A 99,591-nucleotide genomic window follows, 5' to 3' on the forward strand; every position below is an offset into this window, starting at 1 on the left:
ATATTAAAAAAGATAGTTGGAAAGTTCTGATTTTTTGTTTTGAAAGCATTAAAAAGAAGCAGTGCTCTACCTCCATAGAGCACTGCTTCACTTTATTCATTGTCATTAGACGATGTTTCTGTATCTTTACTACTATTATCATTATGCTTGTTGTTACTTGATTCATGTTTGTTTGTATCTTCAGAGTCAGCTTCTTTCGTTCTCTCTGAGCTTGTTTTTTTCGAATCGGATGTAGATTCTTTCGTTTTCTCTGAATTTGTTTTTTTAGAATCAGAATCAGAGTCAGAGTCTGATTTTGTATATGCAGGTAGTCCAAGGTGACTACGAAGTTCGTTTGTAACATTAGCTAATTCTTTTTTATCTGGATTGTAGTAGTAAGTTCGGCCACCACCAGCTGACTTACTACATGTATCATCACCTTTTGCCATGTAACAATCTTCACCTTGAAGTTGTAATTTCTCAATTTCCGAATCCGATCCATATTTATAGAATGAAAGCATGTCATCGAATGTTAAGTTTGTAACGAATTGTCCGTTAATATCATCAATGATGTTTCCAACTTTTGTTACAGACCCAGCGCTTGTTAGTTTCTTTAAAATTGCTTCAATAACAAGTTGCTGACGTTGTCCACGCATTGCATCACTATCAATGTGCCTTGTTCTAGCAAGAGCAAGAGCTTCTTCACTATTTAACTTTTGAACACCTTTTTTCAGGTGAATTGCATCGGCGTTATCATTACTATCTTGTTCAGTAAACTCAACTGGTACGTCAACTTCAATGCCGCCTAAATCATCAACGATTTTCATGAATGATTTAAAGTTGAATTTTACAAAGTAATCGACGGGAACATTCATTAATTTTTCAACTGCATCAATACTAGCTTGTGGTCCACCATCTTTTCCGTTTTTGGTAGCACCGAATGCATGAGCGTGTGTAATTTTATCTTTTTTCTTTTCTACTGGAATATAAGTATACGTGTCACGTGGAATACTTAATAGCTTTACAGTTTTGCTATCTTTATTAAACGTTGCAAGTAATAGTGCATCCGTTCTTATAGCTTCACCATATTCTTTTCCGCGGACATCGCTTTCATCAACGCCCATTATTAAGACAGAGACGTTATTTGTAATAGGTTTTACAGCTTTAGCACGTAAATCAGACTTATCACCGCGTGCTAAATCGTGAGCGGCGTTTCGAACAGCAGAAGATGCTTTATTTACTAAAAACCATGTATAACCGCCACCTACTATTAAAAAGAATAGAATAACGCTTATAATAATTTTTGTTTTTTTCTTACTATTTTTCGGTTTACTTCGTGTATTTTCTTGTAAAGATGGGTTTTGCTCCATTTCTTGTACTCCTTCATTTGGATTGAAATACGACACTCATATCCACTTATTATAATGAAATTTAGCGAAAAAAAACATTACAAATCATTTACATTTCGTAAAAATTCAATTTATTTATAAAAAGTCAGATTTTCTATATTTTATTTTAAAGATGTAGAACAAGTATAATGTGTTTTAGTAGAAATGAAAATATGTATTGTGAGAAAGTGATAGAGAAGTAAGATTTGTTGAAATATAGCCAAGAAGAAGCGATTAGCTTTACATTCATTTTTTATATAATAAAGAAGTATTCTACGGATGAAGGAGAGAGCGTAATGAATCATACATCATTCCAAGCAATTGTTGTGAAAGAAAAAGAAAATAATCAATTTGAAAGAAAGCTTGTTGAGAGAGAAATTAATAGTTTACCTGAAGGAGACGTATTAATACGTGTTTATTATTCTTCATTAAATTATAAAGATGCCCTTTCAGCTACTGGTAATAAAGGTGTAACGAGAACATATCCTCATACACCTGGCATAGATGCAGCGGGAGAGGTTGTTAGTAGTGGAAATGACTCCTTTAAGGAAGGGGATCAAGTCATTGTAACTGGATATGATTTAGGCATGAATACTTCTGGTGGTTTCGGAGAATATATTCGCGTGCCATCATCTTGGGTCGTTCCTTTACCAAAAGAAATGTCTTTGAAGGAAAGTATGATGTACGGGACAGCCGGTTTTACAGCTGCCTTATCGGTATATAAGCTCATTAGAGCGGGAATTACACCTAGTACGGGAGATGTTTTAGTAACGGGTGCTACGGGCGGAGTAGGCAGTGTAGCAGTTAGTATTTTAGGAAAGCTAGGATATAGCGTAGTAGGGGCAACAGGGAAAATGGAAGAGAAAGAGATGCTGCTACGTTTAGGTGTAAAAAAGATGATTCGCCGCGCGGAGTTGAGTGATGAATCAGGAAGACCGATGCTTAAAGGAATATACGCTGGGGTTGTCGATACTGTAGGCGGAAACATGTTAGAAAGTTCTTTAAAGGTAGTTAAGTATGGAGGCTGTGTAACAACGTGTGGTAACGTAGCAGGGCATGAATTAAATACAACTGTATACCCATTCATATTACGAGGGATTAGCCTTTTAGGAATAGATTCAGTTCAATGTCCAGTAGATGTGAGAAGAGAAGTGTGGGCATTGCTAGCAGGTGAGTGGAAAAATTCAGAGCTATTATCTTATACAGAAGAATGTACATTAAAAGAATTAGATGAGAAGTTTACACTTATACTGCAAGGAAAATTAAAAGGAAGAACGGTTGTAAATATGAAATGAAAAAAGAGACGCTAATTTGAGCGTCTCTTTTCCTATTATAATGATTGCTTTAAATTTACTTTTCCTTGTTCACCTAAAACGCCATCAGCAATATTTACAGCGTGATCACCGATACGCTCTAAGTTACTTACCATATCAACGAAAATGATGCTTGCATCACCTGAACAGCTACGTTCGTTCAGACGTAACACATGACGTTTACGAAGAACACGTTCCATTTGGTCAATTTTACGTTCTTTTGCAATAACCGTTTGAGCTAGTTCAGTGTCGAAGTTTGTTAAAGCATTAATTGCATCTTGTAATGTTGAAATTGTTAATTCAAGCATTTCATTTAGTTCAGCTAGTGCTTCATCCGATAGTGAAACACGGTTTGAAATTTGGAAATCTACAAGTTCTACAAGGTTTTCTACATGATCACCGACACGTTCAATATCTCCGACAACACCTGCTAAAACTGAATGTTTTTCAGAATCTGAAGGTGAAAGTGGTTTTTCTGATAGTAAAACTAAATACTCGGTAATTTTTTTATCTAAATTGTTAATAGCGCCTTCTAATTGAGTAGCCATGTTCGCGTGTTTTTTGTCTTGTGTATTTAAAAATTGGTTTGCTTCTTTTAATCCATCTAATGAAAACTCCGCCATACGGATAATCTCTTTTTGAGCTTCTGTTAAAGCAATAGCTGGAGATTGTTCAATAAAGATTGGATTTAAATGTTGTGGTTTGAAGTTAATGGATGCATCTTCACCACGAATAATTTTTGTTACAATCCAGGCTAATACTGCAATGAATGGGAACTGAATGATTGTATTCGTTACGTTAAATGTTCCGTGTGCAAATGCAATTGTCATTTCTGGATTTAAGTTTAATGACGTTTGGAAATATTGAATTAAACTTGTAAATGGTATCAATATAATCGTAAAGATAATGGTACCAATAATATTAAAGATAACGTGAACTAATGCTGCACGTCTTGCTGCAATTGAAGTACCGATTGCTGCTAATACTGCTGTAATTGTCGTACCGATGTTATCACCGAATAATACAGGAAGGGCAGCTTGTAAATCGATTGCACCCTGGCCAAATAATTCTTGTAAAATACCGATTGTTGCGCTTGAGCTTTGTACAATTAAAGTGAAGACTGTACCGACAATAATTCCTAGAATTGGATTATCACTCATGCTAACCATTAAATCTTGGAATGACTCTAAAGAACGAAGAGGTTTCATACCTGCGCTCATTAATTCTAAACCGAAGAATAACATACCAAAACCGAATACAACTTGACCTACAGAATGTACTTTTTTATTTTTAAAGAAGAATAGTAAAATCGCTCCAACTGCCATAACTGGGAGAGCGTATTCTCCGATTTTAATTCCGATAATAAATGCAGTAACTGTCGTTCCGATATTCGCACCCATAATAACACCAATTGCTTGTCTTAATGTCATAAATCCGGCACTTACAAGTCCGACCGTTAAAGCAGTTGTTCCTGAACTTGATTGAATTAATACAGTAACTAACATACCTGCTAGTACACCCATAAGTGGGTTCGTTGTAAAGCGATCTAGAATATCGCGAAGACGATCTCCAGCTGCTTGTTGCAGTCCATCGCCCATGTATTTAATCCCGAATAAGAAAATACCTAATCCACCAATGAACTGGAAGATCATTTCTTGAACATTATATTCCACGCATTCCACTCCTTAAATTTCATGTACGATGTAATTATTAACTGAACCTTGAGTAACTGTAAACGGTTTGCTAGTAAAATTTACACTAAATTTACAAAGAGGTGAAAAGTTTACAAATCTTTAAAGAAACACCTGGATTTAATTGGTTTTCATCTTTTACAAATGGAATTTTTGTAAAGAAATCATATTTATCACACTATTTGCGGATAGTAAAAATAGGAGAGGTAAACTATCCAAATTGGATGCGCTAAGTAAAGTGTCACCTTATTTATAATAATGGTTCTTTGTATATTTTTTGATTTAAGTTAGAAAAATATGTAGGGGAAATGGGGAGGTTTGAAATGAATGTATTAAATGAAAATGAAAAAAGCAGTGTGATTTTTTTAGGAATCCACTGCTTTTTACAAATGTGTATACATGATTTTTTTGGTTCAAGTACTTCGAAAAAGAACCAATTAGCATTACCCAACGGCTTTTTCTTTTGTTTTATCCCCCTGTTTTTGCTTCCGTAAGCTTGTGATGTAAATGAAAAGAAAAGCAATAAGTAACAGAGAGGAATATCGATATACAGTTGCATAGTTTGTAAAGTGTGCAATGAATCCAAAAATAATCGCTCCAGCACCAATTCCAAGATCAAATGCTGAGAAGAATGTTGCTGTTGCTACTCCTCTCCGGTGCGGTGCTACGCGGTCAATCATCCATGCTTGTAGTGCCGGTTGAATTGCTCCGAAACCACTGCCATAGCACGCTGCGGCAATAATTAAACTCGGAATTGTAGTTGTATACGACAGCAAGATAATCCCTGTAAACGTAATAATAACTCCTGGAATGATGACGAATGTATGACCTTTCGTATCATATAATCTTCCAGAAAACGGACGAGTTACAGCGATTGCAAGTGCGTTAAATAAAAAGAAGAGACTGATATCAGCAATCCCGACTTCCGTAGCAAATAATGTGATAAAGCTCCCAATTCCCCCGTACATTAATGTAATACATAATATTAATAATGAAGGAAGTAAAGCTTTACGCTCAATAAATCCATCGAGAAAGGTACCAGATGTTTGCTGTGGTGGTTGCGGCGATTTTTTGATTTGAAGTAGTTTCGTTAATATTAATGAAACTATTGTGCATGAAAGTGCACATAAAAAAAGAATCGTGAAGTTATATGCTTGCATAAGCCAAAGTCCGATAAGCGGGCCGAGCGCCATGGCGATAGTTCCAGAAAGACCGAAGTACCCCATGCCTTCACCGCGGCGAGCTTGCGGAATTAAATCTGAAACGACAGTTCCGTATGTAGTCGTTGTAATACCAAAACCAGCTCCGTGTAAAATTCGAACGGCAAGCAATAGGAAAACGGTTGAAGCGAAAAGATAACTGCCCATAGCGAGTAAACAAATAGCGGTACCGATCATTAAAATGATTTTTTTGTTGAATTTCTGCAGGGCATTTCCAGTTAGCGGCCTAATAAAAAGTGCTGCAACGGTAAACATGCCGACAACGAATCCGATATTTGAACTTGTGCCCCCAATTTCTTTCACATAAACAGGTAAAGTTGGAATTAACATTTGAAATCCTAAAAACATACATAAGTTTGCTAGAATTAGCGCAATAAACTCTTTTGTCCATAACGGTTCTCGTTTTACGAGTACTGCCTCTCCCATATATTCATCCCCTATATAAAAATTTTCTCTTTTCTTTCGAGTATATGTATTGGTCAATGTAACAGTCAAGGAAGGTGTCTTGAAAGCGGATAACAATTTTTAAGATGAAGAACTGACAAATTTGTGTAAAAGCTACACAACTATGAAAAAAAGATGTAAAGTATAGATGTATAGACTAGTAATTGTTATGAATGATAGAAATTTTTTTCTTTAAAGAAAGCGGATTCAAAAAGTAGTGGATGAGAAGGGGATATATACTTTTTCACTACATATATTTGAAAAGGTTTACAAAACAATGAAGAAAGAGGCGTGTACATATGAGACGATTAGGTATTTCTATTTATCCGGAACATTCAACAGTAGAGAAAGATAAGGAGTATTTAACATTAGCAAGTAAATATGGATTTACACGTGTGTTCACATGTTTACTATCTGTGGATGGGGAAAAAGAGAAAATAATAGAAGAGTTTAAAGAAACGATTTCTCATGCGAATGCATTAGGATTTCAAGTATTGGTTGATATTAGTCCGTCTGTTTTTGAGCAACTAGGTATTTCTTATAATGATTTATCGTTTTTCCATGAACTAGGTGCTTACGGTATTCGTTTAGATGTCGGCTTCTCAGGATTAGAAGAATCGATTATGACGTACAATCCGTATGATTTAAAAATTGAGATTAATATGAGCAACGGTACGAAGTATGTAGATAACATTATGAGTCATAGACCAAATCGTGAAAATTTAATTGGCTGTCACAACTTCTATCCGCACCGTTATTCAGGATTATCATACGATCATTTTATTAAATGCTCGAAACAATTTAAAGATTACGGCATGAGAACAGCTGCTTTTATTTCATCATTTGATGCAACATACGGACCTTGGCCGGTAACAGAAGGTTTATGTACGTTAGAAGAGCATCGTGAATTACCAATGACAACACAGGCGAAGCATTTGTTTGCGACAGAATTAATTGATGATGTTATTATTGCGAATGCTTATGCATCAGAAAAAGAACTAGAGGCGCTTGGTGAATTAAATAAAGATAAGCAAACTTTTGATATAGAGATTTATGAAACGACAACAGAGTTAGAAAGAATTATTGTGTTAGAAGAACCACATTTTTATCGCGGGGATGTATCTGAATATATGATTCGTTCTACACAAAGTCGTGTGAAATATAAAAAAGAAGAGTTTAAACCACACAATACACGTGAAATTAAGCGTGGCGATCTTTTAATTGATAATGAGCAATATGGCCAGTATAAAGGTGAATTACAAATTGCATTAAAAGATATGGTGAATACAGGAAAAACAAATGTAGTTGGGCGAATTATAGAAGAAGAGATTTTCTTACTAGATTATTTACAAGCTTGGGATAAATTCGGATTTACATTAAAGAAATAGATAAAATATAAAAGGGGAAAACTACTGATTTCAGCAGGTTTTTCCTTTTTATATATAAAGAGCGAGAGGAAGAGCTATGACAAAGGTGCATCAGCGATTAATTTCTATTTTAGAGGAGTTTTTAGAAGAGAAATCGATGTTAAATCGAGCTTTTTTAGCGAGCCGATTACATGTATCAACGAAGACGATTCAAAAGGATATCAAATTATTAAATGATATATTGAGAGAACACGGAGCGGAAATCGAATCACAAAGAGGGACTGGATACGAACTAGAAATTATACAAACGAAGAAATTTGAAGAGTTTTGTATGAGCCAATTTCAAAAACAGACGGAAAAGATTCCAATTTCTTATGAAGAAAGGATAGCGTATATTTTACAACGTGTTTTAACGACAGAAGGATATGTGAAGCTTTCGCAGTTAGCAGAAGAGATTTATGTGAGTAAATCTACTGTAAACTTAATTATGAAAGATGTTACGGATATTTGTAATCGCTATAAATTACAAATTGAAAAAAGGCCATATTATGGTATTCGTGCTGTTGGTGAAGAATTTAGCATCCGTTCTTGTTTATCACAATATGGTTTACCACGTTATGTCCATACTCCGTTTCATGAGCAATATGAGCAGACAAATACATATGTATCGTTACCTCATATATCACTTATCCGTTCAGTTATATTAAAGTATATTGAGGGAGGAACGATATATTTATCAGATATAGAAATTGATAATTTAGCGATTCATATTGCGATTGCGTTAAAGCGATGCCAAGATAATCATTACATTCAAGTACTGCATGTAGAGAAATCTGAACTGATAATAAAGAAAGAATATATAATTGCGAAACAAATTTTAGGGGGATTAGAGGAAGAGCTGAATCTTCAATTTCCAGAAGAAGAAATTTTATATGTGACGATGCATTTGTTGAGTACAGCTGTTACAGCGAGAGATCGCTATGAAAATGTAGAAGAGCTATTAGGAAAAGATGTATATGCATTCATGCAGCACATTCTTTTCAAAGTTGCGGAAGAACGGAATCTTATTTTTTATTATGATGAAGAATTATTATTTGGATTTGGTGTTCATTTAAAAACGTTATTAAACCGTTTGAAATATAAGTTAAATACGAGAAACCCCCTTTTGGCAGAAGTGAAAAAGAATTATCCGTATGCTTTTGAAATTGCGGTTCTCGTTGGAGATATAATTGGTGAATATACGGGAGAATCGATTCCGGAAAGTGAAATTGGTTATATTGCCATTCACTTTGGCGGAGCGATGAGCCGTTTGCAGGAAAAGAATCAAAAGAAAAGATGTTTATTAGTTTGTGCGACTGGGCAAGGAAGTGCACAACTATTGAAATATAAAATTTTATCACAGTTCCGAGATAAATTAGAGATTGTAGGTATTACAGGCTATTATCAATTGAAAGTAGAAGATCTTTATAAAGATAAAGTAGATTGTATTATTAGTACGATTCATATACCGAGTGGTTTGCCTGTGCCAGTTATAAAAGTGAACTCAATATTTGATGATAAAGAGATTAAATCGATTGGTCAGCAGTTGTTTACACATGTGGATAATAGTGTGAAGCAATATATTAAGGAAGATTTGATCTTTTTAAATCGTAGTGCTTCTACGAAAGAAGAAGTTATCCAGTTTTTATGTGAGAAAGCTGCTGAGAAAAATTATGTACCAGAAAATTTTTATGCTTCTGTTATGGAAAGAGAAAATACATCTCCGACAGTGGTTGGGAATTTAGTTGCGATTCCGCATCCGATGCAATTATTAAGTGAGGAAACATTTTTGATGTTTTGTACACTTGATAAGGCTGTTGAGTGGGGAGATAAAAAAGTACAATTGATTATTTTATTTAGTGTGAAGCGCAATAATAATGAAGATTTGCAAAGGCTTTATGATTTTTTATATGATATTATGTCTAATCAAAATACGATAGAGAAACTAACTCGGACTGAAGTAATTGAAGAGTTTCAAGAGAGTTTACTATCGTTTTGAAAAAGTATATAAAAACTTCCGTTACATAACGGAAGTTTTTTATGTTTAATTGTATGCGTTTTCATAATAAGATTAAAATATAGAAAAACAAAGCTTGGGGGAATTTAAAATGACTGATATGCAAACTCCATTTGCGTTAATTTTACATGGTGGCAATGCTAGAAGCGCAGCGCTTGAGGCAATCGCTTTTGCAAGACAAGGAGATTTTGAGAATGCGAGTGAAAAGATGGAACTTGCTAGTGAGGAAATTTCAGCAGCTCATCGCATTCAAACAGATTTAATTCAAGAGGAAGCAAGAGGGAATCATGCAGAAATAAGTTTACTATTAGTGCATGCACAAGATCATTTAATGAATGCAATTACAGTAAAAGAACTTGCTGAGGAATTTATTACTCTTCATAAACGAGTGGAAGAGAAAGTGACAGTATAATATGTACATTTTATTATGTTGTGCAGCAGGTATGTCAACGAGTATGGTTGTAAGGAAAATGCAAGAAGAGGCAAAGAAACAAGGGAAGGATTATAAAATTAAAGCAGTTGATTCGGAACTTGTGAAATTGGAAATTAAAAATGCTGATGTTGTTTTAATTGGGCCACAGGTGAAGTATTTGTTTCCAGCAGTAGAGTTTCTTGCGAAGTCATACAATATACCAGTTGCAATTATAGAGCAGCGAGATTATGGCATGTGTGATGGTTTGAAAGTACTTAAGCAAGCTGAACAATTAGTTTTAGCGTAATTATATTTTTTTAAATACAAACATTATAATGTTATAACTTTTATTTTTGTCAGATTGAACATAGGGAGGGTTATCGATGAATGGTTTTATGAGTTTTATGGAACAGAAGATTATGCCAACAACGCAAAAGATTGCGGGGCAACGACATTTATTAGCAATTCGAAATGGAGTTATTTCTACATTACCGTTAACGATTGTCGGGTCATTTTTCGTTATCTTTTTAAACTTACCAATTGATGCATATATGGAGTGGATTGCACCGTTTCGCCATATTTTAGATATTCCATTCCGATTTACAGTAGGTTTAATGGCTTTATACGCAGCATTTGGGGTAGGGGCCTCACTCGCGAACTTTTATCAGCTCAATCAGTTAAGTGCAGGATTGTTATCTGTACTCGCCTTTTTACTAGCATCAGTTGAACCTATTCAAATAACAAAAGCTGTACCAGGTGTTATTGATGCAGGAAGATATATTTCAGTAGGGACATTAAGTGCTACGTCTTTATTTGGAGCTATTGTGACAGCATTAATTGCAGTTGAAATTTATCATTTCATGATTAAGCATAATATCTCGATTAAATTACCAGATAGTGTACCACCAGCAGTTGCAAATTCATTTGCAGCATTAATTCCAACTTTAGTAGTTATTCTTTTGTTCTGGGGCATTCGTTACGGTTTAAAATTTGATGTAAATACAACGATCACATATTTAATTGCGCCATTAAAGTCAGTGTTAGTAGGGAATAATTTATTCGGTGGTTTATTAACAGTATTCCTAATCGTATTCTTCTGGTCGTTCGGTATACATGGTCCAGCGATTTTAGGACCAATCATTCGTCCGATGTGGGATTCAGCAATTCTTGAAAATATGGAAGTATTCACGGCTACAGGAAATGCACATCAGTTACCAAACTTATTTACAGAGCAATTTATTCAATGGTTCGTATGGATTGGCGGATCGGGCTCAACGTTAGCTTTAGTTATTATGTTTATGTTCTCTAAATCTAAGTTCTTAAAAGAGTTAGGTAGACTATCATTCGTACCAGGTTTGTTCAATATTAACGAACCAATTATTTTCGGGGCACCAATTGTAATGAACCCGATCTTAATTATTCCGTTCGTTATTACACCGCTAGTTACAACGACGGTATCATATTTCGCAGTTGTTTCAGGTATGATTCCGCTCATGATGGCGAAGCTGCCATTTACGATGTTAGCGCCAATTGCAGCGATTATTAGTACGGACTGGACAATTATGGCTGGTGTACTTGTACTTATTAACTTTGTTATCTCATTCGTTATTTACTATCCATTCTTCAAAATGTATGAGAAACAACAATTAGCAGGAGAGGAGAAAACAGAATGCTCGGAGCAATTATCATCTTAATTACATTCGTGGTCGGACAATGCATTGCTCATTATTCAAAATGGGTACAAAGTAAATCTTTATTAGTGTTACTACTAGTATCGATATTATTTATCGGATGTTCAATGGGAGCTTATGTAGTATTTAGTTTACAATCACCATTCTTTATCATTGTACCAACGATTTTATGTGCGACATGTTTATCTGCAAAATATAGATTTACGAGCATGGCATTAATACAACGTGTGAAGGAGATGCAAAAGCATGGAGCGTAAATTAGGAATTTCACTTTATCCAGAGCATTCAACGAAAGAAAAAGATATGGCATACATTTCAGCAGCGGCCCGCCACGGTTTTTCAAGAATATTCACTTGTTTACTATCTGTTAATCGTCCGAAAGAGGAAATTGTAGCGGAATTTAAAGAAATTATTAATCACGCAAAAGATAACAATATGGAAGTTATTTTGGATGTAGCTCCAGCTGTATTCGATCAACTTGGTATTAGTTATAATGATCTATCATTCTTCGCAGAGATGGGTGCAGACGGTATTCGTTTAGATGTAGGGTTTGACGGATTAACTGAAGCAAAAATGACGAATAATCCGTACGGTTTAAAAATTGAGTTAAACGTAAGTAACGATATTGCGTATTTAGAAAATATTCTTTCGCATCAGGCGAATAAATCAGCTTTAATCGGTTGTCATAATTTTTATCCGCAAAAATTCACTGGTCTTCCGTATGATTATTTCATTCGCTGTAGTGAACGCTTCAAAAAGCATGGTATTCGCAGTGCAGCATTTATTACATCACATGCCGCTTGCATTGGTCCATGGGATATTAATGACGGATTATGTACGTTAGAACAACATCGTAACTTACCAATTGAAGTACAAGCGAAGCATTTATGGGCGACAGGGCTTATTGATGATGTTATTATCGGAAATGCTTATGCGAGCGAAGAAGAGTTAGAGAGACTCGGAAACTTAAATCGTTACATGTTACAGCTAAAAGTACAATTTGTAGACGAAGCGACTGAAGTAGAGAAGAGAGCGACACTGCAAGAATTACACGTAAGACGCGGCGACATAACAGAATATATGGTACGTTCTACAGAAGTACGTAAAAAGTACAAAGACGACGATTTCCCAATGCGAGAAAGTGTACCGCAGGAAAGAGGCCAAGTTGTAATTGGTAACAACTCATTCGGAAAGTATAAAGGTGAACTACAAATCATCTTGAAAGAAATGCCGATAGATGAACGGAAAAATATTGTCGGTACAATTGCTGAAGAAGAACTGTTTTTACTAGATTATGTTGGGGCTTGGACGCAGTTTACTTGTGTGGAATAGGGAAGAAAAGGAGGGGATGCTATGGCATCCTCTTTTTTCTGTTGAAATAGTAGTCTATCGTATATAGAATTCAAAGGGATAGATTTAATTTGGACGGGAGAGAAAGAATGTAAGAATCATAGAAAAGAGTCGATCTCAACATTGAGATCGACTCTTTTTTACATAATAATTAGTTTAAAATTTTCACTGTAACTGTTTTACGTCCCCAGTTACTTGATGTACCTTTATCTGGCATTAAAACGTCAATTTTATTTCCTTTAATAGCTCCACCAGTATCACCAGCGATTGCTACTCCGTAGCCTTCAACCCATACTTTTGAACCTAATGGAATTACACTTGGATCAACTGCAATTAGTTTCATGTTTGGATTTGCTGTTAAGTTGTGACCTAAAGCTGATTTTACTTGGTCGCCTGCTTTATAACCATTTTCAAGTGGATCTGCTGTGTAAGCTGTTGCTACAACTTGGAACTCACGAGAAGAAGATTGTGTGTTTTTCTCAGTTTCTTTTGCAACAGGTTGTTGTGTAGCTGGTTTTTGAGCCTTATTAGCCGCTTCACGATCAGCTGCCTCACGAGCTTCAGCTGCTGCCTCTTGAGCCTTAGCTGCTTTACGAGCTTCAGCTGCTGCCTCTTGAGCCTTAGCTGCTTCACGAGCTTCAGCATCTGCCTGAGCTTTAGCCGCTTCACGAGCTTTAGCTGCTTCTTGAGCTTTAGCCGCTGCTTGAGCTTCAGCATCTGCCTGAGCTTTAGCTGCTTCACGAGCTTTAGCTGCTTCTTGAGCTTTAGCTTCTGCTTGAGCTTCAGCATCTGCCTGAGCTTTAGTTTCTGCTTGAGCCTTAGCTGCTTCACGAGCTTTAGCTGCTTCCTGAGCTTTAACTTCTGCTTGAGCTTCAGCTGCTTCACGAGCTTTAGTTGCTTCCTCTACTTTAGCTTTTGCTTGAGTTTCAGCTACTTCTCCAGCTTTAACTGCTTCACGAACTTTAGCTGTGTCTTGAACTTTAATTGCTTTTTCAACTTTAACTGCTGGTTGAACTTTAACTGGTGCTTTACCTGTTAAGTAAGGAACATGAACATAAGCTGTTTTTCCGTTATATTCAAATTGAATCCAGTCATTTTGCACTTCGTGTGTTGTTTCGATTACATCATCTTGTTTCAACTTACCAAGAATTTCTGAGTCTGTGTTTGCACCAGCACGTACGTTTAATACGTTTGCTGTTACGTAGTAAGTATCTTTTGTGTAGTCAGCGCTTATGAAAGCCTCTTTACCACTATTTAATTTAACTTTTGACCATCCGTTTTCTGTATGTAAAACGTTAACTTTATATCCATCTAATAACTTTCCGACAACTTGTGATTCAGTAGTTGGGTTTTCTCGTACATTTAGTACATCAGTCGTTACGATTGTTTCTGCTTTAGCAGATGTTGTGAAAATCCCAAGACCAAAAACCGCTGCTGTTGCTATACCCATAAATTTTTTCATAATAGCCTCCATTGCATTTGTTTTCGTTGACCTCATTATAGCAACCATTATTTTCTTATTTGCGGAAAACACAAAACTACAAAGCATTCGTAACGAGGCATTAATATTCTGTAATAATTCCATTAATATCCTGATAGCGTTCTCTTTGCGTTTTTTAGGGGATTAGAACATATAATTCATAAAATCAATACTGTTTTAATTACTGATAGATTAATAATGTATCGGAAATGTTACTGAACTGTTTCTGTAACGTTACAAAAAAGGGGTATTTAACTGTTTGAATCGAAATCTAGTTATAAAAATATAATCTTTTTGCGTGTAAAGTCATATATATAGGGGTAAATTTAATAAAATAGAGATATAATTGTTACAAAATAAGTTGTAGTATGGAAAAAATTACGCCTTGAATTTGTTCTTTTACATATTATTTTTGCAATAATAGGATTGCTTGATAGCTGTAACGCGAAATGAAAGTTTAAATGATAAAAAGATATTCGTAACATGAAACATATATAATAGAAGAAACATGATTTAAAGGGACGATATCGTTATGAATTGGTTCACGAATTGCAGTAGAATTATCCCGCTATTTGTGGGTAGTAAAACTCCCACCTCAAAATTTGGCTGGAGCAAAGAAGTTAGGTGGGAGACTAACTGCCCGTAAACGCCCGATTGGTGAAGGTTAATACTCAGAGGGGGATGAACAAAACTCCCACTGAGTATAGTTTTACTTTATATAATAGAAGTTAGAGGTTCTTATTTTTGTCAAAACGTCGATAAAATTACATTTGCCTTTAATAAAATAAAAAACGTAGGAGTGTAAACTCCTACGTTTTTTATTTACTCATATCGTAAACATTCAATTGGATCAAGTTTTGCAGCTTTGTTTGCTGGTAGTAAACCGAATGCAATACCGATTAGCATTGAAATACCTACTGAAAGAAGTCCAAGTTCTTTTGAGATAACAAGTGGCCATCCGGCAAAGATTGAGACGATCCAAGCGAAGAAAATACCGAGCATGAATCCGATGAAACCACCGAGTCCCGTTAAAATACACGATTCGATTAAGAATTGCGTTAATACTTTACCGCGTGTTGCACCAAGTGCTTTACGAATACCAATCTCACGTGTACGTTCTGTTACAGATACAAGCATGATGTTCATTACACCGATACCACCAACAAGTAAGGAGATAGCAGCGATACCACCGAATACCATTTTCATCATACCGATTGATTCATCTAGTTGCTTCGTAAATTCACCCATATCTTGAGCTTCGAATTTATGCTCAAATTTAGGAGCTTTCATTTCGTTTAAAACAGAAGCGGCTTGTTTTTCTACACTTTTACGTTCTGCTGGTGAAGTTAATATTAATCTTACAGAGTCATACTCAGTTACTCCTGAGATTACAGGAGCGTTTTCAAGTGATGTATAACCTTCTGACATAGCCATTCCGAAATCATTTTTTGTTTCATACACACCGACTACTTTATATGGCTTTCCTTTTATGTCAGTGTATAAATTTGATTCCCAGCCGTTAAATAATTTATTGAAAGCTTCTTCATTTAATATAACAGCAGGGATTGCTTGCTTTAATTCACTATCATTTAATTCACGACCGTGAACTAATTTTATTTTCGCATCTGTCATAAAGGCGCCTGTTCCACCTTTTAAATCAAGAGAGACATCCTTTGAACCAGAAGATGCTTTTACTTTCATACTTACATCGGGATAAACATCTTTAACGCCTGGCACAGTTTGAAGACGTTTTAACATATCAGCTGTAATTTTGGCACTATCAGTTCCGTAATCAGGGTTGTTGTAGTAAATCGTTACTTCAGTATCTTTTCCTTGGCCTAATTCTTTTTTAAACTTTGCGTTTGTACCATCACCCATTGAAATGATAGTAATAATAGCGCTAATACCGATAATAATTCCTAGCATTGTTAAGATAGAACGCATTTTATGAGCAAAGATAGAGGAAAGGGCCATGCGTATATTTTCACTCGTGTTCAAAATTAACCTCTCCAATCTTGGACGATATTTCCGTCACGAATTACAATTTGACGTGCTGCAGCTTCCCCGATTTCACGATCGTGGGTAATTATAATGATTGTTGAGCCTTGTTTATTTAATTCGTAAAAGAGGTCCATAATTTGTGTACTTGTTTTCGTATCAAGTGCACCAGTCGGTTCATCGGCTAAAATGAATTTCGGATTATTTACGATTGCACGTGCGACTGCGACACGTTGTTTTTGACCACCTGATAATTCGTTCGGCAAGTGAGTAGCACGATCAGCTAAGCCTACTTTTGCTAAAGCTGCTAATGAGCGTTCACGTCTTTCTTTTTTATCAACTCCAGCGTAAATAAGAGGTAATTCAACATTTTGCATTGCTGTAAGTCTCGGTAATAACATGAAGTTTTGGAATACGAAACCGATCTCTTTATTACGGACGTGCGCAAGTTCTGTTTCAGACATGTTTGAAATGTTTTGCCCAGCTATTTCGTACGTACCTGTCGTTGGTTTATCTAAGCAACCGATAATATTCATTAGTGTTGATTTACCAGAACCAGATGGTCCCATAATAGAAGTGAATTCTCCTTGGTTCAGTGTTACATCAATTCCGTGTAATATTTGAACGGACTCTGCACCATTTTGGAAGGACTTCGTGATGCCTTTTAAGTCAATCATTGGACGACAACCTCCATACCATCTTTTACATCTTTTTCAGGTTTAGAGATAATTTGCTCTCCTTTTTTCACTCCAGAAACTTTTGCTTCGCTATCTGTCTCGAATTCAACAGTAACCGCTTGTTCTTTCGCTTTACCATCTTTCACAACGAAGACAACATTTTTGTCACCTTTTTTCACAATACTGCTTTTCGGAACAATCGTACCAGTTGCTTCGCCAGATTTACTTGTTACGTAAACGTGGAAGCCGTTTTGTAATTCTTCACTATTATCTAATGTGACAGTGAATTGATAGTTAGAAACAGTTTTATTTTCGTCCATACTCTTTAATGGTGTAGAACCGATTTCCGTTACTTTTCCTGTCCAAGTCTTACCAGCGACCGTTTTTGATGAAACAGTTACTTCTTGCCCAACTTTCATACTAGCAAGCTCATATTCAGAAAGTTGACCTTTTACTTTAAATTGACCAGCGTGACGAAGTGTAATGCCACTCATACCTGTTTTTTCATCGGCAGTTTTCACGATATCATCAATTACGCCATCAACAGGGCTCGTTACAGAAAGTGTGTTTACTTTCTCTTTTGCTACTTTAATCATTTCATCAGCTTTTTCTACTTCAAACTTCTTCATTTCAAGTTGTGATTCTAATTGTTGCACTTCGATTTCCGATGCTTTTAATGCTTCCTGAGGAAGGCCTGCATTTTTATCTTTTTGTAATTTTTGTTTTGCTGCATTTAGTTGTTTGTTTAGTAAGTCAACTTCTTTGTTAGCAAGTTTCTTTTGCATTTCTGCTTCCGTTACACCTTGTTTAGCAGTAGGGTCATTATATTTAAATAGAAGCTGACCTTTTTTCACTTCATCACCTTTTTTAACAGCTAATTCATATGTGCCTTTTGTTGGATCGAATGAAATTGTTTCAATTCCATTTGGAATAACTTCGCCGCCAAATTTTTGTGCATTTTCAATTTGTTTTTCCGTAACTTTATAACCGCTATATGCCATTGCTACTTCTGAACTACCGCCAGCTAAAGCAAAATATGATCCAGCTGCAATTCCGATTGCTACTACACTAGTAATTAACACTTTATTTTTCTTCTTCATCTATTTATCACCTTTTCGTTCGTTTTAGTATCTACATTAAGTATAGAGGAGGTGAAGAATCTGACAAATCGTTTTAGCTTACAATAACCTTACAGTTTTGTAAGGTATGAATATGTAAATGTAAGGTAGAGCTTGTCCTAGTGTAAGCAAATGAATTGACTCGTCGTTTCTTTCTAACAATAATATTGTATGAAGGAGAGGAGGAGGCAAGATGGAAGCTTATTTTAGTGCGCATCCATTAAAACCATTTATTCCATACTCAAGGCAACACGTCCTTATATTATTTATTATGTTGGTGGGGATATTTTTTCTGTATCAATACCAAGATATATTACGGCAAAGTGAGTGGAATATAACGGTTCGATATGCGATTGCATTTTTATTTATTGGGAGTGAAATTGGGCTCCATATGTGGGAATGGAAAGCCGGGGTTTTTGAGCTAGGCACTTCATTATCATTTGAGTTATGTACGATAAGTTTATTGTTAGCGTCGATTATGATTGTAACGAAAAGTTATCGAATATATGAGATTGTATTTTTCACAGGAATTATCGGTGCATCACAAGCCATTTTAACGCCAAACGTGCAATATGCTTTTCCGCATTTTCGTTTCATTGAGTTTTTTATCGCACATATATTGCTCATTTGGGCACCGCTCTTTATGACTTGGGTGGAAGGATATCGTCCAACATTACAATCTATTAAGCGTACGATGATATTTTTAAACATCTTAATTCCTATCGTTTCGTTTGTGAATTTTAAAACAGGTGGTAATTATATGTTTTTAGCTCATAAGCCAGAAACTGCTTCATTACTTGATATGTTAGGTCCGCATCCTTACTATATTATTTCATTGGAGATTGCGGCTTTGATTGGATGTTTTATTTTGTATATACCGTTTGCGAAAAGAGAAAAGCATGTGCATACGGAATCGCTGGGATCATAACCTAGCGATTTTTTTATGTTTGAATATTTACAATTCAGAAAATTAAGAATAAGATTGAGGGGTAAATCATAGAGAGAGAAGGGGGAAAAATGGTCAAAAAAGTATTTTTGAATGGGATGGAAATGACGATTCAATTTATTATTTCGATTTTGGGGATTATTTGTTTAGGGGCACTGCCGAAATTATTTTATGGATTTGAGCTGGATGTATCAGCGTACATAAAAAGTCTAAAAGAAGTATTTGCGAAATTAATGGATATTTCCAATATGCAATATGCAAGTGATAAATTTTTGTTTCCACAGTTGTTTGTTCATTATAAAGAAACAATGGTTATTTTCTTGGCTGCATTTTGCATTTCATTATTGGTAGCATTTTGTATCGTTTATATGATTATGAGTAGTTCACCGCGTATACAACATCGAATTAAATCATGTCTCATCTTCCTAGAATCCATTCCAGACATTCTTCTTATTTTAGGATCACAAATTTTAGTTATATGGTTTTTTAAACAAACAGGTTTTTTACCTTTTCAAATTGCGGCAATTGGAGGCGAGTCGATTAGAGGATTGCCGATATTTTGTTTGAGTATCCCGACTACGATTATGTTTGTAAAACTGTTAGTGCTCCGCTTTGAAAATGAGCTAGAAAAAGATTATGTACTATTTGCTAAGGCAAAAGGGTTGAATCGTTTTCATATTTTAAATCGTCATATTTTGCGAAATGTGTTGCTTAGTACACTTTTCTTTGCGAAAACGAATGTTTTTTTTATGTTATCAAATTTATATATTATAGAATGGATTTTTAATACGGGTGGTATTTTTATGTTTTTGAAAGCATATCCGGATATTAGGATTGAGATTTTCATCGTTAGTGTGCTGCTTATTTATATTCCGATTTTTATTCTATTTAAACTGTTTCATTACCTAGTTCCAGCTGCGATGAAGGAGAGATTATAATATGTGGACGTATATAAAACGTGATAAAAGATTTTGGATAAGCATTGGATTTCTTCTCATATTAGTTCTTTTGAGCATCGGAAATACGATATGGAATGATGGACAGATTAAAAAAGTTACACTGCAATATGATGCGGCTGGAAATCCAGAGGTGCCACCGTTTTCACCTTCATTACAATTTTTACTCGGGACAGACAGGAAAGGATATGACCTTTTACATTTAGTCATTGAAGGCGCGAAGTGGACGATTGGTATATCTATTTTAATTGCGGCACTTAGAATGGTAATAGGTGTTTTTTTCGGTGTAGTGCTTGGAACATATATAAAAAGAGGTTTTTCGAAGATTGAGGCTTTTTTTGATAGTTTCACAGTTATTCCGACAGTTATGATTGCGTATTTCTTTCTTAAATCTGTGAATAGCTTTAAAAGCGGAGTCGAAACAACAACCTTTTTTGAAAGAGCTTCATTTCAAGTGATATTACTTGTATTGCTTGCGATGCCAGTTATTGCACTGTATGTTGCGAAGGAAGTTCGTAAATTACAAACGGAAGAATTTATTGATGCCGCGCGCATATTAGGTGGATCAAGAAGACATATTGTTATAAAGCATCTTTTTCCGCATCTCTATATGACGTTTATACTCGTATTTCTTCAGCAGTTTACGCAGACTCTTACTATTTTACTGCACTTAGGGTTACTAGAAGTATTCTTTGGTGGAACTGTTCAGTTTTTAGGACCGGTAGAAGAAATAGACTCTTACACGCATGAATGGTCAGGTTTAATTGGAGTCTATTTTAGATCTTTAACAGTGCATCCATGGATTCCTCTCGTCCCAATTACATTTTTCGGGCTTACTATTTTTTCAGGAAATATGATTGTAAAAAGTATAGAAGAGGCGATGATGAAAGTAAGGTTAGGGGGAGAGATAAAGAAGACAGTTGTAGAAGAAGAACAATCTGCTGCGCAGTCAAAAGAAGAGTTATTTACTTTTAAACATACGATGTGAAGAGCCTAGGAAACTAGGTTCTTTTATTTTGTTATATTACAATATCGTAAGAGAGGTGTAATGAAAATCGATAGGGAAGAAATAGAATTTCGTATACACTTCATGTATAGAGAAACGCGAGAGCAGGTGAAGGTATACGATGGATTTTTTAGAAGTATCAAAACGTAGTATAAAACGAAATATTAAAGATTATTTTCTATACTTTATTTCGTTAGTAGGCAGCATTATTATTTATTTTACATTTGTATCGATTAAACGAAATGAAAGTGTAGTAGCGCTTTTGAAAGAATCGGATAAAGTGGAAACGACATTTACGTTTGCACAAATTTTGTTGATTATCTTTTTAGCGATTTTTATTTTTTATTGTAATAGCTTCTTTTTGCGAAAGAAGAAAAAAGAAATTGCGTTATACAGTTTATTAGGAATTCGTAAAGAGGAAATTGCTAAGCTACTCTTTTATGAAACATTATTAGTTGGTGCTGCGGCAAGTGTATTAGGTATTATTTCTGGTTTATTTATAGCGAATATATGTGCAGGGCTTCTTGTGAAGTTAATGGGAAGTGCGTTTACTTTTACATTTACGATTTCATTTTTATCTATAGTAGAGGTCCTTATAACGATAGGTGCGATTTTCTTTATTGCATCATGGAAAAGTAAAAAGTTAATTTATGAGCATCGTTTAGTTGAATTACTATATGGTGAAAATCAGAAAGAAGAGGCACCTACGTATTCAAGTAAGAAGGCAAAACGAGCGATTGTTTTATTAATTACAGGTTATATAATTGCGTTACTCACACAAGTTTTTGGATTTGGAGCAATCTTTATTACAGGTCTACTTATTTTTGGGTGTATTGTAAAAGGTACGTTTTTACTATTCGAGCAGTATACAGTGAAATCACTCCATAAAATAAAGGGAGATAAAACGAAATATTGGAATGGAACGAACATTTTATCAATTTCTTCCTTGTTCTTCAGAATAAAAGGAAATGTAAAGATGCTTGCGCTATTATCTTTATTAAGTGCAGTGACACTATGTACAATTGGAATTAGTTCTAGTATGTATTATGGGGCGCAGAAAACGGCGACATTAATGAATCCAGTTAGTTATGAGTATGTAACAACTGGAAAGGAGTTAGATAAGAAAGTTAGAAAAGAAATTCAAAAACATGAGTTAGGAATCAAAAATGAAACGTCTGTAGCTATGCTCTCTATGAAAGGAAAGATAGAGGGAGAACAAATACTAACTGGGTACTTAATAGGGAATGGTAATGTACAAGTTATAAAAGTGTCGGATTATAATAAATCAGCTTCTATGTTAGGTAATAAACAAGTTATTCTAGGTTCTGAAAAGGAAGTTGTTTTATTAGATCCGTATAAATCATATAACATAGAAAAGAATTCGCTTGAAGGAAACGACGTATCCTTCGAAGGGATGAAGAATGGTATAACAATCGTTGATCATCGTGAGGAAACAATCGTGAGTGCGAAACTTGCACCAGTTGGACTTGTTGTTCAAGATTCGTTATTTAATAAGCTGCAGCAAGGAAATGCTGTTTCAACAGTTAGCGGATTTATCGTTGAAGGAAACGGTAGTAGAGAGCTAACGAAAGAGTTAGGGACTATCCTATCTAAGGAAGCAAAATTCCAATCCTTTGAAGAGGCGAGCGAATCTGAATTGCAAGATGGTGCAGTGTTATTATTTGCTAGTGTATTTTTAGGGATTGTCTTTATTCTTGCAACGGGTTGTATTTTATACTTTAAACAAATAACAGAAGCGATGGCAGAGCGACCAGCTTACGAAATGTTAAAGAAAATTGGACTAACGAAAAAGGAAGCAATAGAGTCTGTAAGAAAGCAAGTAGGTGCAATTTTCTTAGTACCATTACTCCTTGCGATTTGTCATACATTCTTTGCATTTTTAAGTTTGATGGGCTTTACAGGAATGTTCGAATATAGTCTTCCGTTACTAGGTAGTATAGGAGTGTATGTCATGATTTACTTTAGTTACTATATGTTAACGGTTCGATCGTACACAAATACAGTATTCAGCGATAGAAAATAAAAAGAAGCAAGCATGGATTTCATGCTTGCTTCTTTTCTATTTTGTAGAAACTTCACCTTCAGCTTCTGTTTGCGGAACAAAGTATCCGATTATACCACCAATTATTGCTGGAACGATCCAGCCGATTCCTAAGTTATAAAAAGGAATTGTGTGTACGATATTAGCGATAAAACTTGGTATCATTCCCACATTATCAAGTGCATGAATACAGCTAATAATGAATGCCGCGATCATCGCTCCGATATAGACAGAAGGTTTACGTTTCGTATATTTATCAATAAATGATACGAAAATTAAAATGATTGTAATTGGATATAAAATAATTAATACAGGTAATGTAATTTTAATTAATAAGCTTAAGCCTAAGTTTGAAATGATGAAGCTAAAGATACAAACGTATAGTACCAGTTTCTTGTATGAAACATTCGTTAACACTGTTGCGAAATAGTTTGCGAATGCACTTACAACACCGATTGCAGTCGTTAAACAAGCAAAGATAATTGCGATACTTAATAAAACATTCCCGCTTGTCCCAAAGAATTGATACATAACAGTAGCTAATAGCTGACCACCGTTTTCGAATTGTCCTAAGTTTCCGTTTGAAGCACCGATATAACCGAGTAAGAAATAAACAATTGTTAAGAATAGGGCAGCAATGCTTCCGCAAATAATTGTATATTTCGCAATCGATTTCTTATCTTGTATACCGTTTTGACGAATTGCATTTACGACAATTGTTGATAATACGAGAGCTCCGATTGCATCTAAAGTTAAAAATCCTTCAAGAAATCCTTTGAAAAACGGGATGTCTTTGTAGTCACCGATAGGCTCAGCGAATGATCCTGGTGAAAGAATTGCTTTTGTTGCCATAATTGCAATAATTACAAGTAAAATTGGCGTTAATATTTTTCCGATATGATCTACTAATTTGGATGGATTTAATGATAAGAAGTAGACGACTGTAAAGAAAATAGCACTAAAAACTAACATAGAATACCATTGGTCCGGGAAGAGTGGTGCGATTCCAATTTCGTAAGATACAGTTCCAGTTCGTGGAATAACAAATAGTGGGCCGATTGAAAGATAAATAATGATAGCGAATACTGCTGCGAATTTTGGATGAACACGGCTTGCTAAAGTATTAAAACTACCACCGGCAAGGGCAACAGCGACGATAGCTAGTAAAGATAAACCGACATCTGTAATAATAAATCCTGTAATGGAAACCCACATATTTTCTCCGGAAGAAAGGCCGAGAAGAGGTGGGAAAATCATATTACCAGCACCAAAGAAAACTGCGAATAGTAATAAACTAATCGAAAGTATTTGCGCTGGTTTTAAAGTTGTACGCATATAAAAAAAATCCTCCTAATGAGTGTTTTTGTCGAAAATTCAAATAATTTGTCGAGTAACTGTTATTATTTTAAAGGTCTGATGACTATAAAGCAAGAAGGAATTTTATAAATATTAAAAAATAATGCATTAAATTGAATAAATATACTATTTATATGTTAATTAGGAAATATTTAACTTTGTAACGTAAAAAAACACATATCGCTAGGATATGTGTTTTAAAAATAAATTTGCCTATCACGTTCTTCTTTTAAAATTTCTACAGCCTCTCGGAAACGTTGAGAATGGACAATTTCTCGTTCACGTAAAAAGCGTAAGCTATCATTTATATCGGGATCGTCTGATAAATCAATTAGCCATTGATAAGTCGCTCGTGCTTTTTCTTCAGCTGCAATATCCTCGTATAAATCTGCGATAGGATCTCCTTTCGCTTGAATGTAAGTGGCAGTAAAAGGAACACCACCTGCATTATGGTAAAACAAGGCGCTGTCATGATTCGCATAATGCGCGTCTAATCCGGCAGCTTTCATTTGTTCAGGTGTTGCATCTTTTGTTAATTTATAAATCATTGTAGCAATCATTTCTAAATGTGCGAACTCTTCTGTACCAATATCGGTTAGTAAGCCAACGACTTTATCAGGAATTGTATAACGTTGATTTAAGTAGCGAAGAGCAGCGGCTAATTCACCGTCCGCACCACCGTACTGTTCAACTAATAATTTTGCGAGTTGAGGATTACAGGTGCTTACTTTCACCGGATATTGTAATTTCTTTTCATAAATCCACATAGTTTCTCTCCTTTATCCCGCTATTTGCGAGCAGTAAGACTCCTATCTCAAAATTCGGTTGGAGCCCTGCTGTTCGTAACCTCCCACTGATTAAAGTTTCACTTTATATTTGCCATGGCCACGGTCCTTTGCTCCATTCCCATGGAGCGTTAGAATAACTATTTCCAAATTGCTGAAGTGGCCCGTATTTTTCTTCAATTCTTTGTTTTAATACTCTTCGTTTATAGGAGAAATCATTGAATTGATTTATAGCTGCAATATCGTCGGGATGCGTATCTAAATAGAGGGTAAGTTCAACTAATACAAAGTCTAGCTCTTGTAGTTCTTCAATCCATTTGTAATATTCATCAGGCAATGTTTGTGTCACGTTTTTATTCACCGTCCTTTTTTGTAAGGATTTTCATAATAATCATAAAATGCAGGCCATAAAGTCCCTTTTCTTAAAGCTTCTTTTGGCGAGAATTGGGGTAAGTTAGGTGGCTGAAAGCCCATAAATAGGTGGGGGGGAGTTGAGTAATATTTCTTTCCAATTGGAGGGCAAGGATCGTTTGGGCTATGGTAAGGTATGTAGGATTTCATATATTTATCCACGTTACACTCCTCCTTTATAAATGAAATATTCATCACTACGTATTGTATTCGTACATAATTGTAAATTATGACTCATATAGAAAACTAATAGAGACAGGGGGAGTGCGGATGGGAAGTATTACAACATGTATTGTATTAGAATCTAAAAACTTAAAGGAGACATTATATTTTTATGAAGGAATTCTAGGATTTAAACCGAGCAAGGAGAGGCCACAAATACGTGTAACAGGTGTGTGGTATGATATTGGTTCAACGAGAATTTGTTTTGTTGTAAACAGGGGACTGGGAGAGCATAGAGAGACTGTTATATCATCAGTGAAGGAACTATTGTTAAAAACTACAAATATCGAGCGGTTAAAGAAAAAGTTAGAGTTTTATCAAATATCATTTGTAGAAGAGCGCCATGGTGAAGAAGTAAGAATAATTTTCTATGATCCGAATAGTTATAAGCTCCAAATTGTCTCAAAAGAGAATATGGAAGAAAGTCTTTTTTGATTTTATAATCGTAATAGGCAATGTAAGTAATGAAAAAAATATTGACAAGCCTCTCCAAATATCTTAATGTGATTGTATAAAATTGTGTATATAAAGGGGAGTAACTTATTACAGTAAAGTCGTCATTACAGGGAGAAACCCTCGGCTTTATTGGCAACGATTCGTTGTTAGTGAGACCTTTACCAGCAATGGTAAAGGCCCCTTATTGTCTTTTTAGGACCCTTACCATATTTGGTAGGGTCCTTTTTGTATACAAAGAGAGGAGATAGAAAATGAAAAAACTTATTAGTAGATTAAGAGTTGTATTTCATGTCCGCCGTTTTGTTCCATTTTTATTTGACTTTTTTACTTCAAAAGAGGTTTCCATAAAGAAGAAAATCTTATCTATTGCTTTTTTAGTTGGTTACGTTGCTATGCCGCTCGATTTAATTCCAGACTTCCTGCCGTTTATCGGTATTTTAGATGATATTGGAATTGTGTTATTCATTTTGAACCGAATTGTAAAGATGGCACCAGTTCAATTGCAAGAAAAGCATAATGTGAATATAGGATAGGGGTTAAAAGTATGGAGCAAATTATTTTAGATATAATTGACTATTTAAAGCAGTTTTCTTATTTTGGAGTTGTGTTAGCTTTAACTTTTGAGTTTATTCCAGCAGAGGTAGTTTTGCCGCTTGTTGGGTATTGGGTGTACGAGGGAGATATGAATTTTTGGCTTGCGGTGTTAGCCGGAACACTTGGTGGAACGACAGGACCATTAACGTTATATGCGCTCGGTTATTACGGCGGGCGCCCTGTATTGGTGAAATACGGTAAATATTTCTTCATTAAAGAAGAACAAATTCAAAAAGCAGATGATTTTTTTGAGAAATATGGACCGGTTGTAGCATTTGTTGGACGCTTCGTCCCAGGAGTTCGAACGCTTATTTCCATTCCATGTGGTATGGCGAAAATGAACATATGGAAATTTAGCATATATACATTTGTAGCAATGTTCCCATTAACGACTTTGTATATTTATTTTGGAATGAAATTAGGTCCGCATTGGGAAAAAGCAGCGGGTGTTGTTGGACAATATATGTTACCTATATTAGTGGTCGTTCTTATTGTTGTAGGTAGTATCTTTATCTATAAATTTATGAAAAAACGAAAGAAAACGGAATCTATCTAGTTATTAGCACTGAGTTTTGATTAATTTTTGAAAATGGATGAATAGTACAGGCAAAAGACTCTGAAGGACATACACATATAGGGAATAAAAAAGAGAGAGGGGAAACAACTATGTCTTGTGAGTGCTCAGGAACAGCGTTAACGTGTTGTCCAGATAAAAATTTTGTACAAGATAAAGTGTGTAGTCCATGGTCAGGAACTGTAGTTGCAACTGCAATTACAAATGTGCTGTATAACAATAATATTAATCAAAATATGATTGGAACAGGGTTTGTTCGATATGACGTCGGACCAGCTCCAATCACGCTGACAGTTTTAGATGCAACAGGAGCTACACTTGATACACAAACATTAAATCCTGGAACGAGTATTGCTTTTACGTACCGTCGTTTCCAGACAATTGAAGTAACTTTACCTGCTGGAACAGCTGGAACATATCAAGGAGAGTTTTGTATAACAACACGTTATCCACTTTCATAAGAGAAAAGGAGAGGACTAAGATGTGCAATTCTAACTTATCATGCTGTTCCAGTAAAACACTTGTACAAGATCAGGTGTGTATAGATTGGGCTGCTACTGGTGCGGTAACTGAAACGGTATATACGAATAATATTACGCAAGATTTGTATGCATCTGGTTATGTAAAATATGATGTAGGTGTAAATCCAATTACAGTAAACTTTCTAGTGGGAGCGACAGTAGTTAATACAATTACTGTACAACCACAAAGTAGTGGCTCTTTTACAGTAAGGTATTTTACTACTATTCAAATTGTAACAACAGGGACGGCAACGAGCCAAGGGCAATTATGCCTTACAGTGCGTTATCCGATTTCATAAGGAAAAGCATACCGTGATGGTATGCTTTTTTGTATAGTTTGTAAGTTAGGGTGGTAAAGAATTTTATAAACAAAATGAGAATTGGCAACAATATTTTCCCTCTATATATTGAGTTGGGTTATTTGGAATATTAATGATTGTCACAGATTGTAATGATTGACCTGTATATGACATTGTGTTGCCAGGATAGACAGTAAAATTATTTGTCACCTGCCCAATAATTTGAACGGTAACCCCTCCAGTACTACTAGTGCTATTATACACAGAAATGGTACCTGATATTTTAAGTAAACCATCTCCTTCCCATAAAACTAATGTGGAATTTTCAGAAGGTGGAGGGATTTCTTTTGTTATAAAAAAATTACCAGCAAATTCATTCGTGACTAGTTCACAGCTTGGTGGTTTAGGTGGATTAGGTGGATCGTAGGGAGGGCAGATGATAGATAAAGGGGCATAACAGCCGATATTTTTTTTACAAGCCATTAATGGCTCCTCCCTTCATAGTTTCTTTTTATTACTATTAAATGTTGTAAAACGATAGTTGTGTTAATAAAGGGGCGAAAAATTTCACGAAAGATGTTTAATAGGCTTACAGCTAGTAATAAGTTATGAGAGTCTGTAAGACAAAAGGTGGTTGTATAAGATAATACAAGTAATGTGGGATGTTACACAAAATTGACTGTATATTTACAAAACTTAAATAAATTTCATTCTTAATTTAAACGAAGTTAATATGCGTTCGATACAATAATCATTGTAATTAGTTTATTATATGAGGAGGATTTACGTGGAAAGAACTGCTTTACGAAAAGTAAAAGGACTTATTGGATTATTGATGGTTTTTGTATTAGCATTCGTGTCATTTCCGTGGAGTACGTCGGTTAAAGCGGAAGAGAAAAAGCAAGAAAAGGCACCAAGTGAGAAGAAAATCGTTTTCCCAGTTGTAAGTGATGTACATATTAAAGATAGTGGAACAGATGATACGTTCCGCTGGAAAAGAGCGATTGAGCAATTTAATACGCTTGCACCAAAGCAAGATGCATTTGTCATTGTAGGTGATTTTACTGATTCGGGTTCAGTAAAGCAATATGATCGTTTTATGCAAGTGTATAACGAAAATGCAAATAAAGATGCGGTACGAATGAATTCTCTAGGTAATCATGATTATTGGAACGGTTTATCTGTAGAGGGAGCACAGAAGCGTTTCTTAGAAAAGACAGGAATGGAATCGATTTATTATCATAAAGTGGTAAAAGGGTATCATTTCCTTGTTATGTCTCCAGAGGATGGTACAACACATGGCTATTATTCGGACAAGCAAATTAATTGGTTAAAAGAAGAAATGGCAAAGGCACAAAAAGATGATCCAGAAAAACCGATTTTTGTGTTTTTACATCAACATATTAAAGATACAGTGTACGGTAGTCAAGAATGGGGAACGAAAGATAGTGCAAAAATTAATGCGGTATTAAAAGAATACCCACAAGTAATTACGTTTTCAGGTCATTCACATTATCCGTTAGATGATCCAAGATCGATTCATCAAAAAGACTTTACGTCTGTTGGAACATCTTCTGTAAGCTATATGGAAGTGGAAGGCGGTAAAGTACAAGGGAATATCCCGCCAGGAGCTAGTACATTAAGCCAAGGTTTATTAGTAGAGGTAGATGACAAAGAGGTAACAATTAATCGCCGTGATTTCCATACAAATTCTTGGACAGGCGAGCCATGGAAAATTCAGTTGCCATCAAAGAAAGAAACATTTACGCATGTAGAAGATCGTGATAAAGAAAAGCCATACTTTGCGAAGGATGCAAAGCTTGCTGTATCAAATGTAACGGAAAATGCGGCAACAGTAACATTCCCGCAAGCGTTGGACAACCTTCTTGTTCATTCTTATCGCTTGCAAGCAAAGGATAAACAAACAGGTGAGATTAAAAATAAGTTATTAGCATTCTCAGAGTTTTATCGTGATCCAGTGCCGAAAGAACTTACATTTACACTTGCAGGATTAGATGGCGGGAAATCATATACACTTGAAGTAGTTGCAATTGATTCGTTTGGCAATGAAAGTGCGCAACCGTTAACGGCAGAAATCACAACGAAAAAAGATAATATTGATCCGAATGTGAAAGTACCAAAGGCAGACGTTTTTGATGTGAATTTCTTAGATGGTACATTTAAAGATAACTCACCGTTTGGAACAAAAGGTGAGGTGAAAGGCAATGTATCTATTGAATATGATAAAGCGTTGAAAACAAATGTAATGAAATTAAATGGAAAAGCAAATACATTTGGGTACCTTCCATTTTCAGCAACACAAAAAGAAAAAGTAGCAAATACATTCACATTAGAAACTGTATTTTCAATGAATGAAATTCGTGGACAAGGAATTTTGCAAAATACAGAGAGTGGTGGAATTGGTTTTGAGTCTACAGGTGATGGAAATGTAGAATTGTGGGCTCATATCGGTGGTAGTTATAAACGAGTTGGAACTAAATTAGAAGCCAATAAAACATATCATTTAACAGGAACGTATAATGGAAGTGAAGTAGCAATTTATGTAGATGGTAAAAAAGTAAATAGTCAGCCAGCTCAAGGGAAAGTATATCATCCGAACGTACCATTTGCACTTGGTGCAGATCCAGATAGCAATGGAAATGGTGGCATTCCGTTAAATGGACAAATTGCGTTAGCAAAATTATATAGTAAAGCATTAAGTTCTTCAGAAGTAGTAGCAGCATATAACGAGTTTTCTAATCGTACAAAGTTAGAGCAAGTAAATACGTTATATGAAGAGATTGGAAAAGTGAAAGAAGTATTGGCAGGTACTTATGAATTTGGTGAAAAGCCAGGTCAATATTCTCAAGAAGCTTTTAAAGAATTACAAAAAGGCTATGACAATGCAAAGAAAGTGTTTGAGAATATAGCGAGTACAGGTGAACAAGTTGTTCAAATGTATAATGAATTAAAAACATCAAACCAAACATTTGTACAATCAAAAGTGGCAGAAGAACAGCCAAAAACACCGAAAGAAAAATTACAAGTGAATGTTGAATTTGCAAAAGCTTTAGTAAAGAAAGCGCAAGATGGAAATATAAAAGACGGTTCAGTTAAATCATTAAGTCAAAAAATCACTGTTGCAGAAGCTGTGTTAAAAGATAAAAAGGTAAAAGATGAGTATGTAGAATCAATGAATCGTACGTTAGAGAATGCTATTTCACTTGTTGAAAAAAGTATCAACAAGTAAGGTATAAGAAAAAGAAGCTTATCATGATAGGCTTCTTTTTTGTTATACTAAAAGTAGTATAACAAAAGGGAGCGAATAATTTGGAAGAGAAAAAGCTAAAAAGAATTCTTGAATATGTATGGATCGCCGTCGTGCTCCTTGTAGGATATTATTTATTAAAAGATAAAAGTATATGGGTTCTATTTTTAATGACATTTTTATTAGCGGGATTAGGAACGCTATTTATTAACTTTTTCTTTGATAGTGTAAATGCGTGGAGGAAGAAAAAGAAGGAGACGAAGTAAGGGGAAATACGTATGCAAAAGTTGCAGGTTATGTACTTACTTGCATCGGTATATTTTTCAGTTTACAATCGTTAACTAAAAAACATAATAGACATGAAAATAGCTCGCCGTTTCATAGGCGAGCTATTTTATTACGCATTTTTCTTCTCATCATTTGTTTTTTCATTAGCTAAATGACTATGTTTTCTAGAGTAGAAGAAGTAGACGCATAGACCGATTATAAGCCAGACTGCAAAGCTGATCCATGTCGTTTTGGATAAATTAATCATTAAATATAAACAACAAAGAATAGCGACAATTGGTAGTACAGGTACGAGTGGTGCGCGAAAGCCACGTTTTAAATCAGGATGAGTTTTCCGTAAAATAAGTACAGCAAAGCAAACGAATGTGAAGGCTGTTAACGTACCGATGTTTACTAAATTCGCTAGTAAATGTAAATCTAAAAGCCCTGCTAATAAAGCTGCAAATACCCCGGTAATCCATGTGTTTAGTAAAGGGATTTTTACTTTTTTATTTACGCGTGATAACGCTTTTGGGAGTAAGCCGTCTCGGCTCATTGCATAAGAAACACGAACTTGTCCATACATAACGACTAAAAGAACGGTTGTCATTCCTGTCATCGCACCAACTGCAAGTAGCCCCGCAATAGTATCTTCGCCAACGAAATGCAGTGCAAATGCAACTGGATCAGAAACATCTAATTGCGTATAAGGAACCATACCTGTTAAAACGAAAGATACGATCATGTATAAAACTGTACAAATAAGAAGGGAACCGATAATGCCAATTGGTAAATCACGCTGCGGTTTTTTCGTTTCTTCTGCCGCAGTTGCGATTGCATCAAAACCTAAAAAGGCGAAGAAGACAGTGGCAGCACCAGTAATAATACCGTCGTACCCGAATGGAATGAACGGTGTCCAATTTTCAGGCTTTACATATTTTGCGCCTGCTATGATAAAGGCGATAATAACTGCTAATTTTATAAGGACCATAATATTATTAATGCGTGCGCTTTCGCGTATACCAAAACTTAAAAGCCCAGTAATGAGAAGTAAAATACAAACAGCCGGTAAATCAATGAGACCACCTTTTCCCGTTCCGGGGGCCGAGGAAATAATGGCGGGAAGGTGTATATTGAATCCTTGAAGCAATGATTGTAAATATCCAGACCAGCCAACAGCTACCGCTGCAACTGCGAGTAAATATTCGAGCATTAAACACCAACCAACGATGAAGGCGACAACTTCTCCTACGGTCATGTATGCATAAGTATAAACACTTCCTGAGACTGGTATAGAAGAAGCAAATTCGGCATAACAAAAAGCTACGCAAGCACAAGTAAATGCAGCAATAAGGAATGATAGCATAATACCAGGACCAGAATGTTTTGCTGCTACAATACCTGTTAATACAAAAATCCCTGTCCCAATTACGGCGCCGATTCCTAAAAACGTTAAATCGAGTGCCGTTAATGTTCTATCTAGCTGCCGTGGTGATTCAGTACTAAGCGCTTTTTTTCGTAATAATGACTTCACTTTGAACTCTCCTCCTTTAGTTTTCATCTCCATAACTGCGAATATAGTACGAGCCCATCGGAAAAGAGTATGTAAGTGAATGAAGATACAGTTATGGTATGTAGTTTTTTTGAAATTTCTGGATTAATCTTATTATAATTCAGAATATTTTGTCAAATAAAACTTTAACAAATAAAATGCCGGCTGTAAGGAGAAGCTATGTGCAGAAATAGATGCAGGTTAACAATCAGTAGGGATGAAGAATAACCCACTGACTAAAGTTTTATTTTATATAGTAGGAGAAGATGCTATGTTATTTTATTTTGAACTTGTTGTCATTTTACTTTGTACGAAATTAGCTGGTGATATTAGCGTTAGGCTTGGACAGCCTTCTGTACTTGGTAAATTAATCGTTGGTATTATTATCGGTCCTGCAGTACTCGGTATTATTAATAGTTCTGAACTTATTGATGAGCTTAGCGAAATTGGTGTTTTGTTACTTATGTTTATGGCAGGACTCGAAACTGATTTAGAAGAGTTAAATCGTAATTTAAAATCTGCATTCGCAGTAGCGATGGGAGGAATTATTTTCCCATTCCTTGGTGGGTATTTAGCAGGGCTTGCTTTTGGAATGTTGCAGTCGCATGCGATTTTTTTAGGATTATTACTTTGTGCCACATCGGTTAGTATTTCTGTTCAAACGCTAAGAGATTTAGGGAAAATGAACACGAGAGAAAGTACAACAATTTTAGGCGCAGCAGTATTTGACGATGTGATTGTCGTTATTTTATTAGCGTTTGTCATGAGTTTTTTAGGCACACAAGATGTAAATGTAACACTTGTAATTGCAAAAAAAATCATCTTTTTTATAAGTATCGTTTTCATCGCTTGGAAAGTTGTTCCGTGGATTATGAAAATGCTCGTACCACTTCGCGTAACAGAAGCGTTAATTAGTGCTGCACTTATTATTTGTTTCTCTTTTTCGTATTACAGTGAAATGATGGGAATTGCAGGTATTATTGGAGCATTTGCAGCTGGGATTGCGATTTCTCAAACAGAGTATAAGCATGAAGTGGAACATAAAATTGAACCGATTGCGTATGCGGTATTCGTACCGGTTTTCTTCGTAAGTATCGGAATGGAAATTACATTTCAAGGTATCGGAAGCCAACTTTGGTTCATTATCATTATGACGCTCATTGCGATTTTCACAAAGTTAATTGGATCAGGTTTAGGAGCAAGACTAACAGGATTTAACTTACAATCTTCTATTAGTATCGGTGCAGGGATGGTATCACGCGGAGAAGTAGCGCTCATTATTGCAGCAAATGGATTAACTGCGAATTTATTAGCGAAAGAAAATTTCACAGCTATTGTCATTGTTGTTATATTGACGACGATTATTACGCCGCCGCTTTTGAAGAAGTATTTTGTATAGAGAGGAAGGGCTTATCTGATGTAGATAAGCTCTTTTTTTATTGCAAAATGCAGTGGTCATGTAGCATGAATGGATTGTAATTATGATAAAATCTATGTATGTGATATGACAAGGAGAGGGAAGTGTGAAGATTACAAAGGGGAAAGTTATAGGTGTAATCATACTTATTGCACTATGTATACCATTTACTGCATGGAAAGAGTCAAAAGTGAAAAATTTTCCAGTTTCTATTTTTTCTTCCTATGTAGAAGACGAAAACCCGAAAGACTATAAGTACACTGCTTTTGTACCTGACTTTGCAATTTGGATACATGGATGGGAAAAACAGCGATCTGAAGGTGAAATAACGTCATATAAAAAAGGGGATCGAACTGTAATTGTTCACCATCCACCATCCACCTGGCAATGATGGTTTTTATCTATATGATACAAATGATATTAGAGAATATACGCAACCGTAAGAAGTGGAGGTTAAATAGTGAAAGCTTCAACATTACTATTTAAAATTGAAAATAATATGGATCAATTTTCACCAGCTGAAAAGAAGGTTGCCATGTACATAATGGAGAACGCAGAGATTGTTCCAAATTTAACGACAAAAGAAGTGTCTACAAATGCGGGATCGAGTGAGGCGAGTGTTGTACGTTTTTGTAAAACAATCGGTGTTGGAAGCTTTAAAGCATTTAAGATAGCGCTCGTTCGTGAATTAACAATTGTTGATTATAATATTAACGATTTTTCAGTGATGAATACAGAAGATGGACCGTACGATTTGTTTAATAAAGTTACATATGTGAATAAAGCTGCAATTGAGGCGAGTGTTACTGCGATAGATAAGAAGGAACTTGAGAAAGCTGCAGATAGTATTGTAAATGCTAATAAAATCATATTTTATGGTGTAGGTGGATCAGCTACACCGGCGATGGACGGAGCTTATAAATTTACTAGGCTTGGATTTACTGCGATGATGCTATCTGATTTTCATATGATGTTGCCACTCGTAACGAATTTAAAAGAAGGAGATATATTTGTGGCGATTTCAACTTCTGGGCGGACGAAAGATGTGCTCGAAATGGCGCAATATGCGAAGAAGCGAGGAGCTACAGTTATTGCGATTACGAAGCTAGATCAATCATCTCCTTTATATAAAGCTGCAGACATTCACCTTTGTATGCCGGATGTAGAGCAAGATCATCGCATTGCGAGTATTGCTTCGAGAATGACACAACTGAATATGATTGATGCTTTATATGTGATTACTTTTAATCGTATTGGTAATAAAGTGTTGGATCAATTTATGGAGACGCGAGAAGAAGCGTTGCGGTTACGGAAGTTAAAGTAGAAGAAAAGATGAGGAGACTCATCTTTTTTTATTATCTTTGACACAAATATGTCATTTTGTGAAATTTTATTTCATAAAATAAGAAAGAGTTATTGATTTTTAGTTTCTTAAAGTTATAATAAAAGTGTGAAATATAATTTCAAAGAGGGTGGCAATATGTTAGAAAATTTATCGACAGAACACCGTAATGAGAAAACGACGAATCTAGATGAGATGGGTATAAAAGAAGTGTTACAAAGTATGAATGAAGAAGATCGAACGGTTGCGTTAGCAGTTGAAAAAGAGATAGAACAAATTCAAAAGGTAGTACAGACTGTTATTAAATCTTTTGAAGAAGAGGGCCGATTAATTTATATTGGGGCTGGTACGAGTGGCCGTTTAGGTATTTTAGATGCGGTTGAATGTCCACCGACATTTGGAACGGATGATAAAATGGTGCAAGGATTTATAGCAGGTGGATTGAAAGCGTTTACTAAGGCGGTAGAAGGTGCCGAAGATCGCGAAGAGTTAGCAGAAGAAGATTTGAAAAGTATTGGATTAAACGAGAAAGATACAGTGATTGGTATTGCCGCAAGTGGTAGAACCCCTTACGTAATTGGCGGATTGAAATACGCACATAGTGTGGGAGCTAGTACGGCGAGTATTTCTTGTAATAAAAATGCTGAAATAAGTAAGTATGCAAAACTCAATGTAGAAGTGGAGACAGGCGCAGAAATATTAACAGGCTCAACACGTTTGAAGGCTGGTACAGCGCAAAAATTAGTGCTTAATATGATTTCAACAGCGTCAATGATTGGTGTAGGAAAAGTATATAAAAATTTAATGGTAGATGTTCAATCTACGAATGAAAAGTTAGTAGAACGATCAAAACGAATTATTGTGGAAGCAACTGGCGCTAGTTATGAAGTAGCTACAGAGTATTATGAGAAAGCAAATCGAAATGTGAAAGTTGCAATCGTTATGATATTACTACAGTGTGAATATGGGGAAGCACTAGAAAAATTAAAAGCGGCGAAAGGATTTGTGAAGAAGGCACTTTAAACTATGGGGAGGGGGATTCTGTTATGAAGAAAGAAGAGATAATGGCCAGTAGGATTACGGAGCAACTTGGGGGAGTACAAAATATTCGTGGCATTGCTCATTGTATGACGAGGTTACGATTAACGCTTCATGATGAAAGTAAAGTGAACATGGACCTTTTGAAAAAGGTTGAAGGCGTTATGGGCGTCATTGAAGATGAAACGCTTCAAGTTGTTGTTGGTCCAGGAACGGTAAATAAAGTAGCAGCTGAAATGGAAGTTTTAACAGGATTACGAATTGGTGAGGTTGCAGATCATCATCTTGAAGATATTGGTCAAGAGATTAAATCAGAGATGAAGAAGAAAAATAATACACCAGTGAAGAACTTTTTACGAAAAATAGGTAACATTTTTATTCCGTTAATACCTGGTCTTGTTGCATCAGGAATTATAAACGGAGTTGCTAACTTCGCGAAAAACGCAGGTGCTGATCCGAATGCTACATGGCTACAAATGTTACTACTTATTGGCGGCGGTATCTTTACATTTTTAGGGATTTTAGTCGGTTGGAATACAGCGAAAGAATTTGGCGGGACACCAGTTCTTGGAGCGATTGCTGGTATTTTAATTTTTAATCCGGCGATGGCAAATGTGAAATTATTTGGTGAAGCAATGGTACCTGGCCGGGGCGGATTGTTTGCAGTTATTTTTGCAGCATGGCTTATGGTAGTAGTTGAGAGAAGAGTACGAAAAGCAGTGCCGAATGCAGTAGATATTATTGTAACACCGCTTATTACTGTATTAGCTGTAAGTATAGTAACGATGTTAGCGATCCAGCCAGCAGCGGGATTCTTATCTGATGGTATTACGAGCGGTATTAACGCAATTTTAAATGTTGGCGGAGCATTTGCGGGAGCTGTGCTTGCAGGAACATTTTTACCTCTCGTTATGGTCGGATTACATCATGGTTTAACACCAATTCATATGGAATTCATTAATCAAACACATGTAACACCTTTATTACCAGTACTCGCAATGGCTGGCGCTGGGCAAGTAGGAGCAGCGATTGCGATTTATGTAAAAACAAAAAATAAACGACTTCGTAATGTGATTAAAGGTGGATTGCCAGTTGGATTTTTAGGAATTGGCGAACCGTTATTATATGGGGTTACATTACCACTTGGGAAACCATTTATTACTGCTTGTTTAGGAGCGGCTGTCGGTGGGGCATTCCAGGCAGTAATGAAAACGGCTTCACTCGGAATCGGTGTATCAGGATTATCTTTAATTCCGTTAATTGCTGATAATAAATATTTATTATATTTCTTAGGGTTAGTGATTGCATATACTTTCGGATTTATCTTTACGTACTTCTTCGGCTTTAAAGAAGAAATGGCAGAAAACATATAGAGAAAGGGATTCCTTTCTCTTTTTTTTATATTAGTAGAAGGAGAGATTTATATGTTAGGAATTTCAATTTATCTTTCAAAAGAGCGAGTAGAGAAACAAGAAGAATGGTTAAAAATGGGGAGGGAGAACGGTTTTTCATCTATTTTTACATCTCTTCACATTCCAGAAGATGATCCGAATACGTATAAAGAATTAATACAAATACTTGGGAAACAAGCGCTGAAGTATGGAATGGAATTAATGGTCGATGTCTCTCCGAAATCTTTACATCATTTGGGAATAACGTATGAAAATGTGGAAGAGTTAGTAGAGTGGGGCATTACTGGTTTGCGAATGGATTACGGTATTGCACCAAAAGAAATTGCGCTCGTATCTTATAAAATGAAAGTGGCTTTAAATGCGAGTACGATTACAGAATCATTTTGGAAAGAGTTACTTGCGGAAAATATACGAGTAGATCGTGTAGAAGCGTGGCATAATTTTTACCCGCGTCCAGAAACGGGACTAGCAAAGTCCTTCTTACAAAAACAAAATCAATATTTACAGGAGCGCGGAATAAAAACGATGGCATTTATTCCAGGAGATGGGGAAAAACGTGGCCCGCTATATGAAGGATTACCGACTTTGGAAAAACATCGACATATGCGCCCGCTTGAGGCGTATTTAGAGCTTGTTCAAGAGTGCAATGTTGATAAAGTGTTAATTGGAGATATAAGCGGAAGTCTCGAAAGTGTACAAGAAATCGCGAGCGCGAGTAGAGGGATTATTCCGGTGCGGTATGAGTCATTTATAAATGAAAGTGAAGTATTAAAAGTGGTAGAGCAAGTGCATACAAATAGATTAGATCCAGCACGTGACGTAATTCGTTCTGTAGAATCGCGAGAAGAAAATAAAGTGATTTTACAGCCAATGAATACAATTTCAAGAAAGAGAGGCAGCATTACAATTGATAATGAATTGTACGGTAGATATGCTGGTGAAATGCAAATTGTTATAAATGATTTGCCTGAAAACGAGAAAGTGAATGTTGTTGGAATGGTGATTGAAGAAGATGTGTCTTTATCGTCTTATATAGGTGCTGGAAAAAAGTTTCAACTTTTTCTGTGCGATAGAGTAAAAGCTTGAATTAGCGCTATTTTGTAAAAGACATTATTCGTAAAACGGATAATGTTTTTTGTTTTCTGTAAAAAAAGCATTTGACGAATGAACCGAAATACCGTATTGTTTTGTCTTGTGAATAAATGTTCATCATAACAAAACAAATAAGGAGAGTTCAGAATGAATCAATATATTGGTAATTTAATTATTCGTATCGTGTTAGGAGTTACGTTTTTTGCACACGGTTTAGCAAAGTTTCAATCAGGTATCGATAACGTAGCAGGGTGGTTTACAAGCATCGGCTTACCAGGTGGTCTTGCATACGGCGTAGCAACAGTTGAATTAGTAGGTGGTATATTATTAATCATCGGTTTAGGTGTACGATATGTAGGATTGTTATTCGCTCTTATTTTGGCTGGAGCTATCGTAAAGGTAAATGGAGCAGCAGGATTATTAGGAGATGGAAAGAATCCAGGATATGAATTAGATCTTGCATTATTATCAATGGGTGCGTATTTATTCGTTGTAAAAGCAGAAGGATATGTAGATCGTTTCTTAAAAGAGAAAGTAATGAAAACGAAGTAAATTTCATTTTTTTAGTGTTGACTTGACGACTTGATGTAACTATAATGATTACATCAAGTCGGTTAGTGATAAAATGATTCATATATTTTTTTATCCTAGATGTAACTAAAGTAGTTACATCTAGGATAAAGCTTAAAGAATAAAGGAATATAAAAGAGTAAATGAAAAGTGGAGGAAATAACATGTCAAAATTACATTTAGAGGTTTTTACAGGATCTGGGCAAGCATTTCAAGTTACATCCACAATTGTATACGGAGAAAAAGATGCAATTCTTATCGATGCACAATTTTTATTAAGTGATGCGCATCGTTTAGCAGCTCAAATTATTGAAACAGGAAAGAATTTAACTCATATTTATGTGACTCATTTCCATCCAGATCACTATTTTGGATTAAATGTATTACATGAAGCATTTCCAGAAGCGAAAATTGTAGCGTTGCGAAATACAGTAGAAGATATTCGCAATACGTTTGAAAAGAAAGTGGAACAATGGAAACCGTCTATTGGGCATAATGTTCCTCATCAGCCAATTGTTCCAGAAGTGTTAGAGGGAGATAAGCTTACGTTAGAGGGAAATGACTTAATCATTAAAGGTGGTCTACAAGGTGATACACCTAATAATAGTTACGTATGGATTCCGTCATTAAAAGCAGTAGTTACAGGAGATATCGTGTATAACAATACTTTCGCATGGACGTTAGAAACAGATGCTGAAGCTCGTCATAAATGGTTAGAAACATTAAGTGAAATTGAAAATCTTCATCCGGAAATTGTTGTAGCTGGACATCGTGATTATGATGCACCAAATACAGCAGATGCGATTAAGCATACTCGTAAATATTTAGTAGCATTTGATGAAGTTCTTGCAGGAAATCCTTCAAGTGAAGAAATTCAAACGGCAATAAAGGAACGATTCCCACACGTTAAAGCGTTAGAAATTGGACTTGTTTTAGCGGCAAACGCATTTGGGGTGAAAAAATAATGGTACAAAAAACAAATTTAGAAATTGTTAGAAGCACATATGAAGGACCATCTTCTTCAAATGCAAAACATTTAGCAGAAGCTCTCTCTGAAAAAGTAGAGTGGACAGAGGCAGAAGGTTTCCCGTACGGTGGAACGTATATTGGTGTAGAAGCAGTAATGGAAAATGTATTTAGCCGTTTAGGATCAGAATGGGATAATTATAAAGCGAGTGTAAATACGTATCATGAAGTAAACGGAAAAGATGTAATCATTGCTGAAGGTGTTTACTCAGGAGTTTATAAAGAGACGGGAAAATCCTTTGAAGCAGACTTTGTTCACGTATGGAAACTTGAGAATGGAAAAATCGTGAAGTTTAAGCAATATGTGGATAGTTATATTGTACGAGAAGCGATGAAGGCTTAAAATAAAATAAGGAAACAAATGGAATCGACTATGTGCAGGCGATTCCATTTGTTTATGTAATTATTAGGGGGAATGGGGAGTACATAATATGAAAAAATGGATTATAGGGACAATTACAATGATTGTAATTGCGATAGGAGCTGTATTCGGTGTTACTAAACTTCTTAATTATATAGAAGAAGAGGAGAAGAGTCTTAAAGCACAAAATGTAATGGGGCAACAAGGGAAGAAAGCAAAGGAAGAGAAGCAACAAGCTAGTGAAGATGAAATTATTTCTACAATGCATAGGATGGTACATCAAAAAGTGAAATCCTCTGAAAAATGGGGATTTATTGAAATGACAAATAAGGAAATTCGTAGTGCGAAGAACGCAATAGAAAGCAGTACAAATTTTAAACATAAATCAAAGTTACTTTCTACTTTGGAGCGTTGGGAGAAAGGAGACTTTTCACAAACGGTTGAGGAGCATAACTTTTTGTGGGAAATTCAAGGTGGTGATACCGGAAAGGCAACAGAACGTTTATCGCCAGAAGAAGAAAAACAGTATGTGAAAGAAATGAAAGGTAAATAAAAAGCATCGCCACTCTGGTGGCGATGTTTTTTCATTAAGAATGCTTTCGCACTAAAGTTCTAGTTGGCTGAGAAGCAACGGTTTTAAAATGAGAAAATAAATAACATCCTGTCACGACGATAATTGTCCCGAAAATTTGAATCCATGTTAGTTCTTCTCCGAGGAAAATAAATGCTAAAATAGCTGTGAAAATTGGATTGAAATTTAGAAAAATACCCGATGTAGTAGCTCCTAATTTCTGTACACCAATGTTCCAAAATACCATACAAAGGACCGTTGAAACGAGTCCTGTATATAAAAGTGATGTTATGAAGGAAGAATTAATATTGGAAACAGTGAAGTTGCCTATGTTAAATGGGAGTAATAATAGAACGCCGAAAATACCAGAATATAATGTCGCCATTAGTGGTGTAACTGTTTTTGTCGCCCATTTACTGCAAACAGAATAAATGCCCCAAATAAAAACTGCTGCAATCATCCATAAATCTCCGCTATTAAAATGTAGTGAAAATAAAAGAGCGAAATTTCCTTTTAAAAGAACGAGGATGACCCCGAAAAATGAAAGAATCATAGAAAGAATTTGAAGTGTATTTACTTTTTCTTTTAGAAATAGCACAGAAAATAATGCAATCGAAATAGCGTTCAATGTAGAAATAAGACCTACATTCGTTGCGGATGTTTTTTCTAGTGCTAAAAATTGAAAAATGTTGAAAAGAGCGACGCCTGTAATTCCCATAATTACTAATGGGATTATAGCAGCACGCGGTGGAATAACTTTCTTCTCTTTAAACCATACGAGTGGTAATAAACAAACAATCGCAATCATCCATCTTAAACTTGTCAGTGTCATCGGAGACGCATGATCGACAAGTGATTTCCCAACGACAAAATTTCCTCCCCATAATAAGCTCGTTAATAATAATAAAAAGACGTAAAAATAAGGCATGCTAAAAACCCCTTTATTGAAATAAGAATGAACTGTAAATAATTTTAGCATTTTTCTTTATTATCTAATATATTCTTTTGTATAATGGTTAAAACTCAATAAAATGTTTTGTTAGAAATCTTATTTGCAGAAAAACATTCAGTTTTATATAAGTTATGAGATGTTTCTTCGAATAATCGTCGGTAAGAAAAAAGGGGGGATTTTGATGGAGTCATCTGTTATTAAGGTGCTAGATGATTTGGATATACAAATTTTAGATATATTACAAAAGGAGTCGCAAGTAAGCAATGCGGAACTTGCACGCCGCGTTAATCTATCACCGGCTGCTATGCATGCAAGAATAAAAAGGTTAGATGGGGAAGGTTTCATTGATAAGCAAGTGGCGATCTTAAATCAAGAAAAGCTTGGATTTGATCTATTATGCTTCATTTTTATGAGCACAAATATTCATCAGTCTGAAAAGCTTGAAGTGCTAGAAAGAGAATTAGAATCTATGCCGGAAGTGCTAGAATGTCACTGTTTAACAGGAGAGTATGATTATTTATTAAAAGTGGCGAATCGTGATCGGAAAGAGCTTGAGCAGTTTATTAGAAAGTTAAATAAGCTCGGTATTACACGGATACAAACGAGTTTAGCACTGCGTGAAATTAAATATTCGACGGTATTGCCGATACGAAATGAGGAACCAAGCATCGATTAGATTGCTTGGTTTTTTGTTTTTGTAAAATTCAGAAAAAGTAATCGATGGGGAGAAGAGGTGGTTGTATTAACATATGAAACGGAATTCTTTCAAAAGTGCGGGTTTGATTTTGTGAATAAAGAAGCGTTGCCAGAGAAAGTGTGGATTGATTGCAGACATTGCCCAAAGTTTGATTATTGTGATGAAGTGGCGATGATTAGGTATGTTGGGTGAAATTTTTAGAGAGAGAAAAAAAGCCCACTATTATTTAAGAAATAGTGAGCATCTATATTTTAGTCAGAAATGAGATGTTGTTAAGAATTTGAATTTGTTTTTCTTACTGCAAAATTAAAAATGGGATTTTTAAGCTCATAGTTATAAGTAGAACCATCGACAAGCCCTACAACTTTATCGCTATCATAAAGGTCGAGCATAAATTGTGCCATTTGTTTTGCAGTGTGGAATTTTGGTACAACATTATCGTATTGGAATTCATCAATATCAAATGAGCGTTTCGCGAACTCTGTTTCAGTTGCACCAGGAGCTAAAACTTTTGCTTGTAATTTTGCACCTTGTTCTTTCAGTTCGTGAGATAATCCTTCTGTAAATGCACTTACATAGAATTTCGTAGCGCAATACGTAACAGCATTAGCGACAATGGTATATCCACCGCCCGATGAAACGTTAATAAGCTGTGTTCCATCAATCATTGAATAATCTCGAACGAAAAGAGAAGATAGTATTGTTAGTGCTTCTATATTTACATGCAACATCGTTTCTATTTTGTTTAAATTTTGTTCAGCAATTGAGGCGAAATTACCAAAACCTGCGTTGTTAATCCACGTTTCAATCTGGAAACTTTGTAGACTTTCATAAAGTTTATAAACATTTTCCGTGACGGATAAATCAGTTTTTCGAATGACAACATCCAACTCCGGATGCATTTCATTAATTTTTAATTTTAATCCGTTTAATTCTTCTTGTCTTCGAGCTACAAGTATTAAATTTTTTCCGCGAGATGCAAAGACTAAAGCTGATTCATAGCCAATTCCAGAACTAGCACCAGTAATAACAGTATATTTCATATAAAAGCCTCCTAAATTCAAATTATTTTATTATGGTTAAATTGTATTTGTTAGAGTATACTCTAAGTCAAATGTTTTTTATAAAGTGAAACTTTAATCAGTGGGGGATTCATCCCCCACTGATTATTAGCCTTCACCAATCGGGCGTTTACGGGCAGCCCGACTCCCACCTTGCTTCTTTGCTCCAGTCGAATTTTGAGGTGGGAGTTTTACTGCTCGGCAAATAGCGGGATAAATTTGATAAGAGCGCAAAATATATGAGGGTAAATGGTATGCGGAGGGGGTTTTTAGTATGTACACAATTAGCGAGGTAGCTAAATTATTAGGAGTGAGCACACATACATTACGTTATTATGAAAAGGAGAATATATTAATTGCAAATCGCGATGCAAATGGGAATAGATTGTATGAAGAGTCACATATAAAGTGGTTGCAGTTTGTAATGAAGTTAAAACAAACACAAATGCCGATAGCAAAAATAAGAGAATACGCTAGATTATATACAGAAGGAGAGCATACAACGGAAGCTCGTTTACAACTTTTAGAAGATCATAAAAAATCTATTCGAACTCAAAGAGAAAACTTAGAAATTACAGAGAAGATGCTCGAAAATAAAATTATTGCATACAAAGACTCGTTGGAAAGTAAATAGCGTACAAAATATTTCGTTCTTTGTTGCATGTTGAAAAGGGAGTACAGGTCTTTGTTTTGGAATTTATCTATGAGTATTTTATTATAATGTGCCGATAAATTAAAAAAGAGCAGTTAGCTAAAAGCAACTGCTCAATTCAAAGGGATCTCCAAGGGGGAATGGAGAAAATATTTTGTTACTACCATTATTGACAGATTATTAAGAAATATACATGTGGATTTGAGAAATTTAAAATATTTTTTGGTTAATAGAATCCGGGTGTTGACACTTTATCAATTGGTCATGTAGAATGTTTATGAATGACATTCAGTCATTTTTTCTGTGAAAGGGTGTAGATAAGCAACTTTTATATGTAGTTAGCTTAATAACGGAACAAATATAAGGATAAATGAGGATGATATTGGTTTTTTAAATAGTAGTTAGAGTGAGATTATATTTTTTAAATTAAAAATGACTGACGGTCAGTCAGTAAATAATAGAAGGTGAGAGATATGAAAAATAAAGCTTGGTTATATGTGATACTAACATGTATCTTTGAAATATTTTGGGTGTTCGGTTTTAATACAGCTCATACTTGGTGGCATTGGGTCATTATTGTAGGAGTTATTGCTGTTGATTTTCATTTTCTTTCTAAAGCGTGCGAACATCTTGCAACAGGGACTGTATATGCTGTGTTTGCCGGAGCTGGTACGGTAGGTACTTTCTTAATGGATGTATTCCTTTTCGGCGGCAGTTTCAGTGTAGGAAAACTATTCTTTATCGTGATGGTCGTGGCGGGTGTTATCGGTTTAAAACTGGCTGATAATAAAGAAGAAACCGCGGAAGAAATTGTGAAAGGAGCTGCTTAAAAATGGGTTGGATTTTCGTATTTTTTGCTGCAATTAGTGAAATAGTCGGTGTGATAGGCCTTAAAATGTATAGTAAAGATAAGACGCTAGCAAATGGAGCGATTTATATAGGTGGATTTGCAACTTCCTTCGCATTCTTATACACTTCTTTCTTGTTCTTACAAGTAAGTGTGGCTTATGCGGTTTGGATTGGCATTGGAACAGCAGGCGCAGTTTTATTAAATATGTTTCTGTTTGGTGAATCGAAAAGTAAGGCGCGTTTGATTAGCGTAGCTCTTATCGTATGTGGAGTTACGGGATTAAAGGCCCTTTCATAAGAAAAGGATATTAAAGTTAAATCTCCTAACGATTTGTTGGGGGATTTTTATTATGAAAAGTGCACTATGATTGACAGTACAGCTAGTTATTTTATAAAATGAGTGACAGTCATTCAATACGCGTGTGAAAGGGTTTAGATGATGAATAAAAAAGAAAAAATTGTCTATGCAGCTATTGAAGTGTTTCAGGAAAAGGGCGTTGAAAAAACGAAGATTTCTGATATCGTGAAATTGGCTGGCATTGCACAAGGAACTTTCTATTTATATTTTCCTTCTAAGTTATCTGTTATGCCTGCAATAGCAGAAGTGATGGTTGAGAAGATGATACTTGCAGTGAAAGAAAAAGTACAGAACGATGCAGCTTTTTCAAGTAAAGTTGAGCAAGTAATAGATGCAGTATTTAACTTTATAGCTGAATATCGTGAAATACAGGCATTAATGTATGCGGGCCTTGCATCTACTGAACATATAAAAGAATGGGAAGCTGTGTATGAGCCTCTTTATATGTGGCTAAGCGAATTTTTAAGCGAGGCAAAAGAAGCTGGTGAAATTCGTGATTCGGTTCACGCAGAGCGAACAGCCAAGTTATTTATCGCTCTTGTTGAATCAGCAGCGGAACAAGTTTATTTATACGATCATAAAGATGATGAGCAAGTCGAGCTACAAAAGGCAGAAGTATTAGATTTTTTAACACATGCACTACATATAAAGAAATAGTAAGATGAACCTGTCTGAAAAGGTAGGTTCATTTCTGCGAAAAACTGAATGATAGTCATTCACCGTGTGTTTATGTATGTGTGGAAGGATAAAGTGAAACTTTAATGAGTGGGGGCATCTCCACTCATTATTAGCCCACAAATAGCAGGATAAAGAAAAAGCTTCTTGGGCATTATTTTTGAGAGGAACTTACGGGAAGAGGTGTTAAAAAGTGAAGAAACCGATAAAAGAACAAAAGATGGTATTGATCATTCTTTTGAGTAATATATTTATCGCTTTTTTAGGGATTGGATTAATCATTCCGGTTATGCCATCCTTTATGAATGATATGAATTTAACAGGAAAGACGATGGGCTATCTCGTTGCAGTATTTGCAATGGCTCAGCTTATTACTTCACCTATTACGGGTCGTTGGGTCGATCTTTATGGTAGGAAGAAAATGATAATCATTGGATTATTTATTTTTGGTGTTTCAGAGCTGCTTTTTGGATTAGGAAAAGATGTGTGGATGCTTTATGCAGCGAGGGTGTTAGGCGGAATTAGTGCTGCGTTTATTATGCCGGGTGTTACGGCATATGTTGCTGATATTACCTCTATGGGGGAACGTCCAAAGGCGATGGGATATCTTTCAGCGGCTATTAGCACTGGATTTATTATAGGGCCTGGAATCGGCGGGTTTATTGCAGAATACGGAATACGTGTGCCTTTCTTTGTGGCAGCAGTGATTGCTTTTGTCGCATGCGTGATTTCTATATTTATTTTGAAAGAGCCGTTAACGAAAGAAGAACTTGCAGAGATTTCCGCTAATACGAAAGAATCAAGTTTTATCGGGGATTTAAAGAAATCATTAAATCCAATGTATGCAATCGCATTTATTATTGTATTTGTACTCGCATTTGGATTATCAGCATATGAAACTGTTTTTAGCCTGTTCTCTGATCATAAATTTGGTTTCACACCGAAAGATATTGCTGCCATTATTACAATTAGCTCAATCTTTGGGGTAGTTGTGCAAGTATTTATGTTTGGCAAATTGGTTGATATGTTCGGTGAGAAAGTATTAATTCAAATATGTTTAATTGTAGGTGCAGTATTAGCATTCGTCTCAACTGTAGTCTTTAATTATTGGATTGTACTTCTCGTTACTTGTTTTATTTTCTTAGCATTTGATTTACTTCGTCCAGCTTTAACGACATTTTTATCAAAAGCAGCTGGAAAAGAGCAAGGATTCGTTGCTGGTATGAACTCAACGTATACGAGTTTAGGAAATATCGCAGGACCAGCGATGGGCGGAATATTATTTGATATAAACATTAATTATCCATATGCATTTTCAGGTGTTGTTTTAATCGTTGGTCTCGGCATTACATTTATGTGGAGAGAGAAACAGCTAGCTCAAAGTTTCGCGAAGTAATAAAGCCCCTTACCGTTGTAAGGGGTTTTTGTTTTACAAACTTAATCCAAACCGCTTTAATTCAATAAATATCCCCTCTAATTGCTTTCCTTTATCCGTTAATGTGTATTCTACACGAGGCGGAACTTCTGGATATACTTTTCTCGTTATAATCCCTTGTGCTTCTAATTCTTTTAGGCGAAGTGACAATGTTTTCGGACTAATCCCATCCATTGATTTTTGTAAATCACTAAACCGTAATGTCCCTTCGATAAGAAGGTCACGAATAATTAAAAATGTCCATTTTGTACTAATTACGTCAAGCGTTTTAGCGATAGGACATGGGATTCCAGGTAAGCCTTTCGTTAATACAACCGGATCTATATTGTTCATGGAACTAGCCTCCATAAAAAAAAATTGAATGAATTTGCTTTATAGTATCACAAAACTATCCTTTTGGTAACTATATGAAAAAAATATCACTACTTCCATAAAGGAAGTTAGTGCATATACAATAGCAATACGAAATACAAAGGGTTTGTATGAGGAGGAGGTGATTTCCATGGGTATAAAAAAGTTGTTTGCGTTCCTTAGTTTTTTTGTCATTTGTATTGTGCTTGTAGCATGTAGTGGTGAGCAAAAAACTGAAATTCAGTTATTAAAGGAAATGCCGAAGCCAAAAGCAATGACAATTGATCCTTCATTAAGTAAAAAGGAAGCGACAGAAATCGTCCATGCAGTTCAGCGTTTTTACACATTTTGGGATACAGGTAAAGAGGAACTTATTCCGCAGACTGTTACTGAAAATTTTACCGATAATACATTGCCAAAAGGCCGTCCACAAGGTACTGAAGGCTTAAAATTTGCGGCGCAAAATTTTCGTAAAGTCGTTCCTGATATACATTGTGAGATTGAAGATTTATTAGTTGTTGGAGATAAAGTAACAGCTCGTCTTTCTTTTACAGGAACGCATAATGATAAGAAAATCAATTTTTTTGCAATTGATATTTTGCATGTGAAAGACGGAAAGATAACGGAAGATTGGCATTTAGAAGATAATCTTACGCTGAAGCAGCAACTGGGCTTAATAGCTGAAGAGTAGATCAAATAGGGGAGAGAAAAGCGATGAAAAATATTTTTATTATAAATGGACATGAGAAATACGGTACGAAAGAAGGACGATTAAATAAAACGTTAGTTGATTATATGGTAACGGTATTAAGCGAGAATCATCATGTGAAAACAACAACGATTCAAGATGGATATAGTATTAAAGAAGAACAAGAGAAGTTTTTATGGGCCGATGTTGTGGTTTATCAAACACCAATTTACTGGTTTAGTGTACCGGGATTATTTAAAACATATATGGATGAAGTATATGAATACGGCTTGTTTTTTGAAGGTGCGAATGAATACGGAACAGGTGGTTTACTAAAAGAGAAGCGGTATATGTTTTCTACAACTTGGAATGCACCTGAAAAAGCATTTGGAGATAAGACGAAGTTTTTTGAAGGAGCAAGTTTAGAATCAACGCTTAGTCATTTACACCGTGTGCAGAAGTTTCTCGGTATGAGTCTGTTAAAGAGTTTTGCTTGTTATGATGTGGTGAAGAATCCTAATATAGAGCAATACTTATTAAACTTGAAAAATCATTTGGATGAAGTAATTAAATAATAGTTTGCATCCTTGTGCGCAAGAAGGTTCATCTTTAAAAATATAAAAGAAGGTACTACTAAGAGTGTAGTACCTTCTTTTGCATTCGTGAAAATCGCTTCGTTTTTATTGGCTTAAAGTCTTCATAAGCGGAATCTAATATTTTATCCCGCTATTTGCCGTGCAGTAAAACTCCCACCTCAAAATTCGGCTGGAGCAAAGAGGCTAGGTGGGAGTCGGGCTACCCGTAAACCCCCACTGATCATAGTTTCACTTTATGAAATACGTTGAAAATCTTTACTCATACAGGACTGTTTTAGTTTTTTTGATTTTATCAAATATTTAATATCAGAGGTGTTATCATATGAAAGCTGAATATGATAATAGTTAATATACTCAAATAATGCAAAAACATAAACGAATAGGGCGAATGATAGCCCGCCCAAAGGTAATTGGGGATACCAAATTAAAAAATCGATAATAAACATAATAAGTCCTGTGATAATCAATCCTATATTAAACTTTTTTAGTATTTTTAAATATTGAATAATCCAAATAGGTGTAACAGATGTTTTTTCTTTTTTTAATCTTTTCCACTTTACGTACCAGTAAGCAGTTCCTTGTAGTAAGAGAAACTCTAAAAGAAGAAACGAGACCCAAAAAGAGTATAGGGAATATAGATATAGTGTAGGATAAGCATAATTAAGTAAGTAACTTGTAAAAATAAAAGTAATGACTGAAAATAATTCACCTGTATATAGATAGGAAAGCCTTTTTTCTAGGTTGCTTTTCATGGTTCTTCTCCTTTTATAAAAAACTTTGCATTTTAACGCAGGGATGGCTGTATCCATAACTTCGCAAAATTCGCCCAACCGAATGAATCAATTGTTACGTTTTTTAAAGCAGAAGGATATGTTTTTCTTTTTAAAACGTGATAGTTAAATAAAATAATGTATTCAGTTTGTAAAAACTCTTCAATCTCATACATGAGTTCATAGCGCTTTTCTTTACTTTCTTCTAATAGGAATGTATCTAGTAAGCAATTAATTTGTTTTTCATAGTGCGGATCCATGAATCGACTTATAAAACAACTTTTATTTTTAAATACATTTAAAAATGCAATTTCATGCTCGGTAGCAAAAACTTCTCCCATGAAAATAATATCAGCGTGTTTATCGATAGAACGATCCATATAATCTGAAACGAGAAATGGATGGAGTTCTACTTGTATACCTAAACTATCACAACATTCTTTTAGGAAGTTTGCGTCGTTTGCACTATCTTTAAATGCGAAGAAGTAAATATGTATCGTTTCGCCATTATAGGTGCTCTTTTTCAAATACTCTTTCGCTTTTTCTAAAGAGTAGGACCTATTAGGAGCTTGGCGGCTTCTTTCAGGAAAGAAGCTTGATGCTGTGATTGTTCGATTTCCTTCTAAATCACGGAGGATCGTTTCAACGTCATATATTTCTCTCCAAGCTTTACGAAAGTAAATATCGTGATGTGGACCAGGTTTTGTAAAGTTGAAGCTAGCGTAAATACAACCTATTTCTTCTATTTGTATATTGTGTCTTTCGTTTTCCTTTTCATTTGGTAGTTCATAATCAGCATCAATTTGCACATGATCTGGAATACGCCAAAACTCAATGCGGTCTAGTAACGCACGTTCTTTAAAATAATGGGTAAAAGCTTCAAGCACGATATTATCTTCAGAGTAATGAGTAAGTTTGAAAGGCCCAGTACCTATGTAATGATAATTTTGGATACTCGCATCATGCGGTAAAATTGCGAGTTGCATGGAACTTACATAATGTAAGAAAAATAAATTCGGTTTTGCTAAATGGAATCGTATTTGTAGTGGTGACGGTGTTTCAATTTGAACAATTTCTTCTGTTAACCATTCGAAAGGAGATTGAATTTGCTTTAATCTTTCAAATGAAAATTGCACATCTGTAGAAGTTAAAACCGTTTCATTATGAAAATGTATATCTTTTCGTAAATAGAACGTCCATGTAAGCTGGTCTTCACTTAATTCCCACGTATGAGCAATGTGTGGTTCCATTTTTTCGGTAACATCGTTATAAACGACTAATGTATCAAAAATTTGACTAGTAAGATGGCTCTCTGTTGTGACAGCCGCAAAAGCCGGATCTAGCGGCATTACTTTTCGTGATATGGGGATTTTTAATATATCGTACATATCATTTGAAGGTTCATAGCCAAAATGATGATGGAGTTTATTTTCTATCTTTTTTTGAAGTGCAAGAGGAAGGGGCTCTTTTAAAAGAAGAAAGACATCTTTTAATTTTTCTTGGATTAACAGTTCATCTGTATAGAATTCAATCGCTTCTACTAAACTATGTATAAATAGAATTTCTGTTTTATTTCCGCGACCACGCCCTGGTGTCCACTTAATGAATTGTTCCTCACTCATTTTCTTTAATAAAATCTTCACGTTTTTCGTACTGCAATATAAAACATCCGCTAATTCTTGTAAGCTATTTCGTATATGTTGTTGGTCTTGTGCATGTAATCTCAGTCTAATGTAATAGTCCATAATCTTCATACGTGTACACTTCCTTCTTTATAAAAGGGGAAACTCTTTAGAATATTCTAACCTTTTTCTTCCTTTTTTTCAAAGTAAAATGAATAAGCATAAGGAGGGGGAAACGATGGGGTTTTGGAGTATGCATCGAAATATAAAAATTAGAATTATAACTTCGTTTTTAACACGTACTGTGTCCACGATGATTTTTCCATTTATGGCGATTTATTTTTCAATAAAGTTAGGTAGTGCGATTGCGGGTGCTTTACTATTAATTAATGTAATAGCTTCATTAATAATTGGTTTATACGGCGGGTATATTGGCGATCGACTTGGGCGTAAAAAAGTAATGATTATCGGTCAAAGTATACAAGTTGTTTCTATTGCTTGTATGGGAATTGCGAACTCAGATTATGTAGATTCACCGTGGCTAACATTTGTATTTATGCTAGTGAACAGCTTAGGATCTGGGCTTATGAATCCAGCGACCGAGGCGATGTTAATAGATGTGAGTACACCTGAAAATCGAAAAATCATGTACAGCATTAACTACTGGGCTATTAACTTATCCATTGCAATTGGAGCGATATTTGGTGGGCTACTTTTTGAAAACTATAGATTACAATTGTTTATCGTATTAACGGTTGTTGCGATCATTACTTTATATGTGATGGCTGTATATATGGAAGAAGTGTATGTGGCTCGGAAAACAGAAGAGAAGAAAAATGTATTAAGAGATATGGCGGATAGTTATAAAGTTGTTATGAAAGACCGGGCGTTTTTAATTTTTTGTGCAGCGAGTATATGTACATTATCGTTAGAATTTCAAATTAATAATTATTTAGGAATACGTTTGCAGAAGGAATTTGAAACGGTGCACTTTTTCTTTGGTAATGGTTTTACGTTTGATTTAACGGGGATTCGAATGCTGAGCTGGATTTCAGCAGAGAATACAATTTTAATTGTTTTATGTTCAGCGCTTCTTATTAAAATGCTGAAAAGCTTCAACGATTTAAAAATCTTATATGTAGGGTTATTCATTTATACAATTGGATTTACAATACTCGGAACGAGCAATAGCTTATGGATTTTATTAATTGCTGGGCTTTTTCAAACGGTAGGAGAGATAATGTATGTGCCAGTTCGTCAATCTATTATGGCGGATATGGTGCCGGATGAGGCAAGAGGTTCTTATATGGCGATTAACGGAATGGTCTTTCAATTTGCAAAAATGAATGGGGCATTAGGAGTTATGTTAGGTTCATTAATTGCATCTTGGGGCATGAGTGCTCTGTACTTTATTGTTGGTATGAGCAGTATTTTATTATTTATGAAGGCGATAGAGAAAGAGAAGTATCAGGATGAAAGGAATGTTTCTCAGATTGGGTAAACTATATAAAAAGCGAACCAGTTATACTGAGGATCGCTTTTTATATCATTTTTAAAATGGATCAACTTCAGCTAAATCAGGATTGGCATTTGGATTTGTTAATAAGTTTTTCAGCTCACCTACTTCTGAGAGAGCGACGAGGATATAACCACTAATGAGGACGATGAGTCCGATGACCCGTAATGTTTGCAATTTAATGTCACGGCTATTTTCTTCTGAGTTGTTTTGGGGCGTTGAAGGCGGATTGTTGTTCATAATAGAGCTCCTATCTTTTTTATTTACCCCGCTATTTGCGGGCAGTAAGACTCCCACCTCAAAATTCGGCGAATGCGAGGAAGTTAGGTGGGAGATAATTGCCCGATTGGTGTGGGCTAATAATCAGTGGGGAATGGGTAAAACCCCCACTGATTAAAGTTTCACTTTATATGTGCGAAATCATTATTTAACGTATGGATAGGAATTGTATAGTCATTTTCACTATATGAGAAATGCCTACGAAAAGTGATTAGAAATTTTAGGACGAGAAAAGAGGCTGTTATGTGCAGCCTCTTTTTGGTTAAAATGAAGAAATGCGTTTCTTCGTTTTTGGTACAATAATAAACCTTATCCAAAGTACACCGATTACCATAATAATCAAAGCATGTAGTAATTGTCCTGTGGCAATGAGTATAACACTTGAAAATACAATGAGTTGAATGCTTAGCAATATAAAGATTAAGCGAAGAAATTGATTCATTCGTTTTTCAGTATCAATTGGATATAATGCTACGATAATATTTCCTGAAAAATATTTCCACAGAGAACGAAGTTGCATAGAAATCATATATAGGACGATATAAGCGATAGCGCCTTTTACGTATATGTTTGGTATAAAATATAAGGCGAAAGCACCGATCAACCCCAAGCGAATATATATACCGAAATAATCATTTCCACGTAAAAACGCTAGTGTATGTAAATAGAAGAAAGTTGCTCGTTTTTTATGTAATAAAGGTTCAATCCAATTGGTAAGCCATTTTCTTTTGTTTACTTGTTTTTTTAACTGCGGAACATCGGTGAAGATGCTAGCGAATTGATAAAAGCGTATGTCTATTTTTTCTTCTTGCTCGATTATGTATTCCCACGGTATTCGTTTTGTGGGTTGTTTTTTCGTATATAGAAGTAGGAAAGCAAGAAGTAAGAGTACTCCGCCTAATACGATCACATTTGCTGTATAAAACAGCATGTAAATGATAAGTACGTTACAAGTAATACGAATGATAAGCCATATGCTTTTTTCATAACTATCACGCCATATCCAATGTATGTATATGTTCCAGCCTTTTAAAATCATTAAAACGATAAAGATTGTACATAAGAAAGGTACGGTCAATTGTAATGATTGCAGTGAAAGCGGTACGAGAATAAGGAACGTAAATATTAGCGGGAAAAGCTGAATGATGTAATTATATAGAAGAGATTTTTTGAAATAAGATGTTAATTTCTCTTCTAATGCAAGTAAATAGACAGCATCAGGTTGTTGAATAAATGTACGGATTGGGCATCTCGTTATAATAAATGTAAGTACGACCGTTATGAGTATTAAAGATATTCCTTTAGAAGGAGATGTTTTTAGAAACTGAGCATAATAGTATGCACCAACGCATGAAATAAAGATAAAGCTATATAGTAAACCGTTAATCATACGTGCAAAGTATGTAATGATATTTTGAATATGTTGTTGGAAGCGATTGCTCCATAATGATTCGATTGACATGTTTTTCACCTCTTTATTCTATTATATATGTTTTATAAAAGAAAAAACGAGCAAATTGCGTTACGCAACTTGCTCGTTTTTCTTTTCGTTATTTTTTTTCTGATCACGATTCATTAATGGATAGAAGGCAAAGCCGATTACGAATAAACCAATTCCGAGAAGGAATGTTTTTATATCGGACGCGCCTGTTTTAATAACCCATAACGCATAGCAAATTGCAATGACTGCGACCACACCATCTATAATTCTTGCCCGTAACTCATTTTTATAAGTTTCACCAGTTGCGACCAGTTTTAACTGGAAGATTGGTGAAACGAGATATGGAATGAGGTAGGCTAAAGTTGATACTGTAATAACGAATGTATAAGCTTCCGCAATGGTTCCAGATAGTGTTGAGAATAAGAACACTTGCGACATAATGTTTGTTAATCGTAGTGAATGAATTGGACTTCCTTTTTTATTTGTTTTTGCGAAGAAGGAAGGGAAGAAACCTTCTTTTGCTGCTTGATAAGGTACTTCTGAGCTTAATAAAATCCAGCCTAATATTGAACCGAATAGGGAAGTAAGAGCAAGTAATGCCATAAGTTTCCCGCCGCCGTGACCCATTGCAGCGTTTAATGCGTCTGCTAATGGACGTTCAGAAGCTTGTAATTTATCAACGTGAAGTACACCCATTGTTAAAATTGTAATTCCTAAATAAATTGCAACTGTTATTAATAAACCAGCAACAGTCGCGCGTTTTACCGTTTTGGGAGAAGTAGCTCGGTTGGATAAAAGAACCGCTGATTCAATCCCAATAAATGCCCAAAGCGTTGTAAGAGCCGCTAAATTTACTTGTGAAAGGAGACCGTGTGATACGCCTTCTTTATCGATCATTGGTGTGTACCATTGTCCAAACTTTGAAGCTTCGAATGCAAATAAAGTAACGACGATGAATAAAAGGAATCCAGTTACTTTCGTTGTTGTTGCTAAGAAGTTTAGTTTCCCAGCTCCGCTTACACCGTTTGTTAATATTAAATGAGTTCCCCAAAGTAAGACGGAACAAATAGTAAATGTAATGAGCTTTCCGACTTCTATATCGAACGAGCCGATTGAAAATAATAGTCGCGTATCTTTCATAATCGGGAAGAAGAGTGATAAATATCCCGCGAAAGATGTAATGATCGCAACGTTACTTGCCCAGTTTGCAACCCAATATCCCCACACCATGCTGAAACCAGCCATTTTTTTCTTTTTTGGTGATGAGAATAAAGCATATGCATGACTTTGTGGTCCCGTTGTTAAATCAGGACGACGAATTGCTAAATTACCGAAAACAAGAGCTAGCATTAAAACACCAAACCCTGTTGTGAGCCAAGCTAAAGTGACACCGAGTGGGCTTGCGGTTTGTGCTAACGTACTTGGCACCATGAAAATACCAGCGCCAACCATGTTACCAACAACGAAAGCTGTTAGTACCCAAAAGCCCCATTTTTTTTGTTGCATAGAAAATACCTCCAAAGTTAGTATAACCAAGTCAAGCGAGGAGATATGTATGTCTTCCTGATAAGGAAGAGAAGGTCCAAACAAAACAAAAAAAGCACGTAATTTGCCGCTACATGCTTTCTATCTTATAAGAAACCCACGACATACCTCTCGATAGCTCTCCACAAACGAAACGTTTGTGACAGTTCTGCACTTATTAAATGCAGACCCAGCAAGCGTGCATGGTGGACACGATTTACTTCGGCAATCATTCCTTTCTCATTTCTTCATCAATGCCACTACATCTCCTGAAATGATACTCTTAATGACTGCAACCTCTACCTCACCGAGATACGAATGAGGATTTATGTATTAAATTAACATGTTTAAGAGTAACAAATGTATTTTTATACGTCAATGGATATATTAATAATCAGATTATAGAGAAGAGTTTGTTATTGAGAATGAATAAGGTTTTGAAATAAAAAGAAGCTGATCTAAACATTAGATCAGCTTCCACATATAAGATTAAACGAAGTTTAATACAGTTACTTTTTCACGTGTCATAGACTCAAGGCTCTTACGAATACCTTGTGCGCCCATACCTGAACCTTTTACACCGATGAATGGGAAGTGGTCAGGGCCGCGCTCTGTGCGTCCGTTAATTTGAACAGAACCAGTTTCGATTTTGTTAGCAATTGCAAATGCTTTGTTAATGTCTTTTGTGAAGACACTTGCTTGCAGACCGAACTCTGATTTGTTAGCAATTTCAATTGCTTGTTCATCAGAAGAAACACGGATGATTGGAAGGATTGGGCCGAATGGCTCTTCCCAAGCAACTTTCATTTCTTCTGTTACGTGGTCGATTAATGTTGGATAAATTAAGTTACGCTCACGTTTGTTACCGATAACGATTGTTGCACCTTTTTCTACAGCGTCATCAACTAAACCTTGAACGAAGTCAGCAGATTTATCGTCGATTAATGGAACGATTGTGCTGTCTTGTTCTGGAGATCCAACTGATAATGTAGCTACTTGTTCTTTTAATAAGCTAACAAGCTCGTCCGCTACGTTTTCGTGTACAAGTACACGTTTAATAGCTGTACAACGTTGACCAGAGTAAGAGAATGCACCGCTTACGATATGATTTGCAGCATCTTGTAAGTCAGCATCTTCACGAACGATACCAGGGTCTTTACCACCAAGTTCTAATACAAGTGGAATCATTGCAGCTTTTTTCGCTAAGTGCTTACCTGTGTTTGTACCACCTGTGAACGATACCATATTGATGCCTTCGTGTTCTACTAAGTAGTCACCAATTACAGAACCGCGTCCAGTAGCTACGTTTACAAGACCTTTTGGAAGTCCAGCTTTATGAAGTGCTTCAACCATTTTAACACCGCTAATTGCACCTTGAGTTGCTGGTTTAAAGATAACAGCGTTACCCATCATTAATGCTGGTGCAAGTTTTGCAGCAGATAAGTTTACTGGGTAGTTAAATGGTGCGATTGCTAACACAACACCAAGTGGTGCGCGTTGAATGATCGCAAGTTTAGATTTCGTTCCGCCAGGGAAGCTATCGCCCATCATGCTTTCTCCGTGCATATGAAGAGCTTCTTCAATCGTGTAACGAATGAAGTCAGCTGTACGAACAACTTCTTTTTTCGCATCTTTATATCCTTTACCGACTTCTTTCATAATGATATCGGCAATTTCATCTTGCATATTTACGAGCTCATCAGCCCATTTATATAAATATTTTGCGCGATCTTGTAGAGAAGCTTCAGCCCATGATTTTTGAGCTTCTTTTGCAGATGCAATTGCTTCATCTACTTCTCCGCGAGTAATTGCTTGTACTTGACCAATTACTTCGTGTAAGTATGGAGATGGAATTTCAATTGTTTGACCTGAAGAGCTTTCTCTCCATTCTCCGTTTAAATAAAATTTGTACGTATTGCTAGTTGTCATGATTAGTCCTCCTAAAATAGCAACTTGTAAGAGTGAGTATAAGGTGATTGTAGGGGGTTTGATAACATTTTTCAAATGAAATGTTTGTGAAAACGATTTCTTATTCTTTTTTTATTTTGTATGCCCTTTCTTGCAGAATATTCCCTCATTTCAAACTTATTTATCGTGTTATGAACCATTCTTCATTTTTTGTGATAAAAAATTATTTTAATCTATAACGAAAAAAATAATTGACAGAATACTCAATAAAGTTGTAAGATTATAAATGGAAAATAAATGAAGGGGGTGTGCGTAATGATTGTAATCGTAAATGTAATGGGCTTAGCTGTATTAAACGGCGGAAAACATTCATATTATTACGCAACCCGTGCGGATATATAGGACTTTTTTGTCTTATGAGAAGCGTACGTTGCGTATATCGTAACGTACGCTTTTATGCATTCCTTTGCATATCGTCAAGCGGCGGTATGCTTTTTTTTTGTCTAATTTGCTTGTTTCCATACTTTGTATGGTTACTATAAAAATCAGAATTTGGAAGGTGGAAAAATGTGATGAAATGTTATGGTTTTCGAAATGTAAATGAGATGACTCTAGATAGTGGATAAAGAAGCCTTCATCAAACGAGAACGAGAAGGGAGAGGTTACATTGTTTTCAGTATTACTAAAGTTAAGATGGTTTTTTAGGGAGCATTGGAAAAGGTATAGTATCGCAATTGGGGTACTTTTAATTGTAAACGTGATAGAGGTAATTCCTCCGAAAGTATTAGGAATTACAATTGATAACATTAAAACAGGAGCCTTAACGAACGAGGCGATTATGCAATATATTTTTATTTTACTTGGGGTAACGATTGGTGGGTATGTGCTTACTTTCATTTGGCAGCACCAACTATTTGGCGGTGCGTTCGTACTTGAGAAAACGATGCGTTCAAAATTTATGGGGCATTTACTTAAGATGACACCGACGTTTTATCAAAAAAATCGTACTGGCGATTTAATGGCGAGAGCGACAAATGATTTAAAAGCAATCTCCATGACAGCAGGTTTTGGTATATTAACGCTCGTTGATTCTAGTCTATATATGCTTACAATCGTTTGTATGATGGGCTTTTCAATTAGTTGGCAACTAACATTTGCTGCGCTTATACCGCTTCCGATTATGGCGTATGCGATGAATAGATACGGAAAGAAATTACATGAACGATTTACAGTCGCACAAGATGCGTTCGGAGATATGAACGATAAAGTGCTTGAATCAATTGCGGGTGTGCGCGTTATTCGTGCGTACGTACAGGAGAACGCTGATCAAGAAAGGTTTCATCATTTAGGAGATGACGTATACGAGAAAAATATGAGAGTAGCAAGAATCGATGCATTATTCCAGCCAACTGTGAAAATGCTCGTCGGTCTTAGTTATTTAATTGGTTTAGTGTACGGTGCATATCTCGTATTCCAATCAAAAGTGACACTTGGCGAGCTCGTTTCGTTTAACGTCTATTTAGGGATGATGATTTGGCCGATGTTTGCAATTGGTGAATTGATTAATGTTATGCAAAGAGGAAATGCTTCGCTCGATCGTGTAAATGAAACGTTAGCTTATGAACCAGATGTAAAGAATCCGAAAAATCCAAAGGTTGTACAAGAGCCAGATTACATTCAGTTTGATAACGTTACTTTTTCATATCCTTCATCAATTGAAACAAATTTAAAAAATGTTTCGTTCTCATTAAAACAAGGAGACACACTTGGAGTTGTTGGGAAAACAGGAAGCGGGAAAACGACGCTCGTTCGTCAGCTTCTTCGTCAATATCCACTTGGGGAAGGGGATATTGCGGTTTCTGATGTGAAGCTAGATAAAATTACGAATGATAACGTACTTGGCTGGATTGGGTATGTACCTCAGGAGCACATTTTGTTTTCAAAAACAGCGAAGGAAAATATTTTATTTGGAAATAGAGAAGCGACTGAAGAAGAACTTGAAAAAGCGATTGAAATAGCTGCGTTTAAAAAGGATTTAGAGTTTTTACCAGAAGGTTTAGAAACGCTTGTTGGAGAGAAAGGTGTTTCTTTATCCGGTGGGCAAAAGCAAAGGATTTCTATTGCGAGGGCTGTTATTCAAAATCCAGAAATTTTAATTTTGGACGATTCTTTATCAGCTGTTGATGCTCGCACAGAAGCAGCAATTATTGAAAATATACGAACAGAAAGAAGCGGGAAGACGACGATTATAACGACGCATCGTTTATCAGCGGTGCAGCATGCTGATTGGATTCTCGTTATGGATAACGGTGAAGTTATTGAAGAAGGTTCGCATGAAGCGCTCGTTCGAAATGGGGGCTGGTATGCTGAGCAGTTCGACAGACAACAAGGTGAAAGTGAAAGTGAAAGTGAAAGTGCGGATAGTGGGGTGAAAATATGAGTGTTTCAAAACGGTTATTTCAATATGCGATGAAAGTTAAAGGGCCGATTTTTGCAGCGATGGCGATGCTATTTGTTTTCGTCATTGCAGAACTCGCGGGTCCTTTCGTCGCAAAAACGATGATTGATGAGCATATCGTTGGAATAGAGAGACCTTGGTATGAAACAGAGAAGAGTGAGGATGCTGTTTCATATAATGGAGCCTTTTATAAGCGAAGTGATCGCTTTGAGGAAGGTGAGCAAAAAGGGAAAGAGGTCCGAGTGATTCAAGTTGGTTTTCAGTACTATTTTGTACCGAATAAAATAACGCTTGAAGGAACGCGTTCTGTTAAGGGTGATATGCTTACAGTACAAAGTGGTAAGGCAGTGCAAGTGTATAAAGTGAAAGCCTTAACGAAAGAAGAAGTATTTGCGTTTTATAAACCAGAAATAAACCGACTATTACTACTCGGTGGTGGATATTTCGCTTTATTAGTAGTCGTATCATTATTTGCATACGGAAAGCAATTCTTCTTACAGAAGGCAGCAAACAAAATTATTCAAATTATGAGGGAAGACGTCTTTTCCCATATTCAAACGTTGCCAATTCGTTATTTTGACCATTTACCAGCAGGGAAAATTGTATCGCGTGTAACGAATGATACAGAAGCGATTCGTGATTTATATGTAACAGTGCTTGCGACATTCGTCTCTAGTATCATCTATATTATCGGGATTTTCGCTGCGCTATTTTTACTTGATGTAAAACTGGCGGCGCTATGTTTACTTATCATCCCAATTTTAATTGTTTGGGCGATTATGTATAGAAAGTATGCGTCTGTATACAATCATAAAATGCGTTCGCGTTTATCGGATATTAACGGAACAGTGAATGAATCGATTCAAGGGATGCCAATTATTCAAGCATTTCGTCAAGAGCGTGAAACGAAGAAGGAATTTGAGGAACTCAATGGCGATTATTTTAAATATCAAAATAAAATTTTAAATTTAAATGCAGCAACTTCGCATAATTTAGTGTCTGTATTAAGAAACATCGCTTTTACAGGTGTAATTTGGTATTTCGGTGGTGCTTCATTAAGCGCTTCGGGCATCGTTTCACTTGGGATACTTTATGCTTTCGTCGATTATTTAACGAGGTTATTCTCGCCAATTACGAACATGGTGAACCAACTTGCTAACTTAGAGCAATCGCGTGTTGCATCAGAGCGTGTCTTTGAATTGCTAGAGGAAAAGGGAGAGGCAGTAGAAGAAGAACGTATGCCTCGCTTAACCGGAAATGTGAAATTCGATAATGTTTCGTTTTCTTACAATGGAAAAGATGAAGTGTTAAAAAATATTTCTTTTGAAGCGAAACAAGGGGAGACAGTGGCACTTGTCGGCCATACTGGATCAGGAAAAAGTTCAATTATGAATGTGCTCTTTCAATTTTATGAATTTCAAAAAGGGAAGCTTACGATTGATGGTCACGATGTAACAAAGATGCCGAAACAAGCAACACGTGAACATATGGGAATTGTATTACAAGATCCGTTTTTATTTAGTGGGACAGTGGCATCCAATGTAAGCTTAGAAAATGAAGGGATTTCAAAAGATCGCATCGTAAAGGCGTTACGTGATGTTGGTGCTGAAAGGTTTGCAAACAACATAGATGAAAAAATTACGGAGAAAGGAAGTACACTTTCAACCGGAGAACGTCAGCTTATATCGTTTGCTAGGGCACTTGCTTTTGATCCTGCTATTTTAATTTTAGATGAAGCGACTTCTAGCATTGATACAGAAACAGAAGCGATGATTCAACAAGCGCTAGAAGTTGTGAAAAAAGGACGAACGACGTTTATTATCGCTCATCGTCTGTCAACAATTAAAAGTGCTGATCAAATTATTGTGCTTGATAGAGGAACGATTTTGGAAAAAGGTTCCCATGATGAATTAATGAAAAAGCGTGGGCGCTATTACGATATGTACAAAACGCAAATGGAAGGAAACCAGAGCGCTTAATTTTTAGAAGAACTTGCGATTTTCGCAAGTTCTTTTTTGATTGGATTGTCCGCTCAGAAGTTAATATATTTCACCGACAGAAAAACTTATAAATAAGTAAGTATTGTTTTACCTTTTTCTTTATAAATGCTATATTAAAAAATGTTACTTATTTTTTGTATGTAGCAGTATTTTTCCGTTTTGTTTGATTATGAAGAAAAAGGATAAACTAAATAAGAACATTTTTATTGAAAAATTGTTCGAAATTGCATACAATCAATATAGTTTTTAAATTCCTATCAGAATACTTGGAGGACTACCATCATGAAAAAATTATTTTCAGTGCTTGCAGTAACTACATTAGCGATTGGGATTGTAGCGGGCTGCGGCAAAGAAGAGAAAAAAGATACAGCTAGTCAAGATGCGTTACAGAAGATAAAACAAAGCGGTGAGCTTGTAATTGGTACAGAAGGTACATATCCACCATTTACGTTCCACGATTCAAAGGATAAATTAACTGGATTTGACGTTGAATTAGCAGAAGAAGTTGCAAAACGTTTAGGTGTAAAACCTGTATTTAAAGAAACACAATGGGATAGCTTACTTGCAGGAATAGATGCAAAACGTTTCGATATGGTTGCGAACGAAGTTGGTATTCGTGAAGATCGCCAAAAGAAATATGACTTCTCTAGTCCATATATTTCTTCTTCAGCAGCATTAGTTATTGCGAAAGATAAAGATAAACCTGCTACATTTGCTGATGTAAAAGGATTAAAAGGAGCACAATCTTTAACAAGTAACTACGCAGATATTGCTAAGAAAAATGGTGCGGAAATCACAGGTGTAGAAGGATTTAGCCAAGCAGCAGAATTATTAAGTTCTGGCCGCGTTGATTTCACAATCAATGATAAATTATCAGTGTTAAACTATTTAGAAACGAAAAAAGATGCAAAAATTAAAATTGTAGATACAGAAAAAGAAGCGTCACAAAGTGGATTCTTATTCCGTAAAGGTAGCGACAAACTTGTACAAGAAGTAAATAAAGCGTTAGAAGATATGAAAAAAGATGGTACGTACGATAAAATAACGAAAAAATGGTTCGGTGAAAATGTTTCTAAGTAGTGCATTGATGTCAGATCGATTGTCTACTTGGATAGATATTATGCAGACTTCCTTCGCGCCTATGCTGAAGGAAGCTGTCTTTACGACAATTCCGTTAACGCTTATTACATTTATTATCGGTATTATACTTGCGACGTTAACAGCGCTCGCGCGTATTTCAGGTAGTCGTATTTTACAATGGATTGCTCGTATCTATGTATCTATCATTCGCGGAACGCCACTTCTTGTACAGTTATTTATTATTTTCTATGGCCTTCCAACTCTTAATATTGAGGTTGAGCCATATACAGCAGCAATTGTTGGTTTTTCATTAAATGTCGGTGCATATGCATCTGAAATTATTCGTGCTTCTATTCTTTCTATTCCGAAAGGACAGTGGGAAGCAGCTTATACAATTGGGATGACATATCCGCAAGCATTAAAACGTGTTATTTTACCGCAAGCAACGCGTGTATCTATTCCGCCGCTTTCGAATACATTTATTAGCTTATTGAAGGATACGTCATTAGCGTCGTTAATTTTAGTAACAGAAATGTTCCGAAAAGCGCAGGAAATCGCGGCAATGAACTATGAGTTTTTAATTGTTTATTTCGAAGCAGGTCTAATTTATTGGGTAATTTGCTTCTTATTATCTATCGTGCAACAAATATTAGAAAAACGTTCAGAACGTTATACTCTAAAATAACCCTTTCATAAAAGGAGTTTTTGTTTTTATGATTTCAATTCAACATTTACAAAAAAGTTTCGGAGATAATACCGTACTAAAACATATAGACTTATCAGTTGAGAAGGGCGAAGTTGTTGTTATTATCGGGCCATCTGGATCTGGTAAAACGACATTCTTGCGTTGCCTCAATGTGCTAGAAACGCCGAACGCTGGTAGCATTCGCATCGGTAATAAAGAGCTCGATTTCTCTAAAAAAGTATCGAAGAAAGATATTGTAAATCTTCGTACGCAAACAGGTATGGTATTCCAGCACCATAATCTATTCCCGCATTTAACAGCAATTCACAATGTAATGGAAGGGCTCGTTACAGTGAAAAAGATGGGGAAAGAAGAAGCGAAGAAAAAAGCGAACTACTTCCTTGAAAAAGTTGGTCTTGCGGATAAAGTGGATTTATATCCGTTCCAATTATCAGGCGGACAACAACAGCGCGTCGGGATCGCTCGTGCGCTTGCGATGGAGCCGGAAGTATTACTATTTGATGAGCCAACGTCAGCTCTTGATCCTGAACTAGTTCAAGAAGTTTTAAAGGTTATGAAAGAACTTGCTAAAGAAGGAATGACGATGGTCATTGTAACGCATGAAATGCGCTTTGCTCATCAAATTGCGAACCGTGTTATTTTCATGGATGGCGGTGTCGTTGTCGAACAAGGTACACCGGAAGATGTATTTACAAACCCAAAAGAAGAACGAACGAAGAAGTTTTTACAAATGTTGCAATAAATTAAGGAAGGTCTCAGGGCATATGCCCTGAGACCTTTTTGCCATATATATTTATTTTTGGAATCCGCCAAGACTTTGCTCAGCCATTGCAACTAAACGTTTTGTAATTTCTCCACCAACAGAACCGTTAGCGCGAGCCGTAGAATCTGCTCCTAATTGTACACCAAATTCTTGAGCGATTTCGTACTTCATTTGATCGATTGCTGCTGTTGCACCTGGTACTACTAATTGATTGTAAGAACTTTGGTTTGCCATAGGAATATATCCTCCTTAGAGTTATAAAAGTTTTTTTGGTTGGACTAGCTGGATTTGAACCAGATATTATCGCCCCGTTTGGCGCTAATCCATCGGTAATTAAGTTTGTACTCATAGTATGGATGTTACCTAGAAAGATATACAAAATAATAATTTGTAAATTTTGTAAAAAATATTTCATCATTTCGTAAATTATGAAATAAGAGTAATCGTTGTATTTTTAAGAAAGAAGGCTAAACTAAGAGCGAAATCATATGCGTTTTTTCTTTGTATAACCAGCTTGGCTTACTTAACCTATGATTTGTTAAAGTGAGAAAAATTCCAGCTTAGTAAAATGAAAATTAAATCGGTAGCAACTGCATAGTTCTGTTTTAACTCGGGATGGGGTAGAAAAAGGAACTAACCGCGTCTACGCAAGGCTAGATGCTCTTTTCAATCTAAAAAAAGAGGTTTTTTTTACAGGCTTTTAAACGACAACGTATGGAGGAATAACGATGGGAATTTGCCCGCTTTGCAACGCGCTAGAATCACAAACATATTCTTGTCAAAATTGCCAAGGAATACTCCAAGATTATGGGAAAGCTGTAGATTACATAGATGATTACAGTGCATATATGGATCAGGACTTATTAAGTGCGGTAGATGGTTTAACACATAATAATTCAAATGAGTACTGCAATCATATTTTTTATTGTGGAGTATGTAATGTGGAAACGGAAGTTGTAGTGAAGTTTGTATAAAGTGAAACTTTAATCAGTGGGGGTTTTGTTCATCCCCCACTGATTATCAGCCCGACTCTCACCTAACTTCCTCGCATTCTCCAAATTTTGAGGTGGGAGTCTTACTGTCCGCAAATAGCGGGATAAATAGAAAACTTCCACCTTATGAGTGAGGTGGAAGTTTTTGTATTTGTATTTTCGAGTTAATCATAGGGGACGGGATATTTCCGTTTTCAGGTGCAGTATTCGATTGGATTTGAGATGTTTTTTCTTTCGGACCGCACAAAGAATGTTCAGTTAAATAGATGGCATATTCATAAAATAATTGGCGCGTAAGTTCACTCTGCTCTTTTAACTTTTCATCTTGGAATACAGTTCGCCCCGGTTTAGAATTTGCTTCAAATAGCCACGGATTTTCCGCGGTGTCTAAACCAATGTCAAAACCAATTTCTCCAATGTTCCCGGTTACTTGTTGGTCGAGTGCATAACTGATTTGTAAGGCTGTTTGTTTTAGTTTATTTTCAATTTGAACTTGCTTTGTTGAATCAGGAAACAGTTCCTGAAGTAATTTCGTATCACCACCGCTATTTACATGAGTTGTTAAGCTACCTTTGCCGGCGATTTTCGCGACGATTGCACTGACGACCCAATTACCAAAATGATTTTTATTTGTATGAATGCGAAAATCGACGTGTTGCCCTTCGAAGCGGAGCAGTGAGATACCTTGTTGTACGATAAACTTTTTTAAATCATGTCCTCTTAACACATGGTTAAGAAGTGCTTCTAATGATTGATACTTTCTTAGTTTATTTTGTTCATTTTCACGATAACGACAATAGTAGCGATTATCAGTTTGAGAATAGCGTATTTGATGAATATTTCTTCCGAAGCTACCGTGTATGGGTTTCATATAAATATACTTATACGTACCGAGAAGTCGTTCTACTTGTTCAAAATGCTGAAATGCCTCTGTTTTTGGTAAGAATGGTTTAATCGAATCTTCTTTCATTAAAAGTTGGTGCACTTCCCATTTGTTGAAAAACCCTGGATTAAACCACGGAATCGCATAGTCGCTTTCTAATCTTTTCTTTGCTCTTACGATAGGTTTGTAATTTTCTGCTTGCCGATTTGGTAAACGGTCGTAAATGACATTTGGTAAAGGGACTTTGTTTTTTACCCATTTGCTTTCTTGAAAGAAGTACCCTTCAATGGTTTCCTCTTCCCAGTTTATATGTTGAATGCCAAAGACAAATACAAATGGTTGCAATGTGAATGGTGGTGTTAGTAACTCACTGAGAGAAGCAGAACGATTTCCTAAAGGAGAATTAGAATCATCGTTAAAGCCAGTTGTGAAAATCCCGATTAATGGACCGAAAACAATTGTTTGATTTTGTATGAAGGCATGGATTGTTGCTGAATGCGGTAGTAAAAGTTTAGCTGCAATTTGTTCTCCAATAATGATTTCTCGAGTGAATGAATAATGAATTTTAATATTCTCACATGTAATATAACGTAAGCCAAAGGACAGGGATGTAATTGGTGGTGTAATAGAAAAAACGTAAGGTAAAGTAATACTATTTGGATTCTCATCTGAGATACTTAATGTATATATGTGCTCTTTCAACGGGGGTTTCCTCCTTTCGTTATGGTGTAAATCGGCTAAACTTTAATGGACCATGAAAAATTTGTTCAGCCAGTTCGTCGTTGTACCTAGTATAAACTTCGTAAGACGGCATCGTATTGACGTACATAAGCCAAATGGCACCTTTTTGATCCATAATGGTAGAAAGCTCTAATTCAAATAATGACGAATAGGACTGATCGAGTGTTTTAAACACTTCACTTACAACATCATGTAAAGCATCTTTCAATAATTGAACGCCAGTTGGAGAAAGTAAATATTTAATTTTAGAAAACGGATGTAACTTAGAACGTTCTGTTGCTGAAAGTAAAAATTGTGCTGGGAAGGAAGATTTTTGTATAAATTGACCGAGAACGTTCCAAGTCTGTTCTTTATTTTTTTGCATAATGGTTCGAACATGAATCGGATATGATAGTTGATTTGGAGGTTGTAACATTGGATGAATCATATAACGGGATGAGTGTACGTTGGATTTGCACCATGATATAAATTCATCTGTTCGTTTGAATTGAGTAGAAGTATGCTGCTGTTCATTTACTGTATCGATATGAAATGTTTTATTTTTGTAAGTGGCCCGATATAAATTTTCATTGGAATGTATATTGATTGGTCTTATAATAATATCTCTTGTTTCTAGTAGTAATTTAAAAATTCCTTGTACTGTTCCTTTTTTTATTTTTGGTACGTAAGGGGAAAGACGTTTATTAGTAAAAAAAAGATTGTGCAAATCGCTTGGATTAATAAGTGTGTTGTTTAAAAAAGTAGTGGAAGAACGTTTGTGTAATGAATGAATAATCGCATTTGCTTGTTGGAATTCCTCATCCTCTTTGAAATGACAACGATCATATATATATGAAGGAATGGGAAAGGTTTGATTTATCCAATTTCCTGTATCTGTATCGTAAATAAGACCGGAAACAAGATCTGTCTTTGAATCAATGCTAAACGGTGTGAATTGGGCGACGACGTTATGATAGAGACGAGCGCGCTTAGCGATTTCGGTGTAATACGTTTGCTCGTGATGGAGCCCGGAAGTTAAAAGACCAAGAACCAACGAAATCACTCCTTTATTAATAAGATGTTTGCATAATAGGCGAAGCTATATATTGCAAATACGTTTTTATACCATTATACTTTTGTCCGTATGATGATATGCTATAGTTTTAGAGAAGTGAAAGGTTGATTGTGATGAATATATGGTTGAATATGCTAACAACGACAGGACTTGGGGCGATTATTGGAGGGTACACAAATCATTTAGCAATAAAAATGTTATTTCGTCCTCATCGTCCTATTTATATTGGGAAGTTTCAAGTTCCATTTACGCCAGGGTTAATTCCGAAGCGCCGCGATGAGCTTGCTGTTCAATTAGGGAAAATGGTTGTAGACCATTTGTTAACACCAGAAGGAATCGGAAAGAAATTAACAAATGAAGAGTTTCAAGCCAGTTTAATTCGCTGGGCACAAGTGGAAGTTGATAAAGTAATTACAAATGAACAGTCGTTACGGGATATGTTAGAAAAATGGAATTTAGAACATGTAGAAGAAGAGGCGACTCAAAAAATCGAACATATTATTACAGAAAAAATTCATGCATTTTTAGCAGAGTACTATACATATACATGGGAACAGGCTTTACCTCATTCTGTTCATGAAAAAATAGAGAATACGATTCCGAATGTAGCATCTTTTATTTTGAAAAGAGGAATTAGCTTTTTTGAAAGTGAAGAAGGAAAGGCACGCCTTTCAAAAATGATTGATGACTTTTTCGCTTCTCGCGGGACATTGCTTAATTTAGTCGGTATGTTTTTAGGGAATGTAAGTTTAGTGGATCGTGTGCAGCCGGAAGTAATTAAGTTTTTAGGACAAGATGGAACAGAGCGGCTTTTAACTGATGTACTGCAAAAAGAGTGGGAAAAGTTAAAAGGAAGAGACGTACAAGAATTAGAAACGTTTGTAGAGAAAGAAATGATCGTAAGCTCCATATTGTCAGCGGCTCAAGTAGAGGAAACAGTAAGTAGATTTTTAAATCAATCTGTGCAGAAAGTATGTGAACCAGTTCGAGAAACGGTTATTGAAAAAGTAGTTCCAAGCGCAGTAACGAAAGGCTTGAAGTGGGGAACAGAAAATGTAGAGAGCATATTGAAAAATCTACAGCTTGCGGAAATTGTCCAGCAAGAAGTGTCTACATTTTCTACAGAAAGACTAGAAGATCTTGTACTATCTATTACAAAAAATGAGTTGAAGATGATTACATATTTAGGGGCATTATTAGGAGGAACGATTGGATTTATTCAAGGCTTGTTGCTCCTGTTCCTTAAGTAATAAAAGTGAAATTTCTTCACATCTCTTGCATAGTTTGATATGGTAAGAAGAGGTGCGGATAAAAAGCACTTAAAAGGCAGTGCGAGCGAAAAGCGCTAGCCTTCTAAAGGAGGAAAAATAAAATGACAAAAAACATTCATGATGTTGCATATGAATTACAAAAAGCAATCGCTGAAAACGAAGACTTCCAAACATTAAAAGCAAGCTACGCAGCAGTACAAGGAGATGCAGCTTCAAAGAACTTATTTGAAGAGTTCCGTACAATGCAACTTGGCCTACAACAAAAAATGATGCAAGGTCAAGAAATCACTGAAGAAGATAACCAAAAAGCGCAAGAAGTTGTAGCTCGCATTCAACAAGATGCAAAAATTACAAAGTTAATGGAAACTGAGCAACGTTTAAATATCGTTATCACTGACGTTAACAAAATCATTATGCAACCACTTGAAGAATTATATAGCGCGCAACAAGCGTAATGATAGAAGACGCTCCTAGAATATAGGGGCGTCTTTTTTGTTTAGGAAATGGATGAATTGCATTTTGATAGTTCATCCACAAAAAAAGCCCATTCAAAACAGTCTTTTTTAGTGACTATTTTGAATGGGCTTATGATAGATTCTACAATTTTTGAATATTTTATCATTTGTTGAAATACTCAGTTCTAATATTTTTTTCTTTCAAAAACTTTTCAATCTCTTTTTGCTTTCTACCATTAACTTTCTCAAAGCGCTTTGTAAAAGAAAAATCGGCCTTGAATAAGTTACCATCTTGAGCGATTTTTTCTATTTCTTGATCTAGTTCTACTGAAAGAGCTGTAGACGATGAAATAAATTCATAGATTTCTTTTGAAGGCTTTTTGTAATCATCAGGTATAGTGTTGTTACTAATAAAATCATGGAAATTTGCATCATTTTGTTTTGCTAAATCTATTAGTTTTTTTAATTTCTCTCGGTCGGATTCAGTGACATTCTCGTCAGACATGGCTGATGAAAGGGGAACGGTGTTTTCAAATAACTCTCCGCTATAATCTAAATAATTTTTTATATTTTGTTTCATTTCGTCTTCATTAATATTTTCGTTCTTTTTTTGAGAGTTAAATATATTTTCTGGAATTTTAATAGTAACATCTTTAATAGATTGTACATCGTCTAATTTATCGGATTGTGTATTGTTCGTATCATTAGATTGTGCACTGTGTGAACAAGCTGATATAAATAAAAGAGTAAGCAGTATGAGTGGATATAAAGTATATTTCTTCATTTTAATCTCCTTTTTCATTCATTAATATCTTTGTAAAATGGCAAAATTCCACTTTAAATACTTTACTAAAATTGAGTATACATGTTTTATCATTTGGTAAGATATCACAGAAATTAGTAAACCGATGCAAAAAGCTATGAACATACTATATACATCTGAATAACTGATTTGATGAAATCCTTTAAAAAATCCTAATCCTAGTAATAAAATAGGTGAAATGATTAACAATGGTGTGGCAATTATAAGTGCTAGAAGAATCGGTAATAGAAAGAGTAATAAGAAAAAGGCGATAATGATAAATATAAAGTTTAAAACACTTAAGCTCATAACAGAAAATATTGCTGTTATAATATTTTTGAGGCTTCGTTTCTTGTCAGCGTTGCTTATTGCATATGTAACATTAAGTTCTTTAGCGATAGTTTTAGGGTTTCCTAGCTTTTTAGAAATTTCTTCTTCAGATTTTCCGTCCTGTTTACCGCTAATAAAATGAGTTTCGTACTCCGAGATAATATCTTTCTTTTCTAAATTAGGCATATTTCGTAGGGAGGACCTAAGTTGTTCTAAAAATTCACTTTTGTTCATTACAATCACTTTCCTTTATAAAATGATTAATCACATCTGGGAATCTTATCTGTTTTTGAGTAAATAGCATAACCTTTCTGCACCTTTTGAAGTGTATATATTTACGGGATATATACTAATCTAAATTTGAATTCCAATTATTGGGTATTCAATTATTTACAAATATACCACTTACTAGTGTTTTTTACAAGGTACTATAATATTGTTAATACCATGAATAGGTGAAAGTCTTTTTATATATTTCTAGAGGAGGATATCAGAATGGTATTTTAAGATAAATAAAAGATTGTAAGCGCATTCCTTAATAATTGTCAAAACACTGTCAAATTCATATAGTTGGAAAAATAATGCATTTGTACTATAATGATAAACAAGATATATTACACTATGTTAATTAATGTGGTGAAGTATATAAAATAAAAATCTTTATTACACACATTATGAAATAAAGGGATGATTAGTTTGAGTACAGGTGTAAAAGCAAACGACGTGAAAACAAAAACAAGAGGAGCAGATCTTGTTGTTGATTGTTTAATTAAACAAGGTGTTACACATGTTTTCGGTATTCCAGGAGCGAAGATTGACTCTGTATTTGATGTACTGCAAGAAAGAGGACCAGAGTTAATTGTTTGTCGTCATGAGCAAAACGCAGCATTTATGGCAGCTGCTATTGGTAGATTAACAGGGAAACCAGGCGTATGTCTTGTAACTTCAGGACCAGGGACATCAAATTTAGCGACAGGTCTTGTTACTGCGAATGCGGAGAGTGATCCCGTTGTTGCTTTAGCTGGTGCAGTTCCGCGTACTGATCGCTTAAAACGTACGCATCAATCTATGGATAATGCTGCACTATTCGAACCAATCACAAAATATAGCGTAGAAGTAGAGCATCCTGATAATGTGCCAGAAGCACTGATAAATGCATTTCGAAGTGCTACTTCCACAAATCCAGGAGCAACTTTAGTAAGTCTTCCTCAAGACGTTATGACTGCAGAAACGACTGTAGGGTCTATCGGTGCGCTTTCTAAGCCACAGCTTGGAATCGCTCCCACATATGAAATTACATATGTAGTAGAAAAAATTAAATCAGCGAAATTACCAGTTATTTTACTCGGTATGAGAGCGAGCACAAATGAAGTGACGAAAGCGGTTCGTGAATTAATTGCGGATACAGAGCTTCCTGTCGTTGAAACATATCAAGCAGCTGGAGCAATTTCACGTGAGTTAGAAGATCATTTCTTTGGCCGCGTTGGATTATTCCGTAACCAACCAGGTGATATTTTACTAGAAGAAGCGGATCTTGTTATTTCTATCGGTTATGACCCAATTGAGTATGATCCGAAATTCTGGAATAAACTTGGGGACAGAACGATTATTCATCTTGATGATCATCAAGCAGATATCGATCATGATTACCAACCAGAGCGTGAATTAATTGGTGATATCGCTTTAACTGTAAATAGCATTGCGAAAGAATTACCAAAACTTGTACTATCTACGAAATCAGAAGAAATTTTAGAACGATTGCGCGCGAAATTATCAGAACAAGCGGAAGTTCCAAATCGTGCTTCAGAAGGTGTTACTCATCCACTTCAAGTCATCCGTACACTGCGTTCTTTAATTGGTGACGATACAACGGTTACGTGTGACATCGGTTCCCATTCTATTTGGATGGCGAGATGTTTCCGTTCTTATGAACCACGTAGACTATTATTTAGTAACGGTATGCAAACGTTAGGTGTTGCACTACCTTGGGCAATTGCCGCTACTTTAGTTGAACCGGGCAAAAAAGTTGTTTCCGTGTCAGGTGATGGCGGTTTCTTATTCTCTTCAATGGAGTTAGAAACAGCGGTACGTTTAAACGCACCGGTTGTACATCTCGTTTGGAGAGACGGTACATATGATATGGTTGCGTTCCAACAAATGATGAAATATGGTAGAACATCAGCTACAGAGTTTGGCGATGTTGATCTTGTGAAATATGCAGAAAGTTTCGGTGCAATAGGTCTTCGTGTTAATACACCAGACGAATTAGAAGGTGTATTGAGAGAAGCGTTAGAAGCAGAAGGCCCTGTCATTGTTGATATTCCAATCGATTACCGTGACAACATTAAGTTAAGTGAAAAACTATTACCAAATCAATTAAATTAAGATGGGCGTGAGTGAGATGAGTGTTGCACAAGTAATTGATATTGATGCGAAAAGAACGAAAACGAATAATGAAGTATATCAAACTTCAACGATGCTTGCGTTATTAGATGGTATATACGATGGTGTTATTAACTTTGAAGAATTGAAAGAGCGCGGGGATTTCGGCATCGGTACATTTGATCAATTAGATGGTGAAATGATCGCATTTGATAATGAATTTTATCATTTACGTTCAGACGGCTCCGCAGAAAAAGTAGAACCGGAAGAAACAACACCGTTTGCGACTGTAACATTTTTTGAAAAAGAAATGAGTTATACGGTAGAGCGTCCGATGAATCGTGAAGAAGTGGAAGCATTATTACATGAATTAATGCCAAGTAAAAACTTATTTTATGCAATTCGAATGGACGGTACGTTCCGTGAAGTAAGAACGAGAACCGTTCCAAGACAAGAAAAACCGTATACGCCGCTCGTTGAAGTGACGAAATCACAACCAATCTTTTCATTTAAAAATACAGATGGTACGCTAGCTGGATTTTGGACACCAGATTACGCGCAAGGTATTGGTGTAGCTGGTTTCCACTTACATTACATTGATGATGAAAGAAATGGGGGCGGACATGTTTTCGATTATGTTGTAGAAAACTGTACGATCCAAATTTGTCAAAAAGCTCATATGCATTTAGCACTTCCGGAAACAGCTGATTTTATGACTGCGGAATTATCGAGAGAAAATTTAGAGAGTGATATCGCGACTGCGGAAGGTGCGGAGTAAAGGGACCTCTGTTAAGTAGATAGTATTTAAACAGCACAATTAAACAACCTGAGTTCTATATTTATATGGACTCAGGTTGTTTAATTTCTTTTGGAATCTTTGTTGATTATAAAAGTATATATATTTGCGCAGGGCAAGTTTAACCTCATCGGCTTTACAGAAGAGAAGAGTATAAATGAAAACACTTTGATTTAAAATGGCTGAAGCAGTTTTCTATACAAGCATTATCCCAATCGCTTCTCTTTCGAGACATACTTGCTTTCATCTGATATTTTTTTAATTTATTTTAATGAAATTTCATGTTCTGGTTCCAAATGGATTATTATATGAGCACGTTCAAATTGTTTTATAATATTTTCTTCAATTCGATCACATAATCTATGTGCTGTTTCAATGTTGTAGTGAGATGAAACGACAAGGTGAAAATCTACGTATTCAGTTGGACCTGAACGTCTTGTGCGAAAATCATGAAATTCAATATATTCATCTTTATAAGATTCAATAATTTTTATGATTTTTTCTTCTTCTGCGGGTAATAAGCGTGCATCAACTAGTGGAGGGAAGGATTCTTTCATTAATTTGTAAGCTTCAAACATAATATAAACAGCTAAAATTATCCCAATAATCGGGTCTAGAAAATACCATTCAGTTAAGCTAACTAGAAATAAGCTAATTGCAACACCCAATGAAGTATAAACATCTGTGAGTAAATGTAGTGCATTAGATTTCATTGCAATAGAATTTGTTTTTTTAGCAGTTTTGTTAACAATTCGTGATACTACAAAATTGATGGATGCTCCTATCAACATCACGAATATTCCTAAAAATGGAAGTTTAATTGGTTCAGGATGTATTAATTTAAGAATACATTCATAAATGATCCAAAAACCAGCTACAAAAATTAGTAATGTTTCAATAGTTCCAGAAATATTTTCTATTTTTCCATGTCCATAGGGGTGTATTTTATCAGCTGGTTTATTCGAAATTCGGACAGAAAAGAAAGCGATGATTGAAGCTAATAAATCTAATGAGGAATGAATAGCCTCGGAAAGAATGGCTACTGAACCAGTAAATATACCAACAACAACTTTTAAAACAACAACAAAAGAATTACTTAATACTGATAAAAAGGCTACTTTGGATGAATTCATTTTTATATGTTCCTCCTAGCTCTTATAATTTACCTTTTTTATGTTATCAGTTCAAAATACAGTGGGTCTATAGCAACCTTTTTGTAAAGGACAATGAAATTTGAAATCATTTCAATATGTTTCCCTTGGGCATAGTTGATTATTAATCAAAAAAATATGATTATTCATTAGTGAACAGATTAATGTGCTTTCTTTGTATTGTTTACTATAGGGGGGCCTATCATTTAAGCTCCCCTTTTTATTTTGAAACAAACGGATGCCCCTCATAATAAAACCGCCACGGATAATGTACAGCTTCTTCTGCATAATCGATGTTAATACGAGGTCCTGCCGTTATTTTATATTGTGATGATATATGTTCTTCTTCTGGAACGAGTTCAATATGTAACGTATCACTTTGAAGTGATACGCCGCGCTCTTCTAAAGTGATTCCGAGTGCGCGGCATAGTTTTCCAGGGCCATTTGTTAAGTTTTTATACTGAGTTTTCGTAATGTCGATTTTGTTGTAGCGCGCTAGTGTCATTTCTTCGATTCCGTCTACAGGTTCAAGAGCACGAATGAGAACTCCTTGCGGGGTGCCGATTGGTGCTGTAATTACGTTAAAGCAATGATACATACCGTAAATTAAATATACGTAAGCATGTCCTGGTGCGCCGAACATTACTTCCGTTCGATTAGTCCGTCTGCCTCCGTAACTATGAGCGGCCTTATCATCTGGACCTTTGTATGCTTCTACTTCTACAATAATTCCGCTTCGCTTTATGTCGTCTACAATATGAACGAGTTTATGTCCGAGTAACTTCTTTGCGACCTCTAACGTATCGCCTTCATAAAAAGAAGGTGGTGCCTGCATTGTACTATCTCCTTTGCCAGTCGTATATGTATATAGTAAACCAAATTTACAGCAGTAATTCTAACTCGTTCTATTTACTACATTTATTTCATAAATTATGGATAGAGTACAACAGCGAAGAGGGGGAGTGCGACATGATTTATCGCTTACTAGCTCTTAATATAGATGGGACACTACTATACAACAACGGAAAAATTGCCAAAGGGTTACGAGAGACAATTGAATTTGTGAAAAGAAAAGATGTATACGTTACATTGTTTACGAGTCGCAATTTTCAATCTGCTCATAAAATAGCGAAGGCGTTAAAATTAGATTCTATATTAGTTACACACGGTGGAGCTTTCGTTTCAGCATCGTTAGATAAACCGTTCGCTCAAAGGAGATTGTCTGAAGAGAAAACCTTTAATATCGTGCAAGTGTTAGAGCATTTTGATTGTAATGTTCGCATTTCTCATGAACGATATTCAATTGGGAATCGTGAGAGAAATACACCAAACTTAATTGCGCGTACTGTATTATCAAGCGCAGATCCGTTATTTTATCCGGTTCAATTTGTAGATTCGCTAGGTGATGCACTGCGTGATCATCCAGTAGCTGCACCAAAAATTGATATTGTTTTCCATACGAAAGGTGAAAGAGAAAGAGGGATGAATACGTTAAGAAAGGCATTTCAAGATGTAGAGTACGTCGAGTGTGATGAGAGACGTATAGAAATTCTCCCTCAAAATATATCAAAACTACGTGGTTTACAATTACTTGGGGAGCATTTAAATATTAACCTTAGTGAAATGGTTGCGATTGGAGATAGCATAGAAGACTTAGAGGTAATTGAAAATGTTGGGCTCGGGGTAGCAATGGGGAACGCTCCTGTAGAATTAAAGCAAGCCGCAGACTGGATTACACGTTCTAATACTGAGAACGGCGTAGAGTATATGATTAAAGAGCATTTTCGTAAGCAATTCCCGCTTCCTTTTTTAAAGAATCATAAACATACACCGAAACAATAAAAGGAAAACGTAGCTTTTGGGCTACGTTTTTTGCCGGTTTTATTTTAAAAATGAAAGCGTTCCACAAGATGAATTGTGTCTGAAATTCATACAATTAACTTGAATCATTTAGAAAATTGCTGTAAAGTGGATGATGTTGCCAAAATAGTTACACCACATGAAATATTCTTCAGATTAATTTTATTGGGCTCCCGTACGTAAAAACATTTCCGCATGATAGTTTAGTTCACGTATTATTTCAAAAATGAATTGTAGTAATTTTATTAATTAGTTGTAGAGTTTCTTTGTTTTATTTAAATGGATTATTTTAAGATAAGGTGAGTAAGACTTGGTACATATGAAATGTGCTTCTTTTTCTGGTTTTAGGAAGTTTAAAAGGGGGAATGAATTTCTTGAGGAAATCATTTAATCAAAAAGTAAAAAAAATAAGTAGTAGTTTTATAGTTGTATTACTAATATGTATGAATTTTTTAATCCATTTACCATTTAAAGCAGAGGCAGCTACAACAGAATTAAAAGGTTTAGGTGATGTATCTTATTACAACGCCATCATTTTTGGAGATCATAGTGCAACGAGTGCGGATATTGAGGGTGCAATGGCTATTCAAAAGAATATGAATGCATCAAGTTATACAGTCGTAGCGGCTGCAACTGGAGCGAACAACTTAGCTGGAGCAACATGGGTAGATGAAGGATATCCATCATTATTACTAGGTGGTCAATTTACGAAAGCGGGAACAGGACAAGTAATTATCCAAGATGGAACAGTGGCAATGACAAAAGATGGTGACCCAGAAGGAGTAATGAAATCATCATATGACCGCATCTCTTATAAAGAGCAAGCAGAGATTGATGCTAAGTTTAAAGAATTTAGAAAAGACGTTGATGGTGTAATTGGAGATGCGAGTCAATTACATACTGATAAACCAAAAGCAAATATGACCTTTGGGATCGGTGAAGATGTAAATAACCCTAATATTTACGTTTCTTCAGGCCAAAATGGAAAGAAAACATTTGATGTAAAAGACGTTTTTCTTCCGAATGTAGATAATAAAGACTTTATTGTTATTTATTCAGATGCAGAAGAAGTGAATTTTGGTGGCGGTGCAATTTTGTATGATACAACAGATAAGGGAGGGTTCACATTAGTTAATACATCTCAACCATATGACCCTAATTCCTTTTTTACTGAGTTAGCTAGTAAAGTCATTTGGGTGTTCCCTAATGCTACAAAGATAACAACTAAAGGTTATGGTGTAGTAGGTAGTGTGTTTGCACCTAATGCTGTTGTAGAGACAAAGGGCGGTTCTATTAATGGACAAGCCTATGTTGGAGGATTACACCAAAGAGATGGATTTGAGGTTCATAACTTTAAATTCGACTGGCCAAAATGGAATAAGCCAGCAGCTGAAAAAGGATATTTACAAATTAAAAAAGTTGATGAAAACGATGAAAACATTGTTTTAAAAGACGCAAAATTTGATGTTATAGACAAAGATAATAATGTTGTAGCTACTGTTACAACAAACGAAAAGGGTATTGCGGAAGTTAAAGATTTACCACTTGGTGATTATTTTGTAAAAGAAATTAGTGCACCAGAAGGATATATAAAAGTTGATACACCAGTAAAAGTAACAATTAATAAGACAAACGTAATTGAACTTGTTATGAAGAATACGAAAAAAGTAGAAACTGGCCAATTTAAATTATTGAAAAAAGATAGTGAATCAGGTCAACTTCTACCAGGTGCAAAATTTGATGTTATAGATAAAGATGGGAATGTTGTGGAAACAATCATTACAGACGATAAAGGTGAGGCTTTATCCAAACACCTTCCAGTTGGAACATATACATTAAAAGAAGTTGAAGCGCCAAAAGGTTATGAACTATCATCTAGCTCAGTTCGTGTTGATGTAGCTGCTAATAAAACAGTGACTGTAGATGTGTTGAATAAACAGATCGTTGAAAAAGTAACAGGTCAATTTGAAATCGTAAAAGTAGATGCGAATGATAAAACGAAGCTATTATCAGACGCAGAGTTTGAAGTGTATAAAGATGGTGAAAAAATAGATACATTACGAACAGATAAAACAGGTAAAGTAATCTCTAAGAAATTAGAACCAGGAAAATACACATTAAAAGAAACGAAAGCACCACAAGGATATAAATTACTAAAAGAAGAAATTGAAGTCGTTGTGGAAGCAAACAAAGTAGTACAAGTACAAGTAGAAAATGCGAAAGAACTAGGAAGCTTACAAGTAATCAAAAAGGATGCAGAGAGTGGAAAAGTTCTAGAAGGCGCGGAATTCAGACTGAAAAACGAAACTGGTCAAGTAGTTGGAGAAGCGAAAACAACGAATAAAGATGGTGTTGTGACATTCGAAAACGTAGTGCCAGGAAAGTACACGTTAGAAGAAACGAAAGCACCAGAAGGCTACAAAGCAGTAGAAGTAACAGTGGAAGTAAACGTTGTAGCAAATGAAGTAGTAAAACAAGAAGTTAAGAATGAAAAAGTAACAGGTCAATTTAAAATTGTGAAAGTAGATGCGAATGATAAAACGAAAGTGTTATCAGGTGCAGAATTCGAAGTGTATAAAGATGGTAAAAAGGTAGCGGAACTGAAAACAGATGAGAGTGGAAAAGTGATGTCACCGAAATTACCATTAGGTGAATACACAGTGAAAGAGACGAAAGCACCAGCGGGCTATAAACTTTCTAATAAAGAATGGAAAGTAACAATTCAAAATGAGAACGAAATAGTAAAAATAGAGGCAGAAAACGAAAAAGTCTTAGGTTCTCTACAAATTATTAAGACGGATGATAAAGATCAAGCGAAACGTTTAGCAGGCGCAGAATTTACATTGAAAGATGCTAAAGGATATGTTGTAAAAGAAGGAATTACAACAGATGAGTCTGGAACTGTTAAAGTAGACGGACTAGTGCCAGGTGAATATACGTTAGAAGAAACAAAAGCACCAGAAGGTTATGAGTTAACAAAACAAGTAATTCATGTAACAGTAGACGGTGAAAAAGTTGTTGATGTAGAAGTAACGAATAGTAAGAGCCTTGGTCAATTTGAAATCATAAAAGTAGATGCGAACGATAAAACGAAGCTATTATCAGACGCAGAGTTTGAAGTGTATAAAGATGGTAAGAAAGTAGAGACGTTACAAACAGATAAAACAGGTAAAGTCATCTCTAGAAAATTAGAACCAGGAAAATACACATTAAAAGAAACGAAAGCACCACAAGGATATAAGTTGTTAAAAGAAGAACTTGAAGTCGTTGTGGAAGCAAACAAAGTAGTTGAAGTACCGGTTGAAAATACGAAAGAACTAGGAAGCTTACAAGTAATCAAAAAGGATGCGGAGAGTGGGAAGGTTCTAGAAGGCGCGGAATTTAGACTGAAAAACGAAACTGGTCAAGTAGTTGGAGAAGCGAAAACAACGAATAAAGATGGTGTTGTGACATTCGAAAACGTAGTGCCAGGTAAGTACACGTTAGAAGAAACGAAAGCGCCGGAAGGCTACAAAGCGGTAGAATTAAAAGTGGAAGTAAATGTTGTAGCAAATGAAGTAGTAAAACAAGAAGTATTGAATGAAAAAGTGAAAGAAAACATTACGGGTCAATTTGAAATCATAAAAGTAGATGCAAACGATAAAACGAAGCTTTTATCAGACGCAGAATTTAAAGTGTATAAAGATAGTAAGAAAGTAGAGACGTTACAAACAGATAAAACAGGTAAAGTAATCTCTAAGAAATTAGAACCAGGAAAATACAAATTAAAAGAAACGAAAGCACCACAAGGATATACATTATTAAAAGAAGAAATTGAAATTGTTGTGGAAGCAAACAAAGTAGTACAAGTACAAGTAGAAAATGCAAAAGAACTAGGAAGCTTACAAGTAATAAAAAGGGATGCAGAGAGTGGAAAAGTTCTAGAAGGCGCGGAATTCAGACTGGAAAACGAAAATGGTCAAGTGGTTGGAGAGGCGAAGACAACAAATAAAGATGGTGTTGTGACATTCGAAAACTTAGTGCCAGGAAAGTACACGTTAGAAGAAACAAAAGCGCCAGAAGGCTACAAAGCGATAGAAGTTATAGTAGAAGTAAATGTTGTAGCAAATGAAGTAGTGAAGCAAGAAGTATTGAATGAAAAAGTGAAAGAAAAAATCACAGGTCAAGTAGAAATTACAAAGATAGATGCTAATGATACAGATAAAAAATTAGAAGGTGCAGTGTTTGAAATTCTGAAAGATGGAATGAAGATAGACACATTAACATCAGATAAAAATGGTAAAGCAACTTCGAAGAAACTGGAACCAGGAGATTACGTTTTAAAAGAAGTCCAGGCTCCAGAAGGATATAATTTATCCGATAAGGGAATTGAATTTACGATTTCTAATGAGAAAGTAGAAGTTATAAAGCTTCAAATTACCAATGAAAAAGAAACAGGAAAAGGTCCGGAAAAACCAGGTGAAGGAACAGAAAAACCAGGTGAAGGAACAGAAAAGCCAGGTGAAGGAACAGAAAAGCCAGGTGAAGGAACAGAAAAACCGGGTGAAGGAACAGAAAAACCAGGTGAAGGAACAGAAAAGCCAGGTGGGGAAACAGGAACACCAGGTGAAGGAATAGAAAAGCCAGGTGGAGAGACAGAAACACCAGGCGAAGGAACAGAAAAACCAGGTGAAGGAACAGAAAAGCCAGGCGAAGGAACAGAAAAGCCAGGCGAAGGAACAGAAAAGCCTAACTTACCAGAAAAAGAACAAGGAGGTTCTAATAATCAAAAACTTCCAGCTACAGGGCATAATACGAATTACCTTCCATTTATAGGTGTAATTCTTGTGCTATTAGGAATACGTTTAAGATTTATGATTAAAAATAGTTAATAGATTTATAAAAGGCATAAGAGAAAAGGTTATCTCTTATGCCTTTTTATTTTATATAGAAGAAATAAGGTGAAAAAAGCTCTTGAAGAAAGATGAAAAAAACGTAGCTAAAACGCTACGTTTTTTTTCGTGTTTAAGCTTCAATCACGTTAAGCATTCTGTTTATAAATGCAGCTGCGTGAGCACGTTGTGATGGTCCTTTTGGTACGAATTGATTAAATTCATTACCTTTTACAATTCCATATCCATACACTCTTTGTACTTCTTCTTTAGCGTAAATTAAGTTTTGGTCTACGAATGGTAGTTCAACTGGTTTTGCGAAAATACCAGCGTGTTTTAGAGAACGATCAATCATAATAACAGCTTCTTCGCGTGTAATTGTAGTATTTGGATCAAATATATTATCGCCACGTCCGCGGATTATGCCTGCGCTTGCTGCACGATTAATACCATCTCTTAAAGATGGATGTACTTGTTCTAAGTCTGTGAAATTAGCATTTCCACTTGGTAATTGTAAAGCACGAGTAATTAATGTAGCAAATTCAGCACGCGTTACAAGACGTTCTGGGAAGTACTTGCCGTTCCCTTCTCCTTGCATAATGCCTCTAGCTGCTAATTGACGAATGTCTTGTTCATACCATCCACCTGTAATGTCATCAGTTACTGGATCTTTTCGGTTTTCCTTATAGTATGTTTCAGTTCCTTTTAAGAAAGCATCCCATTGTCCGCGTTGAATCATATACGCAGGGCAATTTTTTCCTGACCAAAATTGGTGTTTTTGGACCTTATCTAGAGAAATATTTAATTCGTTCATTAAATAAGCTGCCAATTTACGGGCATTTTCTACCGCTTTTTCATAGTTTCCATCTTCATTAACGGCAATTTCAATTCCGATAGATTCATAGTTTCCAGTTTTATTTCCAGCATGCCATCCAACTTCATTTACTGGAAGATGTTGATAAATTTCTTTATCATCTACTGTGAAATGCCAAGATGCGGCGCGATCAGCTGTTCCGCGTGCTTGACTATCTAAGAATTTTGCGTGATTTAGAGCATTGGCACCTTTCGCTGGATTAGCCGTTTCGTGAATCGTAATATATTTAGGGACCATCGGGTAGCCAGGGCGAATATCGTCATTTCCTTTTGGGACAATCATTTCTTTAAATGTAACGCCATAAATATTGTTTGTTTGTAGAGCATCTGGAGCTCTCAATAAACTACTTTTAGCAGAACGACCGTTTTTTAATAATGAAGCTTTTGTACCTTCAAATGTAGCATAAGGTGCATAAATCCATTTTGATGTTTCATTTATTTGGACTTTAAACCAATTTCCCGCTTGTTCAGTAGGAGTAATGACTTGTGGCTGTAGTTTCCCTTCTTCTTTAAACGATTGGAACGGAAGTGCATGTATGGAAGCTTCTTCTTTTACGATTAATTTTTGATCAGATAGTTTATGAATCTCTTGAACTTCTAAGCTATTATCATTGTTATTTACCCATCCAGCGCCAGCTGGAGTTGTTATGTAGTATGCATTCCCTTTTTTCTTTGTCGCCGTTACGACTTGTTCTGTAATCTCGATATTCGATTTGTTTTTTAAATCACTTGCGTCATATAATGAATGTTTTTTTGATGTGTATAGTAGGAATTGGCCAGTAACCTCGATATCTTCTTCATGAGTACTATGCTCTTTTACATGCTCTTTGATACTTTTAAAAACTTGATCCTCCGTATATACTCCGGCAGATTTTTCAGCACTCTCTGCAAATGAATAAGTAGGTGCAAGAACAGTTTGTAATGCAAGAGAGAGGGTTAAAACGCTATAAAATTTCTTTTTCATATTTGTTTTTAACACATTAGATTGTTGAATCTTGTGTTAATATTCCTCCTTTTTATATTGTATTTTCACTATGTGCCAATCTAGTACTAATAAATTTTAACAAGAGAAAATCATGATGTCTATACACATGAGGGATATTCATAAAAAGAGTTATTTGAAATAATAGTAAAAATGTAAGAGGAACAGGTAAAACCTTCTGTATTGACCTGCAAACGCCCTTCAAGTAAACTAAAGAGAGTTTGTAAATGAAAAGGTGATAATGTTGTTAATTTCAATTAAAACGTTACAAGATGATCGTTTTTTACGTCCGCTGCAAAATATTGGCGGCTTATTTTTTGAAGAGAGCAAGATAGGGTTTGAGCAAGAAGAAGCAAATCTTATCGTTGATATACAGATAGAAGGTAATGTGACAGCATCGGCTCGTTTAACAGATGTTGCGACTGGAAATGTATATGAAGAAACATTCTCTAAAGATTTATCTGCTTTCACAGAAGAAAAAGAACGTATGAAGCAAGTGAAACATGTTGTTTCTTATGTATATCTTTCTGTACTTCAACAGCTAACTGGACTTGAACAGAGCTGGGGAATATTAACTGGGGTACGCCCAACGAAACTTCTTCACAAACTGCTTCAAAATGGTATGTCAAAAGAAGAAGCACATAAAGAACTTCGTGAAAGTTATTTAATTCATGAAGAAAAAATTGAGCTTCTTCAGCGTATCGTTGATTGCCAATTAGCGGTTATTCCAGATTTATACCGTTTGAAAGAAGAAGTAAGTATTTACATCGGTATTCCGTTTTGTCCTACAAAATGTGCGTACTGTACGTTCCCGGCTTATGCAATTAACGGACGCCAAGGGTCAGTTGATTCGTTCTTAGGCGGGTTACATTATGAAGTTCGTGAAATTGGTAAGTTTTTAAAAGAAAAAGGTGTTACAGTTACGACGATTTATTACGGCGGCGGTACACCGACGAGTATTACAGCAGAAGAGATGGATATGCTGTATGAAGAAATGTACGAAGCGTTCCCTGATGTGAAAGATGTACGTGAAGTAACAGTTGAGGCAGGTCGCCCAGATACGATTACACCAGCGAAGCTAGAAGTGTTAAATAAATGGAATATTGACCGTATTAGTATTAATCCGCAGTCATACCATCAAGAGACACTAAAAGCAATTGGACGTCATCACACTGTAGAAGAGACAATTGAGAAGTATCATTTAGCACGTGAAATGGGAATGAACAATATTAATATGGATTTAATTATTGGTCTTCCTGGTGAAGGATTAGACATCTTTAAGCATACGTTAGATGAAACAGAAAAGTTAATGCCAGAATCGTTAACAGTTCATACGTTATCATTTAAACGTGCTTCTGAAATGACGCAAAATAAACGTAAATATAAAGTAGCAGGTCGCGAAGAAATTACTGCGATGATGCATGAGGCGGAAGAGTGGACGAAGAACCACAATTACGTACCATACTATTTATATCGTCAAAAAAATATTTTAGGTAACTTAGAAAACGTTGGGTATGCAATACCGACGCAAGAAAGTATCTATAATATTGTTATTATGGAAGAAGTACAATCGATTATCGGACTTGGTTGCGGGGCATCAAGTAAATTTGTTCACCCACAAACAGGAGCAATTACACACTTTGCAAATCCGAAAGATCCAAAATCATATAACGATGGCTTCGTGAAATATACAGAAGATAAACTGAAAATTTTAGAAGAGCTATTCGCGTAAGAAGGAGAAGGCTATCCCAATTTTGGGATGGTCTCTTTTTAATATAGGGGCTATTGTTGTCCGCTTTTGTCGGTAAATCGATATATTTTAAAAATCGCTGATATAAATTGAGTTGCGGTTGATATATTCGAAAAATCGCCAATATAATTTCATTTACCGTTAAGGGCCAAGGTTTGTAAAACTATGTCGATAATAATCAGAAAAATTAGTCATATTATTAGAGGACAATGTCTACTTATAGACGAAATGATAGATTTATGAAAGAGAAAAGGGGGAAATTGTTGGCATGTACATGACGATAGGGAGAATTTTTGATTTAGCAGTTGGCAAGTATCCAAATAAAGAGGCCTTAGTAGAACCAGAAAAAAATATTCGCTGGACATATAAACAGTGGGATGAGCAAATAAATAAAACGGCGCAAGCTCTATTGAAAGAAGGAGTAAGAAAGGGAGATTGTGTATCTGTTTACTTATATAATTGTCGTGAATTTGTAAACGTTTACTTAGCATGTGCCAAAATTGGGGCGATTTTTAATCCGATTAATTTCCGCTTAAAAGCAAAAGAATTATCGTATATCCTCCAAGATGCAGCCTCGAAAGTAGTTGTCTTTGAAAAAGCAGTCGAATCAACAGTTACTATGATTGAACGAGATTTTCCAAATTCGTCTTTTTGGTATGTAGAAGACGATGCACCTTCTTATGCTAGTTCCTACCATGAAAAAGTAAATGAAGCATCAGCTGAAAAAGTAGATATTGTAGTCGATGAAATGGATTATTGCTCTATGCTTTATACGAGTGGTACGACTGGTCATCCGAAAGGCGTACTACATCGCCATCGTGATATGGCTGAGCATAGTATGATTTGTACGTATTTCATAAAATATAACAGGGATAGCGCCGGACTTGTGGTAGCGCCTTTATATCACTGCGGCGAGTTAAACGCTGGAATCATACCGCGCATTCAAGTGGGCGGAAAGAATGTTATTTTACATCATTTTGATACGGAAACAGTATTACATACGATTCAAGAAGAGAAGATTACGACGTTTTTTGCTGCACCGACGATGTGGAATATGTTATTGCAAAAAGATCTAGCTGAGTATGATTTAACTTCGATGAAGATCGGTGTATATGGCGGGGCTGCAATGGCTCCGGCGCTAGTGAAGGAATGTAAAGAACGTCTTTATATTGATCTTGTTCAAATTTACGGAATGACAGAAATGGGACCAGTTGTTGCGTTTCTTGTAGAAGAGGATCAGATTACGAAAGCTGGCTCAGCAGGAACACCGTGCTTTAGCCATGAAATTCGAATCGTCAAACCGAACGAAGATGCACCGGCAGAGCCAGATGATACGTTACCTCCTTATGAGGTAGGCGAAATTATTTTGCGCGGTCCAACTATGATGGCTGGTTATCATAATCGAGAAGAAGCAAATGCAAAATCGATGTATAAAGGCTGGTATCATTCTGGTGATTTAGGCTACTTCGATAAAGACGGTTATTTATTCGTTGCAGACCGCGTTGATGATATGGTAATTAGCGGTGGCGTAAATATTTATCCTCGCGAAATTGAAGATTTCCTTCATAGTCACCCTGGTGTATTAGATGTTGCGGTACTTGGTGAGCCAGATGAACTATGGGGAGAGCGCGTAGTTGCGGTCGTTGTAAAGAAAGATGAAAATATTTCAGAAGCAGATTTAGAAACGTATTGTAAAGAAAGTGATGAATTAGCAGACTATAAACGTCCGCGTCATTACTTATTTGTAGATGAACTTCCGCGTAATGCGAGTGGGAAATTACAAAAATTTGTGCTGAGAGAGTCGTTGAAAGGCGCGAAAAACTAGGTGGTAGAGCGGTTGTCTATACAAACAAGGCTATCTTTCTTAATAAGGAAAGGTAGCCTTGTTTTTTTGATAATGATTAAAAGAAGTATGTATTTTCTATTTATAAACAGTTTGTATTGTTATATAAAAATATTTTTTGCTATTGTATTTTGATTTTAAATGTATATTAATCTCTTTAAATAAGGGTATGTTGAAATTAGGAGATAGATTTGATAGATATTGAAATAACATTTTTAGTGTGAGTGGAATAAAGTTATTAGAGGAGAATGTGGTGGAGTATATTTGAAGAAGAAAGATAATCAATCATCAGATGACCATATGAATAAAACGGTCATTCGGTGCATTTTGGTTACTACTATAATAGTAACAAATCGACGAGTGGATGAACAGTCTTGTAATGCATTTTTATAAGGACTAATATTTATTGTTGGCTGCCCAAAAGAGAAATCGAGTTAAAGTATGAATGCTTTAAGTTGTTTATCTTTCATTGATAAGTAAAGATAGTTTGATGCTGCAAATAATCTTTATTTTAAAGTGTGGTTTAGGGTAGAAAAATAAAGTAATCAAAGATGGAGGATTTATGAGTACATATTTAAAAAGAATATCTGTAATTTGTTTTATTTTTACTGTTATTATTGGACAAGTTTTTATGCCTATTATAAGTCATGCTCAAGAATTAAACACAACAGGATTTGTTGATAGTTTTGCATTTGAAAAAACAAAATTAAATTACGGGGACAAGACTAGCATACATGTAAACTTTAGTGAAAAACCCGGAAAGAAGATGAAGTCTGGGGATACATTAACGTTAGCACTTCCTCCAGAATTAAATGGATATAGTGGAACGATTCCCTTAAAGGATGAAAAAGGGCGCGTTTTTGGTACTTGCCAGATTAATAAAAATAATGTGGTCTGTACGTTTAATGATACAGTAGAGCAGCTTGAAGATATTAGAGGGAAGTTTAGTTTTACTGTTCAAGGTACTAATGTAGAAGTTGGAACAACGAAAGATGTACAAACGAATTTAGGAACAAGTTTAGAAAAACAAACGGTAAGCATTACTCACCCAAAAAGTGAGGGGCAAGAGCCTGGGTACTTTTTCTATAAATCTGGTGATATTCAGCCAGATAAAAGTAATGAAGTACGCTGGTTTCTAAATATAAATTTGAAGAAACAATATTTACATGACAATATCGTTTTGAAAGATACATTACAAGAAGGTCAAATGCTTAATAAAGACAGCTTTACTATTAATATTAGTAATAAAGAATCTTTGTCTCTTAAACAATTTCAAGAGCGAGGTTATGGATATATTACATTTGCTAGTGATAATTCATTTGAAGTCGTGATTTATAGACATATGGGGAATGCTAATTCATTTACTGTTGCCTATACATCAACGATTACTGATGCCGGGAAAAAGTTAAAACATTTACAGAATGACTATAAACTTAATTATCAAATCTTATATGAGAAGCCTACTTCTGAATCTAATAGTGTAAAGGTTGAAAATATAGCATTCGATGGCGAAGTTGAAGGGAAGTTACCTGCAAAAGGAACGCTGCAAATTGTTAAGCATATTGAAGGAAACGAAGGGAAAGCTATCCCAGGTGTTTCTTTTAAATTGTACACAGAGTCAGGTCAGCAAATCGGTGATTCCTATACAACAAATCAAGACGGAATAGTTGAAGCGCCAAACCTTTCTCCAGGTAATTACTATGTACAAGAAATTTCAGCACCGAACTATGTAGAGTTTGATCCGCAAACGAAAATCCCTTTTACAATTAAGAAGGATGATGTAACTGGAATAAAACTTATGGTTCCAAATAAGTTGAAAACTACATCTATTGCAGGAACGAAAACGTGGGAAGGCGACAAAGTAAAAGATCGTCCGGAAACAATTAAAGTAGATTTACTGCAAAATGGTAAAGTCATTGCAACGAAAGCAGTTACTGGAGCAAATGATTGGAAATATGAGTTTGAAAAGTTACCAGCAGTTGATAATGATGGAAAAGCTTATAAGTATGAAGTGAAAGAACAACCTGTATCGGGATATCAATCGAAAGTTAACGGATATAATATTACGAATATAAAGATGCATGAAGCAACAGAAGTAGAAGAGCAAGGGGAAGTAGAAACGACAGAAGAACTGGAACACTCAGCAAAACCGGAAGAACCAAAGGTGACAGAAGAATCGAATGTTCTTGAGAATCCAGAGGAGAAAGAAAAGCCGGAAATCTGGGTGAAACCAGAAGAAGAGAAAGTTGAAGAAGAAACAACAGAAGAGTTAAAAGAAGAAAAGCCGGAAGAGCCAAAGGTAACAGAGGGGCCGAACGAACTAGAGAAGCCAGAAGTTACAGATAAACCGGAAATCTGGGTGAAACCAGAAGAAGAAGAAAAGATTGAAGAAGAAACAACAGAAGAGTTAAAAGAAGAAAAACCGGAAGAGCCAAAGGTGACAGAAGAGCCGAATGAGCTAGAAAAACCAGAGGTAACAGAAAAACCGGAAATCTTAGTAAAACCAGAACAGGAAGAAAAGATTGAAGAAGAAACAACAGAAGAAATAGAAGAGTCATTAAAACCGGAAACACCAAAGGTAACAGAAGAACCAAATGTGCTAGAAAAACCAGAGATAACAGAAAAACCGGAAATCTTAGTAACACCAGAACAAGAAGAAAAGATTGAAGAAGAAACAACAGAAGAAATAGAAGAGTCATTAAAACCAGAAACACCAAAGGTGACTGAAGAACCAAATGTGTTAGAGAAGCCAGAGGTAACAGAAAAACCGGAAATCTTAGTAACACCAGAACAGGAAGAAAAGATTGAAGAAGAAACAACAGAAGAAATAGAAGAGTCATTAAAACCGGAAACACTAAAGGTGAAAGAAGAAGCAAATGTGTTAGAAAAACAAGAGGTAAAAGAGCAACTGGAAGTATCAAATAAACAAGATGTACAAGATAAAGTAGAAGTACCATCTAGTAAAGAAAATAATAAGCAATCAAAATTACTTCCTCAAACAGGGGGAGCATCAACTGAATCTACTTCTATTTTTGCAGGTATGTTCGCATTAATTTTGGGAGCAAGATTGTTTAGACGCAAAAAAAATTAATGGTGAGAGTTAGTTCGGAAACAAAATGTATGTGAAAAAGCGGAGACAATGGGTCTCCGCTTTTTATTATTTTTGTGAACAGCTAAGTGGGAGCCTTACTGCCCGTAAATGCCCGATTGGTGAGGGCTAATAATCAGTGGAGGATGCACAAAACCCCTACTGATTAAAGTTTCACTTTATTATTTGTGTAATCAGCTAAGCTGGATAATACTTATGGATGAATGATTTTAATAACATGCTGCTCGTTTTAATTTAGATTTTTTATAAACACATGCTTTATTTTTTTGCGAAATCGGGTGATTAGCGTAATGATAATAATACCGAAGATAATTTTCCAAATGTGTTGTTCAAGTACCATGAATATATCTTCTAAGTTTTCCCCTAACCAGTAACCACCGATTAAGAAGAAGGATACCCAAAATAGGGCGCCTGAATAAATTGTCATCGCAAAGCGGCGAAACGGTAAGTTGATAATTCCTGCAAAGTATCCTGTAAAGTGGCGAACGCCTGGAATGAAAAAGGCGATAAAGATTAGAAAATATCCGTATTTATCAAACCACATTTTCGTTAAATTAATTTTCCGTTCTGTTAAAAATACATATTTCCCGTACTTTTGAATGAAAGGCATGCCGAGTTTATTTCCTAAAAAGTATTGGAATGTCATACCTACGCTTGTCCCAATAAAAGATAAAATAATTAAAATTGGTAAACTTAAATCACCTTGATGTGATAAAAATCCTGCATAGGCTAATGTCGGCTCTCCGGGAAACGGAAGAGCAATATATTCTAAAAGTAACCCAACAAGTACTACATAATACCCATATTGCTGAAATAATTCGTGAATCCATTCCATGTTGTGCGCTCCTTTTTACATTGAAGTTGTTACATATCTTCCTCTTTTTCGCACTAATCGAACTGAAACAATAGTAGTAGAAGAGTTTGGCTGGAGGATTTAAGCTAGTATGATTTTTTGATAACCATTCGCGAGTGATATCATACTTAATATAGCTCTTTGCTAATTAGCAAAGAGCGTCGAAGTGTAAATATTACTATTAGTTAAAGTCATAGCGGTATAAAAATATGTTGAAATCTTCTTCTTTTGGTCCAAAATTAACTGCTTTTTCTTGTATACGTTGGAAGTTTTGTTTGTCATAAAATCCATAGTTGCATTCATTATCTGTATATAAATATAAAGATGTAACAACTTCTTTTGTCATGTATTGGAATAAATGATTTAATAAAGATTTCCCAACTCCAAGACCTCTAGATTCTTCGGATACGATGAATAATTGTATACAGCCTTGAAAATGATCTTCTTTTCCTTGAATTAGTTCTTTATATGTTTTTTGAACTTTTATAAATGCTTTTAAAAACCCTCTATTCTCTTTATTAGTCATGAATAGTTTCAGCGTGTTAAAGGCAAAGCTAACAGTATTATGGAATCTCTTTAAACGATTTTTATCTTTTTCGGAATCGCCTAAAATGACACCGATAATTTTATTATCTTTTTCAGCTACCGTACTAAAGGAACTTCCTAAAATGCAACTGTGTAGGTAGAAGTTTAATAGTGAATTTAAAAATTTTTTATCTGTAATGAATTCATTAAATCCAAATGCCTCACCAATTAAATGTTTTATAGGCTCATAGTCTTCCTTAACAAGACTTCTATATTTTACTGTGTTCATAATTGTATACTCCCTTTATCAATATAAATGACTTATTATAAATAGTAAGGTCTCCTCTAAGGGGAGAGTCAATGGTTGTGTGAGAAAAAATATGAGGGAAGAGATTCAAATGAAAAAAATATTTTCTATTGGAGAAGTTGCAAAAATAAAGGATATAACGATAAAAGCGTTAAGGTACTATCATAAGATGGGGATTCTTATTCCGAAACATATTGATGAATCAACAGGATATAGATATTATTCTATAGATCAATTCATTCACATTGATATTATAAAAAGCTGTAGAGAGTTGAACACCAGTATAGTAGAACTTCAAGAGATCTTTAAGGAATGTGATACGGATAAATTGCTGCAATTTTTACAATTAAAGAGGGCGGAAGCGGAAGAACATATAAAGAAAATGAAAGAGGTAATTGAAACGATTGATGACTTAAATGAAAAAGTAGGGAGTTCACAGGAAATATTAAAAAATGATGAAGTGTGTATTCAGTTCTTTGAACAGCGTTATGTCATTGTGGCGCCTTGTAAAGAAGTGGGGAGTTTACAAGAGTTACTGTATTATTCTGATTTAGAGAAACTTATTCAAGATTATGAAGAGAAAATGTCAATGGAAATGGGTATTCTATACAATGTCAATGAAAAGTGGGATGTAGAACCAAAGTATGTTTTTAATAAAGTACAAGATCATGTACATATGGAAGAGATGCAAAATATAAAAGTATTACCGGGCGGGAAATATGTAACATTAGCGTATAGTAAAGAAAATGAAGAAGAACGTAGAAATAATATAATTAAATATACAAAAGAAAACAATATAGAAGTGGAGAGTTTTATTGAAGTAGAGTTAGTTAATGATTTTTTTAATACGGAGTCTTATAGTTGTCAAATTCAAATTTTTATAGGGGATAGTGAGAATAAGAAGTTTTGATTCCATGAATTTAGGGATGGGACTGTCCGAAAGCTTAACTCTCATTATAGCGACTTAAATACAAAATACAACAATGATAGCCTACCTATTAATAAAAAGAAGGCCGTCCCAAAAAAATTGGGACGGCCTCATGAGTAGTAAGGAACGTATTATTTACGTGAGAAACCTTCTTCATCAAGGTATTCCGCAGCTTCTGGATAAGAGTTGAATGTACCGTCTAAGTTTACGCCAGCGTAAACATTCCACATGTCATCCTCTGAGATAAGAGTAAGAATATGACCATCTTCGTTACGCCATTCCTCTTCGGCAGCAGGTTCCATTGGTGCTACAATTTCCTCTTGCTCCTGTGATAGACGTTCAATTACTTTTTCAATTAATGAACGCAGTTCTTCTTCTGAAAACTCACGGATGTTAATCATGCCTTTATCATCTGTTTTATAACCTTTAATGAAGTTTGCATATACAAATCCGTTTCCGTTTGGATGTAAATGATATACAACGTTCTTTTTATCTAAACGACTTTCTTCAAAGTGAAAGTTTACGCGTTTTAATGATACGTTCTTTCTTTCTAATTCCGGGAAAGATTCAATAATTGATAATTTTTCTTCAAAAGTTAGCATAGTGCCTCCAAGTATATAGTAAAAGATTTAATTTGTTCATTATAGCATAGTCAAGTTTGTTTCCAAAGGTAGATTTGTCATATTGCTGTTTTTTAGTTTGACTTGGGAAGGCTATTTATAAATGTAGACGTTTACTTCACGAGACTGTAAAGAGTTTTTTATAAATACGCTAACGAATGATTTGTTTTAGATGTACAATGGAACGTGGACTTTATACAAAGGTGGTTATTTATATGTTTCAAAAAATAGCAAAGGAATGTTTAGCAGGGTTTACTGTTGCGATTGTTGCTTTGCCGCTAGCAATTGCATTTGGTATTGCCGCAACGGGAACGTCTGAGGGAGCGCTGGCCGGATTGTATGGTGCGATTTTTGCAGGTTTGTTTGCGGCGTTATTTGGCGGTACACCGGGGCAAGTAACGGGTCCTACTGGGCCGATTACAGTTATTGCAACAGGCGTTATTGCAACTCACGGATTAGAAGCAAGTTTTATTGCATTTATGATGGCAGGGTTATTTCAAATCTTATTTGGTGTATGTAAGCTCGGCTCTTACGTTCGTTATATTCCGTATCCTGTTGTTTCAGGATTTATGAACGGAATTGCACTGATTATTATTTTAGGTGAAATGAAGCACGTACAAAATAGCTTTCTACTTGTGTTATTAACGATCATTGTAATGATTGTTTCTGGAAAATGGATTAAGGCCATTCCATCAAGTTTAGTAGCATTAGTAGGTGTTACAGTAACGTTGCCGTTATTTTCTTCTATGCTACAAGGAATTACAGTAAACTTACCAGTTGTAGGAACTCTTTCTTTAAATAAGATGATTGAAAAGATTGGTGCAATTCCAGAGGCGATGCCATCTCTTCACGTACCGGCTTTAGACGCAAATGGCATGTTAGCACTTGTATTACCAGCACTTAGTATTGCTTTACTAGGATCAATTGACTCATTATTAACGTCTGTCGTAATGGATAATGTGACGGGGACACGTCATAAAAGTAATAAAGAGTTAATCGGACAAGGTATTGGTAATATTGCGAGCGGTTTGTTCGGCGGATTAGCAGGAGCAGGTGCAACTGTAAGGTCTATCGTGAATATAAGAAGTGGTGGTAAAACAGCACTTTCGGCATGTATGCATAGTGTTATATTATTTATTTTTATTATGGGGCTTGGTTCGGTCGTACAATACATTCCGCTTGCTGTATTATCAGGTATTTTAATTTTAACTGGTATTGGAATGTTCGACTGGGAAAGTATGAAAAAGATGCATGTCGCTCCTAAAGGTGATGTCGTTGTTATGTTCGTAACGATGATTGTCACAGTGAAGTTCGATTTAATGATTGCTGTTGCATTCGGTATTATTCTTTCTTTCATTATATATATGGTGAAATGTAAAGAACGTAAAACTTCTATCGTAAAAGAAAGAGAAGAAATGTACACGATTCAAGGGCCGCTCTCTTTTCTATCAGTAGATCGTATTTTCTCTACTTTACAAGATGTGAAGTCGCCGGTTGTTTTACGTATGAAAGATGTGCGTTATATGGATGTATCAGGAGCTATGGCATTATTAAATTTTGTTGAGCAATCAAATAAAGCAGGGGCAAGTGTAAAGCTTGAGCAAGTACATCCGAGTATTGAAAAAACAATTGTAGTAATGGCGAACGATGAACAGAAAGAACAATTGAAAATCTTAAGTGTTTAGATGGTAATTAGAATATCTCACAATCTTACATAAATTATAATGTAGAGTTGTGGGATATTCTTATAATGTTTTTAGTAATATGTATCGCAGTGATAGAGAAGAAGAGCTCTTTTGAGTAACAAAAAAGGTTATAATGTGTATATATATAATGGAAGGAATTAGAAATTGAATTATGAAGAGATAGGCGTAAACTGATTCTCTTTTCTATTTTGAAAAAAAAACCAAGTATTCAACCTATAATAAATTTGTTATGATAACCAATGGGGTAAAATGAATCCCTATCGTTTAAAACAATATGTTTGAGAGTATATGTATAAAAGAAAAGAGAAAAAATATGAATAAAAAGTTTGTAAAAGGAGCAGCAATTTTAACAATTACAACTTTTTTGTCGAAATTGCTTGGTAGTTTTTTTCAAATTCCATTACAAAATATTGCAGGGGATGAAGTGCTCGGTATTTTCCGACTCGTTTTTCCTGTATATATGATTGCTCTTACATTATCGGTAGCCGGAGTTCCACTTGCGATTTCGAAACTAATTGCAGAGTTGAACGAAAAAAATAAGCAAAAAGAAATTGCGAAATTATTTACATCAGCGTCAATTATAGGGATAGCATTTGGCGTTTTCGGATGTTTAGTCATTGCATTATTTTCTATTGAAATTGCAAATATGCTTGGTGGACAAGAAACTAGAATGCCGTTGCTTATTACTTCATTAGCATTACTCATTGCGCCATACATGGCGGTTTATAGAGGGTATTTTCAAGGTTTCGGTGATATGAAACCAACAGGAATATCGCAAGTCATTGAGCAATTTGTACGTGTGCTTTTTATGTTAATAATTGCTTACATACTAGTATCATGGGATAAGAGTAATACTGTTATTACTAGTGGTGCGATGGTTGGATCTTTTCTTGGAGCCATTAGTTCGCTTATATATTTGCGTATAAAATATAATAGAAGTCCATACTACAATAAAAGCAATTCCTATTCGCTCCGAGATTTAAGAGAAAACGGGAAAAAGATATTACGGGTATCGATTCCGATTGCTATCGGAGCTTTATCAATGCCACTTTTAAATTTAGTAGACTCGCTTACAATACCGCATGTATTACAAGGATCATCAACAGAAATTCAAGAACAATTTGGAATATACAGTCGCGGTTTTGCATTTACGCAAATAATTGTTATTTTTGCAAGTGCAATTGTATTTCCGTTAATACCACTCTTAACTTCCGCATTGGCCAAAAGAGATATAAATTTGGCGAAAATAACAATTCAAAATACAAATCGACTAGCGCATGTTTTGACAGCACCATTAACAATATGGTTGATGGCATTAACAGTACCTTTAAATGTCGGATTGTTCACAGACATAAAAGGCAGTAGTATGTTAACAGTTATGATTGGCAGTTCGTATTTTACTGCGGTTATGGTATTATCAATAGGTGTTCTACAGGGGATTAATCGTTCTGAACAAGCTGCATGGATTGTTATCGGCGCAAGTTGTGTGAAAGTCGTGTTAAACATTATGTTAGTACAGAAGTTTGGCATAGATGGAGCAGCGTATAGTACATTAATTACTTACGTATTGATTTGTATTGTAAATCATTTGTATATTCGAAGCTATATTGCCTATTCTATTCATGTAAAAAGCTTTTTTGGTGTGCTAGCAATAGCATGTGTTTTGGGACTAGGATTGTATGAACTATGTAATATGATAGATGTTACATCTTCAAGAATTATGACGTTATTATTCAGTGGTATAGCATTAAGTATTGCAACTATTTTGTATGGTGTATGTGCTTTGAAATTAAAATGGATAGCAATAAAAAAAATACCATTTTTGAAAAGATAAATAT

At 35.5% G+C, this 99,591-nt stretch carries 89 protein-coding genes, 2 pseudogenes and 1 riboswitch; of the genes and pseudogenes, 57 read left to right on the forward strand and 34 right to left on the reverse strand.

Translation table 11 applies throughout. From position 1 onward, the window contains the following. Positions 1 to 92 precede the first annotated feature (92 nt). Complete coding sequence (locus tag ACFWDE_RS07690) at positions 93 to 1,349, reverse strand: LCP family protein (RefSeq protein WP_377891250.1); 1,257 nt, start codon at positions 1,347 to 1,349, stop codon at positions 93 to 95. Between the two features lie 314 nt (positions 1,350 to 1,663). Between ACFWDE_RS07690 and ACFWDE_RS07695 the strand changes: the two genes are divergently transcribed. Beyond that, positions 1,664 to 2,662, forward strand: coding sequence for a YhdH/YhfP family quinone oxidoreductase (locus ACFWDE_RS07695; protein ID WP_377891252.1), 999 nt, complete (start codon positions 1,664 to 1,666; stop codon positions 2,660 to 2,662). A 35-nt stretch (positions 2,663 to 2,697) separates the two neighbouring features. Here ACFWDE_RS07695 and ACFWDE_RS07700 read toward each other — a convergent pair whose 3' ends face one another. Together ACFWDE_RS07700 and ACFWDE_RS07705 are read right to left on the reverse strand one after the other, a co-directional pair. Further along, the gene (locus ACFWDE_RS07700; protein WP_377891254.1) at positions 2,698 to 4,353 is read right to left on the reverse strand and encodes a Na/Pi cotransporter family protein; all 1,656 of its coding nucleotides are present in this window, start codon (positions 4,351 to 4,353) and stop codon (positions 2,698 to 2,700) included. 461 nt (positions 4,354 to 4,814) lie between these two features. Further along, entirely contained in the window at positions 4,815 to 6,017 is a 1,203-nt protein-coding gene (locus ACFWDE_RS07705; protein ID WP_002029919.1) for an MFS transporter, read from the reverse strand. Positions 6,018 to 6,334: 317 nt separating this feature from the next. Here ACFWDE_RS07705 and ACFWDE_RS07710 point away from each other — a divergent pair, with 317 nt between their 5' ends. The 7 genes from ACFWDE_RS07710 (at position 6,335) to ACFWDE_RS07740 (ending at position 12,893) form a co-directional block, all read left to right on the forward strand. Beyond that, positions 6,335 to 7,423 carry a DUF871 domain-containing protein gene (locus ACFWDE_RS07710; RefSeq protein WP_002063900.1) on the forward strand — a complete coding sequence of 363 codons (1,089 nt, stop codon included), beginning with the start codon at positions 6,335 to 6,337 and terminating at the stop codon, positions 7,421 to 7,423. Positions 7,424 to 7,499: 76 nt separating this feature from the next. Continuing rightward, positions 7,500 to 9,440 (forward strand): BglG family transcription antiterminator, encoded by a 1,941-nt coding sequence (locus tag ACFWDE_RS07715; RefSeq protein WP_377891258.1) that lies wholly within the window; start codon positions 7,500 to 7,502, stop codon positions 9,438 to 9,440. A 109-nt stretch (positions 9,441 to 9,549) separates the two neighbouring features. Then, positions 9,550 to 9,870, forward strand: coding sequence for a PTS lactose/cellobiose transporter subunit IIA (locus ACFWDE_RS07720; RefSeq protein ID WP_000131326.1), 321 nt, complete (start codon positions 9,550 to 9,552; stop codon positions 9,868 to 9,870). Position 9,871: 1 nt separating this feature from the next. Beyond that, positions 9,872 to 10,177 (forward strand): PTS sugar transporter subunit IIB, encoded by a 306-nt coding sequence (locus ACFWDE_RS07725; protein WP_097831287.1) that lies wholly within the window; start codon positions 9,872 to 9,874, stop codon positions 10,175 to 10,177. A 76-nt stretch (positions 10,178 to 10,253) separates the two neighbouring features. Then, positions 10,254 to 11,564 (forward strand): PTS sugar transporter subunit IIC, encoded by a 1,311-nt coding sequence (locus ACFWDE_RS07730; RefSeq protein ID WP_002063903.1) that lies wholly within the window; start codon positions 10,254 to 10,256, stop codon positions 11,562 to 11,564. Further along, complete coding sequence (locus ACFWDE_RS07735) at positions 11,540 to 11,818, forward strand: hypothetical protein (RefSeq protein WP_377891262.1); 279 nt, start codon at positions 11,540 to 11,542, stop codon at positions 11,816 to 11,818. Before ACFWDE_RS07730 ends, ACFWDE_RS07735 begins: the two co-directional genes overlap by 25 nt. Next, complete coding sequence (locus ACFWDE_RS07740; protein ID WP_377891264.1) at positions 11,808 to 12,893, forward strand: DUF871 domain-containing protein; 1,086 nt, start codon at positions 11,808 to 11,810, stop codon at positions 12,891 to 12,893. The genes ACFWDE_RS07735 and ACFWDE_RS07740 overlap by 11 nt, the downstream gene beginning before the upstream one ends. A 169-nt stretch (positions 12,894 to 13,062) precedes the next feature. Here the strand turns inward: ACFWDE_RS07740 and entC are convergent, their stop codons facing one another. The 4 genes from entC to ACFWDE_RS07760 form a co-directional block, all read right to left on the reverse strand. Then, on the reverse strand, positions 13,063 to 14,496 hold the full coding sequence (gene entC / locus ACFWDE_RS07745; protein WP_377891267.1) for a cell wall-binding protein EntC: 1,434 nt from the start codon (positions 14,494 to 14,496) through the stop codon (positions 13,063 to 13,065). A 717-nt stretch (positions 14,497 to 15,213) separates the two neighbouring features. Then, the gene (locus ACFWDE_RS07750; RefSeq protein ID WP_420042240.1) at positions 15,214 to 16,365 is read right to left on the reverse strand and encodes an ABC transporter permease; all 1,152 of its coding nucleotides are present in this window, start codon (positions 16,363 to 16,365) and stop codon (positions 15,214 to 15,216) included. 26 nt (positions 16,366 to 16,391) lie between these two features. Further along, the gene (locus ACFWDE_RS07755; protein ID WP_377891269.1) at positions 16,392 to 17,066 is read right to left on the reverse strand and encodes an ABC transporter ATP-binding protein; all 675 of its coding nucleotides are present in this window, start codon (positions 17,064 to 17,066) and stop codon (positions 16,392 to 16,394) included. Further along, positions 17,063 to 18,166, reverse strand: a complete 1,104-nt coding sequence (locus ACFWDE_RS07760; RefSeq protein WP_377891273.1) for an efflux RND transporter periplasmic adaptor subunit — start codon at positions 18,164 to 18,166, stop codon at positions 17,063 to 17,065. The genes ACFWDE_RS07755 and ACFWDE_RS07760 overlap by 4 nt, the downstream gene beginning before the upstream one ends. Positions 18,167 to 18,377: 211 nt before the next feature. On the opposite strand from ACFWDE_RS07760, the gene ACFWDE_RS07765 reads away from it, so the two are divergent. The 4 genes from ACFWDE_RS07765 (at position 18,378) to ACFWDE_RS07780 (ending at position 23,136) form a co-directional block, all read left to right on the forward strand. Next, positions 18,378 to 19,112: a YwaF family protein gene (locus tag ACFWDE_RS07765; protein WP_377891275.1), complete on the forward strand. Its 735-nt coding sequence runs from the start codon at positions 18,378 to 18,380 to the stop codon at positions 19,110 to 19,112. Between the two features lie 89 nt (positions 19,113 to 19,201). Further along, the gene (locus ACFWDE_RS07770; protein ID WP_377891277.1) at positions 19,202 to 20,068 is read left to right on the forward strand and encodes an ABC transporter permease subunit; all 867 of its coding nucleotides are present in this window, start codon (positions 19,202 to 19,204) and stop codon (positions 20,066 to 20,068) included. 1 nt (position 20,069) lies between these two features. Then, positions 20,070 to 21,074 carry an ABC transporter permease gene (locus tag ACFWDE_RS07775; RefSeq protein WP_377891279.1) on the forward strand — a complete coding sequence of 335 codons (1,005 nt, stop codon included), beginning with the start codon at positions 20,070 to 20,072 and terminating at the stop codon, positions 21,072 to 21,074. 139 nt (positions 21,075 to 21,213) lie between these two features. Beyond that, the gene (locus tag ACFWDE_RS07780; RefSeq protein ID WP_377891281.1) at positions 21,214 to 23,136 is read left to right on the forward strand and encodes an ABC transporter permease; all 1,923 of its coding nucleotides are present in this window, start codon (positions 21,214 to 21,216) and stop codon (positions 23,134 to 23,136) included. Between the two features lie 36 nt (positions 23,137 to 23,172). Here ACFWDE_RS07780 and brnQ2 read toward each other — a convergent pair whose 3' ends face one another. From brnQ2 to ACFWDE_RS07800, 4 genes are all read right to left on the reverse strand, one after another. Then, the gene (gene brnQ2 / locus ACFWDE_RS07785) at positions 23,173 to 24,489 is read right to left on the reverse strand and encodes a branched-chain amino acid transport system II carrier protein BrnQ2 (RefSeq protein ID WP_377891284.1); all 1,317 of its coding nucleotides are present in this window, start codon (positions 24,487 to 24,489) and stop codon (positions 23,173 to 23,175) included. Positions 24,490 to 24,707: 218 nt separating this feature from the next. Further along, entirely contained in the window at positions 24,708 to 25,277 is a 570-nt protein-coding gene (gene cotJC, locus ACFWDE_RS07790; protein ID WP_377891286.1) for a spore coat protein CotJC, read from the reverse strand. A 103-nt stretch (positions 25,278 to 25,380) separates the two neighbouring features. Continuing rightward, positions 25,381 to 25,644, reverse strand: coding sequence for a spore coat protein CotJB (locus ACFWDE_RS07795; protein WP_002150382.1), 264 nt, complete (start codon positions 25,642 to 25,644; stop codon positions 25,381 to 25,383). Positions 25,645 to 25,652: 8 nt separating this feature from the next. Continuing rightward, entirely contained in the window at positions 25,653 to 25,868 is a 216-nt protein-coding gene (locus ACFWDE_RS07800; protein ID WP_377891289.1) for a spore coat associated protein CotJA, read from the reverse strand. A gap of 108 nt (positions 25,869 to 25,976) precedes the next feature. Between ACFWDE_RS07800 and ACFWDE_RS07805 the strand changes: the two genes are divergently transcribed. From ACFWDE_RS07805 to ACFWDE_RS07825, 5 genes are all read left to right on the forward strand, one after another. Continuing rightward, positions 25,977 to 26,363 carry a VOC family protein gene (locus ACFWDE_RS07805; protein ID WP_377891291.1) on the forward strand — a complete coding sequence of 129 codons (387 nt, stop codon included), beginning with the start codon at positions 25,977 to 25,979 and terminating at the stop codon, positions 26,361 to 26,363. 272 nt (positions 26,364 to 26,635) lie between these two features. Next, entirely contained in the window at positions 26,636 to 26,917 is a 282-nt protein-coding gene (locus ACFWDE_RS07810) for a YkvA family protein (RefSeq protein WP_000733843.1), read from the forward strand. An 11-nt stretch (positions 26,918 to 26,928) separates the two neighbouring features. Then, positions 26,929 to 27,534 carry a DedA family protein gene (locus ACFWDE_RS07815; protein WP_377891294.1) on the forward strand — a complete coding sequence of 202 codons (606 nt, stop codon included), beginning with the start codon at positions 26,929 to 26,931 and terminating at the stop codon, positions 27,532 to 27,534. A 110-nt stretch (positions 27,535 to 27,644) separates the two neighbouring features. Next, positions 27,645 to 28,013, forward strand: a complete 369-nt coding sequence (locus ACFWDE_RS07820; RefSeq protein WP_377891296.1) for a DUF3992 domain-containing protein — start codon at positions 27,645 to 27,647, stop codon at positions 28,011 to 28,013. 20 nt (positions 28,014 to 28,033) lie between these two features. Continuing rightward, complete coding sequence (locus tag ACFWDE_RS07825; protein ID WP_016094718.1) at positions 28,034 to 28,372, forward strand: DUF3992 domain-containing protein; 339 nt, start codon at positions 28,034 to 28,036, stop codon at positions 28,370 to 28,372. 63 nt (positions 28,373 to 28,435) lie between these two features. Here the strand turns inward: ACFWDE_RS07825 and ACFWDE_RS07830 are convergent, their stop codons facing one another. Then, positions 28,436 to 28,855, reverse strand: coding sequence for an S-Ena type endospore appendage (locus tag ACFWDE_RS07830; RefSeq protein WP_377891299.1), 420 nt, complete (start codon positions 28,853 to 28,855; stop codon positions 28,436 to 28,438). A 304-nt stretch (positions 28,856 to 29,159) separates the two neighbouring features. Here ACFWDE_RS07830 and ACFWDE_RS07835 point away from each other — a divergent pair, with 304 nt between their 5' ends. Together ACFWDE_RS07835 and ACFWDE_RS07840 are read left to right on the forward strand one after the other, a co-directional pair. Then, on the forward strand, positions 29,160 to 31,622 hold the full coding sequence (locus ACFWDE_RS07835) for a LamG-like jellyroll fold domain-containing protein (protein WP_377891301.1): 2,463 nt from the start codon (positions 29,160 to 29,162) through the stop codon (positions 31,620 to 31,622). Between the two features lie 80 nt (positions 31,623 to 31,702). Further along, the gene (locus tag ACFWDE_RS07840) at positions 31,703 to 31,906 is read left to right on the forward strand and encodes a hypothetical protein (protein WP_000391508.1); all 204 of its coding nucleotides are present in this window, start codon (positions 31,703 to 31,705) and stop codon (positions 31,904 to 31,906) included. A gap of 131 nt (positions 31,907 to 32,037) precedes the next feature. Here the strand turns inward: ACFWDE_RS07840 and bcaP are convergent, their stop codons facing one another. Beyond that, on the reverse strand, positions 32,038 to 33,474 hold the full coding sequence (gene bcaP / locus ACFWDE_RS07845) for a branched-chain amino acid transporter BcaP (RefSeq protein WP_193657631.1): 1,437 nt from the start codon (positions 33,472 to 33,474) through the stop codon (positions 32,038 to 32,040). Positions 33,475 to 33,676: 202 nt separating this feature from the next. Between bcaP and ACFWDE_RS07850 the strand changes: the two genes are divergently transcribed. From ACFWDE_RS07850 to ACFWDE_RS07895, 10 genes and pseudogenes are all read left to right on the forward strand, one after another. Continuing rightward, positions 33,677 to 34,858 carry a cation:proton antiporter gene (locus tag ACFWDE_RS07850; RefSeq protein ID WP_377891305.1) on the forward strand — a complete coding sequence of 394 codons (1,182 nt, stop codon included), beginning with the start codon at positions 33,677 to 33,679 and terminating at the stop codon, positions 34,856 to 34,858. A gap of 124 nt (positions 34,859 to 34,982) precedes the next feature. Then, positions 34,983 to 35,319 (forward strand): annotated as a pseudogene (locus ACFWDE_RS07855) (outer surface protein). Between the two features lie 17 nt (positions 35,320 to 35,336). Next, the gene (locus ACFWDE_RS07860) at positions 35,337 to 36,200 is read left to right on the forward strand and encodes a MurR/RpiR family transcriptional regulator (RefSeq protein WP_377891307.1); all 864 of its coding nucleotides are present in this window, start codon (positions 35,337 to 35,339) and stop codon (positions 36,198 to 36,200) included. A gap of 156 nt (positions 36,201 to 36,356) precedes the next feature. Further along, positions 36,357 to 37,241 (forward strand): N-acetylmuramic acid 6-phosphate etherase, encoded by an 885-nt coding sequence (gene murQ / locus ACFWDE_RS07865; protein ID WP_377891309.1) that lies wholly within the window; start codon positions 36,357 to 36,359, stop codon positions 37,239 to 37,241. 23 nt (positions 37,242 to 37,264) lie between these two features. Further along, the gene (locus ACFWDE_RS07870) at positions 37,265 to 38,629 is read left to right on the forward strand and encodes a PTS transporter subunit EIIC (RefSeq protein ID WP_219917248.1); all 1,365 of its coding nucleotides are present in this window, start codon (positions 37,265 to 37,267) and stop codon (positions 38,627 to 38,629) included. Positions 38,630 to 38,680: 51 nt separating this feature from the next. After that, complete coding sequence (locus ACFWDE_RS07875) at positions 38,681 to 39,754, forward strand: DUF871 domain-containing protein (protein WP_377891312.1); 1,074 nt, start codon at positions 38,681 to 38,683, stop codon at positions 39,752 to 39,754. A 153-nt stretch (positions 39,755 to 39,907) separates the two neighbouring features. Further along, complete coding sequence (locus tag ACFWDE_RS07880; RefSeq protein WP_001077751.1) at positions 39,908 to 40,312, forward strand: DoxX family protein; 405 nt, start codon at positions 39,908 to 39,910, stop codon at positions 40,310 to 40,312. A gap of 182 nt (positions 40,313 to 40,494) precedes the next feature. Beyond that, the gene (locus ACFWDE_RS07885; protein WP_377891314.1) at positions 40,495 to 41,295 is read left to right on the forward strand and encodes an MBL fold metallo-hydrolase; all 801 of its coding nucleotides are present in this window, start codon (positions 40,495 to 40,497) and stop codon (positions 41,293 to 41,295) included. Further along, complete coding sequence (locus ACFWDE_RS07890) at positions 41,295 to 41,699, forward strand: nuclear transport factor 2 family protein (protein ID WP_377891316.1); 405 nt, start codon at positions 41,295 to 41,297, stop codon at positions 41,697 to 41,699. The genes ACFWDE_RS07885 and ACFWDE_RS07890 overlap by 1 nt, the downstream gene beginning before the upstream one ends. 88 nt (positions 41,700 to 41,787) lie before the next feature. Then, complete coding sequence (locus ACFWDE_RS07895; protein ID WP_377891318.1) at positions 41,788 to 42,270, forward strand: PRK06770 family protein; 483 nt, start codon at positions 41,788 to 41,790, stop codon at positions 42,268 to 42,270. A 34-nt stretch (positions 42,271 to 42,304) separates the two neighbouring features. Here ACFWDE_RS07895 and ACFWDE_RS07900 read toward each other — a convergent pair whose 3' ends face one another. Continuing rightward, on the reverse strand, positions 42,305 to 43,216 hold the full coding sequence (locus ACFWDE_RS07900; protein WP_377891320.1) for a DMT family transporter: 912 nt from the start codon (positions 43,214 to 43,216) through the stop codon (positions 42,305 to 42,307). A 205-nt stretch (positions 43,217 to 43,421) separates the two neighbouring features. Here ACFWDE_RS07900 and ACFWDE_RS07905 point away from each other — a divergent pair, with 205 nt between their 5' ends. Together ACFWDE_RS07905 and ACFWDE_RS07910 are read left to right on the forward strand one after the other, a co-directional pair. Next, positions 43,422 to 43,916 (forward strand): Lrp/AsnC family transcriptional regulator, encoded by a 495-nt coding sequence (locus tag ACFWDE_RS07905; RefSeq protein WP_128855706.1) that lies wholly within the window; start codon positions 43,422 to 43,424, stop codon positions 43,914 to 43,916. A 57-nt stretch (positions 43,917 to 43,973) separates the two neighbouring features. Next, positions 43,974 to 44,129: pseudogene (locus ACFWDE_RS07910) on the forward strand (GNAT family N-acetyltransferase); the annotation flags it as partial. Positions 44,130 to 44,209: 80 nt separating this feature from the next. Here the strand turns inward: ACFWDE_RS07910 and ACFWDE_RS07915 are convergent. Next, positions 44,210 to 44,980 (reverse strand): SDR family NAD(P)-dependent oxidoreductase, encoded by a 771-nt coding sequence (locus ACFWDE_RS07915; RefSeq protein WP_377891323.1) that lies wholly within the window; start codon positions 44,978 to 44,980, stop codon positions 44,210 to 44,212. 292 nt (positions 44,981 to 45,272) lie between these two features. On the opposite strand from ACFWDE_RS07915, the gene ACFWDE_RS07920 reads away from it, so the two are divergent. The 5 genes from ACFWDE_RS07920 to ACFWDE_RS07940 all read left to right on the forward strand — a co-directional run bounded on the left by ACFWDE_RS07920 (position 45,273) and on the right by ACFWDE_RS07940 (position 48,928). Next, complete coding sequence (locus ACFWDE_RS07920) at positions 45,273 to 45,632, forward strand: MerR family transcriptional regulator (protein WP_377891326.1); 360 nt, start codon at positions 45,273 to 45,275, stop codon at positions 45,630 to 45,632. Between the two features lie 491 nt (positions 45,633 to 46,123). After that, the gene (locus ACFWDE_RS07925) at positions 46,124 to 46,480 is read left to right on the forward strand and encodes a DMT family transporter (protein WP_000790622.1); all 357 of its coding nucleotides are present in this window, start codon (positions 46,124 to 46,126) and stop codon (positions 46,478 to 46,480) included. A gap of 2 nt (positions 46,481 to 46,482) precedes the next feature. Then, the gene (locus tag ACFWDE_RS07930; RefSeq protein WP_002150343.1) at positions 46,483 to 46,797 is read left to right on the forward strand and encodes a DMT family transporter; all 315 of its coding nucleotides are present in this window, start codon (positions 46,483 to 46,485) and stop codon (positions 46,795 to 46,797) included. A gap of 138 nt (positions 46,798 to 46,935) precedes the next feature. Next, positions 46,936 to 47,514 carry a TetR/AcrR family transcriptional regulator gene (locus tag ACFWDE_RS07935; protein WP_219917256.1) on the forward strand — a complete coding sequence of 193 codons (579 nt, stop codon included), beginning with the start codon at positions 46,936 to 46,938 and terminating at the stop codon, positions 47,512 to 47,514. Between the two features lie 211 nt (positions 47,515 to 47,725). Beyond that, complete coding sequence (locus ACFWDE_RS07940; protein WP_377891329.1) at positions 47,726 to 48,928, forward strand: MFS transporter; 1,203 nt, start codon at positions 47,726 to 47,728, stop codon at positions 48,926 to 48,928. A gap of 33 nt (positions 48,929 to 48,961) precedes the next feature. Here the strand turns inward: ACFWDE_RS07940 and ACFWDE_RS07945 are convergent, their stop codons facing one another. Beyond that, positions 48,962 to 49,300, reverse strand: a complete 339-nt coding sequence (locus ACFWDE_RS07945; RefSeq protein ID WP_001059473.1) for a winged helix-turn-helix transcriptional regulator — start codon at positions 49,298 to 49,300, stop codon at positions 48,962 to 48,964. 169 nt (positions 49,301 to 49,469) lie between these two features. Here ACFWDE_RS07945 and ACFWDE_RS07950 point away from each other — a divergent pair, with 169 nt between their 5' ends. Continuing rightward, a complete protein-coding gene (locus ACFWDE_RS07950; RefSeq protein WP_264540151.1) occupies positions 49,470 to 50,009 on the forward strand; it encodes an ester cyclase in 540 nt (179 codons plus the stop codon). Positions 50,010 to 50,032: 23 nt separating this feature from the next. Continuing rightward, positions 50,033 to 50,581 carry an NAD(P)H-dependent oxidoreductase gene (locus ACFWDE_RS07955; protein ID WP_219917259.1) on the forward strand — a complete coding sequence of 183 codons (549 nt, stop codon included), beginning with the start codon at positions 50,033 to 50,035 and terminating at the stop codon, positions 50,579 to 50,581. Between the two features lie 254 nt (positions 50,582 to 50,835). On the opposite strand, the gene ACFWDE_RS07960 is transcribed toward ACFWDE_RS07955, so the two are convergent. Next, a complete protein-coding gene (locus ACFWDE_RS07960) occupies positions 50,836 to 51,354 on the reverse strand; it encodes a general stress protein (protein ID WP_219917260.1) in 519 nt (172 codons plus the stop codon). Between the two features lie 32 nt (positions 51,355 to 51,386). Beyond that, positions 51,387 to 53,126: an SgrR family transcriptional regulator gene (locus ACFWDE_RS07965; protein ID WP_377891334.1), complete on the reverse strand. Its 1,740-nt coding sequence runs from the start codon at positions 53,124 to 53,126 to the stop codon at positions 51,387 to 51,389. Positions 53,127 to 53,232: 106 nt separating this feature from the next. Here ACFWDE_RS07965 and ACFWDE_RS07970 point away from each other — a divergent pair, with 106 nt between their 5' ends. Continuing rightward, complete coding sequence (locus tag ACFWDE_RS07970; protein ID WP_377891336.1) at positions 53,233 to 54,495, forward strand: MDR family MFS transporter; 1,263 nt, start codon at positions 53,233 to 53,235, stop codon at positions 54,493 to 54,495. A 51-nt stretch (positions 54,496 to 54,546) separates the two neighbouring features. Here ACFWDE_RS07970 and ACFWDE_RS07975 read toward each other — a convergent pair whose 3' ends face one another. The 4 genes from ACFWDE_RS07975 to gapN form a co-directional block, all read right to left on the reverse strand. Next, complete coding sequence (locus ACFWDE_RS07975; protein ID WP_219917263.1) at positions 54,547 to 54,750, reverse strand: hypothetical protein; 204 nt, start codon at positions 54,748 to 54,750, stop codon at positions 54,547 to 54,549. Between the two features lie 301 nt (positions 54,751 to 55,051). Then, the gene (locus tag ACFWDE_RS07980; protein ID WP_377891339.1) at positions 55,052 to 56,251 is read right to left on the reverse strand and encodes an ABC transporter permease; all 1,200 of its coding nucleotides are present in this window, start codon (positions 56,249 to 56,251) and stop codon (positions 55,052 to 55,054) included. 60 nt (positions 56,252 to 56,311) lie between these two features. Beyond that, the gene (locus ACFWDE_RS07985; RefSeq protein WP_377891342.1) at positions 56,312 to 57,736 is read right to left on the reverse strand and encodes an amino acid permease; all 1,425 of its coding nucleotides are present in this window, start codon (positions 57,734 to 57,736) and stop codon (positions 56,312 to 56,314) included. A gap of 146 nt (positions 57,737 to 57,882) precedes the next feature. Continuing rightward, a riboswitch (Lysine riboswitch) is annotated at positions 57,883 to 58,064 on the reverse strand. Positions 58,065 to 58,243: 179 nt separating this feature from the next. Continuing rightward, a complete protein-coding gene (gapN, locus tag ACFWDE_RS07990) occupies positions 58,244 to 59,683 on the reverse strand; it encodes an NADP-dependent glyceraldehyde-3-phosphate dehydrogenase (RefSeq protein WP_002150320.1) in 1,440 nt (479 codons plus the stop codon). A 646-nt stretch (positions 59,684 to 60,329) separates the two neighbouring features. Between gapN and ACFWDE_RS07995 the strand changes: the two genes are divergently transcribed. The 5 genes from ACFWDE_RS07995 (at position 60,330) to ACFWDE_RS08015 (ending at position 66,648) form a co-directional block, all read left to right on the forward strand. Continuing rightward, the gene (locus tag ACFWDE_RS07995) at positions 60,330 to 62,102 is read left to right on the forward strand and encodes an ABC transporter ATP-binding protein (protein WP_377891345.1); all 1,773 of its coding nucleotides are present in this window, start codon (positions 60,330 to 60,332) and stop codon (positions 62,100 to 62,102) included. Further along, a complete protein-coding gene (locus ACFWDE_RS08000; protein WP_002150314.1) occupies positions 62,099 to 64,099 on the forward strand; it encodes an ABC transporter ATP-binding protein in 2,001 nt (666 codons plus the stop codon). Before ACFWDE_RS07995 ends, ACFWDE_RS08000 begins: the two co-directional genes overlap by 4 nt. 303 nt (positions 64,100 to 64,402) lie before the next feature. Next, positions 64,403 to 65,200, forward strand: a complete 798-nt coding sequence (locus ACFWDE_RS08005) for an amino acid ABC transporter substrate-binding protein (RefSeq protein WP_377891348.1) — start codon at positions 64,403 to 64,405, stop codon at positions 65,198 to 65,200. After that, positions 65,187 to 65,885, forward strand: a complete 699-nt coding sequence (locus ACFWDE_RS08010; RefSeq protein WP_377891350.1) for an amino acid ABC transporter permease — start codon at positions 65,187 to 65,189, stop codon at positions 65,883 to 65,885. Before ACFWDE_RS08005 ends, ACFWDE_RS08010 begins: the two co-directional genes overlap by 14 nt. A 28-nt stretch (positions 65,886 to 65,913) precedes the next feature. Beyond that, on the forward strand, positions 65,914 to 66,648 hold the full coding sequence (locus ACFWDE_RS08015; protein ID WP_002159133.1) for an amino acid ABC transporter ATP-binding protein: 735 nt from the start codon (positions 65,914 to 65,916) through the stop codon (positions 66,646 to 66,648). A 51-nt stretch (positions 66,649 to 66,699) separates the two neighbouring features. Here ACFWDE_RS08015 and sasP read toward each other — a convergent pair whose 3' ends face one another. Then, on the reverse strand, positions 66,700 to 66,903 hold the full coding sequence (sasP, locus tag ACFWDE_RS08020) for a small acid-soluble spore protein, SasP family (protein ID WP_000013349.1): 204 nt from the start codon (positions 66,901 to 66,903) through the stop codon (positions 66,700 to 66,702). 494 nt (positions 66,904 to 67,397) lie between these two features. Here sasP and ACFWDE_RS08025 point away from each other — a divergent pair, with 494 nt between their 5' ends. Further along, the gene (locus tag ACFWDE_RS08025) at positions 67,398 to 67,643 is read left to right on the forward strand and encodes a hypothetical protein (protein WP_002150309.1); all 246 of its coding nucleotides are present in this window, start codon (positions 67,398 to 67,400) and stop codon (positions 67,641 to 67,643) included. A gap of 142 nt (positions 67,644 to 67,785) precedes the next feature. Here ACFWDE_RS08025 and ACFWDE_RS08030 read toward each other — a convergent pair whose 3' ends face one another. After that, positions 67,786 to 69,246 carry a YheC/YheD family endospore coat-associated protein gene (locus tag ACFWDE_RS08030; RefSeq protein ID WP_377891353.1) on the reverse strand — a complete coding sequence of 487 codons (1,461 nt, stop codon included), beginning with the start codon at positions 69,244 to 69,246 and terminating at the stop codon, positions 67,786 to 67,788. Between the two features lie 19 nt (positions 69,247 to 69,265). Then, positions 69,266 to 70,318 (reverse strand): YheC/YheD family protein, encoded by a 1,053-nt coding sequence (locus ACFWDE_RS08035; RefSeq protein WP_377891356.1) that lies wholly within the window; start codon positions 70,316 to 70,318, stop codon positions 69,266 to 69,268. Positions 70,319 to 70,443: 125 nt separating this feature from the next. On the opposite strand from ACFWDE_RS08035, the gene ACFWDE_RS08040 reads away from it, so the two are divergent. Together ACFWDE_RS08040 and ACFWDE_RS08045 are read left to right on the forward strand one after the other, a co-directional pair. Further along, positions 70,444 to 71,589, forward strand: a complete 1,146-nt coding sequence (locus tag ACFWDE_RS08040; protein ID WP_377891358.1) for a DUF445 domain-containing protein — start codon at positions 70,444 to 70,446, stop codon at positions 71,587 to 71,589. A 122-nt stretch (positions 71,590 to 71,711) separates the two neighbouring features. After that, positions 71,712 to 72,065 carry a YlbF/YmcA family competence regulator gene (locus tag ACFWDE_RS08045; protein WP_002150299.1) on the forward strand — a complete coding sequence of 118 codons (354 nt, stop codon included), beginning with the start codon at positions 71,712 to 71,714 and terminating at the stop codon, positions 72,063 to 72,065. 163 nt (positions 72,066 to 72,228) lie between these two features. Here the strand turns inward: ACFWDE_RS08045 and ACFWDE_RS08050 are convergent, their stop codons facing one another. Both ACFWDE_RS08050 and ACFWDE_RS08055 read right to left on the reverse strand, forming a co-directional pair. Beyond that, positions 72,229 to 72,849: an NDxxF motif lipoprotein gene (locus ACFWDE_RS08050; RefSeq protein WP_377891360.1), complete on the reverse strand. Its 621-nt coding sequence runs from the start codon at positions 72,847 to 72,849 to the stop codon at positions 72,229 to 72,231. Between the two features lie 21 nt (positions 72,850 to 72,870). Further along, complete coding sequence (locus tag ACFWDE_RS08055) at positions 72,871 to 73,431, reverse strand: HAAS signaling domain-containing protein (RefSeq protein ID WP_377891362.1); 561 nt, start codon at positions 73,429 to 73,431, stop codon at positions 72,871 to 72,873. Between the two features lie 462 nt (positions 73,432 to 73,893). Here ACFWDE_RS08055 and alsS point away from each other — a divergent pair, with 462 nt between their 5' ends. Both alsS and alsD read left to right on the forward strand, forming a co-directional pair. After that, positions 73,894 to 75,582: an acetolactate synthase AlsS gene (alsS, locus tag ACFWDE_RS08060; RefSeq protein WP_377891364.1), complete on the forward strand. Its 1,689-nt coding sequence runs from the start codon at positions 73,894 to 73,896 to the stop codon at positions 75,580 to 75,582. A gap of 16 nt (positions 75,583 to 75,598) precedes the next feature. Next, the gene (gene alsD / locus ACFWDE_RS08065) at positions 75,599 to 76,357 is read left to right on the forward strand and encodes an alpha-acetolactate decarboxylase (RefSeq protein WP_377891366.1); all 759 of its coding nucleotides are present in this window, start codon (positions 75,599 to 75,601) and stop codon (positions 76,355 to 76,357) included. 39 nt (positions 76,358 to 76,396) lie between these two features. On the opposite strand, the gene ACFWDE_RS08070 is transcribed toward alsD, so the two are convergent. The 3 genes from ACFWDE_RS08070 to ACFWDE_RS08080 all read right to left on the reverse strand — a co-directional run bounded on the left by ACFWDE_RS08070 (position 76,397) and on the right by ACFWDE_RS08080 (position 78,361). Then, the gene (locus ACFWDE_RS08070) at positions 76,397 to 76,555 is read right to left on the reverse strand and encodes an IS3 family transposase (protein ID WP_377891393.1); all 159 of its coding nucleotides are present in this window, start codon (positions 76,553 to 76,555) and stop codon (positions 76,397 to 76,399) included. 83 nt (positions 76,556 to 76,638) lie between these two features. Beyond that, positions 76,639 to 77,508 carry a cation diffusion facilitator family transporter gene (locus tag ACFWDE_RS08075; protein WP_219917278.1) on the reverse strand — a complete coding sequence of 290 codons (870 nt, stop codon included), beginning with the start codon at positions 77,506 to 77,508 and terminating at the stop codon, positions 76,639 to 76,641. 238 nt (positions 77,509 to 77,746) lie between these two features. Next, on the reverse strand, positions 77,747 to 78,361 hold the full coding sequence (locus tag ACFWDE_RS08080) for a DNA-3-methyladenine glycosylase (protein ID WP_377891369.1): 615 nt from the start codon (positions 78,359 to 78,361) through the stop codon (positions 77,747 to 77,749). Positions 78,362 to 78,495: 134 nt separating this feature from the next. Between ACFWDE_RS08080 and ACFWDE_RS08085 the strand changes: the two genes are divergently transcribed. Both ACFWDE_RS08085 and ACFWDE_RS08090 read left to right on the forward strand, forming a co-directional pair. Next, on the forward strand, positions 78,496 to 79,368 hold the full coding sequence (locus tag ACFWDE_RS08085) for a Cof-type HAD-IIB family hydrolase (RefSeq protein WP_377891371.1): 873 nt from the start codon (positions 78,496 to 78,498) through the stop codon (positions 79,366 to 79,368). Between the two features lie 392 nt (positions 79,369 to 79,760). Continuing rightward, a complete protein-coding gene (locus ACFWDE_RS08090) occupies positions 79,761 to 84,257 on the forward strand; it encodes a SpaA isopeptide-forming pilin-related protein (RefSeq protein ID WP_377891373.1) in 4,497 nt (1,498 codons plus the stop codon). Positions 84,258 to 84,390: 133 nt separating this feature from the next. Here the strand turns inward: ACFWDE_RS08090 and ACFWDE_RS08095 are convergent, their stop codons facing one another. Further along, positions 84,391 to 86,094 carry an S-layer homology domain-containing protein gene (locus tag ACFWDE_RS08095; RefSeq protein ID WP_377891375.1) on the reverse strand — a complete coding sequence of 568 codons (1,704 nt, stop codon included), beginning with the start codon at positions 86,092 to 86,094 and terminating at the stop codon, positions 84,391 to 84,393. Between the two features lie 259 nt (positions 86,095 to 86,353). Here ACFWDE_RS08095 and ACFWDE_RS08100 point away from each other — a divergent pair, with 259 nt between their 5' ends. The 3 genes from ACFWDE_RS08100 to ACFWDE_RS08110 all read left to right on the forward strand — a co-directional run bounded on the left by ACFWDE_RS08100 (position 86,354) and on the right by ACFWDE_RS08110 (position 92,796). Next, complete coding sequence (locus ACFWDE_RS08100) at positions 86,354 to 87,844, forward strand: coproporphyrinogen III oxidase (RefSeq protein WP_377891377.1); 1,491 nt, start codon at positions 86,354 to 86,356, stop codon at positions 87,842 to 87,844. A gap of 286 nt (positions 87,845 to 88,130) precedes the next feature. Next, positions 88,131 to 89,687 carry a fatty acid--CoA ligase gene (locus ACFWDE_RS08105; RefSeq protein WP_377891379.1) on the forward strand — a complete coding sequence of 519 codons (1,557 nt, stop codon included), beginning with the start codon at positions 88,131 to 88,133 and terminating at the stop codon, positions 89,685 to 89,687. Between the two features lie 580 nt (positions 89,688 to 90,267). After that, positions 90,268 to 92,796, forward strand: coding sequence for a Cna B-type domain-containing protein (locus tag ACFWDE_RS08110; RefSeq protein ID WP_377891381.1), 2,529 nt, complete (start codon positions 90,268 to 90,270; stop codon positions 92,794 to 92,796). A gap of 247 nt (positions 92,797 to 93,043) precedes the next feature. Here the strand turns inward: ACFWDE_RS08110 and ACFWDE_RS08115 are convergent, their stop codons facing one another. Together ACFWDE_RS08115 and ACFWDE_RS08120 are read right to left on the reverse strand one after the other, a co-directional pair. Then, a complete protein-coding gene (locus tag ACFWDE_RS08115) occupies positions 93,044 to 93,649 on the reverse strand; it encodes a DedA family protein (protein ID WP_377891383.1) in 606 nt (201 codons plus the stop codon). A gap of 199 nt (positions 93,650 to 93,848) precedes the next feature. Next, positions 93,849 to 94,481 (reverse strand): GNAT family N-acetyltransferase, encoded by a 633-nt coding sequence (locus ACFWDE_RS08120; RefSeq protein WP_377891385.1) that lies wholly within the window; start codon positions 94,479 to 94,481, stop codon positions 93,849 to 93,851. 79 nt (positions 94,482 to 94,560) lie between these two features. On the opposite strand from ACFWDE_RS08120, the gene ACFWDE_RS08125 reads away from it, so the two are divergent. Further along, positions 94,561 to 95,409, forward strand: a complete 849-nt coding sequence (locus ACFWDE_RS08125) for a MerR family transcriptional regulator (RefSeq protein WP_377891387.1) — start codon at positions 94,561 to 94,563, stop codon at positions 95,407 to 95,409. A 149-nt stretch (positions 95,410 to 95,558) separates the two neighbouring features. Here the strand turns inward: ACFWDE_RS08125 and ACFWDE_RS08130 are convergent, their stop codons facing one another. Beyond that, positions 95,559 to 96,029, reverse strand: a complete 471-nt coding sequence (locus tag ACFWDE_RS08130; RefSeq protein ID WP_016103847.1) for a hypothetical protein — start codon at positions 96,027 to 96,029, stop codon at positions 95,559 to 95,561. 233 nt (positions 96,030 to 96,262) lie between these two features. Here ACFWDE_RS08130 and ACFWDE_RS08135 point away from each other — a divergent pair, with 233 nt between their 5' ends. Together ACFWDE_RS08135 and ACFWDE_RS08140 are read left to right on the forward strand one after the other, a co-directional pair. After that, positions 96,263 to 97,732, forward strand: coding sequence for a SulP family inorganic anion transporter (locus ACFWDE_RS08135; RefSeq protein WP_377891389.1), 1,470 nt, complete (start codon positions 96,263 to 96,265; stop codon positions 97,730 to 97,732). 334 nt (positions 97,733 to 98,066) lie between these two features. Next, positions 98,067 to 99,587 (forward strand): putative polysaccharide biosynthesis protein, encoded by a 1,521-nt coding sequence (locus ACFWDE_RS08140; RefSeq protein ID WP_377891391.1) that lies wholly within the window; start codon positions 98,067 to 98,069, stop codon positions 99,585 to 99,587. The last annotated feature ends 4 nt before the right edge of the window (positions 99,588 to 99,591 follow it).

Origin of the sequence: Bacillus sp. NPDC060175 (assembly GCF_042728695.1) — a bacterium.
Lineage (GTDB): Bacteria > Bacillota > Bacilli > Bacillales > Bacillaceae_G > Bacillus_A.

Excerpts from the sequence above, each read along its gene's own strand:
- ACFWDE_RS07690 (WP_377891250.1), bottom strand. The coding sequence starts at position 1,349 with ATGGAGCAAAACCCATCTTTACAAGAAAATACACGAAGTAAACCGAAA.
- ACFWDE_RS07695 (WP_377891252.1), top strand. The coding sequence starts at position 1,664 with ATGAATCATACATCATTCCAAGCAATTGTTGTGAAAGAAAAAGAAAAT.
- ACFWDE_RS07705 (WP_002029919.1), bottom strand. The coding sequence starts at position 6,017 with ATGGGAGAGGCAGTACTCGTAAAACGAGAACCGTTATGGACAAAAGAG.
- ACFWDE_RS07710 (WP_002063900.1), top strand. The coding sequence starts at position 6,335 with ATGAGACGATTAGGTATTTCTATTTATCCGGAACATTCAACAGTAGAG.
- ACFWDE_RS07715 (WP_377891258.1), top strand. The coding sequence starts at position 7,500 with ATGACAAAGGTGCATCAGCGATTAATTTCTATTTTAGAGGAGTTTTTA.
- ACFWDE_RS07720 (WP_000131326.1), top strand. The coding sequence starts at position 9,550 with ATGACTGATATGCAAACTCCATTTGCGTTAATTTTACATGGTGGCAAT.
- ACFWDE_RS07725 (WP_097831287.1), top strand. The coding sequence starts at position 9,872 with ATGTACATTTTATTATGTTGTGCAGCAGGTATGTCAACGAGTATGGTT.
- ACFWDE_RS07730 (WP_002063903.1), top strand. The coding sequence starts at position 10,254 with ATGAATGGTTTTATGAGTTTTATGGAACAGAAGATTATGCCAACAACG.
- ACFWDE_RS07735 (WP_377891262.1), top strand. The coding sequence starts at position 11,540 with ATGCTCGGAGCAATTATCATCTTAATTACATTCGTGGTCGGACAATGC.
- ACFWDE_RS07740 (WP_377891264.1), top strand. The coding sequence starts at position 11,808 with ATGGAGCGTAAATTAGGAATTTCACTTTATCCAGAGCATTCAACGAAA.
- entC (WP_377891267.1), bottom strand. The coding sequence starts at position 14,496 with ATGGAATTATTACAGAATATTAATGCCTCGTTACGAATGCTTTGTAGT.
- ACFWDE_RS07750 (WP_420042240.1), bottom strand. The coding sequence starts at position 16,365 with ATGGCCCTTTCCTCTATCTTTGCTCATAAAATGCGTTCTATCTTAACA.
- ACFWDE_RS07755 (WP_377891269.1), bottom strand. The coding sequence starts at position 17,066 with ATGATTGACTTAAAAGGCATCACGAAGTCCTTCCAAAATGGTGCAGAG.
- ACFWDE_RS07760 (WP_377891273.1), bottom strand. The coding sequence starts at position 18,166 with ATGAAGAAGAAAAATAAAGTGTTAATTACTAGTGTAGTAGCAATCGGA.
- ACFWDE_RS07765 (WP_377891275.1), top strand. The coding sequence starts at position 18,378 with ATGGAAGCTTATTTTAGTGCGCATCCATTAAAACCATTTATTCCATAC.
- ACFWDE_RS07770 (WP_377891277.1), top strand. The coding sequence starts at position 19,202 with ATGGTCAAAAAAGTATTTTTGAATGGGATGGAAATGACGATTCAATTT.
- ACFWDE_RS07775 (WP_377891279.1), top strand. The coding sequence starts at position 20,070 with ATGTGGACGTATATAAAACGTGATAAAAGATTTTGGATAAGCATTGGA.
- ACFWDE_RS07780 (WP_377891281.1), top strand. The coding sequence starts at position 21,214 with ATGGATTTTTTAGAAGTATCAAAACGTAGTATAAAACGAAATATTAAA.
- brnQ2 (WP_377891284.1), bottom strand. The coding sequence starts at position 24,489 with ATGCGTACAACTTTAAAACCAGCGCAAATACTTTCGATTAGTTTATTA.
- cotJC (WP_377891286.1), bottom strand. The coding sequence starts at position 25,277 with ATGTGGATTTATGAAAAGAAATTACAATATCCGGTGAAAGTAAGCACC.
- ACFWDE_RS07805 (WP_377891291.1), top strand. The coding sequence starts at position 25,977 with ATGGGAAGTATTACAACATGTATTGTATTAGAATCTAAAAACTTAAAG.
- ACFWDE_RS07810 (WP_000733843.1), top strand. The coding sequence starts at position 26,636 with ATGAAAAAACTTATTAGTAGATTAAGAGTTGTATTTCATGTCCGCCGT.
- ACFWDE_RS07815 (WP_377891294.1), top strand. The coding sequence starts at position 26,929 with ATGGAGCAAATTATTTTAGATATAATTGACTATTTAAAGCAGTTTTCT.
- ACFWDE_RS07820 (WP_377891296.1), top strand. The coding sequence starts at position 27,645 with ATGTCTTGTGAGTGCTCAGGAACAGCGTTAACGTGTTGTCCAGATAAA.
- ACFWDE_RS07825 (WP_016094718.1), top strand. The coding sequence starts at position 28,034 with ATGTGCAATTCTAACTTATCATGCTGTTCCAGTAAAACACTTGTACAA.
- ACFWDE_RS07830 (WP_377891299.1), bottom strand. The coding sequence starts at position 28,855 with ATGGCTTGTAAAAAAAATATCGGCTGTTATGCCCCTTTATCTATCATC.
- bcaP (WP_193657631.1), bottom strand. The coding sequence starts at position 33,474 with ATGGAGATGAAAACTAAAGGAGGAGAGTTCAAAGTGAAGTCATTATTA.
- ACFWDE_RS07850 (WP_377891305.1), top strand. The coding sequence starts at position 33,677 with ATGAAGAATAACCCACTGACTAAAGTTTTATTTTATATAGTAGGAGAA.
- murQ (WP_377891309.1), top strand. The coding sequence starts at position 36,357 with ATGTTAGAAAATTTATCGACAGAACACCGTAATGAGAAAACGACGAAT.
- ACFWDE_RS07870 (WP_219917248.1), top strand. The coding sequence starts at position 37,265 with ATGAAGAAAGAAGAGATAATGGCCAGTAGGATTACGGAGCAACTTGGG.
- ACFWDE_RS07875 (WP_377891312.1), top strand. The coding sequence starts at position 38,681 with ATGTTAGGAATTTCAATTTATCTTTCAAAAGAGCGAGTAGAGAAACAA.
- ACFWDE_RS07880 (WP_001077751.1), top strand. The coding sequence starts at position 39,908 with ATGAATCAATATATTGGTAATTTAATTATTCGTATCGTGTTAGGAGTT.
- ACFWDE_RS07885 (WP_377891314.1), top strand. The coding sequence starts at position 40,495 with ATGTCAAAATTACATTTAGAGGTTTTTACAGGATCTGGGCAAGCATTT.
- ACFWDE_RS07890 (WP_377891316.1), top strand. The coding sequence starts at position 41,295 with ATGGTACAAAAAACAAATTTAGAAATTGTTAGAAGCACATATGAAGGA.
- ACFWDE_RS07895 (WP_377891318.1), top strand. The coding sequence starts at position 41,788 with ATGAAAAAATGGATTATAGGGACAATTACAATGATTGTAATTGCGATA.
- ACFWDE_RS07900 (WP_377891320.1), bottom strand. The coding sequence starts at position 43,216 with ATGCCTTATTTTTACGTCTTTTTATTATTATTAACGAGCTTATTATGG.
- ACFWDE_RS07905 (WP_128855706.1), top strand. The coding sequence starts at position 43,422 with ATGGAGTCATCTGTTATTAAGGTGCTAGATGATTTGGATATACAAATT.
- ACFWDE_RS07915 (WP_377891323.1), bottom strand. The coding sequence starts at position 44,980 with ATGAAATATACTGTTATTACTGGTGCTAGTTCTGGAATTGGCTATGAA.
- ACFWDE_RS07920 (WP_377891326.1), top strand. The coding sequence starts at position 45,273 with ATGTACACAATTAGCGAGGTAGCTAAATTATTAGGAGTGAGCACACAT.
- ACFWDE_RS07925 (WP_000790622.1), top strand. The coding sequence starts at position 46,124 with ATGAAAAATAAAGCTTGGTTATATGTGATACTAACATGTATCTTTGAA.
- ACFWDE_RS07930 (WP_002150343.1), top strand. The coding sequence starts at position 46,483 with ATGGGTTGGATTTTCGTATTTTTTGCTGCAATTAGTGAAATAGTCGGT.
- ACFWDE_RS07935 (WP_219917256.1), top strand. The coding sequence starts at position 46,936 with ATGATGAATAAAAAAGAAAAAATTGTCTATGCAGCTATTGAAGTGTTT.
- ACFWDE_RS07945 (WP_001059473.1), bottom strand. The coding sequence starts at position 49,300 with ATGAACAATATAGATCCGGTTGTATTAACGAAAGGCTTACCTGGAATC.
- ACFWDE_RS07950 (WP_264540151.1), top strand. The coding sequence starts at position 49,470 with ATGGGTATAAAAAAGTTGTTTGCGTTCCTTAGTTTTTTTGTCATTTGT.
- ACFWDE_RS07955 (WP_219917259.1), top strand. The coding sequence starts at position 50,033 with ATGAAAAATATTTTTATTATAAATGGACATGAGAAATACGGTACGAAA.
- ACFWDE_RS07960 (WP_219917260.1), bottom strand. The coding sequence starts at position 51,354 with ATGAAAAGCAACCTAGAAAAAAGGCTTTCCTATCTATATACAGGTGAA.
- ACFWDE_RS07965 (WP_377891334.1), bottom strand. The coding sequence starts at position 53,126 with ATGAAGATTATGGACTATTACATTAGACTGAGATTACATGCACAAGAC.
- ACFWDE_RS07970 (WP_377891336.1), top strand. The coding sequence starts at position 53,233 with ATGGGGTTTTGGAGTATGCATCGAAATATAAAAATTAGAATTATAACT.
- ACFWDE_RS07975 (WP_219917263.1), bottom strand. The coding sequence starts at position 54,750 with ATGAACAACAATCCGCCTTCAACGCCCCAAAACAACTCAGAAGAAAAT.
- ACFWDE_RS07980 (WP_377891339.1), bottom strand. The coding sequence starts at position 56,251 with ATGTCAATCGAATCATTATGGAGCAATCGCTTCCAACAACATATTCAA.
- ACFWDE_RS07985 (WP_377891342.1), bottom strand. The coding sequence starts at position 57,736 with ATGCAACAAAAAAAATGGGGCTTTTGGGTACTAACAGCTTTCGTTGTT.
- gapN (WP_002150320.1), bottom strand. The coding sequence starts at position 59,683 with ATGACAACTAGCAATACGTACAAATTTTATTTAAACGGAGAATGGAGA.
- ACFWDE_RS08000 (WP_002150314.1), top strand. The coding sequence starts at position 62,099 with ATGAGTGTTTCAAAACGGTTATTTCAATATGCGATGAAAGTTAAAGGG.
- ACFWDE_RS08005 (WP_377891348.1), top strand. The coding sequence starts at position 64,403 with ATGAAAAAATTATTTTCAGTGCTTGCAGTAACTACATTAGCGATTGGG.
- ACFWDE_RS08010 (WP_377891350.1), top strand. The coding sequence starts at position 65,187 with ATGTTTCTAAGTAGTGCATTGATGTCAGATCGATTGTCTACTTGGATA.
- ACFWDE_RS08015 (WP_002159133.1), top strand. The coding sequence starts at position 65,914 with ATGATTTCAATTCAACATTTACAAAAAAGTTTCGGAGATAATACCGTA.
- sasP (WP_000013349.1), bottom strand. The coding sequence starts at position 66,903 with ATGGCAAACCAAAGTTCTTACAATCAATTAGTAGTACCAGGTGCAACA.
- ACFWDE_RS08025 (WP_002150309.1), top strand. The coding sequence starts at position 67,398 with ATGGGAATTTGCCCGCTTTGCAACGCGCTAGAATCACAAACATATTCT.
- ACFWDE_RS08045 (WP_002150299.1), top strand. The coding sequence starts at position 71,712 with ATGACAAAAAACATTCATGATGTTGCATATGAATTACAAAAAGCAATC.
- ACFWDE_RS08050 (WP_377891360.1), bottom strand. The coding sequence starts at position 72,849 with ATGAAGAAATATACTTTATATCCACTCATACTGCTTACTCTTTTATTT.
- ACFWDE_RS08055 (WP_377891362.1), bottom strand. The coding sequence starts at position 73,431 with ATGAACAAAAGTGAATTTTTAGAACAACTTAGGTCCTCCCTACGAAAT.
- alsD (WP_377891366.1), top strand. The coding sequence starts at position 75,599 with ATGAGTGTTGCACAAGTAATTGATATTGATGCGAAAAGAACGAAAACG.
- ACFWDE_RS08075 (WP_219917278.1), bottom strand. The coding sequence starts at position 77,508 with ATGAATTCATCCAAAGTAGCCTTTTTATCAGTATTAAGTAATTCTTTT.
- ACFWDE_RS08080 (WP_377891369.1), bottom strand. The coding sequence starts at position 78,361 with ATGCAGGCACCACCTTCTTTTTATGAAGGCGATACGTTAGAGGTCGCA.
- ACFWDE_RS08085 (WP_377891371.1), top strand. The coding sequence starts at position 78,496 with ATGATTTATCGCTTACTAGCTCTTAATATAGATGGGACACTACTATAC.
- ACFWDE_RS08095 (WP_377891375.1), bottom strand. The coding sequence starts at position 86,094 with ATGAAAAAGAAATTTTATAGCGTTTTAACCCTCTCTCTTGCATTACAA.
- ACFWDE_RS08100 (WP_377891377.1), top strand. The coding sequence starts at position 86,354 with ATGTTGTTAATTTCAATTAAAACGTTACAAGATGATCGTTTTTTACGT.
- ACFWDE_RS08105 (WP_377891379.1), top strand. The coding sequence starts at position 88,131 with ATGTACATGACGATAGGGAGAATTTTTGATTTAGCAGTTGGCAAGTAT.
- ACFWDE_RS08110 (WP_377891381.1), top strand. The coding sequence starts at position 90,268 with ATGAGTACATATTTAAAAAGAATATCTGTAATTTGTTTTATTTTTACT.
- ACFWDE_RS08115 (WP_377891383.1), bottom strand. The coding sequence starts at position 93,649 with ATGGAATGGATTCACGAATTATTTCAGCAATATGGGTATTATGTAGTA.
- ACFWDE_RS08120 (WP_377891385.1), bottom strand. The coding sequence starts at position 94,481 with ATGAACACAGTAAAATATAGAAGTCTTGTTAAGGAAGACTATGAGCCT.
- ACFWDE_RS08130 (WP_016103847.1), bottom strand. The coding sequence starts at position 96,029 with ATGCTAACTTTTGAAGAAAAATTATCAATTATTGAATCTTTCCCGGAA.
- ACFWDE_RS08135 (WP_377891389.1), top strand. The coding sequence starts at position 96,263 with ATGTTTCAAAAAATAGCAAAGGAATGTTTAGCAGGGTTTACTGTTGCG.
- ACFWDE_RS08140 (WP_377891391.1), top strand. The coding sequence starts at position 98,067 with ATGAATAAAAAGTTTGTAAAAGGAGCAGCAATTTTAACAATTACAACT.